The organism is Nonomuraea roseoviolacea subsp. carminata, assembly GCF_024172185.1.
Lineage (GTDB): Bacteria > Actinomycetota > Actinomycetes > Streptosporangiales > Streptosporangiaceae > Nonomuraea > Nonomuraea roseoviolacea.
On the sequence record NZ_JAMZEC010000001.1, the window covers coordinates 3,450,370 to 3,563,511 of the forward strand.

Sequence of the window (113,142 nt, forward strand, 5' to 3'; positions counted from 1 at the left end):
GGGAAGCCTGCCAAATGTCTCGCATCCCAACCTGGTGCTAGGTGCAGTTCTAGAGAGCCTCGCTCCGCTCGGACGCCTTCCGAAGACGGCGAGCCGCCCAGCGCACCCGAGAACAAAGACAGGAGAACTCCCCCGGGTGACAGCCCAGAACCGGCCGGAGCCCGTCTGCAACCGACCATGGCAAAAGAGACGCCCATCCACCGCGCCAACCAGTTGCCCCCTGACCGGCTCCCTCTCAACGACGCCGCAACGACGCGCTGCCGAAAGTGGTCAACGCCAGCCACTCAACCTTTCTTGAGGGCGAGGAGCAAGCGGCGGGCGGCGCGATCCACACTGATGACGGCCACCTTGACATGGTCGCCGACCTGAACGACCTGGCCGGGAGCCTCGACGGGCGCGGAGAGGAGCTTGTCCAAGGGCACCAGGCCCTCGATGCCTTCTACGACTCTGACGAAGGCTCCGAACGGTACGAGCTTGGTCACGGTTCCGTGGAACTCCTGTCCCTCGCGAGCCGCGTCGGCGAACTCCTGGAAAGGATCCGGCTGAAGTGCGCGAAGGGAGAGCCTGGCTTCGCCCTGGTGAGTATCGAAGCAGAGGATGGAGCAGGTGACCCTCTGCCCTACCTCGACGATCTCAGAGGCCTCATCGAAATGTCGCCAGGACAGCTCAGGGATCGTGATGAAACCCACTCCTGGATGGACGGGATGCGGCGGCCCGTCATCCAGGGCCACGAACACACCGAACCGCTGCACGTCCGCCACTTCGCCGCTGAGCACTTCGCCAGGGCGGAGTCCTTTCAGGAATGCCCAGAGTTCGGGGTTCTCGGTCGCGGCCAGGGAGAGGCCTATTCTCTCCCGCTCCTCATCGACGTCGATCACTTCGGCGGTGACGCGTCGGCCGACCTGGATGACCTCATCCGACCGGCGACTCCAGGAGACGTCCAAAGGCCCGATGTCCGCCGATGCCTGCCCGAGCCGCCCATCGAGCCGCACCTCGGCCCCGTGAGGGCGTCCCACCTGCGTGATCGTCCCCGAGACGATGTCGCCGGTCCGGACCTTCCTCAAGATGTCCGCGATGTCCTGATCGTCCGGCGGGCTGTCCACACTGCTCACCTTGCCATGCCTGGTTCCGCGTTATCGGTGCCGGCGAGGGCGCGGGTGACGGTGATGGCCTGCTCCAGGGTGAATGCCCCCGAGGCTCCGGGGCAGCGGCGGCTGTGGGGCTCATCGCAGACCATCGCTCCGTTGCTCAGTTGCTGCCAGGTGGCGGGCTCCCAGTAGGCATGGTTGTTGGGGCGCAGGAGAGTCTCCGCGATACGGGCGGGCTGCGGGCTGGTGGTCAATTCGGAGAGCGCCGCAGCGACGGTCGGGACAGCGGTGTCGGGCAGGTCGGCGTCACCGAGGGCGGGCAGGAGGATGAGGAGTCGGCTGGCAGGGTCCAGCAGCGTCTCGCGACCAGAGGTGGGTGGCCGATTGGCGATGGTGATGAGCTCGGGCCAGGACAGACCGGGGCCGATGAAATTTCCGTCGACCGTGGCGAGGTGGAGATCGTGGGGCCAGCCGGGGTGGGTCAGGACATAGTCCAGGCCCATGTCGCCGTCCAGGTTCCGGTAGACGATGTGGATATTGCTTGTACTGCGCAGCGGAACGGTGAAGACGGGCCAATGGTCGTGGTCGAACACCCGGCCGTGGAGTTCTTCGGCGTACACGATGTCCACCCCGAATGCTTCCTCGAGGTCATCGAGCCCGTCTGCTCCGATCTGGCAGGAATGGAGGGCCCAGAACACTGGATCGCTCAGGAGATGGGAGCTCTCGGTGAGGGGGTGGCTCTCGAATCCAGTGATCAGCATGGGGACAATTCTTTCAGCGGGCCTGCGGGCCGTAGATCGGTTCCGGTCACCGCCCTCCAGAGCCGGCGCCGATATCGGCGTGCGTCTTTGCGAACAGGACGTCAGGAGTCTGTGCGCTTCGGCCCCGCCTCACCGAAGGTGCCTTGCACTCGTCCGCCATGCGGCTGAAGGCGATCTTGGCGCTGTTCGCTGTCTACGCTGCAACTACCGGCTCGTCGCCCCCCCCACGTCACGCCCCGAGGAACAGAGCTGGCTTCCCAGCCGATCTCAGGAGTGGCCGGGCATACGGGAAACCCCTTCGGTACCGGATCAGCCAAGAACTACGCCGCAGGCTGGCCCAGCGTTATGGCGGACTCGTCACCATGGCGTGGGACCCCTTGAGACAACCCATGCAGTTGCTCTGACACCACCCGATCTGCACACCGCCTCCTCAGCCAGGGAAGGTTTCCGGGGCAGGGTGCCGTTTGTCGCGTTCTCGCGAAAGGCATCCAGCGCGAGAGCGGCGAAGCGGCGGGCCGCGACCGTCCGTGTGGTGGGGCGGGTCGACGACAGTCCGCGGCCGGCCAGCAGGATGAGGACCAGATCGTCGATGGCGAAGTCGTGCCGTAGCTGCCCCGCTCGCTTCGCCCGGGAGGCCAGCGCTCCGAGCCGGCGCAGAAGCTCTGCTCGGTGGTGCGCGAACACAGGTGCCTCGGGGTTGGCCGACATGAACGCATCGACGAAGCCTCTGTTCCGCACGTTGAGCACGCTCAGCCCTTCGACGACGGACGAGAAGCCGCGCCAGGGGTCCGGGTCGGCGCAACCGTCCGTGACGATCTGGCGGCATGCGCGCAGTTCGTCCGCGAACACGTTGTCGATGAGCGCCTGCTTCGTCGGAAACCGTCGGTAGAGGGTCGCCGGACCCACTCCGGCGCGGCGCGCCACCTCTCGCATCGTCACCTCAAGACCGCGCTCGGAGAACAGGGCGCGGGCCGCGTCCAGGATCTTGTCGCGGTTCTCCTGCGCGTCTGCGCGAAGGTTGTGAGTCACTTCTTCCGTCATCGTTCTCACTTCCCGTAAGTGGACGCATGCGTCCACTACCGTGCGGATCGTACCTGGCCACAGGGTGATGAGAAGGAGGCGTCGATGCGCGCGGTGGTGATCGAGCGGTTCGGAGATCCGTCCGGGCTGGCGGTGCGTGAGATCGCGGATCCTGCGCCGGCCGCCGACCAGGTCGTGGTCAGGGCTGAGGCGATAGGGGTCGGCGGGGTCGATGCCGTGATCCGTCGCGGGACCCTCGGCGCCTATGGGTTCGCCGAGGGACTCGTTCCTGGCAGCGAGGTCGCCGGCGTGGTCACCGCGGTCGGGGACGGCGTCGATCCGTCATGGCTCGGGCGGCGCGTGTGGGCGTTCACGGGGACGGGCGGGGGCTACGCCGAACTGGCCACAGCTCACATCGATGACGTCACCGTCCTTCCTGACGGGCTCTCGTCGATCGACGCCGTGACGCTCGGCAGTGCGGCCACCGTCGCGCACTTCGCGCTCGCTCACGCGCATTTCACCGCCGGCGAGTCGGTGCTCGTACGCGGTGCGGCGGGCAGCATCGGCATCGCGACCGTGGAACTCGCCGCCCGCGGTGGCGCGAGCGTCGTCGCGGTCACCACGTCCTCTCCGGAGCGCGGGGAACGGCTCCGAGACCTGGGCGCGACGCTCGTGCTCGACCGAGCAGGGCGCGGCGACCACGACCCACCCGGCGCGTTCGACGTGATCATCGACATCGTCGGCGGAACCGACATCCCGGCGTTCATCGAGCGGCTCGCCCCCAACGGCCGCATGATCGCCGTCGGTGTCGTCGCCGGCATGCCGCCGGCGGACTTCGGGATGCAGCTCATGCGGTCCTTCCAGAAGTCACGTTCGTTCGCGACTTTCAGCCTCGACACCGTCCCCGTCGTCGTGCGCGACGCCGTCCGCGCCGAGCAGTTCGACGCCGCCGTGAGCGGGCGCCTGCACGCCGTCGTGCATGAGGTATTGGGGCTCGATCAGGCCGCCGTGGCGCATCGTCGGATGGACGACGGAACCGTGTTCGGTCGCATCGTCCTCACCCCGTGATCGCGAGAACCGCCCCGCGCGACACCCGCCTGTGAAGACGGGGAGCGCCGTGATCTACCGTCGCCCCATGGTGGTGGTCCTCGTGAACGGCCTGCCCGGAGCAGGGAAGAGCACCCTGGCCAGGCCACTCGCGCACGAACTCGGCCTCCCCCTGTTCAGCGAGGACCTCATCAAGGAGACGTTGGCAGACCAGCTCGGCGTGACCCCGCCCGCGGGGCTCACCAGCCGCGAGTGGAGCCGGCGGCTCGGCTCCGCGGCGGGCGAGACCCTCTGGGGGCTCCTCGGTGACAGCCGCCAGGGTGCCGTACTTGAGAGCTTCTGGCCGGTCGGCCTGCGACCCGTGGTCGTCGACGGGCTCCGTCGTGCGGGAGCGAAGGCGGCACACGAGGTCACACCACCGGACCCGTGGACATCACAGCCCTCGCGACGGAAATCCGGGAAGTCCGCAGGCGACTACTCCCCGGATGACATCCCGTAGCGGGTGGCGATCGCGACGGCGCGGGCGCGCAGGGAGTCGCGCAACCACTGCGGAGCCAGGGCTTCCGCGTACGTGCTGAGCTGCCACAACGCCCACTCCGCGTGCCTCGGGTCCTGGAAGGTCACCTCCAGCCGCAGCCAGCCGTCCGGGTCGGCGTCCTCGGCGAGGACGGCCAGCGCGGTGCCCACGAGGTCCTCCCGCCGCGCCGGGTTCACCCTTACCAGCACGGTGACCTGGTCGCCGCCGGTCCGGAACCGGGTGCTGCGTTCCTGCCAGGCCCGGTCCAGGTCGACCCGGTCCGGTCGCTGCGCGGGTTCGGGGAGTTCCTTGGCGGCCAGGACCCGGGACAGCCGGTAGGTGCGGTCGGCGCCGGACCTGGTGGCCAGCAGGTAGCCCCGGTCGCGTACGGTGACCAGGCCGATCGGGTCGACCGTGCGCCACTTCGGGGCCTGGTCCGCAGCGGCGTAGTGGATCTGGAGCTTGTGCCCGGCGAACACCGCGCGCAGGATCTCGGCCGCTATGGCGTCGGGCACCTCCTCGGCGGCCAGCCGGCGTGAGAGCAGGTCGGTCTCCGGGTCGATGAGCAGCCGCTCGGCCGCGCCGGCGGCGGTGGCCCGGTAGCTCTCGGGCAGCGCGTCGACCACCTTGAGCATCGCCGAGGCGAGCGCCGAGCCGAGGCCGAACGCCTGCGCGCCGCGTCGCGATCCGGCGACCAGCAGGGCAAGGGCCTCGTCGGGGTTCAGTCCGGTCAGCTCGGTCCGGAAACCGGGCAGCAACGCGAAGCCGCCGTGCCGGCCGCGTTCGGCGTAGACGGGGACGCCCGCGGCGGACAGCGCCTCGATGTCCCGCAGCACGGTGCGGGTGGACACCTCCAGCTCGCGGGCCAGCGCCGCCGCGGACATCCGGCCGTGCTGGCGCAGCAGCAGCACCAGCGAGACCAGCCGGTCGGCGCGCATGCGCGAACTTTATCGAAATACGCGACAGAGGATGTCGTGATTTGTTGGGAGGCTCATCAGCGCCATCGGGAAACGAATGAATGGAGCTGATGTGGCGATGGAGCGAACGGCGGTCAACCCGTGGGCGTGGTCGGTGGAGATGGGGTACAACCAGGGTGAGGTCGTCTCCGGGCACACCCGGACCCTGTACTGCTCCGGGCAGACCGCGATGAGCGCCGACGGCAAGCCGCAGCACGCCGACGACATGGGGGCGCAGCTGGCGTTGAGCCTCGACAACCTGGAGGCCGTGCTCGGCGAGGCGGGCATGTCGCTCGCGAACCTGGTCCGGCTCAACGTCTACACCACCGACGTCGATCGGCTCTTCGAGCACTACGGCGTGCTGGCGGGGCGGTTGGGCGCCGCCGGGGTGGCGCCGTCCACCACGATGCTCGGCGTGACCCGGCTGGCGATCCCCGACCTGATGGTCGAGCTTGAGGGGACCGCCGTCGCGTGACGCGACCTCGCCGCCCCCGGCGGGGCCGCCGGGGGCGGCACGAGTGGGAGGCAGGTGGGTGAGTTCCGGTGCGCAGAATGGTGACGATCGGCGTCTACGGCTTCGACGGCGAGTCCTTCCTGCGACGACTGCGGCACGCGGACGTCCGCCTGCTGCTCGACGTACGCCAGCGCCGCGGTGTCCGCGGCCCCGAGTACGCCTGGGCGAACTCGGTCCGGCTGCAGGCGGCCCTGGCCCAGGCCGGGATCGCCTACGAGCACCACCGCGAGCTCGCCCCGACCACCGAGTTACGCCGGCTCCAGTACGCCGAGGACGACCGCCAAGGAGTCGGCAAGCGCTCGCGCCGCGAGCTCGCCGCCGAGTACGCCCGGCGCTACACCGCCGAGATCCTCGACCGCGCCGACCTCACGCCGATCGTGGCGGCGCTGCCGAGCGGCGGGACCGCGGCGCTGCTCTGCGTCGAGCGCGACCCGGAGGCGTGCCACCGCTCGTTGATCGCCCGGCGGTTGACCGAGCGGCACGACGTCGCGTTCGAGCACCTGCGTCCGCCGTGACGCGTGACTTCCGGGGTGGTCGCCGTGGGGAGCCGAGGCGCGGTCATCGGGACCCGTGCTGGGCCAGCTCGGCGACCATCGCCGCCACCGTGTCCACCTCCTCCTCGGTGTTGTAGTAGTGCGGCGACAGGCGCAGCGCCCATTCGACGTCCTTGTCGGCGAAGTCGTACTGGGCGAACTCGCGGAAGCTCAGCGCGGAGTTGACCTTCCGGGCGTCCAGGGCCGCCTTGAACGGCTCCGGGCGCCAGCCCTCGACCGCGAAGGTGACCAGCCCGGCCAGTTCCGGCCCCCGGTCCAGGACCCGTACCCCCGCGATCGCGGCCAGGTGGTCGCGCAGGCGCGCGGCCAGCGCGGGGGTGCGCCGGGAGATGCGCTCCACCCCTACGTTCAGGGCGTAGCGGGTGGCCGCGGCGCAGCCCAGCAGGGTGGAGTACGGGAACTCCCACTCCTCGAACCGGGCGGCGGTCGTGACCGGCTCGTAGCGGTCGCCGGCGACCCAGCGCGCGCCGTACATGTCGATGAACAGCGGCTCGTACCCCTGGGAGAGCACCCGGTCGGAGACGTACAGGAAGCCGGACCCGCGCGGCCCGCGCAGGAACTTGCGGCAGGTGGCCGTGAGCAGGTCGCAGCCGATGTCCTCGACGTCGAGCGGGTACTGCCCGGCCGACTGGCAGGCGTCCACGAGGTAGAGCAGGTCGAGCTCCCGGCAGTGGCGGCCGATCTCGGCGACCGGCTGGACCAGGCCGGAGTTGGTGGGCACGTGCGTGGCGGCCACAAGCCTCGGCCGCCTGGAGCGCATCAGAGCCGCCATGGCGGCCACGTCCACGCCGTTCCCGTCGGGAAGGTCGGGCGCGTGGACGATCTCCACGCCGAACCGGTTGCGCAGCGCCAGGAAGGCGATCTGGTTGGAGATGAAGTCGTTGCGGGTGGTCAGGATGACGTCGCCGGGCTCGAAGGGGATGGCCGACAGCGCCTTGCTGTAGCCGTGGGTGGCGCTGCCCGCGAACGCGACGTTCTCGGGACGGCAGCCGATGAGGTCGGCGATCGAGTCGTAGAAGTCGCGCACCTGGGCGCCGCGGGCGGCGGAGGCCTCGTAGCCGCCGATCGCCGCCTCCAGCTCCAGGTGGTCGATCATCGCCTGGAGGGCCGGCTTGGGCAGCAGGCCGCAACCGGCGTTGTTGAAGTGGATGAGCGACTCGCAGGCGGGCGCGTCGGCCCGGAGGGCCTGGAGCGTTTCCGTACTGAAGTCAATAACGTTACTCTGTTCTCTCATGCACGAGAGTAACACTATCGAGCAGCTCGCAGCCAGGCTCCGGACGGAGATCTCCGGCCTCCCGCCGGGCGCCCGGCTGCCGAGCGCCCGCGAGCTGGTGCGCCGCCACGGCGTGAGCCCGGTGACGGTGACCCGCGCCTTCGCGCTCCTGTCGGCCGAAGGCGCCGTCGTGACCCGTCCCGGGAGCGGTACGTTCGTCGCCCACCGCCGCGGCCGGCCCGGCGCCGCGGCCGCCGACACCTCGTGGCAGGCGGTGGCGCTGGGTGACCGCAGCATCGACACCGCGCTGGTGCGCCATGTGCTCGGGCCGCCCCCGCCCGGCTCCGTCACGATGTCCGGGGGGTATCCGCATCGCTCGCTCCATCCGGTACGGGCTCTGGCCGCGGCGATGGCCCGGGCCGCGCGCCGTCCCGACGCCTGGGACCGCGCGCCCGTCGAAGGGCTGGCGCCGCTGCGCGCGGTCTTCGCCCGTACCGCCGGCGTGGACCCCGACGACGTCCTGATCACCGGCGGGGGCCAGGGCGCGCTGTCGATGGCGTTCCGCGCCATGGCCGCGCCCGGCAACCAGGTGCTGGTCGAGTCGCCCACCTACCCCGGAGCCCTGTCGGCCGCCCGCGCCGCCGGCCTGCGCCCGGTGCCCGTGCCCATGGACGCCGACGGCCTGCGCCCGGACCTGCTGGCCGAGACCTTCGCCATGACCGGCGCCCGGCTGCTGTACTGCCAGCCGACCTTCCACAACCCCACCGGCGCGGTGCTGCCGCCCGATCGGCGCCGCCAGGTGGTCGACGTGGCCCGCGCCAGCGGCGCCTTCGTCCTGGAGGACGACTTCGCCCGCCTGCTCGGCCACGGCGGGCCGCCTCCCCCGCCGCTGGTCACCGACGACCAGGACGGCACGGTGGTGTACGTGACCTCGCTCACGAAGGCTGCCTCGCCCAGCCTGCGCGTCGGCGCGCTGGTGGCCCGCGGCCCCGTCATGTCCAGGCTGCGCGCGACGCGGCTGGTCGACGACTTCTTCGTCGCCCGCCCCCTCCAGGAGGCCGCGCTCGAACTGGTCAGCTCGCCCGCCTGGGACCGTCATCTGCGGACGCTGGGGGCGGCGCTGCGGGAACGCTGCGCCGCCCTCGCCGCGGCGCTCGCCGAACACGCGCCGCAATGGCAGGTGGCCCGCGTCCCCGTGGGCGGTTTGCACCTGTGGGCCCAGACCGGCCGCGCCCACGACGCCGCCGAGACGGCCAGGCGGCACGGCGTGGCCATCGACCCGGGCCAGGACTTCTTCGCCGCGGAGGCGCCGGGGGCCTTCGTCCGGCTGAGCTTCGCCGCCGCGGCCGACCCGAGCGAACTCGTCGACGGTGCGCGCCGCCTGGGAGCGGCCATCGGCTGAGGGCTCATAGCGGCTGAGGGCACGGGGCCAAAGGGCTTCGCCCGGGGGCGCTTCGCGCCAATGGGCTCAGACGTTGCTCCCAGTCGGGCCACAGGCCCGACCCCTGGAGGGCCTCGCTCCGCTCGGACGCCTTCCCAACCACGCAAGCCGCCCAGTGGGCCGAGAAGAGCACGTTCCTGCGGATGCCGGGGGCGGGCGGCCACTTCGAGGGCAGCGCGAAACGCGCGAGGCGTCACATGGAAGCGCCAGGCTCGTCCGGAACCTCGTGCGGGTAGTACCCGTAGTGCCGTTGCTGCCGGCGCCCGAAGTAACCCGCTCCCGCGAACAGCATCCCCATGACGGCCGCCCCACCGAGGCAACCAAGCAAGGAAGGCCAGGTGAAGGCGGATTCCGTCCCAGACGGGGCGGAGATCAACACGAAGAAGCCCCCGAAAGCGAGACCTGAGATCAGCCCGAGGCGCACTGGATGGGCCGCGGCGAATCGCCGAGCGCGATCCGGCTCAACACCGCCTCCCAGGAACGCGTCCACTCGCCAGAACCAGTCCGCGAGAAGGCTCGGCAGGCGCACCCACGACCCCTTTCACTCCTTCGCGAGGCTCGGCGGCGCGCTCCGCCGCTAGGCGTTCCGTCGTTCCTGGCCTGCGATCTCGTTCGACAGCCGGCGTTTCTCATGCATTGTCCGGAGAAACCAGCATGCCTGACGGAGGAGTGCGGGTCCATCCGGTCTCCGTGGCATCTCGTCAGGCGGCGTCGAGCGCCTCGGTGATCTTGCGGACCATCTCGGCCATGGTGGGGGTGGGCTCGCCCTCATGGGGCCGGGTGGCTGCCGCGAGGGCGACGAGGACGGTGCCACGGAAGTTGTCGGCCTCCGCCTGGTCCTGCCGCCTGAGCAGGCTCATGGAGGCCGTCAGGGCCGGCAGCACCTGGTCGGCGATCTCGGCGACGGACTTGCCGTTCAGCTTCACGCCCGTCGACTTCTCGGCGAGCACGTGGCCGACCAGGCCGGTCGCCGACGCCAGGGCGATGGAGCCCTCGGTGGCGACCTTGTGGGGCGAGCCGGCGGCGTCGGCGGCGGCCAGCAGCGAGACGGCGCCGTACGCGGCGGTCCGCAGCGTGAGCTTGTCGTGGTCGGTGAGGGTGACGGACATGGTCGTGGGCTCCTTGAGTCGGTTGGCGAAGTTCAGCCGCAGGGACGGATGGGTGGGCGCCATGGGTCGTCAGTCCTCGATCGCCTGGTAGAGCGTGGTCCAGAAGTCGTGGATGAGACGCATCGAGTCAGGCGTGGACGCCCCGACCTGGGTGAGCAGGATTCCGGTGAGCTGCTTGTCCGGGTCGGCGTAGGTGGCCGAGCCGCTGCCGCCGTCCCAGCCGAACTGGCCGACCGAGGCGTAGTCGCCGCGGTAGGTGCGCACCGCCATGCCGAAGCCCCAGCCGCCGTGCTGGCCCTGGCCGTGCGAGATGTGCACGCTGTCGCGGGCCAGGGCGTCGCGGGCCGCGTTCTGCTCGGGGGTCAGGCGGTTGGTGGTCATCAGCTCGACGGCCGGCCGCGACAGGATCCGCTCGCCGCGGTGCGTGCCGCCGTTGAGCAGCATCCGGAAGTAGGCGTGGTAGTCGTCGGCCGTGGAGACCAGCCCGCCACCGCCGCCCTGGAACACCGGGGGCTCGTTCCAGCGTCCCCCCTTCGACTCGTCCCACACGAGGAACTCCCCGCTCTGCGGGTCGGGCGCGTACAGGGGCGGCAGCCGGTCGATCTGGTCGTCGGGCACGTGGAAGGCGGTGTCCTTCATGCCCAGGGGGCCGAAGACGCGTTCGCGCAGGAACTCCTCGAACGACTGACCCGTCACCCTGGCCACCAGCACCCCGACCAGGTCGTTGCTGATGTGGTACTGCCAGCGCTCTCCGGGCTGGCACATCAGCGGCAGCTCGCCGAGGCGGCGCATCCACTCGTCCGGCTCGGGCATCGGCACCGGCAGGTTGGGCGTCAGGCCCCGCGCGAAGACTTCGCCCATGATCGGGGTGCCCAGCGCCGTCATGTCCATGCCCAGCCCGAAGGTGGAGGTCAGCACGTCGCGCACGGTGATCGGCCGCCGCGCCGGCACGGTGTCGTCCAGCGGGCCGTCGATGCGCTTGAGCACCCGCCGGTCGGCCAGCTCCGGCAGCCACGCGTCCACCGGGTCGTCCAGCCGCAGCCGGCACTCGTCCAGCAGCACCATCGCCGCCGCCATCGTCACCGGCTTGGACGTCGAGGCCATCCGGAAGATCGTGTCCCGGCGCATCGGCGCGCCGCCGTCGTGACGCATCGTGCCGATCGCCTCGACGTGCGCCTCCTCACCCCGGCTGACCAGGGCGACCAGTCCGGGGATCTTCCCGGAGTCGACATGCCGCGCCAGCACGTCGCGCAGCCTGCGCAGCCCCGCCGCGGAGAAGCCGCCGTTGCTCTGTCCCATCATGAAGCTCCATGTCTCAATGTTCGTCGATCTCTGAACGACTGCGACAGTACATTGCGTTTATAGATTCGTCAACGAGTAAGGGCTCAAAGTTCTTGCTGTGTGAGCAGGCTTTAATGGCCTTCTTTGCAATGGCTATGGCGCTGAATGCAACGGGACGATCGGACTGCGCATTGCAATGAGCTCGGCGTGAATGCATACTGTGCTGCGGGCCGGCAGGTCGGCAGACAGGAGACGAGCACCGATGCCCGGAGGCAGACTCACCACCGAGGACCGTCAGCACATCGCCGCCGGGCTGGCAGAGGGGCTCGGGTACGCGGAGATCGGCCGGCGTCTGGGACGGCCCGCCTCGACCATCATGCGGGAGGTCACCCGCAACGGCGGCCCCGACGGCTACGGGGCGGACCAGGCGCAGGAGGCCACCCGGCACCGTGCCCGCAGGCAGAAGCAGGCGCAGCCCCCGGCGCCGCCGGTCCCCGACGACGGACACGGGCGCGACCCCCAGGCGGTGCGGGACTTCACGGAGTCCTTCACCGCGCTGCTCGTGCAGCAGGGGCTGCCCCGGATGGAGGCCAGGGTGCTGGCCTGCCTGTACATCACCGACTCCGGCGCTCTCACCGCCGCCGACCTGGTCCAGCGGCTGCAGGTCAGCCCGGCGTCGATCTCGCACGCCGTCGCCTTCCTCGAACAGCAGGGCATGCTCCGGCGCGAACGGGTTCCCGGCGCGCGGCGCGAGCGCTATGTCGCCGACGACGAGATCTGGCTGCGGTCCATCGTCGCGGCCCTGCAGATGAACGAGGCCCTGGCGGCCGCGTCGCAGCGCGGAGCCGAGATTCTCGGGGTCGCGACTCCCGCCGGCGCCCGCTTCGGGTCCTCCGCCGACCTCCTCCTTCTCGTGAACAAGGCGTTCCGGCAGGTCATCGAGCAGTGGCAGCGGAGCCGGGCCGAACCTGCTCCATAGGCCCGTACGAGCAGCTCAGCCCCGCCCTCGTCGCGGAGCGTTGCAACTCATTCACAAGAGTTCGCCAAGTCGATTTGCCTACCTTCGCCAGTGAAGGCACCAGCGTGCGCGCGGACGGACGCTGACCGAGGCAGGAGGGGATCGCATGACCCGCAACGCAAACCCCAGGGTGGGGAGTCCGGCATGAGAGTCGTCTACAAGGTTCTGGCCTACCTCGTCGCGGTCGAGGTCGCCGTGCAGGCGGCGGTGATGGTCTTCGGCGACGCCGGCCTCGGCAAGTGGGTCGGGCAGGGCGGCGTGCTCGACAAGACGGTCCTGGAGAGCGAGGCGTCCCCGTTCCCCGAGGTCGTCGGCTTCATGGCGCACGGCATCAACGGGATGATGGTCATCCCGGTGATCGCGCTGCTGCTGCTGATCTCCTCGTTCTTCGCGCGGGTGCCCGGGGCGGTCAAGGCGGCCGGGCTGGTGCTGCTGCTCGTCGCGGTCCAGGTGACGCTCGGCCTGGTCGGCCACGACATCCCCGCGCTGGGCGCCCTGCACGGCCTCAACGCGCTGCTGCTGTTCAGCTCGGCCCTGTACGCGGCTCGCCGCGACCGGAGCGCGGCCGTGCCCGTCCCGGCGGAGCCGCGGCTCGGCGCCGCGGGCTGACGCACCCCGCATGAAGGACATGCACCGTCGTGGCGCCCGCCTCCGGCTCGCCGTCGCGGGCGCCGCGACCATCGCCGTCCTGGGTCCCCTGGCATGGCTCTGGCAGGACAGCCTGATGCCGGCGGCGTACTCGGTCATGGACATGGGGTACGCGGACTACGGCGGCGGCCCCTCGCCGGGCCCGTCGAGCCACGCGGCCGGCTCGGGACACGGCCACGGAGCCCACCTCGCTACCGCCGCGCAGGGCCACAGCGGCCACACCGGCCACACCGCGACGGCGCGCGACGTCACGTCGCTGACCGCCGACCGGAACCGCGCGGCCGACGTCGCGGTCACCCTGGTCGCACGCGCGCAGCGGTTCCGGCTGCCCACCGGCCGTTCCGTGGACGGATACACGTTGAACGGCACGTCCCCCGGCCCCGCCATCCACGCCACGGCCGGGCAACTGGTGGAGGTCCGGCTGGTCAACGAGTCGGTGCCCGGCGGCATCACGCTGCACTGGCACGGCGTCGACGTCCCCAACGCCGAGGACGGGGTGGCCGGCGTGACCCAGGACGCGGTCGCCACGGGCCGCTCGCACACCTACCGGTTCGTCGCGGGCCAGGCGGGCACGTTCTGGTACCACTCCCACCAGGTGTCGCACGAGCAGGTCCGCCGGGGGCTGCTCGGGGCGCTGGTGGTCACCCCGGCGCGGCGGCCGCCCGCCGGGACGGTCGACGTCGTGGCGCTGCTGCACCTGTACGACGGAGCCCGTACGGTCAACGGCCGGGAGGGCGACGTCCGCGTGGCGGCGCGTCCCGGCGACAAGGTCCGGGTACGCGTGATCAACACGGAGAACGGCGAGACGCCGGCCTGGGTCGGCGGCGCGCCGTTCCGGCTCGTCGCGGTGGACGGCACCGACGTGAACGAGCCCGCCCCCGTGCGCGACACCACCGTGATGGTCACCGCCGGAGGCCGCGCCGACATCGAGGTGACCATGCCCGAGGACGGATCGCCGGTGCGGGTCCACATCGGCGGCCCGGGCGGCGTCGTGCTCGGTTCGCGATCGTACGACGCGCCCGCCGCGCCCCTGCCGGCGAAGAAGCTGGACCTGCTCACCTACGGCGCGCCGCGACCCGTCGGCTTCGACGCCGAACAAGCCGACCGCCGGTTCACCTACGAGATCGGGCGCCGGCCGGGGTTCCTGGACGGGATGCCGGGGGTCTGGTGGACGGTCAACGGCCACATGTTCCCGGACGTGCCGATGTTCATGGTCGCCGAGCACGACGTGGTGCGGATGCGCGTCTCCAACCACAGCGGCGAGTCTCACCCCATGCACCTGCACGGCCATCACGCCGTGGTGCTGAGCAGGAACGGCGTGCAGGCGACCGGAAGTCCGTGGTGGATGGACTCCCTGGAGGTCGGCAACGGCGAGTCGTACGACATCGCCTTCGTCGCCGACAACCCGGGCATCTGGATGGACCACTGCCACAACCTGCCGCACGCGGCCGAAGGGCTGGTCGCCCATCTGATGTACGAGGGGGTCACCACGCCGTTCACCGTGGGCGGCGAGGCCGCGAACGAGCCGGAGTGAGCCTGCCCGCCGGGCCGCCAGGTGAAGACCAGGAGCACGCCCGGCTCCAGATGGGACGCCGGCACGGGCCAGAGCCGTCCGCGGTAATCGGGCTCCAGCGCGTACATCACGTTGATCCCGGGCCGAGGGCTCCAGGGCGAAGACCTCAGCCGGGGTCCACGCGGCCAGCGATCGGTCATGGCGGGCGACGGTAGCCCGCCGCGTCACCCGCCGGCGACATAGAAATCCATCCCGCCGTAGTCGAAGGTGATCGCGTACGGCTTGAAGAACTCGTGCGTGATGTTGGCGAGCAGGTCGAAGCCGAACTGCGCCGACTGACCCGGGCCCGGGAAGCCGGGGAAGACCTTCTCCGCCGCGTGACCTCGCACGTCGCGGCCCGACGCCCGGCCGAGGCTGATCCGCTCAGCCGTGATCGGGTAGAGCGTGGGCCCGTTCCCCGGCAGGGGGTGGTCGCGGTCCACCGCGATGCCGAGGCGTTCGGCGATCTCCGCCGTCGTGTCGAGGCCGTGGCCGATGCCGCCCATATCCAGGGTGACCATCCGCGGCCCGGAGTCCTGGACGGCGCCCAGCGTGCAGGGGTAGTGGTCGCCGGCCAGCCACAGCGGCAGCACGCTCGCTCCGGAGCGGCGCGCCCGCGCCTGGAAGCGCCGTCGCTGGGCCTCAGTCCTGCGGCGCAGGACGAGCGCCCGGTCGGCGTAGTCCATGGTGGTCAGGAAGTGGTAGAAGACGGTCGTCCCGATCACGCCGGCAGGCTGCGATCCGTCCGGCAGGGGCGGCCGGCGCATGTCGATCCACTGCACCGGGAGGTCGCGGATCTCGATCCGGCCGATCCGGAGCGAGTCCAGCACGCCCAGGTAGATCGTGACCGGCTTGTTGTCGGCGACGCCTCCCGGCACCGTGGCCAGGGCTCGCAGTCCCGCCTCCTCGGCCGCCTCCGCCGACAGGTCGAGCGTCCCGTACGTGTCGAGCAGGAACTTCCTGCCCGGCCCGCCGTTGAGCGCGGCCTCGACGGAGGGTACCGGGTCGAGGGTGTGGAAGGGCACGCGCGTGCCGGCCGCCCCCTCGATGCGCCACGGCGTGCCGGTGAGCCGGGCGAAGGCCGCGTCCCGCTGGTCGCCGGTCTGCCGCAGCAGGGGGACGGCGCGGGCGTGCCGGTCCTGCCGTACGAAGCACTCGGCGAGCCGCCGCCTGGACGCGACGTCGCCGGGGTCGAGGTCGACGGCCCTGGACAGGAACGTCTCGGCTGGGCCGAACCGGTTGGAAAGCAGGGCGATGTAGCCGAGCCGTGCGGCGGCGTGCGCGTCCTCCGGGTCGTCGTGCAACCGGCGCCGGTAACCGCGCGCGGCCTCGGCGAACTCGCCGTTCCGGAACAGCTCGTCCGGGGTCGCGGCGCCGTTCTGGAGCAGCTCGTCCGGAGTCATGGCGCGAGCGGCGGCGGACGCATCCGCCAGGGCCGCGATCGGGAGCGCCATGGCCGCGGCCAGGCCCGCTCCGCGCAGCAGGGTGCGCCGGTCGAAGGTCTGCGACTCGTCTCGGGAGGTCATACCCGGCTCCTAAGCCAGTGGTGCGGTCGGGTCCGCCCGCCGGGGCGATCGAGGGCGGGCGCAGGGCAAGGCAACTCCCGTACCTGTTCAACAGGCATAAGCCCGCAGGCGTGAACGTGATCGCGGACAAAGGCGGAGTAAGGGTGTAGGCCATCGAAAGGACACCCGCCGCATGACCGCTCCACCGAGCACCGCCGCCCGTCCTGGCCCCGGGAGGTGGCATTGCGCGTCCATCTAGCGCTGGCGGCCAGGCGCGCGGGCGTCCCGCTGCCGTCCGTGGTGCTGGAAGCGGCGCGTGAGGCGATCTCGCGCGCCTTCCCGGTGCCGGCCGCGACCGTGACCGCGAGCGGATGGCGGTCGGCCACCGGCGACACGGCGTTGCTGTCCTGGTCCAACGAGCCCGAGGGACACGGGCCCCCCACGCTGGGCTCGGGGGCCGGCCGCGTGGCCGGCCTGACCGGGCATCTGGCCGATCCGGGCGACGTGGACCGGCTGCTGGCCGCGCCCCGGCTGGGCGAGGCCGCCGTCCGTACCGGCGGGGTGTTCTCGATCTTCAGGGCCGGTGAGGGACAGGTCAGCGCGGCGACGGGGCTCACGCGCGCGTGCCCGGTCTTCTACGCCGAGACCGCGGGCGTCCACGTCGTGGGCAGCCGGGCGCTGCTCGTCCACCTCGCCGCCCGGGCGGCCGAGACGGCGTCGCACCGGCCCGAGATCGTCTGGGATCTGCCCGCGCTGGAGTCGATGGTGAGGACGGGGTACTTCCTCTCCGACGAGACGCCGTTCCGCGGGGTCGGCGCGTTGCCGTGCGCGGCGGAGATCACGATCACGGCGGGCCGGCGCGCCATCACCGTGAGCCCGCCCCCGGAGCCGCGGGCGGCGCCCACCTCCAGGCGCGCGACGCGCGCCCACGTCGACGAGCTCGCCGACGCGCTGCTCGCCGCCGTGCGTCCGCTGCGGGACACCGCGGAACCGGTACGTCTGTCGCTCACCGGGGGCCGCGACAGCCGTCTGCTCGCCGCGCTGCTGCACCGGGCGGGCATCCCGTTCGTGACGGCGACCTCGGGACACGACGACAGCGCCGACGTGGTGCTCGCCAGGCGCGTCGCGGAGGCGCTCGGCGTGCGGCACAGCGTCTCCCGGCCGCGACGCTCCGAGGGCGGCGGCGAGCTGATCGTCCCGCATCCGCGCGTGCGCACGCACAACACGCTGTTCGCCTGCGAGGGGATGATCTCGGCGTACGAGAACATCCCCGGCGGCACACGGTACGACCCGACGCCGCGGATGTCCGGTCACGGCGGGGAGATCCTGCGCGGCGGTTTCCTGCAGAACCAGGCCGATCCGGACCCGAAGGCCATCAGGCGCAGGGTGGACGCCCTCTTCGGCAGGAACGCCGACCTGCTGACGAGCGAGGGCAGGGAGCACGCCCACGCCGTGGCGTCCCCGTGGCGGGAGCGCTGCCGCGAGGACGGCCCCGGCGCGCTCGACCACCTGTACCTGGCGTACCGGGTGGGCCGCTGGCACGCCGCCTCCCGCGCGTCGCTGCTGCGCGCGCAGAACCCCGTCCCGCCGTTCCTCGACAATCTGGTCGTACGGACCGCGCTGGGCATGGACCCGCTGTGGCGGCGCTCCGAGGCGCTGATCCACGGCGTGATCGGCGCCTTCGCTCCCCAGTTGCGCGACGTGCCCGTGGAGGGCCGCCCCTGGCGCTTCACGGCCGAGGCCCGCGACCCGACGCCGGTCGAGCGGCTCCGGTCACGCCTCCGGCTGCCGGTCCGGAAGGGGGCCGCGCCCGAGCCGGGCGGTCCCGTCCCGGCCGGCAAGCCCTGGAACTGGCGGCTGGAACCCTCTCCGGAACTGCTCGGCCTGATGCGCGCGGGCATCGTGGAGGCGCACGAGGCGCTGAAGGGGGACGGGCTCGCGGCCGTCGTGGACGAGCCGCACATCGTCGGCGCCGGTGAGGAGGCGCCGGGCGGCCGGATGGACGTTCTGTGGCATATGTACACGGTCTCGGTCATGCTGACGGACGCCTTCGCCTCCCCCGCCCCACCCGACCTCTCCTCGCTGAGCATCCCCGTCCCTGAGTCGCCGTCCACAGGGAGCTGACCCGATCGGTGCTTCGTCCACAGGGAGCTGCCCCCGACCGGTGCTTCGTCCACAGGGAACTGGCCCGGCCGGTGCTTCGTCCACAGGATGGCGCGGGCTCGGTGCGCGCCGGGCGGCGCACCCGGCAGAATCAGCGGCGTGCAGTTCGGAATTCTCGGGCCCCTTGAGGTGCGCACCACCGGGGGCGAGACGGTCGCCGTCGGCGGGCCCCGCCCTCGGGCGCTGCTGGCGTTGCTGCTGCTCGACGCCGGGCGGCTCGTCAGCGTGGAGCGGCTCATCGACGGCCAGTACGGCGACGACCCGCCGGCCGGGGCGGCCAACGCCATCCAGACCCACGTCTCCAGGCTGCGCCGCAACCTGCCGGCCGGGCTGGTCGAGTTCCACGGCGCCGGCTACCGGCTGGCGGTCGACCGGGAGGACGTCGACGTCCACCGGTTCGAGCGGCTGGCCCGCGAGGGCCGGGAGTCGCTGGCCGCGGGGCAGCACGAGCGGGCCGCCCGGCTGCTGAAGGAGGCGCTGGCGCTGTGGCGCGGGCCCGCGCTGGCCGACGTGGCCGACGCGCCGTTCGCGCAGCCGCAGGCGGCCCGGCTGGAGGAGACGCGCCTCTCGGCCAGGGAGGACCTCGCGGAGGCCGAGCTGGCCCTGCACGGCGGCGCGCCGGTCGCGGAGCTGCGCGAGCTGGTGGCGGCCCATCCGCTGCGCGAGCGCCCGCGCGGCCTGCTCATGCGGGCGTTGCACGCCTCCGGGCAGCAGGCGGCGGCGCTGGCCGTCTACGACGAGACCCGCCGGCTGCTGGCCGAGGAGCTGGGCGCCGATCCCGCGCCGGAGCTGGCGGAGCTGCACCTGGCGATCCTGCGCGGCCAGGAGCACCGCGAGCAGGCCCCGAGGCGACGCCTGCCCGCCCCGCTCAACCGGCTCGTCGGGCGGGAGGAGGAGCTGGCCAGGATCGCCGCGCTCGGCGACGCCCGGCTGGTCACGATCGTCGGCCCCGGCGGCACCGGCAAGACCCGCCTGGCCGTCGAGGCCGCCCACCGGGCGGGTCCCGGGCGTGAGGCCGGGTTCGCCGACCTGTCGCCGGTGGACGACGGGTCGCAGGCGCCGCTGGCCGTGCTCGGCGCGCTCGGGCTGCGCGAAGCCGGCCTGCAGGCGCCGGCGGCCGGCCGTCCCGACCCGGTCGACCGCCTCGTCGCCGCGCTCGCCGACGAGCCGCTGCTGCTGGTCCTCGACAACTGCGAGCACGTGATCGCCGCCGCGGCCGAGCTGGCCCGGCGGCTGCTGGACGCCTGCCCCGGCCTCACGATCCTGGCCACCAGCCGCGAACCGCTCGGGCTCACCGGGGAGGTGCTCGTCCCGCTGGCCCCGCTCGCCGTGCCGCCGCCGGGCACCGACCCGGCCGACGCGCTGTCCTATCCCGCCGTACGCCTGTTCGCCGATCGGGCCGCGGCCGTCCGGCCCGGGTTCACGATCGGCCCGGAGATCGCCGAGATCTGCGCCACGCTGGACGGCCTGCCCCTGGCCATCGAGCTGGCCGCGGCCCGGCTGCGCACGTTCACCGGGCCCGAGATCGCCGCCCGGCTCAACGAGCACGGCCGCTTCAAGCTGCTCTCCCGCGGCGACCGCACGGCGGCTGCCCGGCACCGCACCCTCCACGCGGTGGTCGAGTGGAGCTGGAGCCTGCTCAGCCCCGAGGAGCGGGAGGCGGCCAGGCGGTTCTCGGTGTTCGCCGGCGGCGCGTCGCTGGAGGCGGCCGAGAGCGTCTGCGGCGACGGCGACGTGCTGGCCGACCTGGTCGACAAGTCCCTCGTCGAAGCCGACGGCGGGCGCTACCGCATGCTCGACACCATCCGCCTGTTCTGCGCCGAACGGCTCGCCGAGGCGGGAGACCAGCGGCAGGCCCGCGACGCGCACGCCGCCTGGTACCTCGACCTCGCGCGGCGCGCCGACCCGTGGCTGCGCCGGGCCGAGCAGCTCGACTGGCTGGCCGCGCTCTCCGAGGAGCACGACAATTTGCAGGCCGCGCTCCGGCACTGCGTCCAGGACGACCCGGAGACGGCGTCACGGCTGGTCGGGGCGCTGGCGGCGTACTGGTGGCTGAGCGGGCGGCGCGGCGAGAGCACCTCCTCGGTGGTGCGGCTGCTCGACCGGATCGGCGGCGAGCCGCTGGAGGGGCTGGAGGAGGAATACGTCCTGTGCGTGCTGCTGGCCGTACGCGACCTGCCTCCCGAGCGGTGGACGCGGGCAGCGGAGATCGTGAGGTCGTTCGACCGCGAGCTGCGCCATCCGTTCCTGGCCGTGCTGTGGGGCATGACGGCCGGCCCCGGCGACACGGTGACGATCCAGCGGCGCGGGCGGCTGCTCGACTCCGATCCGTGGAGCCGGGCCGTGTTCCTGCTCGGCGAGTCGCTGATCTCCCTGGTGTGCGGGCGGCCGGGCGAGGCCGAGCGCGGGCTGGAGGAGACGCTGGCGCGCTTCCGCGCCCTCGGCGAGCGCTGGGGGATGGCGCAGGCCCTCGAATGGCTCGCCATGATCACGAGCTGGCGCGGCGACTGGGCGGGGGCGAGACGGCTCTGGGGGCAGGCCCTCGACCTGCACGGGCAGTTCGGCTCGGCGGACGAGCAGGTGGACGTGCTGTGCCGCAGGGCGGCGGGGCTGGTGCGGGAGGGCGACCTGGCCGGGGCCCGCGCCGACCTCGAACAGGCCACCGAGCTGGCCCGGCGCACGGGCACCTCCGGTTCGACGCCGGCGCTCGACCTCGGCTGGGGCGACCTGGCCCGCTTCTCCGGCGACCTCGACGAGGCCCGGGCGCGCTACACGGCGATGCTGGATTCCGCCGTCTCGGGCGCGTACGTGACCGAGGGCATGCGGCCGTTCGCCCACACCGCGCTCGGGCGGCTGGCCGAGGCCGAGGGCGACCTGGCGGAGGCCGCGCGCCGGCACGCCGAGGCGCTGCGCCTGGCGCGCGGAGCGGTGTACGCGGACGTGGCCGACGTCGCCGAGGGCCTGGCCGGGCCGGCGCTGCTCGAAGGGGCTGCCGAGCGGGCGGCGTACCTGCTCGGGGTGGGCGCCGCGCTGCGCGGCACCACGATCACCGGCGACCGCGACGTGGCCAGGGTTGCGGCCGGGGTCACGGGGTTCCTGGGCGCCGAGGCGTTCGCCGCGCACTTCGCCAAGGGCGCCGCGCTGAGCCAGGAGGAGGCGCTGTCGGCCCTCTTCGCCTGACCTTCACGTCGCATGCCCGCGAGAGGTCCTGCCTGGGAGAGGTCCGGCCCGAGAGGCCCTGTCCGGGGGAGGTCAGGCCCGGGAGAGGTCCTGCCCGGGAGAGGTCCTGCCCGGGAGAGGTCCTGCTCGGGAGAGGTCCTGCCCGGCAGCCGAGGACAGCCCCCGCCGGCTGACAGGCGGAGGCGGCGTGCTGTCAGTGGGCTTCGGCTCGGGGCGCCGACTGTCAGCCGACTGAGCTCAGGGTGTCAGCACGTCCCGCGAAAGTCGTGGACATGAAGAACACCAACGTCCTCATCTCCGGCGCCAGCATCGGCGGTCCCGCCCTCGGTTACTGGCTCGCCCGCTACGGCTTCCGCGTCACGGTCGTCGAGAAGGCCCCCGCCCTGCGCCCCGGCGGACAGGCGGTCGACTTCAAGGGAGACGTCCACATGACCGTCCTGCGCCGCATGGGCATCCTGGACGACATGCGGCGGCTCCAGACCGGCGGCACCGACCAGACCTTCGTGGACGCCCGCGGCCGGGCGATCGCGGTCCTGCCCGGCGAGTTCACCGGCGGCGAACTGGAGATCCACCGCGGCGACCTGGCACGACTGGTCTACGAGAAGAGCGTCGCGGTCGGCTGCGAGTACGTCTTCGGCGACTCGATCACCTCGCTCACCGACACGCCCGACGGCGTGCACGTCACCTTCGAGCGGTCCGCGCCGCGCACGTTCGACCTGGTGATCGGCGCCGACGGCATCCACTCGAACGTGCGCCGCCTGGCCTTCGGCCCCGAGTCGGACTACGTCGAGTTCCTCGGCCACTACTACGCCCTGGCCGACGTGCCCGAGCAGTTCGGCACCGAGGGGCAGATGTACAACGAGCCGGGCCGGATGGTCGCCGCGGGCGGCCCCAAGGCGTCCGCGTTCTTCGTCTTCGCCTCGCCGCAGCTCGACTACGACCGCTACGACACCGAGCAGATGAAGCGGGTCGTGCTCGACGCGTACGCCGGGATGGGCTGGCGGACGCCCGAGATCCTGGACGCGGTGCGCCGCACGGAGGACTTCTACCTCGACTCGATCAGCCGGGTGAAGATCGACCACTACTCCAAGGGACGGGTGGCGCTGCTGGGCGACGCGGCCTACGCCAACACGCTCGGCGGGTTCGGCTCGGGGCTGGCGCTGGTGGGGGCGTACGTGCTGGCGGGCGAGCTGGCGGTGGCCGGCGGCGACCACCGGGTGGCGTTCCAGCGCTACGAGGAGGGCTTCCGCGAGTACGCCAAGGTCTCGGAGAAGGGCAACGCCGGGCCGTGGCTGGCTCCCCCGTCGGCGGCCCGCATCACGATGCGCAACTGGACGTTCAAGATGGGCTTCATGCTCAAGCTCATGATGAAGATGACCGGCGACTTCGCCGCGAACATCACGCTGAAGGACTACCCGTCGCTGGTGCGCGGCGCGCTGAGGTGAACGGCGTCGCGAGGGCGGTCGAACCATCGCCCCGCCGCCGGGAGCAGGAGCAGGACGACGGCCACCACGGCCTCGGACACGTTCGCGAAGAGCGCGGCGGGCGAGTCGAAGTCGCCGTCCGCCGCCCGGAGGGCCAGGAACATGACCACCTGGGCGGCCTCGATCGCGACCAGGAGCCACCGGGTGCTGCGGAGCCGCCCCGGCACGCGCCTCAGCGCCCACCCTTGGACGGCTGCCCAGGCGGCGGCCACGACCGGCAGGATCCACGCCGCCCCGCCCGCCATGACGACGGGTCCGAGGGAGAGCGCCAGAGCCAGCAGCCACAGGCAGCACTGCAGTGTCACGATGAAACGCACGGCCCTGATCGCGAACGGCATGGGCTCCGGCCGCACGGCTCAGCCCGCCTCGGGGCGGCGGAAGAGGGCGGTCAGGAGGAACGGGACGCCGGAGCACGAGACGTCGGGCGGCTGCTCCTCCATCGTGCGGATGGTGCGGTTCACGCGCTCTCCCTGGGGATGCCGGCGACGTTTTCGATCTTAGGTGACCGATGGGCCCGTGGAGCGCCGGGCGGCGAAGTGAGCGTCGAGGGCGGCCTGCTGGTCGGGGTCGAAGGCGCGCCTGGGGAGGAAGGCCGCGCACTGCTTGCCGATGAAGAACAGCCAGAACTCCGGCGTGTTAACGATATTTCCGAACATGGACCAGTTGAGGGCGGTCGTGTACTGGTCCGTCCGGCACTCGTACCCGTCGCCGGTCACCCGGAGCGTCGTCGGGACGCAGAGGTACGCGAGCTGCCGCCGCGCCGCCCGGTTGATCGCCCACGTCAGCGCGACGGGGAACGCGACAGCCCCGGCGAGCATGCCGGCCGCCAGGCCGATGCCGCCCATCGCGGCGCAGGCCGCTCCCGCCAGGACGAGGATCGCCGGAAGCGCCACGCGGAGCGCGCTGAGCTGCCGCTTGACGCCCTGCCCGAGGGCGCGCGCCACCTCGTCCCGCGTGGGCGTGTACTCGACTGTGAAGTCCACCGAAGGTCCGTTTCCTCGCCGGCTGATCGTCAGGGCCACCGTGGGCTACGCGGACGCGCGACGGCGGCCGGCGCGGGCGCGCAGGAGGTCTGACGTGGCGTCGTCGGCGGGCAGGAACGCCTCCAGGCGCAGCTCGGCGAGCGTGACGTCCGTCGCGGTGGCGAACGACGTCAGCGTCGTGATCAGCCGCAGCTCCCCGTCGGCCGAGGCCAGCCGCATGGGCACCGCGAAGCCGAGGTGCTCCGGCCCGACCGGGGTCTGGGGCACGTACCCGGCCAGCTCGTCGATCAGGGCGTCGAGGCGCGGGTCGGGGCTGCGGCGGGCGCGGGCGCGGAGGTTCTCGATGACGTGCCGGCCCCATTCCGGGAAGTTGCGCACGCGGTGCCCCATGCCGTCCGGGTGCAGCATGAGCCGCAGCATGTTGAGCGGGGGTTCGAGCAGTTCGGGCGCCGCGTCCTCGGTGAAGACCTCGATGGCGGGGTTCGCCGCCACCACCTGTCCGTACGGCCCGACGACCAGCGCCGGGTACGGCATGTGGCCGTCCAGGATCTGCTCCAGCGCCGCGCGGACGGGACGCAGGGCGGCCTCGTCGAAGCCGGACTCGGCGAACACCGGCGCGTAGCCCGCCGCCGTGAGCAGGTCGTTGCGCTCGCGCAGCGTGAGGCCGAGCGACTCCGCCAGCCGGATCACGATGGCGCGTCCCGGCAGGGAACGGCCGCTCTCGATGAAGCTCAGGTGGCGCTGGGTCGTGCCGGCCAGCGTGGCGAGTTCGAGCTGGCTGACGCGGCGGCTGTGGCGCCACCGCTTCAGCTCGCGCCCGATGCCGCCGATGCTCCCGATGCCGCCGGTGCCGGTCCGGTCGGCGCCGCTCCGCTCGGTCATGGTGATGCTCACCAGGCAGTTCTACCGGCTTCGTGCGACAACGGGCGATTCCTTCCAGGGAATTGCCCGATGTCATCGTTGGTTCGGATGATCCTCTCGTACCGAAGACATTGCGAGGAAGGATGTGCGATGAGGAGCTATCACCTGCAGCCGGGGCGCGGGCTCGACGGACTGACCACCGCCGAGCACGACGAGCCCACACCGGGACGCGGGCAGGTCGTGGTGCGGATGCGCGCCAACGGGCTGGGCTTTCGCGACCTGCTGGTGCTGAACAACGACTACCCGCTGCCGATCACGCCCGGCATCGTGCCCGGTTGCGAGGGTGTGGGCGACGTGGTGTCCGTCGGTGAGGACGTCACCCGCGTCAAGCCGGGCGACCGGGTGGCCGCCACCGTGTTCCCGCAGTGGCAGGACGGGCCGTTCCTGCTGGAGAACGCCGCCCAGCTCGGCACCATGGTCGACGGCATGCTGACCGAGTACGCGGTGCTCGGCGAGGACGGCGTGGTGCCCATCCCGGAGCACCTGTCGTACGAGGAGGCGGCGGCGCTGCCGCTGGCGGCCGTGACCGCGTGGAACGCGCTGACCTCAGGCGGCGTGCCCCGGCCGGGCGAGACCGTGCTGACGCTCGGCTCGGGCGGCGTGTCGCTGTTCACGCTGATGTTCGCCAAGGCGGGCGGCGCCCGGGTGATCGCGACGACGTCCGGCCCGGCCAAGGCCGCGCGGCTGCGCGAGCTCGGCGCCGACGAGGTGATCGACTACCGGGTGAACCCGTCGTGGTCGGAGGAGGTCCGCGCTCTGACGAACGGCCGGGGCGCGGACCGGGTCGTCGATCCGGCGGGGCCGCTGGAGGAGTCGCTGCGCTCGGTGGCCCTCGGGGGCGAGGTGGCGTTCGTCGGGTACCGCCTGTCGGGCGCCCAGGGGGCGGCGCCGGTGAACCCGGCGGTCCTGTTCGGGGCGGGCGCGGTGGTGCGCCCGGTCGCGACTGGCAGCCGGGCCCACTTCCTCCAGGTGAACCGGGTCATGGCCGCGCACCGGCTGCGTCCGGTGATCGACCGGGTGTTCTCGTTCGAGGACGTCCATGAGGCGTACCGCTACTGCATGGCCGGCGGCGGCTTCGGCAAGGTCGTCATCAGCCACGGCTGAGACCCCTGGGGGCTCCCAGCCGTGCGCGCGGCAGCCGTTGGCGGAGCCGAAGCCGTTCGCCCCGGCGGGGGTCGCGGTGGCCGCCGCGAGGAGGAGTGCCGGGAGAGCTTCCGAGGAAACATGTGACCCAGAAATAGGGAAAAGGGGAGTCCGGATATCGCGCCGGGTGGTTTAGAGAAGATCAACCCGATGTATCCGCTTTGGCGGCTCTAGGCTGTGCGCTGTGACATCCGGGCGTACGGTCATCGACGGCCGATTCGAGCTGGTCGGGCGGTTGGGCAGCGGCGGCATGGGCACGGTGTGGCGTGCCTACGACCTGGCCCTGCAACGTGAGGTCGCGCTCAAGGAGGTCCGCCCGTCGGACTCCCCCGACCCCGACTCCAGCCGGGCCCACATGCTGCGCGAACGGGTGCTGCGCGAGGCCCGCGCGCTGGCCCGGCTCGACCACCCGAACGTGGTGACCATCCACCACATCGTGGACACGCCGGCCCTGGCGCACCCGTGGATCGTCATGGAGCTGGTGCGCGGCCGGTCACTCGCCGACCGCCTCTCCGAGGGCCCGATGGCGCCCGCCGAGGCGGCCCGGCTGGGGCGCGGGATCCTGGCCGCGCTGTGGACCGCCCACCAGGCGGGCATCTGCCACCGCGACGTGAAGCCGGCGAACGTCCTGCTGCGCCCCGACGGCAGCCCGGTGCTCACCGACTTCGGCATCGCGGCCATGCTCGACTCCCCCGGCCTGACGGCCAGCGGCGACGTGGTGGGCTCCCCCGAGTACATCGCCCCGGAGCGGCTGCGCGGCCACGAGGGCGACCCCGCCTCCGACCTGTGGTCGCTCGGCATGCTGCTGTACGTGGCGGTGGAGGGGCGTCACCCGTTGCGCCGCGACACTCCCATCGCGACGCTCGCGGCGGTCCTGAACGGGCAGGTCCCGCCGCCGTACCGGGCGGGGCCGCTGGCGAACGTGCTGCACGCCCTGCTGACGTCCGATCCCGGGGCGCGCCCTCCGGTGGCGGAGCTGGACCGGATGCTGGCCCGGGCGGAGGAGCAGGCGGTGACCGCGCCCCCGTCCCCGCCCTTCACTCCTCAGCAGCCCTTCACGCCGCCGCCCGCCGGATCCATGCCGTCCGGATCCATGCCGTCCGGTCCCATGCCGCACGGAGGCGGTCACGCCACCGGCCCCGGTCCCATGCCGTACGGAGGCGGTCACGCGACCGGCCCGGGGCAGCGGCAGGCGTACACGGGCCTGCCCACGGAAGACGTGAAGCGGCGCTCGAACGGGCGGCGGGCCGCCACGATCGCGGGGATGGCCGCCGTCGGCGGCGTCCTCGCCGCCGCCCTCGTCGTGGTCCCCCGACTGCAGGACCTCACCACGCCCGACACCCCCGGCACGACCTCTACGCCCACCAGGACGAACCCCAGACCCGCCAAGACCAAGCCGGCCGAGGAGAACACCAAGGAGGCGGGTGACCTCCTCAGCCCCACCGGCGTCCGCACGGCCATCGCCGCGCTGGAGAAGGCGTCGGGCAGCAAGCTCTTCACGGGGTTCACCCTGTACAAGGAGTACGCGATCGCCCAGGTGGCGGTGCCCGAGAAGAAGGGCTACGACACGTACACGTACCGCGACGGCCACGTGACCCGAACGGTCGGCGGCTCGCTCAGCTCGGACACGAAGCCGTTCGCGGCGCGGTCGTTCGACTGGGACGCCCTGCCGAAGCTGCGCGTGTACGCCGACCGGCGGCTCGGCATCAAGAAGCCGACCTCGCACTATGTGATCGCGCAGGGCGCCTGGGTGTTCGCGAACAACCAGCCGGTCATCCTGTACTACGTCGGCGACGACTACGGCACCGGCTACCTGGCGGCGGACAAGAACGGCAAGGTTCTCAAGACGTACGCCCGCTGAATCCCCAGAAGGACGTGTAGGGGCGCAGCAGCGCCGTCAGCTCAGGGTCGGCGCCGCCCCGGCGGTTGCTCTCGGCGATCTGCCGGGCCGCGCCGGCCAGCAGGTCGGCCACCTGGATCCGGGCGTCCGAGGCGGAGGCCGCCAGGCGGAACCCGTCCAGCCGGCCGCCGCCGGGCAGCGGCCCCGCGAGGCTCGTCAGCTCGGCGATCCGGTCGTCGGTCAGGATGGTCTGCCGGTCGTGGACGACGCGCACGCGCGCGCCGTCCCGGCCCCAGTGGGCGACGGTCCCGACGATGGCCGCGATGAGCGGGTCGAGGACGGGCATCGCGCCGGGGGCCCGTTCGCCGAACGCCTCCACCCGCGGCCTGGCGCGAAGGAGCAGGTCCATGAGCTCGGCCACCGGGCCGCCGGGCGGCGCGGCGGGGCGCAGGGACTCCACGAGGTCGTACGCGGCGTCCGTGGTGATCTCGACCCGGCCGTTGCGAGCCCGCAGCAGGTCGTTGAGCGAGGCCAGGAACGCGGTCCAGGTCTCCGCGCCGTACACCCGCGGCCCCTCCAGGCCGAGCGCGGCGGCCAGGCGGCGCGCCCGCGCGGGGTCGCCCGTGAGCAGGTCGGCGAGCCGGACGGTGAACAGACGCGGCTTGTCGATCAGGTGGACGTGGGCGTGCCCGAGCAGCGGGCCCGAGGGGCCCAGCAGCCAGGCCACCACCCAGCGGTGCTTGGAGCGGCGCAGGATGCTGGACTTGTACATGGTGGTGGGAGAGGGAGCCCGTTCGCGCACGGCGTCGAGGCAGCGCTCCGCCGCCCGGACGTCGATCCGCACGCTCGCGTGGGCGAACATGTCCGTGTTGCCGCCGACCAGCTTCTCGCCCTCCGAGCCGGACTCGTCACAGGCGATCTCGACGACCCGTGACGGGTCGCCGGCGGTCTCCACGGCCCGCGACGGGCCGCCCGCGCTCTCGACGGCGCGCCCCATATCGTCAAGACGGGGATCTTCCACTGACCAGCCCTCTCACGGCCGGGCTCTCGGGGATGGGTGACCCTGGTGGTCCAGGTCCGGCGGAATCCCAGTCTGGCAAGGACGGCCGCGACCGCTCAAGCGGGTTTCGGGCCGGCCCTCACGGCGCGCGAACACCGCCGCCGACGCGCCCGCCCGCGCGTCCGCGAAATCGACGGATGCGGAAACACCGAGATACGCCGTACGGCAATGCGAATTCGCGCCGCATTTACTTCATGATCATAGTCCCCGCCGCTGACGACGGCAAACCCGGGGTCACCGGCATACGCGGCACACCACGCCCGCCATTTGGTGATTTTTCCTAACTGCAGGGCATGTGTATCGTCGTACCCGGCGGCGGCGCACAACCGCCCCGCCACAGACGTGCTTGAACGCAGAAAGGTTTAAGGTTGCAGCAGATGAGATATTAGCTTTTCGCGACCCAGTGACCTCGGCGAGTTATTCTCCAGAATATTCCGCGGGCCGTACCGAACCGCCGCGCCGCCCCTTCTGACGTCTCCGGCCATTGCCCCGGGAGACCGCGCGGCCGCACCGCATCGGGCGTATTCGCCCTCACGCACCACCCATGAACAGCAGTCAGGCACCGTCCGCGCAGTGAGCGTACGGTGCTTTCCCGCGTGCCCGCACACGGTTGCGAAACCCGCACACGGTAGCGAAAGGAGATCACGTGAAAACGCTTCCCCGCACCTCCGTCATTCCCGCCACACTCGACGTGCCGTTGACCGTCCCGACGTTCATGAGGCTCGCCGGGCGCCTGGCCGGGTTCCCGTTCGTGAAGGTCGTGGTGGACCTCGAAAAGGCGGAGTTCCACGTCATCGACAGCACCCGCAACCCGTTGCACGTGCATTACATCGCCGAGCACATCCTCGGTGTCCCGGCGGAGAACCTGCTGCGCGACATCGACGCCTTCAACCACGACGTCTACGTCCGCCCCGACCGGCGCTTCCTGCTGGGCCTGCTCGCGCTGCACCGGCGCAGGCAGGACGGCGAGGACGACGGCGACGGAGCGGAGCGCGTCTTCCTGTCGCTGGAGACCGTGGAGGCCGACACCATGTCCGCGGACATGCTGCTGTCCTTCTACCGCCACGTCCGCGCGCACATCGACCCGTCGATCCCGCTCTACCTCAAGCCGGCCAACCACCTGCAGGAGACCCACGTCGCGGACATCCCGGAGCAGGAGTTACCCCGGCTCCTCGCCCACGAGCTGCTGTCCCAGGCGCCGTTCGTACCGCTCAACAGCGGCGCGACGCACGGCAGGCTCCGGCTGTTCGCCTCGGCCGCCGACTACCGCGCCGCCGCCGGCTCCGTGGAGTGGCACGACATCATCGTCATGCCCCGCGTGCCCGACGACATCCCCCGGGTGTCCGGGCTGGTCAACACGGAGCACACCACCCCGCTGTCGCACACCAACGTGCTGGCCACCGGGTGGGGCATCCCCAACGCCATCCAGACCGACCTGCTCGACCGGCCCGGACTGGCCGACCTCGACGGCTGCTGGGTGCGGTACGAGGTGACGCCCGACGCTCCCGAGGTGCTCATCGAGGCGGCCGAGCGGCCCGCCGGCCTCGACTCCCGGCCGCCGTGGACCACCGAACGCGTCGCGCTGGAACGGCCCGAGACGGCCGCCGCCGAGATCGTCCCCCTGTCAGGGCTGCGGATGGGCGACCACTACCGCTACGGCACCAAGGCCGCCAACCTCGGCGAGGTGTGCCACGTGCTCGAACACGGCTCGCGCCGGTGGCTCGGCTTCTACCAGATCCCCCGGCCGCCGCGGTCCGACCTGCTCGGCTACCTGGCCGGACGGCTCGGCGTCACCGGCCCCGCCGACGAAACCACGCTGTCGGCCGCCGCCGAGCGCCTGGTCAGGCAGCACGTCCAGGTGCCGCGCGGCATCGCGCTGCCCTTCTCGCTGCAGCGGCAGTTCCTGGAGTCGTCGCCGCGGATCCAGCAGACCATCGGCCGCCTGAAGATGGCGCTGGAGGCCGGCACCCACCACGTCGAGGAGATCTGCGCGGAGCTCCAGCGGATGATCGTCGAGACGCGGCTGCCGCGCGACCTCCTGCGGCGGATCGACGACGCCATCGTCAGCCACCTGTCCGGCGTCGGGCAGTTCGTGGTGCGCAGCTCGTCCAACGCGGAGGACCTCGCGGGCTTCTCCGCGGCCGGGGTGTACGAGTCGGTGGCGCACGCCCGCACCCTGGAGTCGATCGCCGACGGCATCAAGGAGGTGTGGTCCTCGCTCGTGTCCGCGCGCAGCGTGCGGCTGCGCGAGCAGGCCGGCATCCCGCTGGAGGACTGCTACATGGGGGTGATCGTGCAGGAGTGGGTCGAGGTGCCCCTCGGCGGCGTCCTGGTCACCTGCAACCCGGCCGAGCCCCGCGACTTCAGGAACGTCTACGTCAACATCTCCATGGGCTCGGTCGCCGACGTCGTCACCGGGACCGCCGACCCCGTGCAGCACCTCTACAACACCGTCGAGGGCGGCGGCCGGACGATCTCGCTCGGGTCCGCGCGGTCCGACCTGGCCCCCGCCACGAAGGACTCCCTCGCCCGCCTGGCGCTGATCGGCCGCCTGCTGCAGTCCCACTTCTCCCCGGACTACCTCTACGGGGTCCCCGTCGACATCGAGTGGGCCCTGGACGGCGATCGCGTCAAGCTCCTGCAGATCCGGCCCTACCGGCCGACGTCATGACGGCGGGCACCCCACCGGCCGTCCGGCGGGTCGTCAGGATCTTCAACGGTTACAAGCTGTTCACCGGTCTGCTGTGGTGGCTGCCGATCTACTACGTCTACCAGCACGACAGCGGGCTGACCGACGGGCAGATCTTCGGCATCCAGAGCATCTACTACCTGGCGTTCTGCCTGCTGGAGATCCCGACCGGCGCGCTGGCCGACCGCTTCGACTACCGCAGGTTCCTGCAGGCCGGCGCGCTCGTGCTGACGGCGGCCAACCTCGTCCCCGTCGCGTGGACGTCGTACGCCGGGTTCCTCACCCACTTCCTGCTCGTCGCGCTCGGCAACTCGCTGGTGTCCGGCGCGGGCAGCGCCTACCTGTACGAGTACCTGCGGCGCTCGGATTCCGTCGCGGCCTACCAGCAGGCCGAGGGCAGCGGACGCGCCTACACGCTGACCGGCCGGATCGCCGGCCTGCCCGCCGCCGGCGCGCTCATGCAGTGGTACGCGCCCTCGCCGTACTGGCTGTCGGCCGCCTGCAGCGCGGTCGCCGTCCTGCTCGCCCTCCGGCTGCCCGCCCTGCCCTCGGGGGACGCGGGGCGCGACGGACGGCGCCCGTCGGTGCGCGAACAGCTCCTCGCGGGCAAGGCGCTGTGGCACTCACCCCTGCTGATGCTGCTCATCGCCCAGGGGGTGGCCGTCTTCACGCTGGTGCGCATCGGCCAGGCCAACCTCTTCCAGCCGATCCTCACCGTCAAGGGGCTGCCGCTGGCGGTGTTCGGCGTGGTGATGGCGGTGACCACGGTCTTCGAGCTGATGGGCGCGGCCCGCTCGACGTGGCTGCGGCGCTTCGGGGACGTGCCGGTGGTGTTCGCGCTCACCGTGCTCATGGCGGTCACGCTGGCCCTGCTCGTCCCGGCCGGGCTGGCCGGGACGGTGGTCTGCCTGTGCGTCTTCTCGCTGGCCTCGGGCCTGGTCTTCCCCGTCCAGCGGCGGCTGATCAACACCGCCATCACCGACTCGCGGCACCGCGCCACGCTGCTGTCCCTGGAGTCGCTCATCGACCGCTCCGTCTGCGCCCTCGTGGTGCTCGCGCTCGGCGGCTACCTGTCCGGTGGCGCGATGAACCTGTTCCTCATCCATGTCGCCGTCGGCACGACCGTGCTCATGGCGGCGCTGGCCGTCCTGCTGCGCCGGAGCCGGCGACGGCCGCGCGCCACCGCGGAGGCCGCCACGGCCACGAAGGAGAACGTCACGTGAACACGATCCTGTACGTCTACGCCAAGGGCGGCGCGCCGCTCGAACACGCCTTCCCGCGCATCGCGGGCTGCGGCGAGCTGCACGTGCTCGCGCTCATGCCGCTGCCGGACACCGGGGCGGAGAGCTGGCGGGCGCACTGCGCGAGCATCACCGAGGTCCACGCGGGCGGCGAGGCCGCGGTGGACGAGATCGTCCGGCACGCCAAGGCCGTCGGCGCCGACGCCGTCCTGACGCTGTCGGAGTTCGCGGTCCTGGCGGTGGCGCACGCCGCCGACCGGCTCGGCCTGGCCGGAGCCGGCGCCACCGCGGCGGCGAAGGCCCGCGACAAGCGGCTCATGAGGGAGAGCTGGGCGGAGGCCGGCGTGCCCATCCCCGGGTTCCGCCGGGTCTCGACCGAGGCGGACCTGCGCGCCGCGCTGACCGAGCTGACCCCGCCGGTCCTGCTGAAGCCGGCGTGGGGCGCCGGCTCGATCGCCCAGCTCGTCCTGCGCTCACCGGACGAGGTGCCCACCGCGTGGGCCCAGGTCGCCGCCGCCCTGGACAAGGGCAACCAGGTGGGGATGAGCGAGCTGTACGAGACCGAGGCCGACCGCCACCTGCTCGCCGAGGAGATCGTCACCGGCTCCGTCGACGGCTGGTACGACGTGCCGGGCTACGCCGACTACGTGAGCGTGGAGGGAATCGTCGCCGACGGCGTCTACCACCCGCTGTGCGTCGCGGCGCGGCTGCCGCCGATCCCGCCGTTCAACGAGGTCGCCAGCCTCATGCCGTGCGTGCTGCCCGAGCCGTTGCAGCGCGTCGTCGAGGAGGTCTCCCGGCAGGCCGTGGACGCGCTCGGGCTCGGCACGTGCGGCACGCACACGGAGCTGAAGCTGCGCGCCGGCGAGTTGCCGGTCGTGATCGAGACCGGCGCCAGGTTCGGCGGCGTCATGATCACCAAGCAGGTCGAGGAGGTGTTCGGGCTCGACCCGATCGCGATGCTCACCCGGCAGTTGCTCGGCGAACGCGTCGTCTACCCCGAGCGGATGCTGGTCGAAGGGCACGGCGCCGCCGCCTCCGTCGTCGCCGTCCCGGCCGACTCCGCGGGCAACCCGTGGCGCAGCACTCCCCCCTGGCTGCCCCGCGCCGTGGACTGGCCGGCGATCCTGTCGCCGGGCAGCGCCATCGAGCCCGTGGCGGCCTTCGACCGGCCGATCGGCCAGGCCGTCCCCGCCTACGACCCCGCCGCCGGCGTCGCGAACTGGCTGGGCGTCTTCATGCTCACCGCGGCCGACGCGGAAACGCTGTTGCGGGACTGCAACGCCGTGCTCGACGGGCTGGAGGACGGGCTCAACCAGGCGTCGGAGCGGGTCAGCGGCCGAACTTCCAGCCCGGGGGGAAGATGAGCGCGCGCAGCCCGTGCCCCTCGATCTTGGACGCCCACTCCTCCGGCGTGGTCATGACCTGGTCGTCGTCCTCGTCGAGGGCGCTCTTGACCGGGGTGTAGCCGAAGCCCGAGCCGATCAGCCGCGCCACCATCTCGCTGCCCCGGGTGGCCGGGCCGGGCAGGCCCAGCTTGGCCACGTCGTAGCCGAGGATGTAGCCGGTGTTCCCGGCGACGATCTCCCCGAACTCCTCGGCGTTCTCGCCGGGTGACCTCACCGGCTGCCCGTTGGCGGCGTCGCTCAGCGCGTCGAGCCCGAGGGCTCCGGTGGCGTACGCGGCGCCGTCGACGGCGGCGTAGTTCAGGGTGGTCAGGACGTAGCCGGGCAGGCAGATCTGCAGGACGCGGCCGACGTTGAGGCCGAAGACGGCCTTGAGCACCTGCGCCAGCCTGACCAGGCGCGCCATCTGGGCGGCGGCCATCGCCTGTGCCACGCCGTACAAGGCGGTCGTGAACGGCTGGAAGCAGACCAGCCAGAGCAGTTGCACGATCGCCTTGTCCAGCTCGGCGAGCTGCTTGCGCACCGCCTCCACGAGCCCGGCGTACGCGTCGCAGCCGGCGGCGATCACCCGGCAGTCCTTGGCGAACGCGGAGGGGAAGCCCATGACCCGCCCGATGTAGAGGCGGGCGAAGGTGTCCACGCTCTCGCCGCCGTTGTTGTTCCACACCGAGGCGGCGGCGTCGTCCGCCAGCTCCGCGACGCCGCCGGCCCTGTCGGTCCGGGCCGGCCGCTCGGGGCCGTCGAGGTCGTCGGCGAGCCGGCGGAAGGCGGCGGCGGCCTTGCGCAGCTCGGCGGGGTCGATCTCGGGTGCGGTGACGCCGGCGTAGATGCGCAGCGCCACCATGGTGCCGCCGGAGGCGATGAGCAGGGTCGTCATGAGCGTGACGGGCGACAGGGCTCTGGCCCCGGACAGGGCGGTCGGCGACAGCATCGGCCTGATCGGCGTCACCATGGGGTGTCGCCCTTCGGCCAGTCGTAGACCGGGACGTCCGAGAGGTTGAGGTCGTCGGCGATGCCCCAGTCGACCTTGGCCGTGTTGGCGCGCATCGTGAGGATCCCGTCGGCGATGTCCTCGTAGACCTTCGCGAAGTCGGTGGTCCAGTGGCGCATCTCGTCGCGCTTCGGCTTGTACCACTCGACGAACGCCTTGTCGGCCTCCTCGTGCGCCGGCCAGCCCCCCAGCGCGTCCAGCGCGGCGTACGCCTCGCGCACGGCCCGCCGCCACGCCTCGGCGGCGGCGTCGAAGGCCGGGGCGGCCTTCTTCCTGAGCTGGTCGTGATCGAAGTCGATGGAGGGCCGTGACGGCGGGTCAGGAGGCGGTTCGGCCATGGCTCACCGCTGGTCGGGCGGGGGTGGTGATCATGCGGCCATGCTCACGAGACGAGATGTCGAGCGCGATTCGCCTTAGTTACGATCAGATCTACGGTTTCCGACATCCGCCGTTCACGGGGTGTTCGCCCGCGGCGACTCGCCAGGCATTCCTTTACTTTGAGATGAACGTGCAGATTGTCTGAGCCAAGGAGCCCGGTCATGCGCGACGACGATCCCCTGCTTCCCGCCTCCGTGGCCGAGGCCCTCGACGACTACCGCGCCCTCCGCGACGAGCACGGGCCCACGTGGGGCGAGAACCGCCTGACGTACGTCGCGCAGGCCTGGGCCACCGTCTTCCTCGACCTGGGGCGGCACGACTACTGGGGCGCCTGCTTCCGGCAGCTCGCCGGGCGCCACCCGGGCGCCTCGCCCGACGAGCTCGCCGACCGCCTCGGCGAGGTGGACGTCGAGCGCGCGGTCCGGGACGCGCTGGCGGGTGACGTGCCCGACAACCTGCCCGCGCTGCGCCTCACCCCCGGCCGCGCGCACGCGCTGGAGTGCGTCACGCGGGTCGTCACCGGCGACGGCCCGCCCCCGCGTACGGCGCTGCTGCTCGACTCCAGCCGCGACGAGCCCGTCACCGTGCTCGTGGACGGCACGCCCCACGCGGTGGAGCCCGGCGGCGCGCGGGTGGTGGAGGTGGAGCGGGAGGTCTCCGTCGACGGACGGCCGGTGGACCTCGCGCCGCTGGTCAGGCGGGCGCCGGCGGCCCGGCTCCGGCTGCGCGCCGGGTTCCCCTGCCGGTGGAGCGTGACCGGCGCGAACGGCCAGGGCTGGTACCCCGACGGCGTGCCGCACAAGACGGACGCCCACCGCCGGCCGTACTTCCACGGCGACGACCTCGTGCTCACGGTGCCCGCCGAGCCCGTCACGGTGACGGTCACGCGCGGCATGGAGTACGCCGAGGCCCGTGCCGAGCTGACCCCGGCGGCCGGCGCGGAGACGCCGGTCGAGCTGACCCCGCAGCGCCTTTACGACGCGGCGGCGCGCGGCTGGTACGGCGGCGACCTGCACGTCCACCTCAACTGGATGGGCGAGGAGCCCGCCGCGCCCGCGCTGGCCGCGGCGGCGCAGCACGGCGAGGACCTCCACGTGCTCAACCTGGTCGCGGGCAACGTGGCGGGCGCGCGGGTGTACGACCTGGAGGCGCTCACGCACTGGCTGGACGCCGACCTGCCCTGGTCGGACGCCCGGCACGTGGCCAGGTTCGGCGTCGAGTACCGGGAGGACCTGCTCGGCCACCTCAGCGCGTTCGGGCCGCGCGGCCTGCCGGGCCGCTTCCACGCCGGCTTCGCCGGCACGACCGACTGGCCGCCGAACGCCGCCGCCTGCGAGGAGCTGCACGGGCTCGGCGCGGTCCTCGGCTACGGCCACCCGTTCCACACCCCCTTCTCCGACGCCGACCCGCCGGACGTCGTGCTCGACCGGGGGCGCGACTGCGCGGCCCGGGAGATCGTGGCCGACGCCGCGCTCGGCCTGGTGGACACCCTCGACGTGCTGAACCACTCGTCGATCACGGCCACGGCCGCCGTCTACCGGAGGCTGATCGGCGCGGGCAACCGGCTGGCGGTGACCGCGGGGACCGACGCCGTGCTGTCGTTCCTGCGCCGCGGCACCGCGTCGGGCCCGCCGGGATGGGCGCGGGTGTACGCGCGGGTCGAGGGCCAGCTGACCGTCGAGACGTACGCGGAGGCGGTCCGGCGCGGCCGTACGTTCGCCACTTCCGGCCCCTGGCTGGAGCTCTCGGTGAACGGCCTCGGCCCGGGCGACACCCTCGACGTGGCGCCGGGCGAGCGGGTGGAGATCACCGTCACGTCGGCCGGGCCGGAGGTGGAGGGGCTGGAGATCCGCACGGCGGACGGGGTGCTGGCGCAGGGGCCGCCGGGGCGGCTGAGCGCGACGCTGGTCGCGGGCGGGCCGACGTACGTCGTCGCCGTCGCCACCGGCGGGCCGCATCCGCGCAGCCACCACCGCAGCGGCGTCCACGCGCACACGAGCCCGGTCCACCTGGATGTGGCGGGCGCGCACGTGGCCCGGCCGGAGGACGTGCGGTGGTGCCTGGCCTGGCTCGACCGGCTGGAGACGATCCTCAAGGAGTCGGGCCGGTTCGACGGCGAGCGGCAGTACGAGGACCACCTGGCCCTGTACGACCGGGCCCGTGCGGTCTACCGCTCGCGCCTGCCCTGAGGCCCTCTTCGCACCTCGCGACCGTGGTGGAACACTGAAAAGTGACGAAGGGGGACGTCATGATCGAAGTCAAGAGCATCGACAAGCCCGATGAGCGCCGCGACTTCCCGATGGGGCACCTGGAGGTGTGCAACCTGACCGGCCTGACCTTCGGGGTGGCCACGTTCGAACCGGGCTGGCGCTGGTCGGCGTCCGTCAAGCCGATCGCCGGGACCGACTCGTGCGAGGTCCATCACAACGGGTTCGTCGCCAAGGGCAGGCTCCACATCCGCATGGACGACGGCACCGAGGCGGAGATCGGCCCGGGCGAGGTCTTCGTCGCGACGCCGGGGCACGACGCGTGGGTCGAGGGCGACGAGCCGGTCATCGTGTTCGACTTCGCGAGCGGGATCGCGGAGTACGCCAAGGCGAAGAGGGGCTAGCCGGCCGGATCCGTCCGAGACGCCGGGGGCCACCGCGGAAGGGGCCTCCGGCGTCGTCATGCCGTATCCGGGCGTCGTCGCGCCGTCGTCAGGTCTCGGGCAGCGCTGTCAGGTCTCGGGGGGCACGTCGCCCAGGCATGCCTCGAAGGCGGCGGTCAGGCGGGCGATGTCGGCCGGTGTCGGCTCCTCCGGCCCGAGGTTGCGGCGCAGCGCCCCCACCCCGAGGAAGACCGCGGTCGCCAGCCGGGCGCGGGCCGGCGCGTCGGGCCCGCCGAGGCGCTCGGCCAGCGGCTCGATCAGCGCCGTGCGCACCCGCTCGCCGACGAGCTGCCGGATCTCGGGATCGCCGGCCGAGCGTTCGAGCGAGCGCAGGATGCGGCTCTCGGGGTCGGCGTGCATGCGCAGCGCGGCGTACTCGGCCAGCCGCGCGGGCAGCCCGGCCCGGTCGCCGTCGAGGACGGGCGCGATGGTCGGCTCCTCGGCCAGCACCTCGCGGAACAGCCCGGCCTTCGACCCGAAGTAACGGCCGACGAGGGCGAGGTTGGCCTCGGCCGCGGCGGCGATCATGCGTACGGTGACGTGCTCGTAGCCGTGCTCGGCGAACAGCGCGCGGGCGGCGGCGAGCAACCGGGCTCGCGTCGCCTCCCGGTCCCTCGGCCGCGCCTCCACCTGGACATGCTCCACCCGCAAACTCTAACCCCCCGACACCCACTTGCCGCGCGGCTAGTAAACGAGCGTATACTGGAGGAACGCGCACCCAGCGCCCCATTTCCCCCGGCCCGGACAGGAGGCATGACGCCCTGATGACTCAGACGCGGCAGTACACCCACCGCGAGATTCTGAAGGTGATGTCGGGGCTCATGCTCGCCATGCTGACCTCGATGATCTCGACGTCGGTGGTCGGCACGGCCCTGCCGACGATCGTCGGCGAGCTCGGCGGCCAGAACCAGTACTCGTGGGTGGCCTCCGCCACCATGCTCACGATGACGGTGTCCACGCCGCTGTGGGGCAAGCTGTCCGACATCTTCGGCCGCAAGCTGCTCTTCCAGGTCGCCCTCGGCCTGTTCGTCGCCGCCTCGCTCGTGGCCGGCCTCTCCCAGGACATGGGCCAGCTCATCGCGGCCCGCGCCGTGCAGGGCATCGGCGTCGGCGGCCTGTCCGCCCTCGCGCAGGTGATCCTCGGCGACATCGTCTCGCCCCGCGAGCGCGGCCGCTACTCCGGCTACATGGGCGCCGTCTTCGGCATCTCCACCGTCGCCGGCCCGCTGCTCGGCGGGTTCATCGTGGACACCGACTGGCTCGGCTGGCGCTGGTGCTTCTACGTCGTGGTGCCGTTCGCGCTGGTCGCGTTCGTGGTGATCCAGCAGGTGCTGAAGCTGCCGAAGGTCAAGCGGGACACCTCGATCGACATCTGGGGCGCCACCACGATCACCGCCAGCGCCACGGCCCTCATGCTGCTGCTCACGCTCGGCGGCCAGGAGTTCGAGTGGAACTCCCCCTGGACGTACCTGCTGGGCGCCGTCAGCGTCGTCATGCTGGTGCTGGCCGTCCTGGCCGAGCGCGCGGCCCGCACGCCGATCCTGCCGCCCCGGCTGTTCGGCAACCGCACGTTCGTGCTGACGAGCCTGTCGTCGCTGTTCGTCGGCATGGCGATGTTCGGCGCGATGATCTACCTGCCGCAGTACCTGCAGATCGTCAAGGGGCTCAGCCCGGCCAACTCCGGCCTGATGACGCTGCCCATGGTCCTGTCGCTGTTCGTCTCGGGCGTGATCTCCGGCCGCATCGTCACCCGTACCGGCAGGTGGAAGGTCTTCCCGGTCGCCGGCCTGCTGATCGTGGCCGTGGGCCAGTTCCTGCTGTCGCGGCTGCACGTCGACTCCAGCCAGTGGCTCATCGGGTTCGACGTGGCCGTCCTGGGCCTCGGGCTGGGCCTGTCCATGCAGATGCTCATCCTCGCCGCGCAGAACGGCTCCGAGCCGCGCGACATGGCCTCCACCACGGCCGGCGTGTCGTTCTTCCGGTCGCTCGGCGGCGCCGTCGGCGTGGCCGCGTTCGGCGCGATCCTCGTCAACCGGCTCAAGGACGAGATGACCGGCATGCTCGCGGCCCGGCACATCAAGGTGCCCGGAGGCGGGTCGCTCTCGCTCGGCAGCCCCAGCGAGATCCAGCACCTTCCGGAGCCGATCAGGGGCATCGTGCTGGAGGCGTTCACGCGGGGGCTGGAGACGGTGTTCCTCGTGGGGGTGCCGGTCACCCTGCTCGGGTTCGTGGCCGTGGTCTTCCTGAAGGAGCTGCCGCTGCGCGGCGCCTCCCGCCAGCCCGCCGCCACGCCGGCCGACTCGGAGCCGGCCGGCACGGCCCACACCCGATGACGTCGGCGGCGAGGCCGCCGCTTCTCAGAGGTTCGGGCGGACGACTTGAATCGTGATCACCTCGACGTCTGACGTCCTCACTGACGAGGTTGAGCTCGTAGGCGTTCGGGACACGCGCGCTCCGGAAAGGCGATGCGCCGGTCAGCCGACGATGCCCCACTCGGCGGCCAACGCCCGTCAGCACTCGATGACGTTGACGGCCAGGCCGCCGCGTGAGGTCTCCTTGTACTTGTCCAGCATGTCCCGGCCGGTGACCTTCATCGTGCGGATGGCCTTGTCGAGGGCGACGAAGTGGCGGCCGTCGCCGCGCAGCGCGATCCGGGCCGCGGTGATCGCCTTGATCGAGGCCACCGCGTTGCGCTCGATGCACGGGATCTGCACCAGCCCGCCGATCGGGTCGCAGGTCAGCCCCAGGTTGTGCTCGATGCCGATCTCGGCGGCGTTCTCCACCTGCTCCGGAGTGCCGCCCAGCACCTCGGTCAGCCCCGCCGCCGCCATCGAGCAGGCCGAGCCGACCTCGCCCTGACAGCCCACCTCCGCGCCGGAGATCGAGGCGTTCTCCTTGAACAGCACCCCGATCGCCGCCGCGGTCAGCAGGAACCGGATCACGCCCTCGTCGTCGGCGCCCGGCACGAACCGGCTGTAGTAGGTCAGCACCGCCGGGATGATCCCCGCCGCGCCGTTGGTCGGGGCGGTGACCACCCGGCCGCCCGCGGCGTTCTCCTCGTTGACCGCCAGCGCGAACAGCGACACCCAGTCCATCGCCCGCAACGGGTCCTCGCCCGCCTCGGACTGCAGGCGGCGGTGCAGCTGGTTGGCCCGCCGCCGGACCTTCAGCCCGCCCGGCAGCACGCCCTCCTGGGCGATGCCGCGGCGCACGCACTCGCTCATCACCCGCCACAGGTGGAGGATCTGCTCGCGGATCTCGGCCTCGGTGCGGCCGAAGGCCTTCTCGTTCTCCAGCATCAGGGCCGAGATCGACAGGCCGGTGGCCGAGCAGTGCTTGAGCAGGTCCTCGCCGGTGGTGAACGGATAGGGCAGGACGGTGTCGTCGGGTTTGATCCGGTCGGCGCCGGTGGCGTTCTCGTCGACGACGAAGCCGCCGCCGACGGAGTAGTAGACCTTCTCGCGCAGGGTGTTGCCGTCGGCGTCGCGGGCGGTGAAGCGCATGCCGTTGGGGTGGCCGGGCAGGGAGATCTTGCGTTCGAAGACGAGGTCGTCGCCGACGACGAACGGGATCTCGCGTTTGCCGTAGAGGGTGACGGTGCCGGAGGCGCGCATGGCGGCCAGGCGGGGCTCGACGGTGTCGACGTCGACGTGTTCGGGTTTGTCGCCGGACAGGCCGAGCAGGACGGCTTTGTCGCTGCCGTGGCCTTTGCCGGTCAGGCCGAGCGAGCCGTAGAGGATGGCCTCGACGCGGGCGACCTGGTCGAGCAGGCCGTCCTGGTCGAGGCCGCGCGCGAACTTGTGCGCGGCGGCCATCGGGCCGCCGGTGTGCGAGCTCGACGGGCCGATGCCGACCTTGAACAGGTCGAAGACGCCGATGCTCATGCCACGTATTCCGCCGCCGCGTCCAGCAGCCACTCCGCCAGGTACGCCGCGAAGGACGAGCGGACCAGGACGAGGAAGCCGTCCTCCCGCGGGATCAGCACGACCTGGGCCCTGGCCAGGGTGGTCTGCGCGCACGCGCCCGGCCCGAAGACGCTCGGGTGCAGGTCCAGGGCGCAGCCGTGGGCCAGCAGGTCCCGCGCGCGCGGGCCGGCGACCAGCAGGGTGGTGCGCTGCGCCGACACGTCCACGATCGACCCGTGCCGGTCGCCGAGCCCCTTGCGCAGCAGCTCCAGCCGGTGCCCCTCGGGCGCGACGACCAGCCACTCGTCCGGGCCGAGCCACGCCACGGTCACCTCGTCGGCCCCCGACCCGGCCCGTACGGCCGTGCCCGGCTCGACGGGCAGGGGCACGCCGAGCGCGTCCCCGATGTCCCCGGCGGCCGGGGACGACGGATCGACGCGCACGTCGATCTGGGTGAGGAACGGCAGCTCCGCCAGCCGCAGCGCCTCACCCCGGGACGCGGCCTCGAACCGGCCGGCGTAGGCCGCCGCCGGACTCCTGCGCTCAGCCATCGCGGCGCGCTCCTTCCGGGTCGTACAGGACGTGGGAGGTGACGGTGACGGGCACCAGCGTGTCGCCGACGGGCGCGTACAGCCGCTCGCCGTGCCGGCCCTGCCCACCCCGCACCAGCGCGAGCGCGAACGTGCGGCCCAGCGCGGCGCTGCGGTAGCTGGACGTCACGTGGCCGAGCATGGGCACGGGCGGTTCCGGCAGCGTGCCCGTGGCCACCAGGTGGGTGCCCTCGGGCAGCAGGACCTCGGGGTCCTCCGGCAGGAGGCCGACGAGCTGCTTGCGGTCCGCCCGCATGGTGTCGGCCCGCGAGAAGGAGCGCTTGCCGACGAAGTCGGGCTTCTTCTTCGACACGACCCAGGACATGCCCAGGTCGTGCGGCGTGACGGTGCCGTCGGTGTCCTGGCCGACGATCGGGTAACCCTTCTCGGCCCGCAGCACGTGCATGGTCTCGGTGCCGTACGGGGTCACCAGGCCGGTGTCCATGATCGCCGTCCACAGGCGCAGGCCGTCCCAGGACGTCACGTTGATCTCGAAGGCCAGCTCGCCGGAGAAGCTGATCCGGCACACCCGCGCGGGGACGCCGGCCACCTCCGCCTCCCGCCACGTCATGAACGGGAAGTCGTCCACGCCCACCGCGAGGCCGGGCGCCAGGCCCGCGAGCACCTCGCGCGAGCCGGGGCCGACGAGCGCGACCGTGGCCCACTGCTCGGTGACCGACGTGAGGTGGACCCGCAGCCACGGCCACTCGGTCTGCAGCCACTCCTCCATCCAGTCGAGCACGGCCGCCGCGTTGCCGGTGGTGGTCGTGACGAGGAAGTGGTCGTCGGCGACGCGGATCACCGTGCCGTCGTCGAACACCATCCCGTCGGGCCGGCACATCACGCCGTAGCGGACGGAGCCGACCTTCAGCGAGCTCATCAGGTTGGTGTAGAGCCGGTCCAGGAACTCCCCGGCGTCGGGCCCGATCACGTCGATCTTGCCGAGGGTGGAGGCGTCCATGGCGGCCACGCCCTCGCGCGCGGCGGCGCACTCGCGCAGCACCGCGGCCTCCATGTCCTCGCCGGGACGCGGGTAGTACCAGGGCCGCTTCCACTGGCCGACGTTCTCGAACAGCGCGCCGTTGGCGACGTGCCACTCGTGCAGCGCCGTCACCCTGACCGGGTCGTGCAGCGCGCCGCGGTCCCGCCCGGCCAGCGCCGCGAAGCTGACCGGCTGGTACGGCGCGCGGAACGTGGTCGTGCCCAGCTCGGCCACCGGGACGCCGAGGGCCTCCGCCACGACCGCCGAGGTCAGCAGGCCGGAGGTCTTGCCCTGGTCGTGCGCCGTGCCGGCGGTGGTGTAGCGCTTGACGTGCTCGACGGAGCGCAGCCCGGCGCCGGTCGCCCGGTGGACGTCGGCCACCGTCACGTCGCGCTGCAGGTCCACGAAGTGCTCGGTGTAGTCGGCGGCCGGGACCAGCCAGTACGCCAGAGGAGCGTCCTCCGCCGTCTCCTCGGCCCGCGGCACGTCGACGGGACGCGCGGGACGGGACGCCGACGCGGCGCGGGCGCCCGCGCCGGTGCCGTCGGCCAGGCAGCCGGGCAGCGCGAACACGCCCCTGGCCGCCCCGGCCGCCTCGACCGCCTGGCCGGAGCCGTCGGGGACGAGCGTGCCGATCGTCTCGTCGTAGCGCAGCGTGCCGCCCGACTGGCTGTACAGGTGGACGACCGGGTTCCAGCCGCCCGACACGAGCAGCAGGTCGGCGTCGATGGAGGCGCCCGAGGAGGTCTCGACCGAGGAGACCTGCCCGTCGCCCCTGGCGGCCGTCACCACGTGCCCGGCCAGCAGCTCGACGCCGCGCTCGCGCAGGCGGGCGGCCCAGGGCCCGCCGGGGGCCGGCCGCGGGTCCACGACGGCCGCCACGTCCACGCCGGCGTCGGCGAGGTCGAGCGCGGCGGCGTGGGCGCCGTCGTTCGCGGCGAACACCACGGCCCGGCGGCCGGGCAGGACGCCGTACCTGGTGGCGTAGGTGCGGGCGGCGCCGGCCAGCATCACGCCGGGCAGGTCGTTGCCGGCGAAGGCGATCGGCCGCTCGTGCGCGCCGGTGGCCAGCACGACCCGCCGCGCCCGGATCCGCCAGATCCGCTCGCGGGCCATGTGCGCGGGAGCCGCCGCGCCCAGGTGGTTGGTGCGCCGCTCGACGGCGACCAGGTAGTTGTCGTCGTAGTAGCCGAAGACGGTGGTGCGCCGCAGCACCCTGACCTCGGGCCGCCCCTCCAGGTCGGCCGCCGTCGCGGCGGCCCAGTCGGCGCCGGGCACGCCGTCCACCTCGTCGCGGGAGCCGAGGAGGCTGCCGCCCGGCTCGGGCTGGTCGTCAGCGAGGATCACCCGCGCGCCGGTGGCGGCGGCGGCGCGGGCCGCGGCCAGCCCGGCCGGACCGGCGCCGACCACCAGGACGTCGCAGTGGGCGTGGACGGCGTCGTAGCGCGCCGGGTCGGGCCCGGCGGCCAGGCGCCCCTGCCCGGCGAGGCTGCTCGCCACCAGGCCGTCGTACAGCTCGACGGTGGTGGCGGGCAGCATCGGCTCGGGGAACGGCTCCTCGATCTGGACGACCGCGTTGGGCTCCTCGCCGCCCGCGGCGAAGATGCCGCGCGGGCGGCCCAGCCTGACGCTGGTCGCGACCCGGCGCACGCCGTTGGCCAGCAGCGCGGAGGCGAGGGTGTCACCGGGGTGGCCGGTGTACTCCTGCCCGTCGAACCGGAAGCGCAGCTCGCGGGAGCGGTCGATCCGGCCGCCGCCGTCGCGCCTCACGACGCCACCGGCCGCGGCTCGCCGACGCGGTAGACGCCGTGGATCTGGTTGGTCGCGGTGTCACGCAGGGCGTTGAACCAGCGGCGGCAGCCGGCGGAGTGGCTCCACCGCTCGGCGAAGACGCCCTTGGGGTTGTCGCGGAAGAACAGGTAGCGAGCCCACTCCTCGTCGGAGAGCGCGGCCGGGTCCTCCGGGTAGGCGACGTGGGCCTGTCCGCCGTAGTGGAACTCGGCCTCCTCGCGAGGCCCGCACCATGGGCAGGGAATCAGCAGCATGTGACGTCCTCAGTGCGCGACCGCGGCGGCGCCGTGCTCGTCGACGAGCGCCCCGGTGACGAATCGGTCAAGAGAGAAGGGAGCGGCGAGGGGGTGCGGCTCGTCGTGGGCCACCGTGTGCGCGAAGCACCAGCCCACGCCGGGGGTGGCCTTGAACCCGCCGGTTCCCCAGCCGCAGTTGAGGTACAGGCCGTCGACCGGGGTCAGCCCGACGATCGGCGAGGCGTCCGGCGTGACGTCCACGACGCCGCCCCAGGTGCGCAGCACGTGCGCCCTGGCGAAGATCGGGAACAGCTCCAGCGCCGCGGCCATCTGCCGCTCGATGATGTGGAAGGCGCCGCGCTGCCGGTAGGAGTTGGCCGCGTCGATGCCCGCGCCCATCACCAGCTCGCCCTTGTGGGCCTGGCTGACGTACACGTGGACGGCGTTCGACATGACGACCGTCGGGTGCACCGGCTCCAGCAGCTCGGAGACCAGCGCCTGGAGCGGGTGGCTCTGCAGCGGCAGGTCGATGCCGGCGGTGGCGGCCACGACCGAGGTGTGCCCGGCGGCGCACAGCGCCACCCGGCCCGCCGCGATGCTCCCGCGGGTGGTGTCGACGCCGGTGATCCGGCCGTCGCTCACCCGCAGCCCGGTGACCTCGCAGTTCTCGATGAACTCGACGCCGAGTGCCGCCGCGGCGCGGGCGTATCCCCAGGCGACGTAGTCGTGCTTGGCGATGCCGGCGCGCGGCTGGAACGTCCCGCCCATCACCGGGTAGCGCACGTCCGGGGAGATCTCGACGATCGGGCAGACCTCCTTGACCTGCCGCGGGTCCAGCCACTCGGCGTCCACGCCGTTGAGCCGGTTCGCCTCCACCCGCCGGACGCCGTCGCGCACGTCCTGCAGGCTGTGCGCCAGGTTGAGCACGCCGCGCTGGCTGAACAGCAGCGGGTAGTCGAGCTCGTCCTCCAGCCCCTCCCAGAGCTTGAGCGCGTGCTCGTAGATGCCGGCGCTCTCGTCCCACAGGTAGTTGGAGCGGATGATGGTGGTGTTGCGGGCCATGTTGCCGCCGGCCAGCCAGCCGCGCTCCAGGACCGCGACGTTGGTGATGCCGTGGTTCCTGGCCAGGTAGTAGGCGGTGGCCAGGCCGTGGCCGCCCGCGCCGACGATCACCACGTCGTAGGAGGACTTCGGCTCGCCGGCGCTCCACAGCCGGTCGGGGTGGTCCGGCAGGTCGGCGCCCGGCGGGCGGGGGCTCATCGGGCCTCCCCGTAGAGCGGGTGCTTGCCGGCCAGCGCCTCGACCCGGCCGCGCAGGTGGTCCAGGTCGGCGCCCGGGGTCAGGGCGCCCACGATGACGTCGGCGACCTCGGTGAAGTCGGCGGCGCCGAATCCGCGGGTGGCCAGGGCGGGCGTGCCGATGCGCAGGCCGGAGGTGACCATGGGCGGGCGCGGGTCGAACGGCACGGCGTTGCGGTTGACCGTGATGCCCGCCGCGTGCAGCCGGTCCTCGGCCTGCTTGCCGTCCAGCTCGGAGTCGCGCAGGTCCACCAGGACGAGGTGGACGTCGGTGCCTCCGGTGAGCACCTTGACGCCGGCGGCGACCGCGTCGGGGGCGAGCAGGCGCTCGGCGAGGATCCGCGCCCCCTCCAGGGTGCGCCGCTGCCGCTCGCGGAACTCCTCCTCCGCGGCGATCTTGAACGCGACCGCCTTGGCGGCGATGACGTGCTCCAGCGGCCCGCCCTGCTGGCCGGGGAACACCGACGAGTTGATCTTCTTGGCGAGGTCCTCGGTGGACAGGATGACGCCGCCGCGGGGGCCGCCGAGGGTCTTGTGCGTGGTCGTGGTGACCACGTGCGCGTGCGGCACGGGCGAGGGGTGCAGGCCCGCCGCGACCAGGCCGGCGAAGTGCGCCATGTCCACCATCAGGTACGCGCCCACCTCGTCGGCGATCCGGCGGAAGGCCGCGAAGTCGAGGTGCCGCGGGTACGCCGACCAGCCGGCGATGATCAGCCTGGGCCGGTGCTCGCGGGCCAGCCGCTCGACCTCGTCCATGTCGATCAGGTGGTCGCTCTCGCGCACGTGGTAGGCGACCACGTTGTAGAGCCGGCCGGAGAAGTTGATCCGCATGCCGTGGGTGAGATGCCCGCCGTGGGCCAGGTCGAGGCCGAGGATGGTGTCGCCCGGCTCCAGCAGCGCCGACATGGCGGCGGCGTTGGCCTGGGCGCCCGAGTGCGGCTGCACGTTGGCCGCCTCGGCGCCGAACAGCGCCTTCACCCGGTCGACGGCCAGCCGCTCGACCACGTCCACGTGCTCGCAGCCGCCGTAGTAGCGCCGGCCCGGGTAGCCCTCGGCGTACTTGTTGGTCAGCACCGAGCCCTGGGCGGTCATGACCGCCTGGGGCGCGAAGTTCTCCGACGCGATCATCTCCAGCGTCGATCGCTGCCGGGCCAGCTCCGCGCCGATGGCGGCGTGGATCTCCGGGTCCACCACGTCCAGCGGGGTGTCGATCATGTGAGGTCCTTTCCTAACCGCGCAGCCGGGTCATCGCCGGGTCGAACAGGGGCTCCTCGGCCACGACCGCGTCCACCCTGCGGTCGAAGTAGCCGATCTGGACGGCTTGTCCCGGGTCGGCGAGCGAGGCGGGCAGCCACGCGTAGGCGATGCCCTTGCCGATCGTGTAGCCGTAGGCGGCGCTGGTGACGTAGCCGACGGGCCGCTCACCGTCGTACACGGGCTCCTTGCCCATGACGACCTCGTCGGTGAGCAGGCAGGTGAGCCTGCGGGTGACCGACTCCTTGCGGGCGAGCAGCGCCTCACGCCCGATGAAGTCGCCCTTGTCGAGCTTGACGGCGAACCCGAGCCCGGCCTCGTACGGGTCGTGCTCGAAGGTCATGTCGGTGCCGAAGGAGCGGTAGCCCTTCTCCAGCCGCAGGCTGGTGAAGGCGCCGCGGCCGGCGGCGATGACGCCGTGGTCCCGGCCGGCCTCCCACAGGGTGTCCCAGAGCTTGAGCCCCATGTCGGAGGTGGTGTAGATCTCCCAGCCCAGCTCGCCCACGTACGACAGGCGCAGCATGGTGACCGGCACGTTGCCGATGTGGGTGCGGGCGCCGCGGAAGTAGCGCAGCGCCTTCAGGTCGGTGACGGTCAGCGGCTGGACCAGGTCACGCGCCTTGGGGCCCCAGACGCCGATGCAGCAGGTGCCGGGCGTGATGTCGCGGACGAACACGTCGGCGGGCCGGTGGCGCTCCATCCAGTCGAGGTCCAGGTTGCCGTTGGCGCCGACCTGGAACTCCTGCGCGCCGAGCCGGGCCACGGTGACGTCGCTGCGGATGCCGCCGTCATGGTCCAGGAGCAGGCAGTACGTCACGGAGCCGATGGACTTGTCCACGTCGCCGGTGGTGAGGCGCTGGAGGAAGGCGACGGCTCCCGGTCCGGAGACCTCCAGCCGCTTGAGCGCGGTCATGTCGTACATGGCGACGCCCTCGCGGGTGGCCTGCGCCTCCGCGCCGACGATCGGCGACCAGTACCGGGCCGCCCAGTCACCCGGCGTGGGGATCTCGCGCCCGGACAGCAGCGGCGCGTTGGCGGCGTACCACTGCGGGCGCTCCCAGCCCGACGCCTCCAGGAAGGCCGCGCAGAGCTCCTGCTGGCGCGGGTGGAACGGGCTGGTGCGCAGCGGCCGGGGCTCCCGCATCGGCTGGAGCGGGTGGATGATGTCGTAGACCTCGACGTAGTTCTGGCAGCCGCGGGCCCGCACGTAGTCGGGCGCGACCTGGTGCGGCTCGAACCGGTTGACGTCGCACTCGTGCAGGTCGAACGTCGTGCAGTGGCCGTCGACCAGCCATTCGGCCATCGCGCGGCCGACCCCGGCCGAGTGGGTGACCCAGACGGCCTCCGCCACCCAGAAGCCCTTGACCTCGGGCGACTCGCCCATCAGCGGCAGGTGGTCGGTGGTGAAGGAGAACAGGCCGTTGATGCCCTCCTCCACCTTGGCCGAGCGCGTGGACGGGAGGAGCTCCTGGGTGTCGCTCCACGCCTCGGCGAAGTCGTCGGGTGTGAAGGTGAGCACCGACGGCATGACCTCGGCCTCGTCCACGGACAGGATGTCGTCGGCGCTGATCGGCATGGGCCGGTGGCCGTAGTAGCCGATGCCGAGCGTGTCGAACCGCTCGCGGAAGTAGAGGTCGGCGTCCTGGTGGCGGAGGATCGGCCGGGAGCACTCGACGGTCTGGCCGGCCAGGCCGGGCACCTGCCCGGTCCAGGCGAGCTGGTGGGCGAGCGGGGTGAGGGGCAGGTTCATGCCGACCATGCGGGCGACGCGCGGGCCCCAGATCCCGGCGCAGCACACCACGATGTCGGCGGCGATCTCGCCCTGGTCGGTCACCACCGCGACGACCTTGCCGCCCTCCGTCCGGATGTCCAGCACCTCGTGGCGGGCGAGCACCCGCACGCCGCGCTCGCGGGCCCGGGTGAGCTGGGCGTCGACCGCCTTGACCGCCTTGGCCAGGCCGTCGGTCGGGATGTACAGCCCGCCGAGCACCTTGTCGGCGTCGAGCAGGGAGTGCCTGGCGGCGCTCTCCTCGGGTGTGAGCAGGTGGGTCTCGATCCCCCAGGCCGTCGCCCAGCCGTGGCGGCGGTGCAGCTCGGCGAGCCGCTTGGGGGTGGTCGCCACTTCGAGCCCGCCCACCTGGTGGAAGCTGTCCAGCTCGACGAACTTCTCCACGGTGTAACGGGCCATCTCGGTCATGGTCTTCGACCCGTTGATCTGGAACACCAGCCCAGGGGCGTGTGACGAGGAGCCGCCGGTGGCGGGCACGTCTCCCTGGTCCACGACGGTGACGTCGGTCCAGCCGCGGGCGGACAGCTCGTCGGCCAGAGCCGCGCCGACCACGCCCGCGCCGATGATGACGACGCTCGGGACCGTCATAGCCACCTCCGTTGTTGCGATATATGCAACCAAGCGCACTTTCCGCAACAAGAGTCACTCGCCGGATTCCGGGTGTCAAGGGGGTGTTCGTCGGATTCCGCACGGTTTTTCCGACGGTTTTCCAGGCGGTTCGCCGGACGGCCCGGAACGCCAACGCGCCCGGCCCGATCGCGTGTCGTCGATCGGGCCGGGCGCGTCACGGCGCGGGCAGGCGTCAGCTCGTGGGAAGCCAGGCCTTGACCTTGTCGGGGTTGTCGGCCACCCACTTGGCGGCCGCCTCTTCGGCCGACATCTTGTCCTCGGCGATGTACTTCGCCACGAGGTTCTGGTCGTCGTTCGTCCAGGTGAAGTTCTTGACCAGGGTGTAGGCGGGGCTGCCCGAGTCCGCGAACTTCTTGCTCACGATCTTGTCCAGCTCGTACGGCGGGTAGTCGCACGCCACCTTGGCCGGATCGGCGTCACAGCCCTCGGTGTAGGCCGGCAGGTTGACCTTGACCAGCTTCACCTCCGACAGGAACCACTGCGGCTCGTAGAAGTAGCCGATGACCGGCTTCTGCTGTTTCTCCGACTGGCGGAAGGCGGTGATGAGCGCGGTCTCACTGCCCGCGTACACGACCTTGTAGTCGAGCTTGAGGTTCTTCACCAGGGCCGCGTCGTTGGTGACGAACGAGGGATCGCCGTCGAGCAACTGCCCCTTGCCGTCGGACTCGGAGGTCTTGAACAGCGAGGCGTACTTGTTGAGGTTCTTGCCGTCGGTGATGTCCGGGTACTTCTTGACCATCCACGGCGCGACGTACCAGCCGATGACGCCCTTGTTGCCGGTCGGCCCCGCCGACACGGCGACCTTCTGGTCGTCGATGTACTTCTTCTTCAGGTCGTCGTGGGCCCAGTTCTCGACGATCGCGTCCACCTCGCCGGTCGCGAAGCCCTGCCAGGCCACCTCCTCCTTCAGGTCCTTCTTCACCACCTTGCAGCCGAGCTGTTTCTCGGCCACCTGCGCGATCACCGCGGCGTTGGCCTCGTAGCCGACCCACGGGTTGACCGCGAGGTTGAAGGTGCCGCAGCCTTTCGCGCCGCCGGTCGAGGCGGTGCCGGTCTCCCCGACCTTCGCTCCTCCGCACGCGGTGAGCAGGAGGCCGGCACCCGTCACGAGCGCGGCGGCCCTGACCTTTCCGCTCCTGGTAACTGCCACCTGGTCCTCCTGGGTTTCTCGGGCCGAGAACCGGCCGGTGTCGTTCACTTCTGGTGCCGCCCGCCGTGAGCCGCCGCGTCCGCCCGCTGGGTGGCGGCCCGCATGACCCGGTCGAGCACGATGCCGAGCACGACGATCGCGAGCCCGGCGGCCAGTCCCTTGCCCCGCAACTGGTGCTGCGAGAAGCCGGCCACGACGTCGTAGCCGAGCGCCCCCGCGCCGACCAGGCCGCCCACGACCACCATGGACAGCACGTAGATGAGCCCCTGGCTGGCCGCCAGCGTCACGGCGCTGCGGGCCATCGGAAGCTGGACCTTGGAGATGAGCTGCCAGGTGCTGGCCCCCGCCGAGGTGGCGGCCTCGACGGTGGTGGGCGAGACACCCCTGATGCCCTCGGCCACCAGCTTGATCGCCACGGGCGCCGCGAACACCACGGCCGCGATGATCGCGGTGAACCGCGTCGCGCCGAACAGGCCGAGGATGGGCACCAGGTAGACGAAGGCCGGCATGGTCTGGCCGGCGTCCAGCACGGGCCGCAGCACGGTGTCCGCCCGGTCGCTGCGGCCTATCCACACTCCGGCGACCACGCCGAGCAGCATGACGAGGACGGTCGCGACGATGGTCGAGGCCAGCGTCACCATGCTGTCCTGCCACAGCCCGAGCAGCACCAGCAGGAGCAGCCCGGCCGCGGTCACCAGCGCGGCCCGCACGCTGCCCACCAGCAGGGCGAGGGCCACGGCCACGATCGTCACCAGCCACCAGGGCGTGCCGGTCAGCAGCGCCTCCAGCCGGTTGAGGAACTGGTTGGTCAGCAGGTTCTTGAAGGCGTCGGTGTAGGTGACCAGGCTGTCCTGCACCCACTGGCTCGCGGCGTCGGCCGCGCGGCGCACGTACGGGCCGGCGTTCGCCTCGATCGGGAACTCCGCCGCCCAGACGTAGGTGTACGACAGGTACGCCAGCACCCCGGCGACGCCCAGGACGCCCGCCACCTCCAGGCGGCGTCCCCGCGTCGTGCGCATCCGCCCGGCCCGGCGCTGGACCTCCACCCGGCGGCTGGCCGCGGAGGTCACCCGGTCCAGCACCACAGCCATGATCACGATGGCCACCCCGGCGTTGAAGGCGGTGCCCACGTCGAGCGTCTGCAGCGCCTTCAGCACCGTCTGCCCCAGGCCGGGCGCGTCGATGAGCGCCGCGATGGTGGCCATGGACAGGGCGGCCATGATGGTCTGGTTGACGCCGACGATGATCGTCTGCTTGGCCATGGGCAGCCGCACGTGCCGCAGCGCCTGCGCCGGCGTGGCGCCGAGCGAGGTGCCGGCCTCCAGCGTGTCGGAGGAGACCTGCCGGATGCCGTGCGCGGTGATGCGGATGGCCGGCGGGATCGCGTAGATCATCGTGGCGACCGTCGCGCTGGCCGGCCCGATGAGGAAGAACAGGGTGAGCGGCGCGAGGTAGACGAACGTCGGCATGGTCTGCATGAAGTCCAGCACCGGCGTCACCAGCCGGTTGAACCGGTCGCTCAGCCCGGCCCAGATCCCGAGCGGGATGCCCACCGCCAGCGACAGCACCACCGCGGTCAGCGTGAGCGCCAGCGTGTCCATGCTCTCCTGCCACAGGCCCAGCGCGCCGAAGGACACGAAGCCGGCGGCGGTCAGCAGCGCGACCTTCCGGTTGCCGTACAGCAGGGCGACGCCGGTGGCGAGGCCGGTCACGCCGAGCCAGCCCAGCACGGGGACCGGCCGGCCCAGGGCGGGCTGGCTGATCAGGGCCTGGACGGCCGTCACGGCCTGGTCGATGAAGAGCCGGATGTAGTTGATGAAGTAGAGGAAGAGCGGGTTGGTGTTGCGGCTGTCGTCGACCGCGTCCATCGCCTCGTTCAGCGCGCCGTGCAGCGGGGTCAGCTCGGCTCCGCCCAGCGCGAACGTGTCGTGCCCGCGCAGCAGCGCCCAGCCCGCCGCCCACACCGCGAGCGTCAGGGCGATCAGATACCTGCGGGCGGGCAGCCTGGCGGCCACCCCCCTGGTCGCGGAGAGGGCCGTCATCCCTCCGCCTTCCCGGCGATCACCTCGAGGATCTCCGCGCTGGTGACCACGCCCAGCAGCTCTCCGCCGTCCGTCACGCGCACCGGCCGCTCGGCGGAGAGCACGGCGTGGACGGCGTCACGGATGATCACGTCCGGGCCGAGCTCCGGGCCGTCGAGCGGCTCGCCGGGCTGCGGCGGGCGCATGACCCAGCGCAGCGTGAGCACGTGGGAGCGGGGGACGTCGCTGACGAAGTCGCGCACGTAGTCGTCGGCGGGCGCGCCCACGACCTGGTCGGGCGTGCCGACCTGGACGACCTCGCCGTCGCGCATGATGAGGATCCGGTCGCCCAGCCTCAGCGCCTCGCTGAGGTCGTGAGTGATGAAGATCATCGTCTTGCCGACCTCCTGGTGCAGCCGGCAGACCTCGTTCTGCATCTCGCGCCGGATCAGCGGGTCCAGCGCGGAGAACGGCTCGTCGAACAGCAGCACCTCGGGGTCGGCCGCGAGCGCCCGGGCCAGGCCGACGCGCTGCTGCATGCCGCCGGAGAGCTGGTCGGGATAGGAGTTCTCGAAGCCGTTGAGCCCGACCAGGCCGATGACCTCGCGGGCCCGCGCGTAGCGGTCCTGCTTGGCGACCCCGCGGATCTCCAGCCCGAAGGCGACGTTGTCGAGCACGCACCGGTGCGGCAGCAGGCCGAAGTGCTGGAACACCATGGCCATGCGGTGCCTGCGCAGCTCGCGCAGCCGGCGTTCGTCGGCCTTGCGCACGTCCTCGCCGTCGAGCAGGATCTCGCCGGCCGTGGGCTCGATCAGCCTGGTCAGACAGCGGACCAGGGTGGACTTGCCGGAGCCCGACAGGCCCATGACGACGAACACCTCGCCCCGCCGGACCTCGAAGGAGACGTCACGGACGGCCGCGACGCAGCCCGACTGCTCCTTGAGCTCCTTGCGGGTGAGCGAGCTGCCCACGACGCTTTCCGCCTTCGGGCCGAACACCTTCCACAGTTCGCGCACGGAGAGGATCGGGGGGGCATCGGTGTCGGGTGCACTACGTTCGGCCACTGACGGTGCGGTCATGACCACCTCTCAGAGCGTTGGTCTTCGGAGCGTCAGTTCGCTGGGAACCACTTCTGGGCGCGCGGGCGGATGTTCTGCCACACATGCTTGATCTCTCGGTACTCGTCCAGCCCGGTCGGCCCCAGCTCGCGGCCGATGCCGGACTGCTTGAAGCCACCCCACTCGGCCTGCGGCACGTAGGGGTGGTAGTCGTTGATCCACACCGTGCCGGCGCGCAGCCGGCCGGCCACGCGCTGGGCCTTGCCCGCGTCCTGGGTCCAGACGGCGCCGGCCAGGCCGTACTCGGTGTCGTTGGCGAGGCGGACGGCCTCGTCCTCGGTGGTGAAGCGCTCGACGGTCAGCACGGGGCCGAACGACTCCTCCCGCACCACGCTCATGCCCTGCTTGCACTCGTCGAGCACGGTGGGCCGGTAGAAGAAGCCGGGGCCGTCGGGCCGGTAGCCGCCGCAGCGCAGGACCGCGCCCTCGGCCAGGCCCGCCGCCACGTACTCCTCCACCTTGGCGAGGTGCGCCGCGGAGATGAGCGGGCCCGTGTGGGCCTCCGGGTCGTACGGCCCGCCCAGCCGGATCAGCTCGGCCCGCCGGACGAGCTCGTCCACGAACGCGTCGTGCAGGGAGTCCTCCACGAGCAGCCGGGCTCCGGCGGAGCAGACCTGTCCCGAGTGCAGGAACACGGCCGTGAGCGCGAAGTCGACCGCCGCTTCGAAGTCGGCGTCGGCGAAGACCACGTTGGGGTTCTTCCCGCCGAGTTCGAGTGCCACCCGCTTGACCGTGGCCGAAGCCGCGGCCATGAGGCGCCGCCCGGTGGCCAGGCCGCCGGTGAACGACACCAGGTCCACGTCCGGGTGCTCGGCGAGCGGCGCGCCGGCCGCCGCCCCGGCGCCGAGCACCAGGTTGGCGACGCCCGCGGGCAGGCCCGCCTCCTCCAGCGCGCGCATCAGCAGGATCGCGGTGCTGGGGGTGAGCTCGCTGGGCTTGAGGACGAAGGTGTTGCCCGCCGCCAGGGCGGGGGCGACCTTCCAGGTCGCCTGGAGGAGCGGGTAGTTCCAGGGGGTGATCAGGCCGCACACGCCGACCGGCTCGTAGACGATCCGGCTGATCGCGTCGTCGCGGCCGGTGTCGACCACGCGTCCCGCGTCGGTGCCGGCGACGCCGGCGAAGTAGCGTAGTGAGGCGACGGAGTCGTCGACGTCGTACTCGCTCTCCACGATGCGCTTGCCGGTGTCACCCGACTCGGCGCGGGCGAACTCCGCCCGGTCGCGCTCCAGCAGGTCGGCGACCCGGTGGAGGAGCGCGCCGCGCTCACGGGCCGGGGTGCCCGGCCAGGGGCCGTGGTCGAACGCCTGCCTGGCGGCCTGGATCGCGGCCACGGCGTCGGTCGCGGTGGCTTCTGCGACCGTGGTAACGAGACTGCCGTCGGCGGGCGAGTGAATGCTGCGCTGGCCACCGTCGGCTGGCTTGGTCCACGTGCCGCCGATGTAGAGATCGGTCATCGGCACACCTTTGATCGTTGCGTACTGCGCAAGGCAATGCTTAATGGGGAACAGAATCGACGGCTGGTTGCGATTCGTCAAGACCTGGGGCAAATCCCCGCCGAATCCCTACGCTGCGCTTTCGCTCTTCCCCGCCCCCTCTTGACGGGAGCGAGCCAGGACATCACCCTGTTGCGTATACATCACCGTCTTGCGTCATACGCAACACGCAACACCAGGAGGTGCGATGTCTCCTCGGCCCGATCCTGGACGCGAGTTCATCCTCACGGTCTCCTGTGCCGACAAGCCGGGCATCGTGTACGCGGTGACGAGCTTCCTGGTACAGCACGGCGGCAACATGCTCCAGAGCAAGCAGTTCAACGACCGCAGGGGCGGCGGCTTCTTCATGCGCGTCCACTTCGCGGCCCGGCACGGCCTCGACGAGCTGCGCGCCGGCTTCGCCTACGTCGGCGAGTCGTTCCAGATGACCTGGCAGCTCAACGACGCCGCGACGCCCACCAGGTCGCTCATCATGGTCTCGAAGTTCGGCCACTGCGTGAACGACCTGCTCTTCCGCAAGCAGGTGGGCGGCCTGAACATCGAGATCCCGGCGATCGTCTCCAACCACCCCGACCTCGAACCGCTCGCCGCCTCCTACGGCGTGCCGTTCCACCACCTGCCGGTCACCCCGGACACCAAGGCCGAGGCCGAGGCCAGGGTGCTGGAGCTGGTCGAGGAGTACGAGGCCGACCTCGTCGTGCTGGCCCGCTACATGCAGATCCTGTCCGACGAGACGTGCAAGCGGCTGGAAGGCCGGGCCATCAACATCCACCACTCGTTCCTGCCGGGCTTCAAGGGCGCCAAGCCGTACCACCAGGCGCACGAGCGCGGCGTGAAGCTCATCGGCGCGACCGCGCACTACGTCACGGCGGACCTCGACGAGGGCCCGATCATCGAGCAGGACGTGGCCCGGGTGGACCACGAGCTCGACCCCGACGACCTGAGCGCGGTGGGCCGGGACGTCGAGGCGCAGGTGCTCGCCCGGGCCGTGAAGTGGCACAGCGAGCAGCGCGTCCTGCTCAACGGGGATCGCACAGTCGTCTTCCGCTGAGGCGGGAGAGAACAGACTCCCGCCGAGGCGGGAGAACAGGCAAGGAGGCGGTGGGGACCGCGGCGGGCCCCCACCGCCTCCTTCTTGTGCCTACGGCTGGGCGCGGTGCCGGTAGAACGCGGTGGTCTCGGGCGGGAGCGGGGTGTTGCCGAGGATGAGGTCGGCCGCCTTCTCCGCCAGCATCATGACCGGCGCGTAGATGTTGCCGTTGGTGACGTACGGCATGGCCGAGGCGTCCACCACGCGCAGTCCGTCGACGCCGTGGACCCGCATGGTCTCCGGGTCGAGCACGGACATCTCGTCGATCCCCATCCTGGCCGTGCAGGAGGGATGCAGCGCCGTCTCGCCGTCCCGGGCGACCCAGTCGAGGATCTCCTCGTCGGTCTCCACGGACGGCCCCGGCGACACCTCGCCGGTGCTGAACGCCCCCAGGGCGGGCTGGCCGAGGATGCTCCGGGCGACCCTGACGGCCTCCACCCACTCCCTGCGGTCCTGCTCGGTGGACAGGTAGTTGAACCGCAGGGCCGGATGCTGCCGGGGGTCGGTGCTCTTGAGCTTCACCGAGCCGCGGGCGTCGGAGTACATCGGCCCGACGTGCACCTGGTAGCCGTGCCCGCCCGCGGGCGCCGAGCCGTCGTAGCGCACGGCGATGGGCAGGAAGTGGAACATCAGGTTGGGGTAGTCGACGTCGTCGTTGCTGCGGACGAACCCGCCCGCCTCGAAGTGGTTGGTCGCCCCCGGGCCCCGGCGCGCGAACAGCCACTGCGCGCCGATCCACGGGTGCCGCCACTTCTGCAGGTTGGGCTGCATCGAGACCGGCTGGGAGCAGCCGTGCTGGATGTAGACCTCCAGGTGGTCCTGCAGGTTCTCGCCGACGCCCGGCAGGTCGTGCACCACGTCGATGCCGAGGGCGGCGAGCTCCTTGGCGTTGCCGACGCCGGACAACTGGAGCAGTTGCGGGGAGTTGATGGCGCCGCCGGCCAGGATGACCTCCTTGGCCCGCACGGTGCCGCCGTCGTACTCCACGCCGACCGCCCGCGTGCCCTCGAAGAGGATCCGCGAGACGAACGCGCGGGTCTTGACCGTGAGGTTGGGCCGTTTGAGCACGGGGTGCAGGTAGGCGCGCGCCGCGCTGAGCCGGCGGCCGTTCCTGATGTTGCGGTCGAAGCGGGCGAAGCCCTCCTGGCGGTAGCCGTTGACGTCGTCCGTGAGGGGATAGCCGGCCTGCTGGACGGCCTCGAAGAACGCCCCGAACAGCGGCGTGGTGGCCGGCCCGCGCTCCATGACCAGCGGTCCGTCGTGGCCGCGGAAGGGCGTGCCCGGATCACCCAGGCAGTTCTCCATCCGCTTGAAGTACGGCAGGCAGTGGGCGTAGTCCCAGTTCTTCATCCCCGGGTCGGCGCCCCAGCGCTCGTAGTCCATGGGGTTGCCGCGCTGGAAGATCATGCCGTTGATGCTGCTGGAGCCGCCGAGCACCTTTCCGCGGGCGTGGTAGATCCGCCGGCCGTGCATGAACGGTTCGGGCTCGGACTCGTAGCGCCAGTCGTAGAAGCGGTTGCCGATCGGGAAGGGGAGGGCGGCCGGCATGTGGATGAACACGTCCCACGGATAGTCCGGCCGGCCGGCCTCCAGGACCAGCACCTTCGTGCCGGGGTCCGCGGAGAGCCGGTTGGCCAGGGCGCAGCCGGCCGAGCCGCCTCCGACGATGACGAAGTCGTAGTGGTGTGACGTCATAGTGCCTCGTCTCATCGCACGTTTCACCAAATCGTAGCGCCATACGCACTGCGTTTCACTAGTCGCAACAAGAGATCTTTTCCTGGTGCGATCGACGGAAGTTCCTCAAAGCACTTACAGTTTCGCTATGAGCAACGAGTCGGGCAGTGGCGGTGTGCAGTCGGTCGACCGGGCGATCAGCGTCCTGGAGATCCTCTCCCGCCGGGGCGAGGCGGGTGTGAGCGAGGTCGCGGCCGAGATCGACGTGCACAAGTCGACGGCGTTCCGGCTGCTCGGCGCGCTGGAGGCACGCGGCCTGGTCGAGCAGGCCGAGGACCGCGGGAAGTATCGTCTCGGCTTCGGCATCATCCGCCTGGCCGGCGGGGTCAGCACGCAGATGGACGTCACCCAGCGCGCCCGGCCCGTGTGCCACCGCCTGGCCGAGGAGATCGGCGAGACGGTCAACATCGCCGTGCTCCGCTCAGCCTACGCGGTCAACCTCGACCAGGTCCGCGGCCCGTCGGCCGTCACCGCGTACAACTGGGTCGGCCAGATCACCCCGCTGCACGCCACCTCCAGCGGCAAGGTGCTCCTCGCCTACCTCGACGACAACGAGCGCGCCCGGCTGCTGTCGGGCGTCCACCTGGAGAGCCTCACGCCGCGGACCGTCACCGACCTCGACAAGCTCCAGGAGCAGCTCGCCGAGGTCCGCGCGACGGGCTGCGCCTACACCCTGGAGGAGCTGGAGGACGGGCTGAACGCCATGGCCGCGCCCATCCGCGCCTACCACGGCGAGGTCGTCGCCGCGGTCAGCGCGTCCGGGCCCGCCTACCGGTTCAGCGGCGAGCGCATGCGCGAGCTCGCCCCCGTCCTCGTCGGCGGGGCCGAGGAGATCAGCCGCCGGCTGGGCTACGCGGGCTAGCCCGCACCAGCCGGATCACCACGCTCTTCGAGGTCGGGGTGTTGGACGTCTCGGCCACCGAGTCGAGCGGCACCAGCACGTTCGTCTCGGGGAAGTAGGCCGCGCAGCAGCCGCGGGCCGTGGGATAGGCGATCACCCTGAACCCCGGGGCCGTGCGCTCGCCGTCGGGCCACTCGCTGACCAGGTCCACCAGGTCGCCGTCGGCCAGCTCGCGCTCGGCCAGGTCGTCGGGGTGCACGAAGACCACCCGGCGGCCCGCCTTGACCCCGCGGTAGCGGTCGTCGAGCCCGTAGATCGTGGTGTTGTACTGGTCGTGGCTGCGCACCGTCTGGAGCAGCAGCCGGCCCGGAGGCACGTCCAGCACCTCCAGCTCGTTGACGGTGAAGTTGGCCCGGCCCGTGGCCGTCGGGAAGCGGCGCTCGTCCCTCGGCGCGTTCGGCAGCGCGAACCCGCCGGGGGCCCGCGCGTTGAAGTCCTCGAAGCCGGGGACGACCCGCGCGATGCGGTCCCTGATCGCGCCGTGGTCGCGCTCGAACTCCGCCCACGGCACGTGCGGGTCGTCGCCGAACAGCTCGCGGGCCAGCCGGCAGACGACCGCCACCTCCGAGAGCAGGTGCGGCGAGGCCGGTTTGAGCCGGCCCCTGGAGGCGTGGACGAGCCCCATGGAGTCCTCGACCGTGACGTAGCCGGCCTCGTCGCGCTCGGTGCGTCCCAGCACCGGCAGGATGAGCGCCTCCTCGCCGCACACCGCGTGCGAGCGGTTGAGCTTGGTGGACACCTGCACCGTCAGCCGGGTACGGCGCAGCGCCGCCTCCGTCACGTCGCTGTCGGGGGTCGCCCGGACGAAGTTGCCGCCCATGCCGAAGAAGACCTTGACCGATCCGTCGCGCATGGCGCGGATCGCGTCCACCGTGTCCAGCCCGTGGCGGCGCGGCGGCTCGAACCCGAACTCCCCGCCCAGCGCGTCGAGGAAGGCGGCCGAGGGCTTCTCGTAGATGCCCATGGTCCGGTCGCCCTGCACGTTGGAGTGGCCGCGCACCGGGCACACGCCCGCCCCGGGACGGCCGACGTTGCCGCGCAGCAGCAGGAAGTTGACCACCTCCCTGATCGTCGCCACCGAGTTGCGGTGCTGCGTCAGCCCCATCGCCCAGCAGACGACGACCGAGCCCGCCGCGCGCACGTCGCGGGCCGTCTCCTCCAGCTCCTCCCGCGACAGCCCCGTCGCCGCCAGGACCTTCTCCCAGTCGAGGTCGCGCAGGTGCTTCTCCCACGCCTCGAACCCGTACGTGTGCTCCTCGACGAAGCGCCGGTCGGCGGTGTCGAGCAGCAGCAGCGACAGCGCCTGGAACAGCGCCATGTCGCCGTTGAGCCGGATCTGCAGGAAACGGTCGGCCAGCGCGGTGCCGCGGCCCAGCCCGGACGGACGCTGCGGGTTCTTGAAGCGCAGCAGGCCCGCCTCGGGCAGCGGGTTGACGGCGATGATCCGCGCCCCGCCGCGCTTGGCCCGCTCCAGCGCCGTCAGCATGCGGGGATGGTTCGTGCCGGGGTTCTGCCCCACCACGAAGATCAGCTCGGCGCGGTGCAGGTCGTCCAGCGACACCGTGCCCTTGCCGATGCCCAGCGTCTCGGTCAGCGCCGAGCCGCTGGACTCGTGGCACATGTTCGAGCAGTCCGGCAGGTTGTTGGTGCCCAGCCGGCGCACGAACAACTGGTACGCGAAGGCCGCCTCGTTCGAGGTGCGGCCCGAGGTGTAGAAGACGGCCTCGTCAGGGCTGCCGAGGGCGCGCAGCTCCCTGGCGACGATCTCGAACGCCCGCTCCCAGCTGATCGGCACGTAGTGGTCGGAGCCGGGCGGCTTGTGCATCGGCTCGGTCAGCCGGCCCTGCTGGCCGAGCCAGTAGTCGCTGCGGGTCGCCAGGTCGCCCACCGGGTGGGCGGCGAAGAACTCCGGCCCGACCCGGCGCGTGGTGGCCTCCTCGGCGACCGCCTTCGCGCCGTTCTCGCAGAACTCCGCGGGGCTGCGGTGCTCGCCCTCCGGCCAGGCGCAGCCGGGGCAGTCGAAGCCGTTCTTCTGGTTGACCAGCAGTAACGTCCGGACGGAGCGCGCGGCGCCCATCTGGCGGTGGGCGATCTGCATCGCGTGCCCCACCGCGGGCAGCCCGCCCGCCCAGTCCTTGGGCGAGCGGACGCGCGCTTCCTCGTCGTCTTCGCCGCTCACCGTCAGCCGATCCGGTCCTGGACCCACTCGTGGAAGGCGCCGATGTGGTGCTCGCTCGGGACGAGCACGCCGCCCTCCGCGTACGTGCGCGAGCTCATCGCCGGCTGGCAGCGCTCACAGGCGTCGAAGTCCTGCTCGTTGACCCGGTGGAAGAGCTCGACGGACTTGTCGAGGTCCTTGCCGCTGGCCACGACGTCGGGTAGGTACAGCCAGTCGCACTCGACGACCGTGCGGTCAACCGCGAGGGGGAACATGCGGTGCAGGATAACGTGGTCGGGCACCAGGTTGATGAACACCTGCGGCTTGATGGTGATCGCGTAGTAGCGGCGGTCCTGGTCCTCGCTCACGCCGGGGATGCGGTCGAGCCCGGCCGAGCCGTCGACGGTGAAGCCCTCGATCTGCTCGCCGAACTCCGCGCCGTGGCCCACGAAGTACTGCGCGGCGTAGCCGTCGGCGAACTCCGGCAGCACCTCGGTCAGCTCCGGGTGGATCGTGGCGCAGTGGTAGCACTCCATGAAGTTCTCGACGATGAGCTTCCAGTTGGCCTTGACGTCGTAGACGATGCGCCGGCCCACCTCCAGCTCCGGCATGCCGTAGTTGTCGATCAGCTCCACGGAGCCCAGCCGCTCCGCCACCGCGCCCTGCACGTCCTGCTCGAACGACGGCGGGTTCTCGGCCAGGCAGACCCACACGTAGCCGAGCCACTCCCGCACGTGCGCCTTGACCAGCCCGTACTGCACGCGGTCCAGGTCGTTCATCTTGCTCAGGTTGGGCGCCGCGATCAGCTTGCCGTCCAGGTCGTAGGTCCACGCGTGGTACGGGCACTGGAAGGCGCGCTTCACCTCGCCCGACTCCTCCGTGCAGAGGGTCGCGCCGCGGTGCCGGCACACGTTGTAGAAGGCGCGGACCGACCCGTCACGCGCCCGGCTGATGATCAGGTTCTCGGTGCCGACCTGCACCGTCTTGAACGAGCCCGGCTTGGGCAGGTCGGACGAGCGCACCACGCAGAACCACATCGCCTCGAAGATGTTCTTCTGCTCCAGCGCGAAGAGCTCCGGATCGGTGTAGTAGCGGCCCGGCAGGGTGGGGATCACGCTGGAGGTCGTCGTTGGTGAGGCGGTCACGGGAGTACTCCTCTGATACGGCCGGGTCAGTGTCCTCGGCGGATCCAGTCCTCAAGATGCGGAGCCTCGGCTCCGATGGTGGTGTCGTCGCCGTGGCCGGTGTGCACCACCGTCTCGGCGGGGAGTGTGAGCAGGGTCCCGCTGATCGACGCGATGATCGTCGGGAAGTCGCTGTACGACCTGCCCGTCGCCCCCGGGCCGCCCTGGAACAGGGTGTCGCCCGAGAACAGCGCGCCGAGCTCCGGCACGTACAGGCAGACCGCACCCGGAGCGTGCCCCGGGGTGTGCAGGACATGCACGGCCAGGTCGCCGACCCGCAGGATCTGCCCGTTCGCCAGCGCCCGGTCGGGCGTGGCCGACGGGTGCGCGAGCTTCCACAGCACCTCGTCGTCCGGGTGCAGCAGCACGGGCGCGCCGGTGCGGGCGGCCAGCTCGGGCGCGGCGTTCACGTGGTCGTCGTGGGCGTGCGTGCACACGATCGCGGTCACGCGCCGGCCGTCCACCGCGCGCTCGATCGCGTCGGCGTCGTGGGCCGCGTCGATCACGAGCACCTGGTCGTCGTCGCCGATCAGCCAGACGTTGTTGTCGACGTCCCAGGTGCCGCCGTCGAGCGAGAACGTCCCCGACGTGACTGTCTTGGCCAGCATCAGAGCACCACCACGGACCGCAGCACCTCGCCGTGGTGCATCTTGGCGAAGGCCTCCTCGACGTCCTCCAGGCCGATGGTCTCGGTGACGAAGGCGTCCAGCTCGAAGCGGCCCTGCAGGAAGAGGGAGACCAGCATGGGGAAGTCGCGGCTGGGCAGGCAGTCGCCGTACCACGACGACTTCAGCGCGCCGCCGCGGCCGAAGACGTCGAGCAGCGGCAGCTCCAGCGTCATCTCCGGCGTCGGCACCCCGACGAGCACGACCGTCCCCGCCAGGTCGCGGGCGTAGAACGCCTGCTTGTACGTCTCGGGACGCCCGACGGCGTCGATGACCACGTCCGCGCCGAACCCGCCGGTCAGCTCCCTGATCCGCTCGACGGGGTCGCTCTCCTTGGCGTTCACGGTGTGCGTCGCGCCGAAGCCGCGCGCCCACTCCAGCTTCCGGTCGTCCACGTCGACGGCGACGATCGTGGTGGCGCCGGCCAGCCGCGCCCCGGCGACCGCCGCGTTGCCGACGCCGCCGCAGCCGATGACCGCGACCGAGTCGCCGCGGCCGACCGCGCCGGTGTTCACGGCCGCGCCGAGACCGGCCATCACGCCGCACCCGAGGAGTCCCGCGGCGGCCGGGGAGGCGGCCGGGTCGACCTTGGTGCACTGTCCCGCGGCCACCAGCGTCTTCTCCGCGAACGCGCCGATGCCCAGCGCCGGGCTGAGCGGCGTGCCGTCCACGAGCGTCATCTTCTGGGTGGCGTTGTGGGTGGCGAAGCAGTACTGCGGGCGGCCCCTGAGACAGGAGCGGCACGACCCGCACACCGCCCGCCAGTTGAGGATGACGAAGTCGCCGGGCGCGACCTCGGTGACATCCGGGCCGACCGCCTCGACCACCCCGGCCGCCTCGTGGCCGAGCAGGAACGGGAAGTCGTCGTTGATGCCGCCCTCGCGGTAGTGCAGGTCGGTGTGGCAGACGCCGCACGCCTGCACCTTGACCAGCGCCTCGCCGGGCCCCGGGTCCGGCACCAGGATCGTCTCCAGGCTGACCGGCTTGCCCTTGCCCGTCGCGACCACGCCGCGTACTTCATGAGCCATGATTCACTCCTGTCTCAGCCGGCCTGAACCGGCGCGGTCTCCAAACGGCGGCGCCAGCGGGTGAACAGCCGGACCTGGTTGACGCCCAGCACCGCCACCGGCCGGTCTCCCTGCCGGTAGACGGCGAGGAAGCTGCCGCCCGCCGGGTCGCCCTCCTCCACGGTCACCGTGTCCGCGTCCCGGGCGTGCCCGATGAACTGGATCTTCACGTCGAACTGGTCTGACCAGAAGTAGGCGGGCCGCGCCGGCTCGGGGCGGGCGGTGCCGCCGGACAGCAGGGTCGCCGCCGCGACGACGGCCCGCTGGCGGGCGCCGGTCCAGTGCTCGATCCGGTGGTGGCGGCCCTGTGCCGGGTCCCACCAGGCGGCGCAGTCGCCGACGGCCACGACGCCGGGCACGGACGCGCCGCCGCCCTCGTCGCAGAGCACGCCGTCGCCCAGCTCCAGCCCGCTGTCCCCCAGCCAGGCGATGTTGGGCACGGCCCCGATCCCGGCGACCACGACGTCGGCGGGCAGGTGCGTGCCGTCCGACAGCCGCACGCCGTCGGCGCGCTCCGTGCCGGTCACCTCCGTCACCTGGACGCCGCGGACCAGCCGGACGCCGCGCTCCTCGTGCAGGCCGGCCAGGGCCTGCGCCATCGTCAGGCCGATGACGCCGGCCAGCGGCGCCGGACCCGACTCGACGAGCGTGACGTCGAGGCCCAGCTCGCGCGCCGTGGCGGCGACCTCGGCGCCGATGAAGCCGCCGCCGATCACCACCAGCCTCCTGGCGGTCGCGAGGTCGGCGCGCAGGGCGCGGGCGTCGTCCAGGGTGCGCAGCGTGTGCACGCCGGCCAGCCCCTCGGTGCCGGGCAGCGTGCGCGCGGCCGCGCCGGTGGCGATGACGACGCCGTCGGCCGCGAGGGACGTGCCGTCGCTCAGCGTGAGGCGGCGGGCGGTCGCGTCGAGGCGGGTGGCGGCCACGCCGAGCCGCCATTCGATGCCCGGCTCCTCGTCCTCGCCCTCCAGGGCCAGGTCGGCCTCGCCGATCGCGCCCTTGAGGAAGTCCTTGGACAGCGGGGGGCGGTCGTAGGGCCGGTGCTGTTCCTCGCCGATGACGACGATCCGCCCGCCGTAGCCCTGGCTGCGCAGGGCGCGGGCGGTGAGCAGCCCGGCGAGCGAGGCGCCGACCACGCAGATCGTGTTCACGCCTGCTCCTTGAGGGTGACTCCCGGCGGGAGGTTGGGCGGCGCGTCCGACGGCACCACGTAGATGGTGTCGTCCTCGACGACGACCTCGTGGGTGCGGACCGGCCGCTTGGCGGGTGGAGCGTCCACCTGCCCGGTGCGCAGGTCGAACCGCGAGGCGTGCAGCGGGCACTCGACCTCGCAGCCCTCCAGCCAGCCGTCGGCCAGCGAGGCGTCCTGGTGGGTGCAGGTGTCGTCGATCGCGAAGATCTCACCGTCGTCGGTGTGGAAGACGGCGATGGGCGGATCGACGTCGAGGCGGAGGGCCTCGCCTCGCGGCAGTGACGCGAGAGGGCACGCTGGGATCATTGGCACACCCCGGTTTCACAAAGAGCAACGTCTAGCGCTATACGCAACAGAGTGCGGGTGCGGAATGCGGATGTCAATACCGGTTTGCGGTGACCTGTGAGGTGATTGTCCGTTTGCCGGGAAAGCGCCGGCTGCGAACCTCGGCTGGGGCGCCGGACCGGCTTCGCGTAGGGTGGCCAGATGAAAGGTGCTGCCACCATGGCGCTCGTGGCGCTCGCCGCCATCTCGTGCGGCGGCGGTCAGTCGTCCCCGGCCGGGTCCTCGGCCGCGCCGTCCACGCAGAGCCCGCCGCCGTCCGCCGCCGCGTCCTCGACCAGCGGGGCGGGCGCCACCACACCGGCACCCACGCCCTCCCCCTCGCCCTCCCCGACGCGGACCGGCCCGCCGGCGTTCACCGCCAAGGTGACCCCCATCGCCCGCAAGCGCCTGCCGTACTCCTGGCGCCCCGGCTGCCCGGTCTCCTACCAGGATCTGCGCCTGGTCACGATGACGTACTGGGGCTTCGACGACCGCGCCCACACCGGCGAGCTGGTCGTGCGCAAGACCGTCACCGACGACATCGTGACCGTCTTCAAGAAGCTGTACGCCATGCGCTACCCGATCAGGCAGATGCGGCTCGTGGACGTCTACAAGGGCGACGACTACGACTCCATCGACGCCGACAACACCTCGGCCTTCAACTGCCGCGCCGCCACGGGGTCGAGCAACTGGTCCAACCACGCGTACGGGGAGGCCGTGGACCTCAACCCGCGCGAGAACCCGTACGTGACCGCCTCCGGCGGCACCGCCCACGCCAACGCCAAGAAGTACGCCCACCGGCCGATGCACGGCAAGGCCGTCATCAACCCGGGCGACCGCGTGGTGCGCGCGTTCGCCGCAGTGGGCTGGGGCTGGGGCGGCTCCTGGTCCGGCACCAAGGACTACCAGCACTTCTCCCGCAGCGGGCGCTGAAACTTTCCGCGGACGGCCTCGCCCCTCGACGCCGTTTCATGTGACAATGACGGCAGTCAGGCCGCTTCATCCTCCCCCTTCGAGCAGGGCGACGGAGAGGACGGCCATGGAGATCACGCCGAAGGCGGTCGCCATCCCCAAGGAGACCGACCACCTGGAGCAGGGCAGGTACGGCCCCATCTACCCGCGGACCCCGGCGTGTTACGGGTTCACCATCATCGCCGACGTCAAGCCCGGCCGGGCCGAGGCGATCCGTAACCACGGCCACGTGCTGGCCAAGGCGCTGGAGGACGACCCGCACCTGCTCGCCCCCCTGAAGCTGCACTACCTGCGCTGGGTGCTCTTCGACGACGACACCCGCTTCATGTACCAGGGGATCTTCGACACCGACTTCGACAAGTACACCGAGGACGCCGTCGCGCTGTTCGGCAAGGTGGGGGTGAACACGGTCTTCGAGAACCTCGTGGGATTCCCCGAGGACTGGAAGACCAACCCCGAGGCGTTCGTCAGGTACGTGCGCGAGCACCAGTGCCCGAGCTTCATCGAGTACGGCGAGTACCCGTACGTCAGCGCCGACGAGATCAAGAAGGCCCTGCGGGTCAAGAGCGCCCTGTCGGAGATGCTCGACCAGCTGCAGTGACATCGACCAGCGCCTTGCGGAGACCGACATGAGCGAGTCCATGACCGCGCGGACCTACAACCAGCACCATGTGCCGCGCCCGTACATCCCCGGCCGGCGCCGGCTGAGCATCTACGTCGCGTGGAGCTATCCCGCCGAGGCCGGCGCGGACGTGACCCGGCTGGACGACCGGTTCTCCACGATGACCGAGGTGCGGCGCGTGACGTGGCCGGCCTACGAGGACCCGAGATGGTCGGATCCGCTGCGCTTCCAACAGGGCATCGCGGGCGGGCTGGAGCTGTTCTTCTGGGGCTGGCTGCCCTTCCAGCAGTTCGTCGAGGAGACGACCGGCTATCCCGTGCCCGTGTACCAGCGCGTCGACCAGGCCGGTTTCCACACCCCGCTGGACGAGCGGGTGCTGGCCGACACCGACACCCTGTTCGTGTGGGGCCTGGACCACATGATCACCGGACAGGACGCCACGCCGGGCGAGATCGAGGCGCTGCGCGACTTCCTCACCCGCGAAGGCACCTGCCTGGCCCTCGGGCCGCACCACGACGTCGGCGCGTCGGACGACATGGCGGTGCGCGACATGGAGTACCACCACCACGGCGACGCGCTGGTGCCCCGCCGGCAGCGCTTCGGCAGGTACACCCGGTCGCTGATGGAAGGGCTCGGGATACCGGTCGAGAACCGTTACGGCCTCCGGCCCGCGGTGACGGACGGGCGCAAGAGCGCCCCGCTGTCGATCGCCAGGGACCTGGACACCAAGGGGTGGCTGGAAGGGGTCTCCAGCTTCAACTTCCACATGCACCTGCCCCACTACGCCGTGACCACCGACGACCCGAACGTCATCCACGTGCTGGGCAGGCAGCCGATCGACATGTCCAGGCCGCCGCATCCGTTCACCGAGGCGGGCAACACCGAGTTCAACATGTTCCTGTGGATGCCACCCGCCGGGGACCGGGCCGGAGACGTGATCTTCGCCGACACCACGATCTTCAGCTCGCTGTTCGGGATCGACGAGAGCCTGCGCACCTTCTGGAACAACATCGTCACGGTGAAGTAGCGCCCCGGGGGGTTCAGGTGAGCGACGACACCCAGGTCAAGCTGGAGCTCGACGACATCCAGCGCGGAGTTCTCAGCCCGCGGCCGACACCGTACGCGGCGACCTACATCCTGTTCCGCATCGACGACCGCGACCACGGACGGGAGCTGATGCGGCGCGTGAGCGCCGTGGTGACCTCGGCCGCCGACACGGTCAGCCCGCTGGGCGAGACCTGGGTCAGCGTCGCGCTCACCTACCACGGTCTCAAGGCGCTCGGTGTCCGGCAGGAGTGGCTGGACACGTTCGCCTGGGAGTTCAGGCAGGGCATGGCGGCACGGGCCGGCGCGCTGGGCGACGTCGGCGAGAGCGCCCCCGAGAACTGGGAGCCCCCGCTCGGCACGCCCGACGTCCATGTCGTGCTGGTGGCGCTCGCGCCCGACAGCGCGCGCCTGGAGGCCGCCGTCGACCGAGCCCGACCGGCCTACGAGGCCCTGACCGGTGTGACGGCGATCTGGCGGCAGAACTGCCACGCGCTGCCCACCGAGACCGAACCGTTCGGCTACCGCGACGGCATCAGCCACCCCGCCGTCGAGGGCAGCGGCACAGCCGGGTCGAACCCGCTGGAGACGCCGCTCAAGGCCGGTGAGTTCGTGCTCGGCCACCCCGACGAGCTCGGCGGCGTCCAGACCCCTCAGCCCGACGTGCTCGGACGCAACGGCACCTACGTGGTCTTCCGCAAGCTCCACCAGCGCGTCGCCCTGTTCCGGCGCTACCTGAGGGACAACTCCACCGGCCCCGAGGACGAGGAGCTGCTGGCGGCGAAGATCATGGGCCGCTGGCGCAGCGGCGCGCCCCTGGCGCTCAGCCCGCTGCACGACGACCCCGGCCTCGGCGCCGACCGCACGCGCAACAACGCCTTCCTGTTCGAGCGGGACGATCCCACCGGCTTCACGACCCCGGGCGGTTGCCACATCCGCCGCGGCAACCCGCGTGACGCGGCCGTGGCCGGGGTGCCGAGGCTGCACCGCATGATCAGGCGCGGCACCGCGTACGGCCCGCCGCTGCCCGAAGGCGTCCTGGAGGACGACGGGGCCGACCGGGGGCTGATGTTCGCCTTCGTCGGGACCCATCTCGGGCGGCAGTTCGAGTTCGTCCAGTCCGAATGGATGAACGACGGCGTCTTCTTCGGAGCGGGCGACGCGAAGGACCCCGTCCTCGGCTCCCACGACGGCTCCGGCGACTTCACCGTCCCCCGTCGTCCCGTACGGCGGCGGCTGGCCGCCCTGCCGCGGTTCGTCGTCACGCGTGGCGGCGAATACTGCTTCATGCCCGGCCTGACCGCGCTGCGCTGGCTCGGCGACCTCTCGGACTGACCGGGCCGATTCCGCTTGACCGGACTCTCAGACTGACCGGACTCTCAGACTGACCGGGCCGACGCCGGGAGCCACATGGACACGCTGCACCTGCTGTTCAACGCCGTCACGATCGTCTTCATCGCGGCCACCATGTTCGCCGCCGGCCTCGGGGCGACGCTGCCGGCCCTGCGCGCCGTCCTCACGAACGTCGTGCTGCTCGTGCTCGTGCTCCTGGCCAACCTGGTGGTCGTCCCGCTCCTCGGCTGGGGCGTCGCCGCGCTGTTCGGCCTGCCGGCGGCGGCGTCCGTCGCGTTGCTCCTGATCGCGTCCTCACCGGGCGGGCCGTTCGGCGCGAAACTCGGCATGGTGCAGAGCGGCGACGTGGTCGCGGGCGCGGCGATGCAGGTGCTGCTCGCCGCCATCGGCAGCATCACCTTCGGACCGACCGCGAACGTCCTGCTCAAGGCGGCGGCGGTGGGCGGCGGAGTCGCGCTCGACGTCCCGGCGCTGATGCTGACCGTGGCGGTGCTCCAGCTCGTGCCGTTCGCCGTCGGACTGGTCGTCCGCCACTACGCGCCGGCCACGGCGCTGTCCTGGCATCCGGTGGCCGCCAGGACGTCGAACGTGACGTTCCTGGCCGTGCTGGCGGGCATGCTCGTGGGCAACTGGCGTGATGTCGTCGCGCTGATCGGCTCACTGAGCCTGCTCGCCGGCCTCGTCTTCTCCGTCCTCGCCTTCACGCTGGGCACGGCCCTCGCCACCGGGCCACCGGCGCGCCGCACCACCATGGGCTCGGTCGCGGCGGTGCGCAACGCGGGGCCGGCGCTCGCCGCCGTGGGTCTCGCCTTCGGCGACGAGCCCGCCGTCCTCGGAGCGCTGGCCGCCGTGCTGCTGAGCGGCCTGGCCGCGGCCGTGCTCATCGCGGCGGTGCTGAGCCGTCGCCGCGCGGCCGCCCTGCGTGAGGACGCGTGAGCGCCTCCGAGCAGGAGCCCGCTACTGGCTCACTTCGGTGACGCCCGGCACGACCAGGGAGCCCGCTTTGCCGTAGCCGGTCAGCCGCCGGGTCCGGCCCGTGCCGGCGTCCACCGCGTACGTGGCGGCGCGCCCCCCGACCGCTCCGTACACCACCGTGAACTCGTGTCCGCTCACCCATGGACCCGTGTTCATGAGGTGGGCGAACCTGTCCTTCGGCAGGCCGCGCATGGTGAGCCTGCGCACGACCCGACCTGTCTTGACGTCGAGCAGGGTCATGACATCCTGGTTTCCCTGGCCCCATCGCACGGCGGCCACCGTGCGGCCGTCGGGGCTCACCTCGTTGAACATGATGTACGGGCCCTTGAAGCGCACCGGCTTGCCGCCTCCGGTGACGGGCATCAGCCACAGGTCCGTCTTGACGTACCGGACCAGCTCGACGACTCCGCCCTTGACGCTGATCACCTCGTACTTGCCGTTCACCGGCGCCGTTCTGCCGGTCCGCACGTCGATCAGGGTCCCGGGGTCCTTGCTGCCCTCGCGGGGGTCGAAGACCACGTACCGGCCGTCGTCGGAGACCACGAGCATGCTGCCGATGCCGATCCGGTCCTCCTCGACCGTGACGGGAGAGGTCGTCTCGGCGCCGGTCACCAGGTCGCGGACCACGTGGGCCTGGGCCTGACGGCTGTAGTAGGCGAGCATGCGCCCGTCCCGGCTGATCGAGACCGGAACGCTCCAGTTCTTGGTGGTCATGGCGAGCGCCTGCGGCACGCGGTACGTGGTCCCGGCGGCGGTGACCACCCGCCATTCGACCTCGTCGCAGTTCACGGTCCGCTGCGGGCGTATCTCGCACCGCGTCCGGTACGCGTGACTGAGCGGGCCGATCTTCCCGGCGGGCAGGTCCGGCACCGTGCCGGCGTCCTGGGAGGCGGCCGGCTGCTGACGCTGCCAGGGGACCGTGGTGGCGGCCGTCGCCGCCGCCAGCACCAGGGCCGTGCCCAGGGCCGCCGCGCCCGTGGTGAAGCGGCGGCGCCTGCGGTAGCCGGCGATGGCCGTGTCGGCCAGGTTGACCAGGGGCGCCTCGTCGGCGATGTCGTTCAGGGTCTGCCGCAGCCGCGTCACCGGGCCACCTCCACGATCTCCTGTTCGGACAGCAGGTGCGCCAGCTCGGGCGCCACGGCGCGCAGCCGGGCCAGCGCGTGATGGGTCTGGCTCTTGACGGTGCCGACGGAGCAGCCGAGCAGCTCAGCCGTCTGGGCCTCGCTGAGGTCCTCGCGGAAGCGCAGCACGATCACGGCCCGCTGCCTGGGCGCCAGCTTGGCCAGCGCCTGGCGCAGCACGATGCGGTCGAGCGTGGCGTCGTCGTGCGAGAGGCCGCGTTCGGGCGGGTCGCCGCTCGGCACCTCGGGGCGTGGCCGCCGTCTCCAGGAGATGTACTGGTTGACCAGCGCCTTGCGGGTGTACGCCTCGGGGTTGCCGTCCTTCGACAGCTTGTGCCACTGCCGCACCACCTTCATCAGGACGCTCTGCAGCAGGTCCTCGGCGAGGTGGGCGTCGCCCGTCAGCAGGTACGCGGTGCGCATGAGTGCCTGCTGGCGGGCGAGCACGAACTCGCGGAAGCCGTCGTGACGATCCAAGATGATCTCCTCTCGCCCGTTGCCAACGCCACCCGGCGGGCGAAAGGTTGCAGGTGCCCGTCACATGCCTCGGTGCGGGGGCGCCGGGTGCCTACCTCGCGATGTCCACGGCGAACCCCTCGAAGACCGCCTGTCCGGTCCCGTCGCCCTCGGCGAACAGGCCGAGCACGGCCCCCACCCAGCGGCCCTGCGTGGCGTGGAACGGCTCGCCGAGCGGGCGCGGGCCGTCCCCCGTGTCGGCCAGGAACGTGACCACCGCCCCCTCGCCGACGCGCGCGCCGAGGGTGACGGCCGTCCCCTCGGGCACGCTCAACCGGGCGGAGCCCGCGCGCACGACGGCGGACCCGTCCGGCGCCGGCTCGACCGTCACGGAGGCGGAGGTGTGGCCGACGACGGCCAGCCCGGCCCGGCCCGCGCCCTTGAGCGTGACCCGCGTGGTGACCGTGCAGGGTTCGCCGGGCAGCCGCTGCGTGAGGACGGCCGGGCGTTCCCGCAGGTCCGCCGGGCCGGGCACGCAGGTCAGCCGGAGCGTCCCGTCGCGCAGCTCCCACCAGGACGGGTCGGGGTCGGCCTGCCAGCTCCACTGGAGGCCGAGCGCGGGCCCGGCGAAGTCGTCGGACGTGGCCGGCGCGGCCGGCTCGCCGCCGGGCACCGGCACAGGACCGCCAGGCACCGGCACGCCGTCCGCGCCCATGACCGGCCAGCCGTCCCGCCACCGCATCGGCTGGAGGTGGACGACCCGCCCGTACGCGCCACGGTCCTGGAAGTGCATGAACCAGTGCTCACCGGACGGCGTGTCCACCCAGCCGCCCTGGTGCGGGCCGTTCACGTCGGTGCCGCCCTGCTCCAGCACGATCCGGTCCTCGTACGGGCCGAAGATCGAGCGGGACCGGAACACCGACTGCCAGCCGGTCGCCACGCCGCCCGCCGGGGCGAAGATCCAGTAGTGGCCGTCGTGCCGGTAGAGCTTGGGGCCCTCCAGCGTGCGGTAGCCGGGCAGCAGGTCGGCGTCCACGACGAGGGCGCCCTCGTCGACCACCTCGCGGGCGTCCGGCGACATGCGGTGCAGGGTCAGCCGGTTGCCGACTCCCGCCCGGCTCCTGGCCCAGGCGTGCACGAGGTACGCCTGGCCGTCGGCGTCCCACAGCGGGCACGGGTCGATGAGGCCGAGACCGGGCTTGACCAGGTGCGGCTCGGTCCACGGGCCGCGGGGGTCGGCGGCGCTCACCTGGAGGATCCCCACGTCGGGGTCGCCGTAGAAGATCCAGAAACGGCCGTCGTGGTGGCGCAGCGACGGGGCCCACACGCCGCAGCCGGGCCGCACGTCGGCGTACCCCCGGGTCACGGCGTGGCCGATGATCGTCCAGTTGACCAGGTCGCGCGAGTGGAGGATCGGCAGCCCCGGCACCTTGGTGAAGCTGGAGGCGGTCAGGTAGAAGTCGTCGCCCACGCGGATCACGTCGGGGTCGGACCAGTCCGCGTTGAGCACGGGGTTGCGGTAGAAGGCAGCCACGGTGGAACTCTCCAGATTCGATGGTGCAACCGGTTGCAGGAAACGATCCGCCACCGCGCGGGTGACGTCAACCGCTCGCGACCCACCCGACGACCGTTCCCGAAGCTCTGAACGGCCGCGCGGACGTCTCCACGCGCCCCCGGCTGACGACCGGGCCACCTAGGCTGAGACTTCCTGGGCTTGTCGGAACGCGCCCATGAGCGGGGGGAGAATCGGGACCATGGCGGCTGGCGACGGCGACGGCTGGACGGAGTGCGGCCGGGGCCACCGGCACTGGGGGCTGCACGGCGCCTCCGGGCTGCTGGCCGTCCACCACGACGCGCACGGTGTGCCGTACGTGCTCATGCAGAAGCGCTCGTGGTGGAGCCACCACGGCGGCACGTGGGGGCTGCCGGGCGGCGCGCTCGACAGTCACGAGGACGCCGTCGCCGGAGCGCTGCGCGAGGCCCGTGAGGAGGTGGCCCTCTCCGGCGACGCCCTGCGGGTCAAGGGCGTGTACGTGGACGACCACGGCGGATGGGCGTTCGAGACGGTGATCGCCGAGGCGCCGGAGCTGCTGCCCGCCGCGCCCGCCAACCGGGAGAGCGACGAGCTGCGCTGGCTGCGCCTGCCCGAGATCTCCGCGAAGCGGCTGCACCCCGGCTTCGCCGAGACCTGGGGCGAGGTCCAGGAGGAGCTGCGGCCCGAGACGCTGGTCCTCGACGTGGCCAACATCGTCGGCGCCCGCGCCGAGCACGGCTGGTGGAAGGACCGGCTCGGCGCCGCCACCCGCCTGCTGGAGGACGTGTCACGGCTCGGCCTGACCCACCCCGTGCTGGAGCGCTGGTACCCGCGGATCGTGGCCGTCGTCGAGGGCGGCGCCCGCGAGGTGCCGGACGTGCCGGGCGTCCAGGTGGTGGCGGCCACGGGCAGCGGCGACGACGCGATCGTGGAGGTCGTCCGCCGGGCGCGGCCGTGGGAACGCGTGCTCGTCGTGACCGCCGACCGGGGCCTGAAGGAGCGCGTCACCGACCTCGGCGCCGCCACCGCGGGCCCCCGATGGCTGCTGTCGCAGCTCGACCGGTAGCAGCCCGCCGGTACGGTACCCCGGCGGCACGCCAGCCGCTAAGGTGGTGTGCGCACTGGAGGGTTCGCATAGTGGACGAGTGCAGCCGCCTTGAAAGCGGCCAGGTCAGCGATGGCCTCGTGGGTTCGAATCCCACACCCTCCGCTCGGTTCCCGCGTCCCCGGGCTGCCTAGTCGCGCGCCCCGGGGGCCGCCATCGCCCCCCTCACCCCGGCGAACCCGTCGCCCACGTACGCCGCGAGCTGCAGGAAGGCGTCACGGGTGGGCTCCTGCAGCCGGTCCAGGTCGATCTCCGCGCCCTCCTCCAGATGCGGGTCGTACGGCACGCGGATCACCGCCCGGCACCGGGCCGCGAAGTGGGCCTCCAGCTTGTTGATGTCGACCGCCGACTTCGTGCGCGGCCGGACGCTGCACAGCACGACCGTGGCGTCGCGCACCAGGTCGCCGTAGTGGTGCGCCTCCAGCCAGTCGAGCGTCGCCGACGCGGCCCGCGCGCCGTCCACCGACGGCGAGCTGACCAGCACGATCTGGTCGGCCAGGCCGAGCACGCCGCCCATCGCCGAGTGCAGCAGCCCGGTGCCGCAGTCGGTGATGCAGATCGAGTAGAAGTTCTCCAGCACCTGCGAGACGGCCTGGTAGTCCGCGCCGCTGAACGCCTCCGACACCGACGGGTCGCGGTCGGAGGCCAGCACCTCCAGCCGCGAGGGCGCCTGCGAGGTGAACGCCCTGATGTCCACGTACCTCTTGACCTGCTCGCGCTCGTTGAGCAGGTCGCGGACCGTCGCCGAGGTCTCCAGCACCAGCTTGTCGGACAGGGTGCCGCGGTCGGGGTTGGCGTCGACGGCGATGACGCGGTCGCCGCGCGTCGAGGCGAGCGTCGCGCCGAGGCCGACCGTGGTCGTCGTCTTGCCGACGCCGCCCTTCAGGCTGAGGACGGCCACGCGGTGGTGCCCCGTGGCGACCGGGGTGCGGGCCCTGGACAGCAGCTCGCGGCGGCGGCGCACCTCCGGCGGCTCGCCCGGCTTGATCCAGCCGCCCGACGCCTTGTAGACCAGGCGCCGCCAGCCCTTGGAGGGGGCGTTGCGGCGGCCCCGCAGCAGGGTCTCGGGATCGAGGCTCTCGGCGGTCGGCTTGCCGGTGACCGGCGGGCGCGGGGACGCGCTGAAGACCGGGACGGGGGCGGGGCGGCGCGGCCTGGGCGCCGGCGGCTCGACGCGCTGCGCCGGCGGCTCGGCCCGCTGCACGGTCGGCTCGGGCCGCTGCGCCGGAGGCTCGGCGTGCTGTAGGGATTGCTCGGCGCGCTGCGCGGTCGGCTCTGTCCGCTGCATCGGCTGCTCGGTGCGCTGCGCGGTCGGCTCGGTGCGCTGTACGGGCTGCTCGGTGCGCTGCGCGGTCGGGTGGGGCGTCGCGGGCGGCCGGGGGTGGTCGCGCGCCGGTTCGGGGTAGTCGGGCGGCTCGGGACGGTCGAGCGCGCTGCCCTGGGCGGCCCCCCGGCCGGACGGCGCGCCGAACGCGGGCGGGTGCGCGAGGGGCCGGACGTCGACGGTGTGCCCGTCCTCGTCGTCGAGGGGGCGGGCCGCGGCGTGGCCGGGCTCGGCCTCGTCGTCACGGGGGCGGGACAGGGCGGCGGGCCGGGTCTCGCCGGCGGTCGTCGCGTCTTCGGCGGCTGGTGTGCTTTCGGCGGATCGCGCGTGCTCGGTGGATCGCGCGTGCTCGGTGGATCGCGCGTGCCCGGCGGTCCGGGCCTCGTCCGAGGGGCGTACCTCGTGGGCCGGACGTGCCTCGGCCGGCGGACGCACCTCGCCGGACTGACGCGTCTCGCCCGACGGGCGCGCCTCGTCCGACGGGCGCGCCTCGGACGGGCGCGGCGCGAACAGCGGCGTGTCGGACGGCGGCACCGGTCGGGGGTCCCACGCGGACGGGGGCCGCACGTTGGGAGAGGTCGCGTCCGGAGAGTCGGGATCGTCGGCAGGGGCGGTCTCGGCGGACGGGGTCTCCGCGGGGCCCGGCTCGGACGTGCGCGTCTCGCCGGGGCCGGCGGTCGCGGACAGGTCTGACACCTCGGCGGAGCCGGCGGTCGCGGACGGGTCCGGCACCTCGCCGGAGCCGGACGTCGCGGAAGGGCCGGACTCGGCGGACGGAGGCGTCAGCGTGGGGTGGGTCTCGGAGGGGTACGCGTCGAAGGCGCTGAAGCGCTCCGGCGGCAGCGGCCACTCCAGGGGCTCCGGCCACCCGGCGCGCTCGTCCGCCGCCCGCCCCCCTGCCGCGGGGCCGTCACCCTCGCGCGCCGGGCGCGGCTCGGGCAGCGAGGGGTACGTGTCGCCGTCGTCAGCCCGGGGCAGCGGCTTGAGCGGCTCCAGGAACGCGTCGGGCCCGGCCTGCGGCAGGTCGTCGCGGTCGTCGCGTGGCTGCGCCTCGAACGGCGCCGCCGGGGTCTCGAAGGCCGACGCCTCGCCGAACGCGCCCGAAAGCCCCTCTCGCTCCGGCCCGTATCCGGACGTCTGGTCGTACCCGGAGGTCTGCTCGTATCCGGAGGTCTGCTCGTAGCCGGAGGTCTGGTCGTACCCAGCGGTCTGCTCGTAGCCCGGCGTCCGGCCGAACGGCGACGGCGGCTCCAGCCACTGCGTGGAGCCGTCGCCCGCCTCCTCCTCCGCGCCGGATGGCGGTTCGGGGTCGTACAGCGACCCGGCCGCGGCGCGGAACAGCGGCTGCGGCGGCGCCTCCGGCGGCGTCACCGACCGCCACGGGTCCTGCGGGTACGGCGAGGCGGACCGGTCGTCACCGGAACCGGTGGAACCGCCCGGGACGGGCGCCTCCTCCGTCTCCTTGATCGCGTCGAGCCAGGCGAGCTGCTCCTCGAGCGATTCCTCGCGATCGTGTCTCGCCACCGTGTTCCCCCTCGGGTGGGTGTAAAGGGGCAGCAAATATTCTGAAGATTAACGCCATGTGTTCCCATGGTCGCAGGCAACCCACAACTTCTTTGCCCGGTTACGGTGGTGCCATGCGAGCCATCGAGATCGTCCGGCCGGGCGGCCCAGAGGTCCTGGAGTGGCGTGAGGTGCCCGACCCGCGCCCCGAGCAGGGCCAGGTCGTCATCGACGTGGCCGCGGCCGGGGTCAACAGAGCCGACGTCCTCCAGCGCAAGGGGTTCTACGACCCGCCTCCCGGCGCCCCGCCGTACCCGGGGCTGGAGGTCTCCGGCGTGGTGGCGGAGGTCGGCGCGGGCGTTCCGGGCCTCGCGCCCGGCGACGAGGTGTGCGCGCTGCTCGCCGGCGGCGGCTACGCCGAGCGGGTGGCCGTGCCGTGGGAGCAGGTGATGCCGGTGCCCGAGGGCGTCCCGCTGGCGGACGCGGCGGCGCTGCCCGAGGTGGCCTGCACGGTGTGGTCCAACGTCTTCATGCTGGCCCGGCTGCGCAAGGGCGAGACGCTGCTGGTCCACGGCGGGGCGAGCGGGATCGGCACGTTCGCGGTGCAGCTCGCCAAGGCGCTCGGCTCCCAGGTGGTGACCACGGCCGGGAGCGAGGCCAAGCTGCGGCGGCTGCGGGAGCTCGGCGCGGACGAGACCGTCAACTACCGCGAGCAGGACTTCTCGGAGCTGGTGCGGGCCGACGTGGTCCTCGACATCATCGGGGGCTCCTACCTGGCCGGCAACCTCAAGGCGCTCAACCCCGGCGGCCGGCTGGTGATCATCGCCCTCCAGGGCGGCGCCAGGGCCGAGATCGACCTCGGCGTCCTGCTGACCAAGCGCCTGTCGGTCCACGGCACCACGCTGCGCGCCCGGCCCGTCGAGGAGAAGGGCGTCATCGTCCGCAGCGTCGCCGACAACGTCTGGCCGCTGGTCGGCGCGGGGGCGGTGCGTCCCGTGGTGCACGCGCGGGTGCCGATGAGCGACGCGGCCGAGGCGCACCGCATGCTGGATTCCGGCGAACACATCGGCAAGATCCTGCTAGTACGGTGAAACCTATGAGTGCTGAGGACAACAACACCTCTCGCATCGTGGTGGTCGGTCCCGACTTCCAGGGGCAGAGTGACAGTGGTGAAGAGGAGCGCTCGGTCACCAACCTGGTCGAGCAGCCCGCCAAGGTCATGCGTATCGGCAGCATGATCCGCCAGCTCCTGGAGGAGGTCCGCGCGGCCCCTCTGGACGAGGCCAGCCGCAAGCGGCTGAAGGAGATCCACCAGTCCTCGATCAAGGAGCTGGAGGACGGCCTGGCGCCCGAGCTGGTCGACGAGCTGGAACGGCTGTCGCTGCCGTTCACCGACGACAACGGCACGCCGCCGAGCGACGCGGAGCTGCGCATCGCCCACGCGCAGCTCGTGGGCTGGCTTGAAGGGTTGTTCCACGGGATCCAGACCACGCTGTTCGCGCAGCAGATGGCGGCCCGGGCGCAGTTGGAGCAGATGCGCAGGGCGCTGCCCGGCGTGCCGCACGGCGACGCCCCGCCCGGCGGCTCCGGCCCCTACCTGTAGTCCGGGGAGGGCGGCGCGTAGAGCCGCTCCAGCACGCGGGCCACACCGTCGTCGTCGTTGGCCGCCGTCACGTGATCGACCGCGGCCAGCACGTCGGGATGCGCGTTGGCCACGGCGTACGACGTGCCTGCCCAGCTCAGCATGGGCAGGTCGTTCGGCATGTCGCCGAACGCCACGACCTCCGACGGCTTGATCTCGTGCCGCTCCGCGAGCACGGCCAGCGCCGTGGCCTTCGTCACACCGTGAGCGCTCATCTCGATGAGGCTGCGGCCGCTGGAGTGCGTGGCGGTCACGAGGTGCCCCACGAGCTCGTGGACGGTCGCGTGGAGCGTGTCGGGGTCCATGCGGGGGTGGAGGGCGAGCAGCTTGGCGCAGGGCTGCGACGTCAGCGTGCCGGCGCCGACCCGCAGGCCGCCGACGGCCTTGCTGTCCCATCCGCCGAGCGGGAATTGGGACTCATGCGCAAATCCCCCCTCATACTCGACCGAAAATGCGAGTTCGGGCACGTTCGCTCTTAGCTGAGCGACGACTTGTTCCAGTACATCCACCGCGATCAGGTGCGATTCGACTATGCGTTCCGTATGCAGGTCGTAGATCAGCGCCCCGTTCGCACAGATTGCCAGCCCACGGTGACGCAGCGCACCCGCCACTCCGCTCATCCACCGCGGCGGCCGGCCGGTGACGAACACCAGCATGGCGCCCGCCTCCTCGACTCTGGCGAAGGCCGCGGCCGTGCGGGGAGAGATGGTTCCGTCGGCGCGCAGGGCGGTGCCGTCGAGGTCGGTGGCCACGAGACGCGGCGCGGGGAGACTCTGCATAACACGTTCCAGTTTGCCGGGTGATGCCGCCGGCCAGAAATCTTCCCAGGGACGGGAACACCGACGCGCCAGAATGGTGTTAGATGTGGAGGCGTTGTATTAGCTGATCCCGTAGTGAAAACCAGCATGACTTTGTCTGAGCCACCCCGGGTTGCTGCTGTACGACACACCGGGACCCGCGAGGTGCGGGTCCCATAGATTCACATCCTGAGGGAGAGCTTTTATGGCTCAGGGAACCGTCAAGTGGTTCAACGCTGAGAAGGGCTTCGGCTTCATCGCCCCGGACGGCGGTGCGCCGGACGTGTTCGTGCACTTCTCCGAGATCGTCGGCAACGGCTACCGCAGCCTTGAAGACGGCCAGCGGGTCGAGTTCGAGATCACGCAGGGCCAGAAGGGGCCGCAGGCCTCCCAGGTCCGTGCCATCTGACCTGTAGCAGCGAGATAGGCCGGGGTTCGCTTCCAGCGGGCCCCGGCCTTTCGCGTTCCCGGGTCCGCCTGCTTTCCTGATCACGAATGTGACTCAACTCACGTACCGCCGAACCCGCACCCCCGGACGATCATCAACCTCGGTATGAGGTACGCGTGGCTGTGCCATCCGGTGACCGTGGCCGGCGTGGTGGTCCTGCTTCTCAACGACCACCTGCTCAAGCAGACCTGGCCCGGGTTCGTCACGGGCAAGCTGAGCGACGTCGCGGGGCTCGTGGTCGCGCCGCCACTGGCCGCCCTGCTCTTCCGGAGACGGGCCGATCTGGCGGCGACCCTGCTCACCGGCGCGCTCTTCACGCTCGCCAAGACGACGCAGACGGGCGCGGAGGCAGCCTCCCATCTCTTCACCCTCGTGGCGGGTCCTTCGCACGTCCTGGACGATCCCACGGACCTCCTGGCCCTGCCCGCGCTCGCCCTTACGGCCAGGCGGTGGCCGCCGCGGTCGTGCTCACCCTGGGGGTGGTGGCCGGGGTCACCGTCCTCGTCAGGCGTGAGGCTCTGCGGGAGGACGTCTTGAGGAGCGCCGCCATCGATGCCGCGCGCCGTCCTGGCGGACACCGCCCGCCGGGAGACACGCCGCTCTGAGACGCACCACCCTCCTGGGCGACGAGGCGAACCGCCCTCCGCCCTGAGACAGACCAGCCTGTCGCCCTGCCACGGACCGCCCTCCGTTCGGGGAGGCGGAGCCTGGGGCGGGGCTGGGGGACCTGGAGCGGACCTGTGGGCGGATCGGAGGACCTGGGGCCGACCTGTGGGCGGGCCGGGGGATCTCAGGCGGACCTGTGGGCGGGCCTCTCTCAAGGAACCGCGATCCAGACCGAGCCCTCTCAAGAGGGGACGGGTCGAGGCGCCGGGGCACGAGTGTCACGTGCCCCGGGCCGCGCGTGTCCGGCTACTTCGGCGGCTCCAGCACCTCAAGCCCCACGTACGGGCGCAGCGCCTTGGGCAGGACGACCGAGCCGTCGGCCTGCTGGTGGTTCTCCAGGATGGCGACGATCCAGCGGGTGGTGGCCAGCGTGCCGTTGAGCGTCGCCAGGTGCTGCGGCTTGCCGTCCTTGTCGCGGAAGCGCACCGCCAGCCGCCGGGCCTGGAACTCCGTGCAGTTGGAGGTCGAGCTCAGCTCCCGGTAGCGGCCCTGGCTGGGGATCCACGCCTCGCAGTCGAACTTGCGCGCCGCCGACATGCCGAGGTCGCCCGCCGCCGTGTCGATGACCCGGTAGGGCAGCTCCAGGGCGTCGAGCATCTCCTTCTCCCAGGCCAGCAGCCGCCGGTGCTCCTCGCGGGAGTCCTCGGGCCGTACGTAGGAGAACATCTCCACCTTGTCGAACTGGTGGACCCGGATGATGCCCCTGGTGTCCTTGCCGTACGAGCCCGCCTCGCGGCGGAAGCAGGACGACCAGCCCGCGTAGCGCAGCGGCAGCTCGTCGGCGTTGAGGATCTCCTGGGCGTGGTAGCCCGCCAGCGCCACCTCGGAGGTGCCGACCAGGTAGAGGTCGTCCTCGGGGAGGCGGTAGATCTCCTTGTCGTGGGCCACGTGGAAGCCCGTGCCCTGCATGGTCTCCGGCTTGACCAGCACCGGAGTGATCATGGGCGTGAAGCCGTTGGCGATGGCGTGCTGCATCGCCATGTTGAGCAGGCCGAGCTGGAGCCGGGCGCCGACGCCCTTGAGGAAGAAGAACCGCGAGCCGGACACCTTGGCGCCCCGCTCCATGTCGATGGCGTCGAGCAGCTCGCCGAGCTCCAGGTGGTCGCGCGGCTCGAAGTCGAACTGCCGCGGCTCGCCGAAGGTCTCCAGGACGACGTAGTCGTCCTCGCCGCCGTGCGGGGCGTCCTCCTCGACGATGTTGGGCACGGTCTGCATGAGCTCGTCGAGCTCGGCCCCGAGCGCCTCGGCCTCCGCCTCGGCGGCCTTGACCTCGGCCGCGAGCTCCTTGGCCCGGGCCAGCAGCGCGGCCTTCTCCTCGCCCTGCGCCTTGGAGACCGACTTGCCGAAACTCTTCTGCTCGGCGCGCAGCGACTCGAACTTGGTCAGCGCGGAGCGTCGGCGCTCGTCGAGGTCGAGCAGCGTGTCGACGACGGCGTCGTCCTCACCGCGGGCACGCTGCGACGCCCGGAGCCGGTCGGGGTCCTCACGAAGGGTACGCAGGTCAATCACAAGGAAAAGGCTACCGGCGCGAAGCGTCTCCTCGCCCCTCGATTAACCGCACCGTGTCCCGCGCCGTGTCGGCACCCGGCCCGACCCGCGCGCGTCCACGACCGGAACGGGTGTCGAACCTGCCCGCGCGAGTCCACGACCGGGGCGGACACTGGACCTGACCCGCGCGGACCGGGGCCGGGGCGTGGACGAGGGCGGCGCCCACGTGATCAGGGGGCGGCGCCGGACCTGACCGGCGCGGATCCCGGCCGGCCACCAGCGGCGTCAGACCTGGCCGGCGCGGATCCTGGCCAGCCAGTCGCCCGCCTCGGCGAACTCCTCGTCCGTCGTGCCGCGCTTGACCCGGGGTTCGACCCCGTCGGCCCGCGGATAACTGCCGAGGAAGCGCACCTCGCCGCAGATGCGGTGCAGGCCCGCGATGGCCTCGCCGACCCGGGCGTCGGCGACGTGGCCCTCGAAGTCGAAGTGGAAGAAGTAGCGGCCGATGCCGTCGCCGGTGGGCCGCGACTCGATGCGCGTCAGGTTGACGCCGCGCACCGAGAACTCGGTCAGCATCTCCAGCAGCGCGCCGGGGTGGTCGTCGGCCAGGAAGACGACGAGCGTGGTGCGGTCGGCGCCGGTCGGCTCGGGCAGCGGACGGCCGGGACGGGCCACCTTGACGAACCGCGTCACCGTGTCGGTGCGGTCGCCGACGTCGCCGGCCAGCTCCACCAGGCCGTAGTGCTCGCCCGCGATGCGCGCCGCGATCGCCGCGTCGTACGGGGAGCCGGGCAGCGACACCTCCTGGGCGGCGGCGGCCGTCGAAGGCGCCGCCACCACGACCGCGTCCGGCAGCTCGCGCGAGATGAACGCGCGGCACTGCGTGATCGCGGCGGGATGGGTGTAGACGCGCTTGATGTGCGGGATCTCCGTGCCGGGCCTGGCCAGCAGCGAGAAGCGCACCGGCAGCAGCAGCTCGGCGTCGATCAGCAGGGGCTCGCCCCAGGCGAACTCGTCGAGCGTCGTGGTGATCGCGCCCTCGACGGAGTTCTCCAGCGGCACCACGGCGCCGTCGGCCTCGCCGCCGCGGGCCGCGGCCAGCGCGGCGCTCACGGTCGCGCAGGGCAGGCGCTCGGCGACGGGGTCGAGGAGCCGCAGGGCTTCCTCGGTGAAGGTACCTTCGGGTCCGAGATAGGCGAGTCTGGGCATGACTACAGAGTATCCGCAGCTTGTCGGGCCGCGCGCGGCTTTGCCGTGACCGATCCGAGCCCCAGCCGGGCGGCCCGCACCGCTTCCTCCTCTTCCGGCGACAGCGGCTGCTCCCCCTTGCCGCCCACCACGTTCCGCACGTACGTGCGGGTCTCGGAGCAGCCGTTGATCGAGGTCAGTACGATGCCGTCGCCCAGACCGTTGATCATCGCGATGGAGAACGACAGGCGGCCGGCCATCTCCTCCAGGGCGTCGTACCGGCACACGGCCACGTCGCGGATGGCCCTCAGGTCGCCGGCGGTGGCGGACGCCTGCCGGACGAGCATGCGCCGGCAGTCGTCGATCTCCTCGCGCGCCCGCCGGAGCGTCAGGTAGCCCATGACCACGCCGCCCGTCGCGGCGGCGGCGCACATCCCCACGGCAATCAGCACGCTACAGAGGGTAATGGGCGGGCAAGGCGCCTGGCGAGGGCTGGACGGCCCGCCGTTTCGGCAGCCAGGACGCCAGCAGCCAGACCAGCGCCAGCGCGCCGAGCCCGAACGCGTTCTGCACGATCTTGCCCAGTACGGGACTGAGCACCGGGATCTCGGCCGCCTTCAGCGCCACACCCCACCACGGGATGGGCAGCACGTAGTACAGCCACACACCGGCGGCCACCCGCAGCCGTACCGGATCGCGGCCGTCGCCCACCAGCGCGCCCAGCACGACGACCACCCAGGCCAGGTGGTGGATCCACGCGACGGGCGACAGCAGCACCGCCATCAGCCCGACGAGCGCGACGGCGGCGACGTGATCGCCCGCGCGGTACGCGTCGCGGGCGGCGCGGAAGCCGTACCAGCCGACCACGGCCACGAGCGCCACCCACAGCACCGCCGTGAGCGTGTCGTTCATGTAGAGGCGGATCAGCATGCCGCGGATGGACTGGTTGGTGGTGCCCGCGTTCGAGCCGAGCCGGTTGGGATCGAACAGCGCCGAGAACCAGAAGCCGGCCGCGTCCCTCGGGATCACCGCGAACGGCAGCAGCGTGAGCAGCGCCGTCACGAACGACGCCATGAACAGCGTCCGCCACTGCCGGGTGATCAGCAGGTAGACGAGGAAGACGCCGGGAGTGAGCTTGACGGCGGTGGCCAGCCCGATCAGGAACCCGCGCGGCCACCACGGCCGCCGCGCCACGCAGTCGGCCAGGCACAGGGCCACCAGCATGATGTCCACCTGTCCGAACCGGACCTGGTCGCGGATCGGCATCAGGTACGTGCACGCCACCATCAGGAACGCGAACAGCCAGGGGGCGTGCCGGGTGCCGCCGGTCAGGACGCGCCGGAGCACTTCCGGAAAACCTGTGGAGCCGCGGGCGGTCACGTCACCACCGCCGGTTTGCTCGATGGGGACGCCCCGGGTGCTCCCGTAAGGCCGCGTGAGCACGTCCCGGAAGGCGAATCCCACGGTCACGGCCAGGGTGACGAAGATCCCGGCCGTCCACACCCACTGGGCCGTCCCCCACGACATCTCCGCCAGTGCCACGGCCAGCATCGCCGCTACCGGCGGATAGGTGAACGGGAGGAGCTGGGGTGCCGGGGTGAAGTACTTGTACACGTCGCCGCCGTCCAGGAGCACCTGGCCGCCGGTACGGTAAACATCGAGGTCGACGAGGCGCTGGTCGTCGGGGTTCGTCAGCCAGTGCAGCACGAGGGGGGCCACGGCCCACGCCACGACGACCGCCGCCACGGCCCACGCCCACCACTGCCGCCGGCGCACCGACGTCTCGCCACCTGTCACGGTGTGGCACGTTACCGTGGCTGTTGCCATCGAGGGTCAGACACCGGGGGTCCCGTACATGCCGCATGCCACGTTCAGCGCGCGCTCACGTGCTCAGCGGCCCCTGTGGCTGTCCGCCGCCTCAAGAGTCACGGCGGTCGTCCTCGGCTCGACGGCTTTCCTGAGCCCGCTGATCGCCCGGCCCGCCTCCGCGACCACGACGACCGCGCCCTCCGTCTCCACGAGCGCCGAGGGCATCGGCGCCACCTCCACGTACGCCACAACCAGCGAGGCCGAGCGGCGCGAGCCGACCGACCAGATGGCTGAACGGCGCAAGTCGACCGGCCGGGTGGCCCTCATCGGCGTGCCCGGCCTCGAATGGAGTGACCTGGACCCCTCCCGCACCCCCAACCTGTGGAAGCTCACCGGAGAGGCCGGGTCCGCGTCGCTGTCCACACGTGCCGTCCCGCCCCCCGACCGCGGCATCACCTGCCCCATGGCGGGCTGGTTGACCGTCTCGGCGGGTCAGCGCTCCGGTACGCCCGGCCGGGGCTGCCCCGCCGCGCCCAAGCCCCAGCGCAACGGCGAGGGGGCCGGCGTCCCCGGATGGGCGGCGCTGGCCGCGTACCAGTCGGAGACCGGGTACGACGCGCAGCTCGGCACGCTCGGTCAATTGGTGACCGACGGAGGGGGCCGGGTGGCGGCCATCGGCCCGGGCGCGGCCCTGGCCGCCGCCGACAAGGCCGGAAATATCACCGCATACGCCGAGTCAGCCGATGCCCTGCCGGACCTCTCCTCCTATCAACTGATCGTCCAGGACGTCTCCCCCCTGGCCGACGCCTGGCTCCGCCAGCCCCTCGACGAGTACGGCGTGCCGACCCCCATGCCCACCGCCACCAGACGGGAGGCGGCCGCGCAGGCCGACCGCCAGATCGGGACCCTCCTGTCCCGGCTCCCGGCGGGCACGACGACTCTGGTGGCGGGCATCTCGGACGTCACCCCGAACGCCCACCTCCACGTGGCCCTCGCCACCGGCCCCACCGCCACCACCGACCCCACCACGGCCCTTCCCCCGGCCCAGAGCCAGAGCCCGTCAAGCACGACCGCCCAGACCCACAGCCCCGCCGGCACAGTCGATGAGAAGCACAGTGCCACCGGCGCGGCCGACCAGATCCACGGTCCCGCCGGCGCGGCCGACCAGGCCCATAGCCCCGCCAGCGCGGCCGGCCAGACCCATAGCCCCGCCGGTAGCCCCGCCGGCGTGGCCGTCAGGAGCCCCGGCTCGGCAGGCATCTACCGGCACGGTCACCTCACCGCCACCTCCACGCGCCAGGACGCCCTGGTCACCATCACCGATCTGACGGCCACGGCGATCGGGGCGCTCGGGCTGGAGCCTCCGCGTCAGGTCGTCGGCCGGGCTTGGGAGAACGGTGGCCCGGCCCCGGCCACGACGGCCGAGACGGTGGCGGAGCTGGCGGACGCGGACCTGGCCAGCCAGGTACTGCGCGAAGTGCGCGGCCCGTTCTTCGCGGTCTTCGTCTCGGTGCAGCTCCTCTTCTACGCTTTCGCGGCCCTCGCCCTCCGCCGCCGCCGCAAGTCCCCCGGCAACCGAGCCCACTCCCCTGCGGACTCAGCTCCAGCCCCGACCCCCACCTCGAACTCGAACCCGAGCTCGGCTTCGACCCCGGCCACGAGTCTGCGCCTGAACCCGACGCCGCATCCGACCCCGACGGGACGGTCGGACTTCGCCGGTGACGTCGCCGGTGAGTCCCGGCTGCTGAGCGTCGTGCAGGTGGTGGCGGTGGTGAGTGGGGCCATCGCCGTGTCCACGTTCCTGGCGCAGCTCGTGCCCTGGTGGAGCCTGCCGATGCCGATGGCGGGCGTGATCGGCACCATCCTGGGCATCGCCGTGCTGATCAGCGGGGTCGCGCTCGGCGGGCCGTGGCGGACGCACGTGCTCGGGCCGCTGACCGTGGTCGCGGCCGTCACCTCGGTGGCCCTGCTCGCGGACGTGATGACCGGCTCCACGCTGCAGGTGAACGCCGTCACCGGGTACGAGCCCGTCACCGGCGGCCGCTTCTACGGCTTCAGCAACATCGCCTTCGCCGTCTACGCGACCGGCACCATCCTCGGCCTCGCCGGGATCGCGCACTGGCTCCTGGGCAGGGGCGCGCCGCGGATCATGGCGCTGCTGGTCTGCGCCGCCTACGGGGGCCTGGCGGTGTTCGCGGACGGGTGGCCGGCGTGGGGAGCCGACTTCGGGGGCGTGCCCGCCTTCGTGATCGGATTGGCCGTCTTCCTGATCATGCTCGCCGGTCGCCGGGTGTCGATCGTGAAGCTGTTCCTGGTGGCGTTCGCGGGCGCCGTGCTGATCGGCGCCATCGCGTTCTTCGACTGGCTACGGCCGGCGACGCAGCGCACCCACCTGGGCAACTTCGTCCAGCAGATCATCGACGGCCAGGCGTTGACCGTGGTCGGCCGCAAGTTCGGCGCCATGATCGGGGTGACCGTCGGGAACTGGTCGCTGACGTTGCTGTCGGTGGTGGCGCTGGCCTTCCTCTTCCTGGTGCTGGACCGTCCGTCTCGCTGGGGCGCCTCGGCGCTCGGCCAGGCGTACGCGCTCGCGCCGCCCCTGCGGGCGGGGCTGTTCGGGGCGCTGACGTGCGCGTTCATCGGCTTCCTCATCAACGACTCGGGGATCGCCATTCCGGCCATGGCGCTCACGATGGCCGTCCCGCTGGCACTGGCCGCGTCCGTACGGGCCCTGCAGCTCTCCAGGCCCACCACACCAGAGCGGCCGTCAGAGCAAGCAGCACCCACGGAACGACCTGGGGCCTGACCATGGCCCTGAGCCAGCCGAGGTCGTCAGGAAGGGCGATGACCCGGGCCGGGAGGTAGGCCAGGGACAGGACCAGCAGGTGCGCGACCAGGAAGCCGTCGAGCGCCGTGGCCACCACCAGGGCCAGCAGCGCGAACGCCATCCCGTCGTACCAGGGCAGGATGTACGGGGTCGCGAACACGTACGCGCCGACCAGCACGGCGGCCACCACCTCGGCCGGGGGGCCCGCGACCTGCCCGGCGGGTCCGGCGGCCGGTGACCCGACGGGGTCCAGCCGCCGCGACAGGCGGAACAGGGACCAGGCGACGAGGACCAGGACCAGCAACGAGCCGATCTGGATCTCGCCCCGGTAGGCGCTCCCCGGGCCCACCAGGGTCTGCAGCCAGCCCTGGACGAGCTTCCAGTAGGAGGCGTGGGAGATCGCCTTGCTGGTGCGGGTCACGGGGCTGATGGCGTCCGTGCCCACGACGGCGTATCCGGCGATCACCACGGCCAGCGCCGCGCCGGCCATCAGCGCGAGCCGCCCCGGCCGGCGTCGCAGCTCCCATGCGGGACCCAGCGCCACGAGCCCGGCGTTGACCTTGATCGCCACGCCCAGGCCGAGCAGCGCCCCGGATCCGAGCGGGCGGGCACGGGCGAGGAGCGCCGCGATCATGCAGGCCACGGCCAGCGTGTCCACGTGCATGCCGGCGACCAGTTGGTACAGCAGCAGCGGGTTGGCCGTCCACAGCAACGCCGCGCGGAGCCGTCTGCCGGGATCATGCCTGGTGGAGCGGTCGATCAGGAGACCCGTCGCGACGAACGCGGCGGAGTTCAGCACGGCCAGCACGAACATGGTCAGCCGGAGCGAGTCTCCGCCGACCCAGCTCGCCAGCGCCTGCGCGCCCGTCGCGACGGGGCCGTAGACGCTGGGCTCCTCGCGCCACGGCTCCTCCACCGCTCGGGCGATGGGGTCGCCGGGAAGGTCGACCGCGCCGTGGGTGTACGGGTTGACGCCCAGGACGACCATGCGGCCGTACGCGGCGTAGTTGAGGTGATCGCCGGAGCCGGAGGGCGGCAGGAACGCGAGCAGACCGGCGGCCACGCAACCGATGAGGACGAGGAGGCGGGCGGAGGCGGACACATGGCTGGAGTCGCCTGTGGACGGGTGAGGAGCGCTTGTGGCGGGGCGAGCAGGACTCGTGGCGGAATCACGTGCGCTTGTGGCGGGGTGCGCAGGACCCGTGGCGGGATCAGGTGCGCTTGTGGCGGGGTGTGGGGGGCTCGGCACGTGGGCGGGGGCGGCTGCGGGGCGGGGAGAGACGCGGCGGGTGGCGGTCAGGCCGATGAAGAGACCCAGGCCGCCGAGGACGACGGCGGCCGCGGCCATGGCGATCACCAGGTGGGGGTCGGGCCGGACGTCCAGTGAGAACGGCGGCAGCCAGGCCGGGCCGCCGAGGTCAGGGACCATGGCGGACGGACCGAGGAGGCCGATGGCGATCGTCAGCAGGAGGGATGCGATGATCGCGATCATGGCCGGCCCCGGAAGCCGGAGGTTCGGCTTTCCGCTCTCGTTCTCCGAAGTCACCCGCAAATTCCAGCACACCGGTCCGAGCACCCGGTCCGCCTATCCCCAGGCTGTGGATAACTTCGCGTTTCTGGTGGATGAAGCGGGGTGTGGAAGGCTCTCAAAGCTGTCTGAGGGCGTCCGGATCGGTTTCGGGCCCGACCGATGCTTCATTTCGGACGGGTTCAGGTCCCCCTGTGTGGGTGAGCCGTGTGCCTGTGCGCGTCCGGCTGTGGACCAATGAGGATGTCGGCCCATGACAGCGGCGCGGCGAGGGGACCGGCCGGTCGCTTGTTCACGGACTTTCCGGGCGGGGGTACGGCGGAGAGACCGGCCGAAGACGCCCTCCGGTCCCAGCGGAACAGCCCGACCGAAGGGGGAGTTTCGTGCGGGATTCGGCGGGGCGTGGAGGGGGTGCGGGGGATCGACCGGGTTTGCGCGCAGCGGGTCAGCGGTTGGGGCGGAGCTTGTTGAGGTTTTGGGTGATTAGGGGCTCGCGAGTCGCGAGGGCGAGTGCCACGTCGCGCAGTTGGCGGGCGCGGTGGAGCTGGGCGCGCCAGTCGGTGCCCGTCGCGCGATGGCTCATCTCCACCTCGACCTCCACCACGCGGAACCCCTTGCGCAGCAGGTCGATGGTCAGCGCCGTCTCCACGCCGAACCCGTGCGCCAGCGGCCTGGCCGCCTCGAAGGCGTCGCGGGTCAGGCAGCGCTGGCCGTTGAGCGGCTGCGCGGCCGTGAAGCCGGTGGCGCGCCGGATGCCGTCACGCGAGAGCCGGACCACCATGCCGTGGCCGCCGAGCTTGACGCGCGTGGCGAACACCGCGATGGACATGTCCGCCTTGCCCTCACGGACGGGGGTGATCAGGGCGGCCGCCGCGCGGGCGGTGTCCCCGAGGTCGGCGTCCAGGAACAGTAAGTGGCGCGAGGTGTCGTCGTCGAGCAGGCGCACGGCCTCCGCGCCCGTCTCCATCGCGGCGGCCTTGCCACGGTTGCGGCTGTGGCGCACCACCCGGGCTCCCGCCGCACGCGCCGCCTTGCCGGTCTGGTCGGACGATCCGTCGTCGACGACCACCACCAGGTCCACGCCTGGCAGCGCCAGGGCGGCGGTCACGGTGGCGCCGATGCGTCCGGCTTCGTCCTTGGCGGGAATGATGACCGCTGTGTCGCCGCTCACCACGCCTCCCCGTCAGTCGTCGGGATCGGAATCGGGAACGGGTTCAGCCTAGGAGAAGCGAGGCGGGGCCGCTTTCGGCACCTCATACGCCCGAAGGCGCCCGCCCGCATGGAGGTCTTCGGGTTCGTGCAGGTCCTCTTCGGGTTCGTGCAGGTCCACGCGCCGGCGAAAGTCGCCGGACTCACATAGGTCCCGGCGCCCAGCGGGGTCTTCCCGGACACGGGAGTCTCCCGGAACACGCATGCACGGGGCTTCGTCCGCCCGACAGTCCCCGCACTAACGCGGGTCCCCCTACTCACGCGAGTCTCCGTGTCCGCGAAGGCACCCAGGCCCGCGAACGTCTCCGTGCCCGCGAAGGACTTCGCCCCGTGCGCCACCGCACTCTGCGCGGTTCCGCGTCCCGCGCCGGGCACGGGCGCCAGGCTTGCACCTGGAATGCGGGTGGGACGCGCCCAGCCGCGTGCGACCGTCAGGCCGACGTCCGGGGTGTCCGTGAGGCTCGCCTGGCCGCCACCGAAGGCGCCTATGCGGCGGGCCGGCGCCGGGCGGGCGCCCAGGGCATGGGTTCGCATAGCGCCGGGTGCGGGCCTCGGGCCCGCACCCGGCATGGTCGTACGGCGCCCGCCTCGCGAGGGCGGCTGGTCCGTGGTGGGCCGGGGGGTCGGGTACGCGGGTTGCAAGGGCGGCCTCACGACCCTTCGGTGATCAGGAACTCCTGCGGCACCGCGTCGTACACGGTGAAGACCGAGTCGAGGCCCGTGACCTGCAGGATCTTCCGTACGGCGGGACGAGGAGCGGCCACGTCGAGGGCGCCGCCCCGCTCCTTCATGCGTTTGAGCGCAGAGAGCAGGACGTTCATCCCCGTGGAGTCGCAGAAATCCACGCCGGACATGTCGATGACCACGCGGCTGGGCCCGTCCTGCAGCAGGCGAGTGAACTCGGACTGCAGGTGGGGTGCCGTGTAGAGGTCGATTTCGCCGGTGATGGCGACGAGCGCCTGACCGGCATGTGATCGAGTCGAGACCTTGAGCTCCACAGGGGCAGGCTAGCGGCGCGGAGCCTTCCGGTCACGTTGTCACGCCGAGAGGGGAACCGCAGGTTTTTGTCCTCCGTTTGGGCTCCACAGGAACGCAGAGTACGCGAAGCTTGACGGTGTGACACCGGCACGGCCGGAAGGGGTCGGCCCGGCACCCGCGTCCGGTCACCGCTCCGATGCCGCACCGAGACGGATCGCCGCACCGAGAAGGAGGGGCTGGGCGCGACCACGGGCCCGAGTATCTGATGAATACCGAAGAACCCGAAGATCCTCAGCGTCAACGGCTCCGCGAGCACCTGGAGACCATCCTCGTCCGCACCGAGAAGGCCGCTCCCTGGCACGACGAGGCCGGCCGCCTGCGCGGCCTGGTCAATCACGAGGGATTCGTCCCTGTACGCACTCGGCTGGCGATCGAGGACCTGGAGTTCCTGGCGGGCGCCCGCCAGGAGGTGCTGACGTTCGCCGAGCTGACCCTGCGGCTGCTCGACCTGCATCAGCCCCGCGACGCCGGCGGCATCACCAGCGACTCCGCCCATCCGATCCTGCGCTGCCGGAGCTGCATGTGGCGCTGGCCGTGCCCGACATTTCGGGCAATGTCGGAGTCGTTCGGCGGGGCCCTGGACGTCCTCTCCGAGCCCGCATGAAGCCCCTCATCCGGACGTCCCCGAAGATCCCGTCCCGCGTCCTGGTTCCACCGGCGCCTGTGCCGCCCGGCCGTGTTCCGAGGAAACGGTCCCCAGCTCAACGCCCTCAACGCACCAGCGGCAGCCGGATCTCGAACCGGCAGCCCGGCCCGTCGTTGACCACGCCGATCATCCCGTCGTGCGCCTCGACGATGCCCTGAGCGATGGCCAGTCCGAGCCCGGCCCCACCCCCCTCCCGGGTGGGGGTACGGGCCGCCTCGCCCCGGAAGGCGACGTCGAACACCCGAGACAGGTCCTCCTCCGGTATCCCGCCGCAGCAGTCCGACACCGACAGGCAGGCCATCCCCGCCTCCACTCCCGCGCGCAGCACCACGGCCCGGTCCGAGGGAGTGTGCCGGATCGCGTTGACCACGAGGTTGCCCAGCGCCCGCCCCAGCGCGGTGGCGTCGGCCTCCACGGGCACCGGTTCGGCGGCCTCGGCGGTCAGCATCACGCCCTTGGCCCTGGCCAGCGGCTCGGCGCCGGCGACCGTGTCGGCCACCAGGTCGGCCAGCCCGATCCGGGCGCGTGACAGCCGCAGCGCCCCCGCGTGGATGCGCGACAGCTCGAACAGGTCGTCCACCAGCGCCGACAGGCGCTCCACCTCCAGCTTGATCTGCCGGTGGTAGCGCTCGACCGTCGCCCGGTCGGTGACGACCCCGTCCTCCAGCGCCTCGGCCATGGCGCGCATCCCGGCGAGCGGCGTGCGCAGGTCGTGGCTGACCCACGCGACGAGCTCGCGCCGCGCGCCTTCGAGGGCGCGCTCGCGGGCGTACGCCTCCTCCAGGGTGTCGGCGATCGTCTGGAGCTCGGCCGGCAGCCCGGACGGGGCCGTGAACGGCGGCTCGCGTACGGCGGCGACCAGCCTCCTGCTCTCGCCCACGACCCTTCTGGCCAGCACGTACGCCACCCCGAGCCCCACCAGGCCGCCCACCGCGACGACGCTGAGCACGATGTCCCTGACCTCGCCCTCGATGATCATCTTGAGGGTGATGGCCACGACGCCGGCCAGGGTGGCCGCGATGGACACGACCATGACCACGGCCAGCATCACCCCGATGGACCTGCGGCGCAGCCCCCACATGGCCCACACCCCGACGAGCGCGACGAGCAGCCCCAGCCCGGCGGTGACGGCGATGATCATCCCGAGGTCGTCCATCGTCGCCCCGGTCCGCAGGGCCGCCGCGAAGCCGGCCCTCGGGGCTCCCGCACCCAGCGCGAACGGGCCCGCCGTGAAGCTCATCCCCGGCATCCGGCCGCCCCGACGCTCACCCGCCGGCCTCCAGCGGCTCGAACCGGTAGCCGACCCCCCACACCGTCACGATCCGGCGCGGCTCCGTCGGGTCGGGCTCGATCTTCTCGCGCAGCCGCCGCACGTGGACCGTCACCGTCGAGGAGTCGCCGAACGACCATCCCCACACCTGGTCGAGCAGCGCCGACCGGCTGAACGCCTGGCGCGGGTTGCGCATCAGGTACGCCAGCAGGTCGAACTCGCGCGCCGTCAGCATCACCTCGGCGCCGCCCAGCCGCACCTCGTGCGCGCCCACGTCCACCACCAGGTCGGCGTCGCGCAGCACCCCCGTGCCGCCGGGCGCGGACGCGCCGCGCGCCCGCCGCAGCACCGACTGCACCCGCAGCGCCAGCTCGCGCGGGCTGAACGGCTTGGTCACGTAGTCGTCGGCGCCCGTCTCCAGGCCGACGACCCGGTCGATCTCCTCGCCCAGGGCGGTCAGCATGATCACCGGGACCGGCCAGTGCTCCCGGAGCTTGCGGCACACCTGGAGCCCGTCGACCTTGGGCAGCATGAGGTCGAGGACCATCAGGTCGGGCGGCCGGGCGAGGGCGCGCCGCAGGGCCTCGGCGCCGTCGCTCACGCACTCCACCTCGTGGCCGTCGCGCTCCAGGTACCGCGCCACCACCTCGGCCACGGTGGGGTCGTCGTCGACCACCAGGATGCGCGCGTTCACCTTCTCACCGTACGGCTCGCGGTCCCGGCAGGACACTCACGTCATCGGTTCGTAAGCCTCGCGGATCTTGGTCGCAGGACGTACGGTGTGCTCATGAGTCGAGTCGTCATGCTCGTGCTGGGCGCCCTTCTGGCGCTCTTCGTGCTGTTCAACTTCGTCCTGCCCATGGTGGTGGGGCTGCTGAAGGTGGCACTGATCATCGGTGTGATCGGTCTGCTCGTCTTCGTGGCCGTCTCGCTGGTCGGCAAGACGTCCTCGCGGTGATCCCGCCGGGAAGCTGACGTGACCCTGTTCCTGCTGGACCCGTGGCTGGCCGGCGTCACCATGGTGGCGGTCCTGCTCCTCGTGAGCTGGGCCGCCAGGCTGCTGCCCGTCGCGGGCGGCCGGGCGCCGAGCTTCCCCCTGGTGTACGCCCGCCGCACGGCCTTCCAGCGCCAGCGCGACCCCGGGGCCGCCGGCCGGCCCCGGCCCAGAGCGCCCTCCTCCCGCTCCGCTTCCACCTAGCGGGGCTCGCCGTCTCCGCCGAGCCCGCCGAGGGCTCGGCTTCTTCCGTCGAGCCCGCCCGAGGGCTCGCCATCCGGGCAGAGCCCTCGTTCCCCTGCACGTCGAGGAAGGGCTCATGTTCGATTCTCTTGTCACGTTTCTCATCGGCATGTCCGGAGGCCACGCGGCTCTGGCGATCGTGCTGTTCACGGTGGCCGTCCGGCTGCTGCTGATCCCGCTGAGCGTCCGCCAGGCGCGGGCCGCGCGCGTCACCGAGCGGCTGGCGCCCAAGGTGCGCGCCCTGCGCGAGCGGTTCGGGCGCGATCCGGAACGGCTCGCCCGGGAGATGACCGCCCTCTACGCGAAGGAGGGCAGCTCGCCGATGGCCGCGCTCCTGCCCGGGCTGGCGCAGGCGCCGTTCATGTGGCTGGTCTATCGGGTGGCCACGCACCCGACCGCTCTGGCCGGGCACGATCTTTTCGGCGCCCCGCTGGGCCAGCACGTTGCCGGAATTGTCGCCCATTACGGACTGATCAGTTGGCCAGTTTCGGTCTTTGCCTTGGTGATCGTCCTGGTCATGCTGGTGGCGTGGCTCCAGGCACGCCGGATCGCGGCCACGCTGCCCGCGGAGCAGCCGCCGCTGATGCGGAGGATCATGCCGCTGATGCCGTTCGGCTCGGTGCTCGCCGCCCTCGTGCTGCCGTTGGCGGCCGGTCTCTACCTGCTGGTGTCCACCGCGTGGACGTACGGTGAACGGACGGTGCTGAACCGCCGGTTCGCCTGAGACATTCGTCACAGAGCCGTGAGGAGAAGCCGCGAGGCCGGTTCAGCCGGCCTCGCGCAGGGCTGCGACCTGCCCGTTCATGCCGTTGCCCGTGCCGTTGGGCGCGGGCAGGATGGCCCAGACCGTGGTGGTGTCGCCGTCGTGGCGCACGCCCCAGCTCTCGGCGACGTACTCGACGATGCCGAGCCCCCGGCCGCCGAGCGAGGACAGCGTGGGACGGCCGGCCCGCGGCTCGGTGGCCGCGCCCCCGTCGCTCACCGCGACCTCGATGTGGTCGTCGTTGCGTAGCCACGTCACCTTGACCATGCCTGACGGCAGCGGATGCGCGTGCCGCAGCGCGTTGCTGAGCAGCTCGCTCACCACGAGCACCGCGTCGTCGATCGCGGCGGCGAAGACCCCGCAATCGTGCAGGTCAGTGCTCAGACGCTGGCGGGCAACAGCGACGCTGGACGGCGCGTACGGCAGCAGCACCACGCTTGACACACCCACCTCCCCGTCTTCATGTGCCCCCCGCGGGAACACCCCCGGTACGACCGAAATGCCCCGTTACTCAATCCCAGAAACCGGATCTCGATCACAGCTTGTCCACATCGGACGATAGGTCAGCTCAACCGTGACCACCTCGTTACCACACCGGTGTGTCGGATCCGATAGGGGGAGCCGCGGCGAGCACCATCCGCATCCGGGTGCCTCCGCCCGGTCGCGGATGGGCGCTCACGTCGCCGCCCTGGGCCCGCGCGAGGCTGCGCACGATGTAGAGCCCGAGCCCCACTCCGCCGAACCTCCTCCGGTCGCCGCTCTCCACCTGGACGAACCTCTCGAAGATCCGTTCCCGGTCGGGCGCGGCGATGCCGACGCCCTCGTCGTCCACGACCACGACCACCCTGTCGTCCTCCGGCCACGCCTCGACCCTGATCAGCCCGCCCTTCGGTGAGTACTTGAAGGCGTTCTCCAACAGCTGGCCGAGCACGATGTCGGTGGCCAGCGCGTCGCCCTTCACGTACGGCAGGCCGTCGGGGATCTCCACCTCGACCCGGTGCGTATCGGACAACTCGGGCAATCCTAACGTCGCTGCATTTATCCGTTCAGCCAGGTCGAAGGTCTCCACCCGAACCTTGAGCTCGTCGGCGCCCGCCCGCGACCCGAGCAGCAGATGGTCCATGAGCTGACCCAGCGACCGGGCCCGCTCGGCGATCGTGTGGACGGCCGAGCGGCGCTCCGGGTCGCTCAGCTTGTCCCAGCGCGCGTCGAGCGTGCTGGCGAAGCCGCGCACGATCGTGATCGGGGTGCGCAGCTCGTGGCTGGTCGTCGCCAGGAACAGGTCCTTGGCCTCCTCCAGCTCCTTGGCCCGGGTCACGTCGCGGAAGTCGACCACCGTCTCGCCGGTCGCGTCCACGCGCGCGCTCACCACGTCGAGCCAGCGGCCCGTGCCGAGCTGGAACGTCAGCTTCTCCCCCGGCCTGGGCAGCGGGAACGGCGGCGGCCCGCCCATCACCGCGTCGGAGGCCAGCCCGGTCAGCTCGGCCGCCGCGGGATTCCACCGGATGACCCGGCCGGCTCCGTCGAGCACCGCGATGCCGTCGGCGCTGGCGTCGAAGACCGCCTGCTCGTGCGCCCGCTGCCGCACCGCCTCCTGGTAGGCCATGGCGTTGCCCACGGCGATGCCGGCGTGCCCGGCCAGCAGCTCCAGCAGCTCCAGCTCCAGGTGGCCGGGCTTGCGCCGGGCGTACAGCGCGTAGAGCGCGCCGTACGGCCGCCCGCCCACGGCGGCGAGGCCCAGCGCGATCGTGTGCAGGCCGGTCAGCTCGGCCCACACCAGCTCGTCCAGCCCCTGCGACTCCAGCAGGACCGTCTTGCCGGTGCGCAGCAGCTTGTCCACCAGGCTGGTGCGCAGGTCGGCCGTGGCGCCCTTGAGCGTCTCGGGCAGCCGGTGCGCGCTGACCAGGCGCAGTCGCTCGCCCTCGATGAGCACGAACCCGCCCGCGTCGGCGCCCGTCAGCTCGGTCAGGCTGCCCGCGATCCGGTCGAGGACGGCCGGCAGTTCCAGCGCGGCGTTGATGTCGCCGACCACGTCGGTCAGCCGGCGCACCAGGCGGACCCGGCGCGCCATGCGCTCGCTCGCCGCCTCCTCGGCCGCCGCGCGGTGGTGGACGCACACGTAGCCCACCACCGAGCTGCCCATGACCAGCGGCCCGATGTCGACCGTCACGTCCAGCACGCGGCCGTCGCGGCGCAACCGCTTGGTGCGCAGCGTCACCTGGTCACCGGTGCGCGCGCGTTCGAGCACCGCGTTGTGCTCGGCCGTCAGCTCCCCCGGCACGATCGGCGCCCTGCGGCCCAGCATCTCCTCGGCGCTCCAGCCGAAGAGCCGCTCGGCGGCCGGGGTCCACACCAGCACGGTCTGGTCCCGGTCGAGCGCGATCAGCGCGTTGGGCGAGCCGGCGAGCACCGCGCGAGCGATCTCGTCGTCACTGCCGGCCCATTCGTCACCCACACCTCCATAGTGCCCGCGCTGCGGGGCCGCCGTCGGCCGATCCGTCCGATACGCTGCCGATCACGACCTACCAGGTGAGAAGAGGGTGAGCGGATGTCGAGCGGCGACCTCGATGCCCTGCTAAGGGTGACCTCCGCCACCTACCGCGGGGAGACGCCCCCGGACATCGCGTTCGGAACCTACGACGGCGCCGTGGGGCGGCTGGTGCTCGCGGTCTCCGGCAAGGGGGTCGTGGCGTGCAGCTTCGAGGACGAGCACACGGTGTACGAGCGGGTGATGCGGCACGTGGGCACGTTCATCGGGCCCGACCCCGGGCGGCTGGACCCGGTGCGCCGCGAGCTCGACGCGTACTTCTCGGGGCGGCTGCGGGCCTTCACCACGCCGGTGGACCTCGCGCTGGCCACCCCGTTCGCGCGTACGGTGCTGCAGAAGACGATGGCGGTGCCGTACGGCACGACGACGACGCTCGGCGAGATCGGCGAGCGCATCGGGCGGCCCCGCGCGCTGCGGGCGGTCGGCAACGCGCTGATGGCCAACCCGGTGTGCGTGGTCGTGCCCTGCCACCGGATCGTGCCCGGCGACGGCGAGCTCGGCGACTACGCCGGGGGCGTGGCCGCCAAGCGGCACCTGCTCACCGTCGAGTCCCGCTCCTGAGCGCCGGCGACCGGTCGCCCCGGCGCGTGACCAGGCCGACGGCGAGCGTGACGAGGGCGGCCACGAGCGCCGCCCCCAGCGCGCCGTTCATCCACGGCTGACGGGTGAAGCCGATCGCCTCGCGCGCCGCCGCCCAGAAGCCGTCCCAGGCGGCGATGGTCGGCGTCGAGGTGGTCAGCCAGTACGCGGCGAAGCCGAGCGCCCAGGGCACCAGCATGGACCAGCGGGCCGGGGCGTCCTCGTCGGTGTTCCACCGGGCGGCGCCGCCGAGCAGGAAGTAGTCCACGGCGAGCACCGCGAACATCGGCACGAACACCGCGCCGATGACGCCGAGGAACGCGCCGTAGGAGTTCACGTCGACCAGCAGCGCGATCCCGACGGTGACCACGCCGATGGCGACGCTGAACACGCGGCGGTCGACGCGCGGCATGAGGTTCTGCAGCGAGACGGTGGTCGAGTAGACGTTCGCGAACGACTGGTCCGTCTCGCGCAGCACGAGCACGGCGAAGAACAGCGCCCCCAGGGGGGCCGCGACGAACGCGCCGAACACCGCGGTGGAGTCGGCCCCCGCAGCGGCCGCCCCGGTGATGGCCACCGCGTACACGCCGAGCCCCAGGCAGGCCACCTGGGCCAGCGTGTAGCCGCCGACGATGCCGGTGAACGCGGCGGCGCTCGACCTGGAGTGCCGGGCGAAGTCGGCCGCCATCGGCACCCACGAGACCGACAGCGCGATCACGTAGTCGACGGCCGGGGCGAACGCCTGCCACGAGCCGCCGGCCGCCGGCCGGGCGTGGCCGAGGAAGTCCACGGCGAACCAGATCAGCGCGAAGATCACGGCGAGCGTGACGTACCGGCGCAGCAGCCGCACCGAGCCGAGCGGCCAGATGCTCAGCGAGGTGGTGAGGACGCCCGCCGCGATCACCCAGACCGCGTACGGCACGGCCGGGCCGAACACGGCGGTCGCGCCCATGGAGATCACCCAGAGCTCGAAGGCGCCCCAGCCCACCATCTGGATGATGTTGAGCACGGTCGGCACGTACGACAGCCGCGCCCCGAACAGGCCACGGAGCAGCACCATCGCCGGCCGCCCGGTCTGCGTGCCGGGGATCGCGGCCAGGCCGACCATCGCCGTGCCGATCAGGCTGCCCACCACCGCGGCGGTGAGGGCGGCGGGGACGCTCAGCGGGGCGCCGCCGAGCGGGTCGAGCAGGAGGAGCGCGCCGGAGAAGCCCAGCAGGCTGACGCCGAGGTTGGCCCAGAGCGCCCCCTGGTCGAGCACGCCGAGCGTCTTCGGCGGCGGCTCGTCGAGGGTCAGCGGGACTTCGTTGACGGCATGCGTCATCACACACTCCCTACGCCGGCATTACCCGGACAGGTTCATGCGGTCGGCAGCAGCGATAGCTGCCCTCTCAGCCCGGTGACCCCGAGCTCCCGCGTTGGCTCATGAAGTTGGCGCCCTCATATTGCCTCATGAGAGGACATATGGCCACACTCAGGGGCGGGGGATGGCGACGGCGGTGTACGGCGTGGTGGCGGTCGGAGTGGTGTCGAAGCGGGCGTTGGGCAGGTAGAGCCGGTCCCTGAAGGCGGCCATGGTCGCCGGCACGTCGAAGCGGCGGTCGGTCACGCGCCGCACGACGCGGCCGTCGGTCCCCGTCTCGTTCAGCCGCAGGACGGTCACGGTGTTGAGGCGGTTCTGCACGGCGTACAGCGTCCGGCCGCGCAGCAGCAGGCCGTCGCCCTCCTTCAGCGACTCGCCGTGCAGGTCGACCCGGCGGGTCCGGCCGGAGCGGCTGACGCGGAACAGCCCGCCGGTGTTCGACTGCACGACGAGCAGGCCCCGGCCGTCCGGCGTGGGCGTGATGCCGTTGGCGTTGAAGCCCTTGTGGTACACCAGGTCGCCGGTGAGCCTGATCCTCCGCGCGGCGGCGGGCAGCTTCCCGCCGCGCAGCGGCAGCTTGTACAGCACGGGGTTGGTGGAGTCGGTGATCCACGCGGCGCCGTGGGTGATGGTGAGGTCGTTGACGAACGCCGGGCCGCCGGTCAGCCGGTAGGTGGCCAGCGCCTCGCCGGTACGCACGTCGAGGACACGCAGGTCGCCGCCCGTGCCGCCCGCCACGAACAGCCGTCCATGGTCGAGGGTCAGGCCGAGGGCCGGCGTGCCCGGTCCCCGGCTGAAGATCTCGCCGCGCCCGGTGCGCAGGTCGGCGCGGTAGATCGAGCCGTCGGCCATGGAGCCGACGTAGGCGTACGGGCCGCGCCCGATGGCGATCCCCTCGGGCTGGAAGCCGTCGGGCAGCGAGATCGACCGCGGGAACCTCCCGGGCTGCCGGTCCGCTGCCGCTCCGGCCGGCCCGCCCAGGGTGACGACCAGGGCGAGCGCGGCGGGAGCCACGACGAGGAGCTTCATCACGCCCTCCGCTCGGCCGGGGTGAACGCCGCGGCGTGGTCGCGGACGAAGTCGGCGATGTCGCGGGGGCGGCGGCCGAGGAGCTCGGCGACCGTGCCGGTGGTGAAGTCGCCCCAGCCGGAGGCATACGCCTGCGCGTACTCCTCCAGCATGTCGACGATCCAGGGCGGGACGCCGTAACCGAACAGCGTCTTGCGCTTGGCGTCGTCGCTGACCGGCAGGTACGCGACGGACCTGCCGAGGGCGCGCTCCAGCTCGCCCGCGACCTCGTCGAACCCGAGCGAGCGCGGGCCGGTGAGGGTGTACGTCCTGCCGTGGTGGCGATCCGGGTCGTCGAGCAGCACGCGGGCGGCGCACTCGGCGATGTCGCGAGCGTCGATCATGCCGACCCGGCCCGCGGCCATGTTCATCGCGAACGTGCCGGTGGCGGAGATGTCGCCCGCCTCGTTCAGCAGGTTCTGCATGAACCAGTGGGGGCGCAGGATCGTCCAGCGCATGCCGCACTGCTCGGTCTCCCGGTCGGAGAGCGCGTGCAGGCGGCCGCTGCGGTTGGGCGCGTCGTGCGCCGCGCCGACGACGGACAGGCGCACGACGCGCTCCACGCCGGCCTGGCGCGCGGCCCACAGGGCGTTCATGTGGTGCTCCGGGGCGCGCGGGCCGTTCGGGGTGAGCAGCCACACGTCCTGCACGCCCTCGAAGGCGGGCGCGAGCGACCGTGGGTCCTCGAGGTCGCCGACGACGACCTCGGCGCCGCCCGCGCGCGGGCTCCTGGCGGGGTCGTGGACGAGGGCGCGGAGGTTCACCTCGGCGCCGTCCAGCGCGTCGATCAGCGCGGTGGACACGGTCCCGGTGGCTCCGGTGATCAGCACGGTGCGTGGCACGTCAATCTCCCTTGACGGTGGTGAGGTGGGTACGGATCGAGGTCGGCGAGCTCTTGGCCGCCGCGCGCTTGACGGTGACGCGCTCCAGGACCCACAGCACGACGGTCCCGGCCGAGAGGGCGGCGCCCAGGACGCACACGCCGGTCCAGCCGGCGTACGTCCAGGCCAGGGAACCCAGCGCGGACCCCACCGCGCCGCCCACGAAGAAGACGGTCATGAAGGCGGAGTTGATCCGGTTGCGGGCCTCGGGCCGCAGCGCATAGACGACGTTCTGACTGCTGTTGAGCACCGCCTGGTGCGCCAGGTCCAGCACGACCACGCCGACGAGCAGGAAGACCAGCGAGCTCGCCCCGGCCGCCATCGCCGCCCAGGACGCCAGCAGCAGGACCGTCCCGGCGCCGCTCACGACCTGGACCAGCCCGCGGTCGGCCAGCCGCCCCGCCACCGTGGCGGTCAGCGCGCCCACGGCGCCGACCAGCCCGAACAGGCCGATGGCCGACTCCGACCACGCGTACGGCGCCCCCGCCAGCAGGAAGGTCAGCGACGTCCACAGCACGCTGAACGTGGCCAGGCTCAACGCGGCGATGGCCGCCCGCCACCGCAGCAACGGCTCCAGCCGGAACATCGTCACGGTCGAGCGCAGCAGGGCGAAATACGACTGGCGCGGGCCGTCTCCGCCCAGCCGGGGCAGGAAGACACGCAGCAGCACGGCCATCAGCGCCATCAGCGCCGCGCCCACCCAGTAGATGGTCCGCCACCCGCCCAGCTCCGACAGCGCGCCGGAGGCGGTGCGCGCCAGCAGCAGGCCGAGCATCAGCCCGGTCATCACCGTGCCGACCACCTTGCCGCGCTCGGCCGGGTCCGCCAGCGTCGCCGCGAACGGCACCACGACCTGCGCGCCCACCGAGGTCAGCGCGGTCAGGGCCGTGCTGACCATGAGCACCGCGCCGTTGGGGGCCAGGGCCGACACCAGCAGGAACACCGCGGTCGCCGCGTAGAGCGTCACGGCGAGCCGCCGCCGCTCCATCAGGTCGCCGAGCGGCACCAGCAGGAGCAGCCCCAGCGCGTACCCGGACTGCGCGGCCGTCACCAGCAGCGCCGCCGCCGACGGCCCGACCGCCAGCTCACGGCCGATCAGGTCGAGCAGCGGCTGCGCGAAGTAGTTGCCCGCGACCGCAAGCCCGGTCGCGGCCGACATGAGGAAGAGCAGCCCGCGCGACAGGCCGCCGGCTGTGTGAGATGTCGTCGCCGTCATGCCCCCAAGCCTCGGGCCCGGAGTATCGATGAGTCCAACGCATGTTTGTCATCGGACCGATCGTGGTTCACGATTGATCCATGGAGCTGCAGCAGATGCGCTACGTCGTCGCGGTCGCGGAGACGAGCAACTTCACCCGCGCCGCCGAGCAGTGCATGGTCGTCCAGTCCGCGCTGAGCCACCAGATCGCCCGCCTCGAACGCGAGCTGGGCGCCAAGCTGTTCGAGCGCACGAGCCGCCGCGTCCGGCTGACTCCGGCCGGCGAGGCGTTCCTGCCCGCGGCCCGTCAGGCGCTCGACGCCGCCGAACGCGCCCGCGCCGAGGTGGCGGCGGCGGCGGGCGAGATCCGCGGCCGGCTGGCCGTAGGCGCCATCCCCACCGTCGCGGCGGTCGATCTGCCGGCCGCGCTGAAGCGGTTCCACCTGCGGCATCGGCAGGTGCGGATCAGCCTCCGCTCGGGCGCGAGCGAGCGGCTGATCGAACAGGTGCAGCAGGGCACCCTGGACGCCGCCTTCCTGGGGTTGCCTCTCGGGGTACGCCCCAAAGGCGTCCGCGGGCGCGAGCTGGCGCGCGGCGACCTCGTGGCGGTGGTGGCGCCCGGTCATCCGCTGGCCGAGGAGAAGCGCGTGGACCTGCGCCGGCTCGCCGACGAGCCGTTCGTCGACTTCCCCCCGGGCACCGCCGCGCGGGCCCAGACCGACGAGGCGTTCGCGGCGTCCGGGGTGCGGCGCGAGGTCGCCTTCGAGGTGACGACCGTGGACTTCATCGCCCGCCTGATCCGGCAGGGCCTGGGCATCGGGATGATGCCCGCCGCCTTCGTCTCCGAGCTGCCGGGCCTGCCCGTCCTTCAGATCAGCGACGCTCCCGCCCGCATGGAGCACCTGATCTGGAGCCGGTTCGCGCCGTCCCCCGTCGCCGCGGCGTTCCTGGCCACCCTCGGCGTCTCGGCGGCGGAGTGCTCAGGGTCGCCGGGCCGGTGACGTCAGGCGCCCGGGGCGCGGACGTACGGGGTCGTGGTGCCCAGCGGCTCGAACCCGAGGCGCAGCAGGATGGGCCGGCTGTCGGCGGAGGCGTCCACGTGGAGGTAGCGGTAGCCCCGCTCGACGGCCACCCGCGCCCGGTGGGCCACCAGCGCCCGGTACACGCCGCGCCCGCGCCAGCCGGCCACGGTGCCGCCGCCGAACAGCCCGGCGAACTCGGTGTCCGGGTCGAGGGTGAGCCGCGCCCCGCTGATCGGCCGGTCTCCGGCCATCGCGACGACCGCGACGATCGACTCGGGGCGCTCGGTCAGCCGGCGCAGCACCCGCTCGCGCAGCCCGGGCAGCGACATGCCGAACGCCTGCTCGTGCGCCCGCACGAGCAGGTCGATTCCGGCCGGGTCCTCCGCCACGCGCAACTCGACGCCCTCGGGCAGCCGCGGCTCGGCGGCCACGGCGGCGGCCTCGGCCGCCATCAGCGTCTCCTCCGGCTCGGCCGTGAAGCCGGCAGCCAGCAGCCGGTCCGCCAGGTCGGCGGGCCGGTCGTGGGAGTACAGCTTCCACTCGAAGTCGCGCTTCAGCGCGGCGAAGTAGGCCCGCTGCGCCGCGATCTCGGCGTCGGCCGTGTCCTCGTCGAGGTCCGACCACAGGATGCCGTTCCAGCCGCCTTTGGCCGCCTTGCGCACCACGCGGCCCACCCGCTCGCCCTGACGGATCCGTACCTGGCGCTCATAGGCCGCCAGCACCTCGTCACGATTCACCGGCCCAGCCCACCAGCCGGGACGCGGGCCCGGCAACCGGTTTACCGGCCGGCTCAGGCCACGAACGGCGGCTGACCGGTCTCGCTGACCATCGGACGGCGCGCGCCCTCCCACGACTGCATGCCGCCGCCGACGTTGACCGCCTCGCGCCCGAGGTGGTTGAGCCAGGCGGCGACCTGGTAGGACCGGCCGCCGACCCGGCAGACGACGTAGACCTGGCGGTCGGCGGGGACCTCGTCCACCCGCCCCTGGATCTCTGTCATCGGGATGTGCACGGCCTCGGGAGCGTGGCCCGCCACCCACTCCTCACGCTCACGCACGTCCAGCAGGAAAGCGTCGGCGGGGACGTCGCGTGCCTCTACCTCGGGAACCGTCATGCGTCCATCATCTCGCGTCCGCGGTCGTAGGCCGCACGGGCCTCGGCGATCTCGCGCTGGTGGTCCTCGGTCCAGGTCACCAGCGCCTTGATCGTCTCGTGCAGGGTGCGGCCGAGCGGGGTGAGCGCGTAGTCCACGCGCGGCGGCACGACGGGGTGGACGGTGCGGCTCACCAGGCCGTCGCGCTCCAGGTGGCGCAGGGTCACGCTGAGCATGCGCTGGCTGACGCCGTCGATCTCGCGGCGCAGCTCGCTGAAGCGCAGGCTCCGGGAGTCGAGCAGGGCGATGACGAGCAGCGACCACTTGTCGGCGACGCGGTCCAGGATCTGGCGGACCTCGCAGCCCTCACGCGTGTCCCACTGCCGGATGTCGTAGTCGTCGGTCGTCTCGCAGGCGGCATGGTCGTCCATGGCATCCCATGCTGGCGCAGGCGGCGGACGGTTACAAGAGGTAACCGACACTACTTGAGGAGGCGCGACAGCCGCCGGTCGGCGAGCGGCTTGCCGCCCGTCTGGCAGGTCGGGCAGTACTGGAGCGAGGAGTCGGCGAACGACACCTCGCGGATGGTGTCGCCGCAGACGTCGCACGGCTGGCCGGCCCGGTTGTGGACGCGCAGGCCCGACTTCTTCTCGGCCTTGAGATCCTTGGCGGCCAGCCCGCGGGCCCGTTCCACGGCCTCGCGCAGCGTCTCGACGATGGCCTCGTGCAGGTCGGCGATCTGCGCGTCGGTCAGCGTCGAAGCGATCTTGAACGGGGACATCCTGGCCGCGTGGAGCACCTCGTCGGAGTAGGCGTTGCCGATGCCCGCGATGACCTTCTGGTCGCGCAGCAGCCCCTTGATCTGGGTGCGGTTGCCGCCGACGATCCGCTTGAGCGCGTCGGCCGTGAACGTCTCGGCCAGCGGGTCGGGCCCGAGCGAGGCCACGCCGGGCACCTCGGCCGGGTCCCGCACCACGTACAGGGCGAGGCGCTTCTGCGTGCCGGCCTCGGTCAGCTCGAACCCCGGCGCCAGGCCCTCCTCGTCGGGCGCCAGCCGCAGCCGCGCCGCGAGCGGCCCCTTGCCCGGACGCACCGGCCTGGCCCCCGACAGGTCGTCGCGCCAGCGCAGCCACCCGGCCCGGGCCAGGTGGATGACCAGGTGCAGCCCGTCGCAGTCGAGGTCGAGGAACTTGCCGTGCCGGGACACGCCGGTCACGGTCAGCCCGCCGAGCGCGCTCACCGGCGGGTCGAACGTCTTGAGCGCCTGGATGGCCACCACGTCGACGGCCAGCACGGTGCGGCCGACCGCCCGCTCGCGCAGGAAGCCGGCCAGCGACTCGACCTCGGGAAGTTCCGGCATGCCATCAGAGTACGTTCACGGCACGCTCCGGAAGGCAGGGCGCGTTCACGGCACGTCCCAGAAGGCCAGCTCGTGGGCCATGCCTTCCCGGAAGAGCCGCTCCGCCCGCGCCGGGTCCGGAGCCGCCTCGTCGATCATCTCCGCGATGCGCCCGGCCAGCGCCGCGAAGCCGGGGTCGGCGTAGGTGTCGACCCAGGCGCGGTAGCGCGGCTCGGCGGGCGGGTCCTGCGCGAGGATCCGGCCCAGCGTCGAGTACCCCCACATGCACGGGTAGAGCGCCGCCAGGCCCTCCGCGTACGTGGCGGCCGACTCCAGCAGGAACGACGTGTACGCGGCGCACGCCGGGCCCTTCACGGCCTTCTCCAGGTCGGCGCCGAACTCCGCCGACATCGACCGGTGCAGGCTCAGCTCGTCGTGGAAGGTCGCGTGCGCGAGGTCCACCAGGTCGCCCAGGTGCCCGTCGGGCGCCTGCCAGGCCAGCCGGGCGAAGACCCGCACGTAGTCCAGCAGGAACAGGTAGTCCTGCTCCAGCCAGGACCGGAACACCGGTTCGGGCAGGTCGCCGCGCCCGATCCCGGCGACGGTGGGGTGGGCGAGCTGGGCGTCGAGCAGCGGGCGGCCGACGGCGTGCAACTTCTCGGAGATGGCCATGAACGGCCACGTTAACCGGCGGGGCGCGCGTTAGTGTCGAGGGCATGACTGTGACGATCGCCGAGGAGCTCCTCCTGCTGGCCTACAGCGAGGACGAGGGCAAGCAGCTCGTCAGCTCCACCCAGCTCGACCCCGCGCTCTGTGGCGCGATCCTGGCCGAACTGGCCGTCAACGACCGGATCGAGCTGTCGGACAAGACCGTGACGGTCAAGGACCGCGCCCCTCTCGGCGACGACGAGCTGGACGGCGTCCTCGACCGCATCGCGGCGGAGGGCAGGGAGCGCAAGCCCGTCTGGTGGGTGCAGAAGCTCATGTCCGGCAAGCCGCGCCGGCGGCTGCTGACCCGGCTCGTCGAGCGGGGCGTGCTGGCCGAGCAGCGCGGCAAGGTCCTGGGGATCTTCACGACGACCCGCTGGCCGGAGGCGGACGGCTCGGTCGAGGCGAACGTGCGCGAGCGGGTGGCGAGCGCGCTCGCCGGCGCCGACCCCGACCCGCGCACCGCGGTGCTGATCGCGCTGCTGCACGCCGCCAAGATCGACCGCAAGGTGTTCCCGGGGGCGAGCAAGGAGCGCGTCAAGCAGATCGCCGAGGGCGCGTGGGCGGCCGACGCCGTCGCCAAGACCATCGCGGCCATCAACGCGGCCATGATGGCCGCGGTCACCTCCGCCGCCGTCGCCGCGAGCACCGCCGCCACAAGCTGACGCGAGCACCGCCGCCCCAAGCTGAGCCGCCCCAAGCCGATACGCCACGGGCCCGGCCACCCGCGGGGAGGCCGGGCCCGGCAGGCGGGATCAGTTGGCGTCGAGGATCTCCTGCGGCACCGGCTTGTCGGTCTTCAGGGCGTCGAACAGCGCCAGCGCGCGGGTGCGGTCCCACTTGACCGCCGAGCCGCCGCCCGCGATCTCGTTGCCGCCGAACGGCACCACCGTCGTCACCGGGCTGTCGCCCATCGCGAGCCCCAGCGACAGCATGGCGAGCGCCCCGGTGCCGGAGTCGACCGTGACGGCGTCGGTGGCGCTCATGGCCAGCGGGATCGAGGTGAACGGGTTGAGCAGCACGCCGGGCCCGGCGGCCTTCTTGACCACCGCGCCGAGGAACTGCCGCTGCCGCTTGGTCCGCTCGAAGTCGGGCAGCGCGCCGCCCTTGCGGGTGCGCACGTAGCCGAGGGCCTGGCTGCCGTTGAGCACCTGGCGGCCCTTCTTCAGCTTGAGCCCGGCCTTGGGGTCGTCCACGGCGGCCCGTACGTCGATCTCGACGCCGCCGATGGCGTCCACGATGCCGACGAAACCGGCGAAGCCGATCTCCATGTAGTGGTCCACGTGCACGCCGGTGACGGTCTCGACGGTGCGCACCAGCAGCTTCGGCCCGCCGATCGCGTACGCGGCGTTGAGCTTGTTGCGGCCCTTGCCGGGGATGGTGACGGCCGAGTCGCGGGGCAGGCTGACCAGCGTCGGCCGGTCGCTGCCCTCGGGGATGTGCAGCAGCATCATCGAGTCGGTGCGCTGCCCGGCCGCGCGGCCGGTGGCGAGCTTGCGGCGCTGCGCCGCCGACAGGCCCTTGCGGCTGTCGGAGCCGACGAGCAGCCAGTTGGTGCCCGGGGTGTCGGCCACGCGGCCCGGGTAGTCGTCCAGGACGCCCTCGATGTCGACCAGCCGCGAGTTGATCCAGAAGAACAGCCCCACGGTGGCGACCAGCAGCACGGCCACCACGGCCGCCACGATCTTGAGGATGGTGCGGCCCGAGGGCCGCTTCCGCGGCGAGCGCGGGCGCGGGGGGCCGGGCGGCTCGCCGGGGCCCGGGGGCTCGTCGCGCCGGCCCAGCGGCTTGACGGGCGACTTGCCCGAGCGCTCGCGCCCGTACACGCGCCCCGCCCCGGGGCGGGGCGGGGCGCCGGAGGGCTGGGCGGCCTCGGAGTGGGACGGCAGCAGGTGCGTGGACGCCTGCTCGGGGCCGGCTCCGGGCCGCGCTCCTGGCGGCGGCCCCGAAGGCGCCCGGGACGCCTCATGGCCGGGCGTCGGGGGGCGCTGGTGCGCCGGGGCGCCGCCCGAGAGCGGGCCCCCGTCGTTGCGTGGAGGCAGCGGGCGCCCGTCGCCCGGCGAGCGCATGGCCCGCGTGCGGTCGTCCTCAGACACGTCCCCCTACTTCCCTTCGGCTGCGTTAAACGCTACGTCGTACCTGCACCAGTGAAGACTGCCCGTCCGGCTTTTCCCACGGAAAAGTACGCAGAACTAGCGGAGAGTCACGCGGGAAACATAGTGGAGAGGTGGATCGTTACGGTTATGGACGACCTCTATCGAAGGGATGATCGTGTCCGCTCCGGACCCCTGGAGTAGCGGCCCGTGCGTGCGCACGGGTGCCTCTGAGAGCTCACCATGGTGAGCGCCTATCTGGGCCTGCTGGCCCTCCTCCTTCTCACCGCGGCGACCGGCTACTTCGTCGCCCAGGAGTTCGCCTTCGTGGCGGCCGACCGGACCGTCCTGCGCGAGCAGGCCGCGGCCGGCGACAAGGCCGCGGACAAGGCCCTGCAGGTGACCTCCCGTCTTTCGTTCATGCTCTCCGGGGCCCAGCTCGGCATCACGGTGACGGCGCTGCTGGTCGGCTTCCTGGCCGAGCCGGCGATCGCCACGCTCGTACGGCCCTGGCTGAGCGGCACGGGCCTGCCCGGCGCGGCCGTCACCGGGCTGTCGGTGGCCGCCGGCGTGTTCGTCGCGACCGTCGTGCAGATGGTCCTCGGCGAGCTCGCGCCCAAGAACCTCGGCATCGCCCGGCCGGAGCCCGTCGCCAAGTTCCTGGCCGGCTCGACGCTGGCCTACCTGGCCGTGGTGGGCCCGGTGGTCCGCCTGTTCGACTCGGCGGCCACCGGCGTGCTGCGGCGCGTCGGCATCGAGCCGGTCGAGGAGGTGGAGCACGGCGCCACGCCCGAGGAGCTGTCGCGGATCATCGCCGAGTCCACGCGGGCGGGCGAGCTGCCGCCGCGGCTGTCCGAGCTGCTGGAGCGGGCCCTGGAGTTCGGCGACCGCATCGCCGAGGAGATCATGGTGCCGCGCCCGCGCGTGGTCGCGCTGCGCGACTCCCAGCCCATCTCCGAGCTCGTGGACGTCATGCGCGAACGCGGCCACTCCCGTTACCCGGTGCTGGGCGCCGACGGCGACGTGGCCGGCGTGACGGGCGTGCGCGAGCTGCTGGCCTCCGGCCTGGACGCCGCCGCGGGCGGCACGGTCGGCGACGTCATGCGCCCGGCCCGCCTGGTGCCCGACTCGCTGCCCCTACCGGCCGTGGTCGAGGAGATGCGGGCCGCCAAGGACGACATCGTCTGCGTCATCGACGAGTACGGCGGCCTGGCCGGCGTCATCACCATCGAGGACCTGGCCGAGGAGCTGGTCGGCGAGCTCGTCGACGAGAACGACCCCGAGCCGGCCGGCGCCGTGGAGCGGCCCGACGGCGGCTGGGACGTCCCCGGCCGCCTGCGCCTCGACGAGGTGGAGCGGGCCACCGGCGTGGCCCTGCCGGAGAGCGACGACTACGACACGCTCGCCGGTCTCATCCTGGCCCGGCTGGGCCGCATGCCCGAGGCGGGCGACCAGGTGGTCGTGCCGCTGGAGACCGAGCCCGACCTGTTCGCCGACGACGACGGCGGCGAGCGGCTGGCGGAGCTGACCGTGCTCTCGCTCGACCGCCGCGTGCCGGACCTGGTGCGCCTGTCGCCGGTGCTGCAGACGGAGGCCGTCCGATGACGATGATCCTGCTCAGCCTGGTGCTGCTGGCGCTGAACGCGGTCTTCGTGGCCGCGGAGTTCGCCTTCGTCTCGGCCCGGCGCCACCGCCTGGAGGAGGCGGCCGGCGGCGGCAACCGGCTGGTCCGCTTCGCGGCCAGGTCGGCGGTGGGCGGCGGGCGC

General features: G+C 72.3%; 100 protein-coding genes, 1 tRNA gene and 1 riboswitch (1 of these 102 only partly in view). Of the genes, 42 read left to right on the forward strand and 59 right to left on the reverse strand.

The window, feature by feature from the left end; all coding sequences use genetic code 11:
- Window positions 1–284: 284 nt before the first annotated feature.
- The 3 genes from HD595_RS16120 to HD595_RS16130 all read right to left on the reverse strand — a co-directional run bounded on the left by HD595_RS16120 (window position 285) and on the right by HD595_RS16130 (window position 2,890).
- A complete protein-coding gene (locus tag HD595_RS16120; protein WP_253769858.1) occupies window positions 285–1,103 on the reverse strand; it encodes a S1 RNA-binding domain-containing protein in 819 nt (272 codons plus the stop codon).
- Between the two features lie 5 nt (window positions 1,104–1,108).
- A complete protein-coding gene (locus HD595_RS16125) occupies window positions 1,109–1,849 on the reverse strand; it encodes a hypothetical protein (protein WP_253769860.1) in 741 nt (246 codons plus the stop codon).
- A gap of 357 nt (window positions 1,850–2,206) precedes the next feature.
- Window positions 2,207–2,890, reverse strand: coding sequence for a TetR/AcrR family transcriptional regulator (locus HD595_RS16130; RefSeq protein ID WP_253769862.1), 684 nt, complete (start codon window positions 2,888–2,890; stop codon window positions 2,207–2,209).
- A gap of 84 nt (window positions 2,891–2,974) precedes the next feature.
- On the opposite strand from HD595_RS16130, the gene HD595_RS16135 reads away from it, so the two are divergent.
- Together HD595_RS16135 and HD595_RS16140 are read left to right on the forward strand one after the other, a co-directional pair.
- Entirely contained in the window at window positions 2,975–3,937 is a 963-nt protein-coding gene (locus HD595_RS16135) for a zinc-binding dehydrogenase (protein WP_253769863.1), read from the forward strand.
- A gap of 67 nt (window positions 3,938–4,004) precedes the next feature.
- Window positions 4,005–4,415 carry a P-loop nucleotide/nucleoside kinase family protein gene (locus tag HD595_RS16140; RefSeq protein WP_253769865.1) on the forward strand — a complete coding sequence of 137 codons (411 nt, stop codon included), beginning with the start codon at window positions 4,005–4,007 and terminating at the stop codon, window positions 4,413–4,415.
- On the opposite strand, the gene HD595_RS16145 is transcribed toward HD595_RS16140, so the two are convergent.
- On the reverse strand, window positions 4,391–5,371 hold the full coding sequence (locus HD595_RS16145; protein ID WP_253769867.1) for a helix-turn-helix transcriptional regulator: 981 nt from the start codon (window positions 5,369–5,371) through the stop codon (window positions 4,391–4,393). The genes HD595_RS16140 and HD595_RS16145 overlap by 25 nt on opposite strands.
- Before the next feature lie 97 nt (window positions 5,372–5,468).
- Between HD595_RS16145 and HD595_RS16150 the strand changes: the two genes are divergently transcribed.
- A complete protein-coding gene (locus HD595_RS16150; protein ID WP_253781194.1) occupies window positions 5,469–5,864 on the forward strand; it encodes a RidA family protein in 396 nt (131 codons plus the stop codon).
- 77 nt (window positions 5,865–5,941) lie between these two features.
- Window positions 5,942–6,418, forward strand: a complete 477-nt coding sequence (locus HD595_RS16155; protein ID WP_253781196.1) for a DUF488 domain-containing protein — start codon at window positions 5,942–5,944, stop codon at window positions 6,416–6,418.
- Window positions 6,419–6,461: 43 nt separating this feature from the next.
- On the opposite strand, the gene HD595_RS16160 is transcribed toward HD595_RS16155, so the two are convergent.
- Window positions 6,462–7,691, reverse strand: a complete 1,230-nt coding sequence (locus HD595_RS16160; RefSeq protein WP_253769869.1) for an aminotransferase class V-fold PLP-dependent enzyme — start codon at window positions 7,689–7,691, stop codon at window positions 6,462–6,464.
- On the opposite strand from HD595_RS16160, the gene HD595_RS16165 reads away from it, so the two are divergent.
- Window positions 7,690–9,072 carry an aminotransferase-like domain-containing protein gene (locus HD595_RS16165; protein WP_253769872.1) on the forward strand — a complete coding sequence of 461 codons (1,383 nt, stop codon included), beginning with the start codon at window positions 7,690–7,692 and terminating at the stop codon, window positions 9,070–9,072. The two genes, HD595_RS16160 and HD595_RS16165, sit on opposite strands and share 2 nt — an antisense overlap.
- 740 nt (window positions 9,073–9,812) lie before the next feature.
- Here the strand turns inward: HD595_RS16165 and HD595_RS16170 are convergent.
- Complete coding sequence (locus HD595_RS16170) at window positions 9,813–10,283, reverse strand: hypothetical protein (protein ID WP_253769874.1); 471 nt, start codon at window positions 10,281–10,283, stop codon at window positions 9,813–9,815.
- A gap of 6 nt (window positions 10,284–10,289) precedes the next feature.
- Window positions 10,290–11,519, reverse strand: a complete 1,230-nt coding sequence (locus tag HD595_RS16175) for a serine hydrolase domain-containing protein (protein ID WP_308211365.1) — start codon at window positions 11,517–11,519, stop codon at window positions 10,290–10,292.
- A 244-nt stretch (window positions 11,520–11,763) separates the two neighbouring features.
- Here HD595_RS16175 and HD595_RS16180 point away from each other — a divergent pair, with 244 nt between their 5' ends.
- The 3 genes from HD595_RS16180 (at window position 11,764) to HD595_RS16190 (ending at window position 14,701) form a co-directional block, all read left to right on the forward strand.
- Entirely contained in the window at window positions 11,764–12,480 is a 717-nt protein-coding gene (locus HD595_RS16180) for a GbsR/MarR family transcriptional regulator (protein ID WP_253769878.1), read from the forward strand.
- Between the two features lie 183 nt (window positions 12,481–12,663).
- The gene (locus tag HD595_RS16185) at window positions 12,664–13,128 is read left to right on the forward strand and encodes a hypothetical protein (RefSeq protein WP_253769880.1); all 465 of its coding nucleotides are present in this window, start codon (window positions 12,664–12,666) and stop codon (window positions 13,126–13,128) included.
- A 10-nt stretch (window positions 13,129–13,138) separates the two neighbouring features.
- Window positions 13,139–14,701: a multicopper oxidase family protein gene (locus tag HD595_RS16190; RefSeq protein WP_253769882.1), complete on the forward strand. Its 1,563-nt coding sequence runs from the start codon at window positions 13,139–13,141 to the stop codon at window positions 14,699–14,701.
- A gap of 203 nt (window positions 14,702–14,904) precedes the next feature.
- Here HD595_RS16190 and HD595_RS16195 read toward each other — a convergent pair whose 3' ends face one another.
- Window positions 14,905–16,245, reverse strand: coding sequence for an aspartyl protease family protein (locus HD595_RS16195; RefSeq protein WP_253769885.1), 1,341 nt, complete (start codon window positions 16,243–16,245; stop codon window positions 14,905–14,907).
- Window positions 16,246–16,467: 222 nt separating this feature from the next.
- Between HD595_RS16195 and HD595_RS16200 the strand changes: the two genes are divergently transcribed.
- The 3 genes from HD595_RS16200 (at window position 16,468) to HD595_RS16210 (ending at window position 23,012) form a co-directional block, all read left to right on the forward strand.
- A complete protein-coding gene (locus tag HD595_RS16200) occupies window positions 16,468–18,348 on the forward strand; it encodes an asparagine synthase-related protein (RefSeq protein WP_253769887.1) in 1,881 nt (626 codons plus the stop codon).
- A 138-nt stretch (window positions 18,349–18,486) separates the two neighbouring features.
- Complete coding sequence (locus HD595_RS16205; protein WP_253769889.1) at window positions 18,487–21,567, forward strand: AfsR/SARP family transcriptional regulator; 3,081 nt, start codon at window positions 18,487–18,489, stop codon at window positions 21,565–21,567.
- Window positions 21,568–21,839: 272 nt separating this feature from the next.
- Window positions 21,840–23,012 (forward strand): FAD-dependent monooxygenase, encoded by a 1,173-nt coding sequence (locus HD595_RS16210; protein ID WP_253769891.1) that lies wholly within the window; start codon window positions 21,840–21,842, stop codon window positions 23,010–23,012.
- On the opposite strand, the gene HD595_RS16215 is transcribed toward HD595_RS16210, so the two are convergent.
- The 3 genes from HD595_RS16215 to HD595_RS16225 form a co-directional block, all read right to left on the reverse strand.
- Entirely contained in the window at window positions 22,979–23,368 is a 390-nt protein-coding gene (locus HD595_RS16215; protein WP_253769893.1) for a hypothetical protein, read from the reverse strand. The two genes, HD595_RS16210 and HD595_RS16215, sit on opposite strands and share 34 nt — an antisense overlap.
- 180 nt (window positions 23,369–23,548) lie before the next feature.
- Window positions 23,549–24,034, reverse strand: coding sequence for a YcxB family protein (locus tag HD595_RS16220; RefSeq protein ID WP_253769895.1), 486 nt, complete (start codon window positions 24,032–24,034; stop codon window positions 23,549–23,551).
- Window positions 24,035–24,079: 45 nt separating this feature from the next.
- Window positions 24,080–24,928: a helix-turn-helix transcriptional regulator gene (locus HD595_RS16225; RefSeq protein ID WP_253769897.1), complete on the reverse strand. Its 849-nt coding sequence runs from the start codon at window positions 24,926–24,928 to the stop codon at window positions 24,080–24,082.
- Between the two features lie 117 nt (window positions 24,929–25,045).
- Here HD595_RS16225 and HD595_RS16230 point away from each other — a divergent pair, with 117 nt between their 5' ends.
- Window positions 25,046–26,059 carry a zinc-dependent alcohol dehydrogenase family protein gene (locus tag HD595_RS16230; protein WP_253769899.1) on the forward strand — a complete coding sequence of 338 codons (1,014 nt, stop codon included), beginning with the start codon at window positions 25,046–25,048 and terminating at the stop codon, window positions 26,057–26,059.
- Between the two features lie 223 nt (window positions 26,060–26,282).
- A complete protein-coding gene (locus tag HD595_RS16235; protein ID WP_253769901.1) occupies window positions 26,283–27,959 on the forward strand; it encodes a serine/threonine-protein kinase in 1,677 nt (558 codons plus the stop codon).
- Here HD595_RS16235 and HD595_RS16240 read toward each other — a convergent pair.
- Window positions 27,940–28,935: a hypothetical protein gene (locus HD595_RS16240; RefSeq protein WP_253769903.1), complete on the reverse strand. Its 996-nt coding sequence runs from the start codon at window positions 28,933–28,935 to the stop codon at window positions 27,940–27,942. The two genes, HD595_RS16235 and HD595_RS16240, sit on opposite strands and share 20 nt — an antisense overlap.
- Window positions 28,936–29,644: 709 nt before the next feature.
- Here HD595_RS16240 and HD595_RS46750 point away from each other — a divergent pair.
- Genes HD595_RS46750 through HD595_RS16255 form a run of 3 tightly spaced genes read left to right on the forward strand, consistent with a single transcriptional unit; the run spans window position 29,645 to window position 34,295 of the window.
- On the forward strand, window positions 29,645–31,669 hold the full coding sequence (locus HD595_RS46750; protein WP_253769905.1) for a PEP/pyruvate-binding domain-containing protein: 2,025 nt from the start codon (window positions 29,645–29,647) through the stop codon (window positions 31,667–31,669).
- A complete protein-coding gene (locus tag HD595_RS16250; RefSeq protein ID WP_253769906.1) occupies window positions 31,666–32,910 on the forward strand; it encodes an MFS transporter in 1,245 nt (414 codons plus the stop codon). Before HD595_RS46750 ends, HD595_RS16250 begins: the two co-directional genes overlap by 4 nt.
- Entirely contained in the window at window positions 32,907–34,295 is a 1,389-nt protein-coding gene (locus tag HD595_RS16255; protein WP_253769908.1) for an ATP-grasp domain-containing protein, read from the forward strand. The genes HD595_RS16250 and HD595_RS16255 overlap by 4 nt, the downstream gene beginning before the upstream one ends.
- On the opposite strand, the gene HD595_RS16260 is transcribed toward HD595_RS16255, so the two are convergent.
- Together HD595_RS16260 and HD595_RS16265 are read right to left on the reverse strand one after the other, a co-directional pair.
- On the reverse strand, window positions 34,261–35,286 hold the full coding sequence (locus HD595_RS16260; protein ID WP_253769910.1) for a hypothetical protein: 1,026 nt from the start codon (window positions 35,284–35,286) through the stop codon (window positions 34,261–34,263). The genes HD595_RS16255 and HD595_RS16260 overlap by 35 nt on opposite strands.
- Window positions 35,280–35,663 (reverse strand): hypothetical protein, encoded by a 384-nt coding sequence (locus HD595_RS16265; protein ID WP_253769912.1) that lies wholly within the window; start codon window positions 35,661–35,663, stop codon window positions 35,280–35,282. Before HD595_RS16265 ends, HD595_RS16260 begins: the two co-directional genes overlap by 7 nt.
- Before the next feature lie 201 nt (window positions 35,664–35,864).
- On the opposite strand from HD595_RS16265, the gene HD595_RS16270 reads away from it, so the two are divergent.
- Together HD595_RS16270 and HD595_RS16275 are read left to right on the forward strand one after the other, a co-directional pair.
- On the forward strand, window positions 35,865–37,892 hold the full coding sequence (locus tag HD595_RS16270) for a CehA/McbA family metallohydrolase (RefSeq protein ID WP_253769914.1): 2,028 nt from the start codon (window positions 35,865–35,867) through the stop codon (window positions 37,890–37,892).
- 59 nt (window positions 37,893–37,951) lie between these two features.
- Window positions 37,952–38,314 (forward strand): cupin domain-containing protein, encoded by a 363-nt coding sequence (locus HD595_RS16275; protein ID WP_253769916.1) that lies wholly within the window; start codon window positions 37,952–37,954, stop codon window positions 38,312–38,314.
- A gap of 108 nt (window positions 38,315–38,422) precedes the next feature.
- On the opposite strand, the gene HD595_RS16280 is transcribed toward HD595_RS16275, so the two are convergent.
- On the reverse strand, window positions 38,423–38,998 hold the full coding sequence (locus tag HD595_RS16280; protein WP_253769918.1) for a TetR family transcriptional regulator: 576 nt from the start codon (window positions 38,996–38,998) through the stop codon (window positions 38,423–38,425).
- Window positions 38,999–39,117: 119 nt separating this feature from the next.
- Between HD595_RS16280 and HD595_RS16285 the strand changes: the two genes are divergently transcribed.
- The gene (locus tag HD595_RS16285) at window positions 39,118–40,686 is read left to right on the forward strand and encodes an MDR family MFS transporter (protein ID WP_253769920.1); all 1,569 of its coding nucleotides are present in this window, start codon (window positions 39,118–39,120) and stop codon (window positions 40,684–40,686) included.
- 177 nt (window positions 40,687–40,863) lie between these two features.
- Here HD595_RS16285 and HD595_RS16290 read toward each other — a convergent pair whose 3' ends face one another.
- The 11 genes from HD595_RS16290 to HD595_RS16340 all read right to left on the reverse strand — a co-directional run bounded on the left by HD595_RS16290 (window position 40,864) and on the right by HD595_RS16340 (window position 56,571).
- A complete protein-coding gene (locus HD595_RS16290; RefSeq protein WP_253769922.1) occupies window positions 40,864–42,237 on the reverse strand; it encodes an L-serine ammonia-lyase in 1,374 nt (457 codons plus the stop codon).
- Window positions 42,234–42,809, reverse strand: a complete 576-nt coding sequence (locus tag HD595_RS16295; RefSeq protein ID WP_253769925.1) for a sarcosine oxidase subunit gamma — start codon at window positions 42,807–42,809, stop codon at window positions 42,234–42,236. Before HD595_RS16295 ends, HD595_RS16290 begins: the two co-directional genes overlap by 4 nt.
- A complete protein-coding gene (locus HD595_RS16300; RefSeq protein ID WP_253769927.1) occupies window positions 42,802–45,600 on the reverse strand; it encodes a 2Fe-2S iron-sulfur cluster-binding protein in 2,799 nt (932 codons plus the stop codon). The genes HD595_RS16295 and HD595_RS16300 overlap by 8 nt, the downstream gene beginning before the upstream one ends.
- The gene (locus HD595_RS16305; protein ID WP_175594586.1) at window positions 45,597–45,875 is read right to left on the reverse strand and encodes a sarcosine oxidase subunit delta; all 279 of its coding nucleotides are present in this window, start codon (window positions 45,873–45,875) and stop codon (window positions 45,597–45,599) included. Before HD595_RS16305 ends, HD595_RS16300 begins: the two co-directional genes overlap by 4 nt.
- A gap of 9 nt (window positions 45,876–45,884) precedes the next feature.
- The gene (locus tag HD595_RS16310; protein WP_253769929.1) at window positions 45,885–47,117 is read right to left on the reverse strand and encodes a sarcosine oxidase subunit beta family protein; all 1,233 of its coding nucleotides are present in this window, start codon (window positions 47,115–47,117) and stop codon (window positions 45,885–45,887) included.
- A complete protein-coding gene (gene glyA / locus HD595_RS16315; protein ID WP_253769931.1) occupies window positions 47,114–48,370 on the reverse strand; it encodes a serine hydroxymethyltransferase in 1,257 nt (418 codons plus the stop codon). Before glyA ends, HD595_RS16310 begins: the two co-directional genes overlap by 4 nt.
- 13 nt (window positions 48,371–48,383) lie before the next feature.
- Entirely contained in the window at window positions 48,384–50,786 is a 2,403-nt protein-coding gene (locus HD595_RS16320) for a GcvT family protein (protein ID WP_253769933.1), read from the reverse strand.
- A gap of 214 nt (window positions 50,787–51,000) precedes the next feature.
- A complete protein-coding gene (locus HD595_RS16325) occupies window positions 51,001–51,978 on the reverse strand; it encodes an ABC transporter substrate-binding protein (protein WP_253769936.1) in 978 nt (325 codons plus the stop codon).
- A gap of 44 nt (window positions 51,979–52,022) precedes the next feature.
- The gene (locus HD595_RS16330) at window positions 52,023–54,020 is read right to left on the reverse strand and encodes an ABC transporter permease (RefSeq protein ID WP_253769938.1); all 1,998 of its coding nucleotides are present in this window, start codon (window positions 54,018–54,020) and stop codon (window positions 52,023–52,025) included.
- Window positions 54,017–55,078: a quaternary amine ABC transporter ATP-binding protein gene (locus HD595_RS16335; RefSeq protein ID WP_253769940.1), complete on the reverse strand. Its 1,062-nt coding sequence runs from the start codon at window positions 55,076–55,078 to the stop codon at window positions 54,017–54,019. The genes HD595_RS16330 and HD595_RS16335 overlap by 4 nt, the downstream gene beginning before the upstream one ends.
- A 32-nt stretch (window positions 55,079–55,110) precedes the next feature.
- On the reverse strand, window positions 55,111–56,571 hold the full coding sequence (locus tag HD595_RS16340) for an aldehyde dehydrogenase family protein (RefSeq protein WP_253769942.1): 1,461 nt from the start codon (window positions 56,569–56,571) through the stop codon (window positions 55,111–55,113).
- A gap of 226 nt (window positions 56,572–56,797) precedes the next feature.
- On the opposite strand from HD595_RS16340, the gene purU reads away from it, so the two are divergent.
- Complete coding sequence (gene purU / locus HD595_RS16345) at window positions 56,798–57,661, forward strand: formyltetrahydrofolate deformylase (protein ID WP_253769943.1); 864 nt, start codon at window positions 56,798–56,800, stop codon at window positions 57,659–57,661.
- Window positions 57,662–57,751: 90 nt separating this feature from the next.
- On the opposite strand, the gene betA is transcribed toward purU, so the two are convergent.
- Window positions 57,752–59,395: a choline dehydrogenase gene (gene betA / locus HD595_RS16350; protein WP_253769945.1), complete on the reverse strand. Its 1,644-nt coding sequence runs from the start codon at window positions 59,393–59,395 to the stop codon at window positions 57,752–57,754.
- A 127-nt stretch (window positions 59,396–59,522) separates the two neighbouring features.
- Here betA and HD595_RS16355 point away from each other — a divergent pair, with 127 nt between their 5' ends.
- Window positions 59,523–60,296 (forward strand): IclR family transcriptional regulator, encoded by a 774-nt coding sequence (locus HD595_RS16355; protein ID WP_253769947.1) that lies wholly within the window; start codon window positions 59,523–59,525, stop codon window positions 60,294–60,296.
- On the opposite strand, the gene HD595_RS16360 is transcribed toward HD595_RS16355, so the two are convergent.
- Genes HD595_RS16360 through HD595_RS16385 form a run of 6 tightly spaced genes read right to left on the reverse strand, consistent with a single transcriptional unit; the run spans window position 60,268 to window position 66,904 of the window.
- Window positions 60,268–62,514, reverse strand: coding sequence for an FdhF/YdeP family oxidoreductase (locus tag HD595_RS16360; RefSeq protein ID WP_253769949.1), 2,247 nt, complete (start codon window positions 62,512–62,514; stop codon window positions 60,268–60,270). The two genes, HD595_RS16355 and HD595_RS16360, sit on opposite strands and share 29 nt — an antisense overlap.
- 2 nt (window positions 62,515–62,516) lie before the next feature.
- Entirely contained in the window at window positions 62,517–63,638 is a 1,122-nt protein-coding gene (locus HD595_RS16365; RefSeq protein WP_253769951.1) for an aromatic ring-hydroxylating oxygenase subunit alpha, read from the reverse strand.
- A gap of 26 nt (window positions 63,639–63,664) precedes the next feature.
- Window positions 63,665–64,285, reverse strand: a complete 621-nt coding sequence (locus HD595_RS16370) for an MBL fold metallo-hydrolase (protein WP_253769953.1) — start codon at window positions 64,283–64,285, stop codon at window positions 63,665–63,667.
- A complete protein-coding gene (locus HD595_RS16375) occupies window positions 64,285–65,370 on the reverse strand; it encodes an S-(hydroxymethyl)mycothiol dehydrogenase (RefSeq protein WP_253769955.1) in 1,086 nt (361 codons plus the stop codon). The genes HD595_RS16370 and HD595_RS16375 overlap by 1 nt, the downstream gene beginning before the upstream one ends.
- A 14-nt stretch (window positions 65,371–65,384) precedes the next feature.
- On the reverse strand, window positions 65,385–66,557 hold the full coding sequence (locus tag HD595_RS16380) for an NAD(P)/FAD-dependent oxidoreductase (RefSeq protein ID WP_253769957.1): 1,173 nt from the start codon (window positions 66,555–66,557) through the stop codon (window positions 65,385–65,387).
- The gene (locus HD595_RS16385) at window positions 66,554–66,904 is read right to left on the reverse strand and encodes a bifunctional 3-phenylpropionate/cinnamic acid dioxygenase ferredoxin subunit (protein WP_253769960.1); all 351 of its coding nucleotides are present in this window, start codon (window positions 66,902–66,904) and stop codon (window positions 66,554–66,556) included. The genes HD595_RS16380 and HD595_RS16385 overlap by 4 nt, the downstream gene beginning before the upstream one ends.
- A gap of 180 nt (window positions 66,905–67,084) precedes the next feature.
- Between HD595_RS16385 and HD595_RS16390 the strand changes: the two genes are divergently transcribed.
- The 5 genes from HD595_RS16390 (at window position 67,085) to HD595_RS16410 (ending at window position 71,849) form a co-directional block, all read left to right on the forward strand.
- Window positions 67,085–67,855, forward strand: a complete 771-nt coding sequence (locus HD595_RS16390; protein ID WP_253769962.1) for a M15 family metallopeptidase — start codon at window positions 67,085–67,087, stop codon at window positions 67,853–67,855.
- Between the two features lie 106 nt (window positions 67,856–67,961).
- Window positions 67,962–68,495: a hypothetical protein gene (locus tag HD595_RS16395; RefSeq protein WP_253769964.1), complete on the forward strand. Its 534-nt coding sequence runs from the start codon at window positions 67,962–67,964 to the stop codon at window positions 68,493–68,495.
- A 28-nt stretch (window positions 68,496–68,523) separates the two neighbouring features.
- Window positions 68,524–69,543, forward strand: a complete 1,020-nt coding sequence (locus tag HD595_RS16400) for a hypothetical protein (RefSeq protein WP_253769966.1) — start codon at window positions 68,524–68,526, stop codon at window positions 69,541–69,543.
- Between the two features lie 17 nt (window positions 69,544–69,560).
- Window positions 69,561–70,895: a Dyp-type peroxidase gene (locus tag HD595_RS16405; RefSeq protein WP_253769968.1), complete on the forward strand. Its 1,335-nt coding sequence runs from the start codon at window positions 69,561–69,563 to the stop codon at window positions 70,893–70,895.
- A gap of 75 nt (window positions 70,896–70,970) precedes the next feature.
- Window positions 70,971–71,849, forward strand: coding sequence for a bile acid:sodium symporter (locus tag HD595_RS16410; RefSeq protein ID WP_253769970.1), 879 nt, complete (start codon window positions 70,971–70,973; stop codon window positions 71,847–71,849).
- A 21-nt stretch (window positions 71,850–71,870) separates the two neighbouring features.
- Here HD595_RS16410 and HD595_RS16415 read toward each other — a convergent pair whose 3' ends face one another.
- The 3 genes from HD595_RS16415 to HD595_RS16425 form a co-directional block, all read right to left on the reverse strand.
- On the reverse strand, window positions 71,871–72,971 hold the full coding sequence (locus HD595_RS16415) for a TolB-like translocation protein (RefSeq protein WP_253769971.1): 1,101 nt from the start codon (window positions 72,969–72,971) through the stop codon (window positions 71,871–71,873).
- Complete coding sequence (locus HD595_RS16420) at window positions 72,968–73,486, reverse strand: SigE family RNA polymerase sigma factor (RefSeq protein WP_253769973.1); 519 nt, start codon at window positions 73,484–73,486, stop codon at window positions 72,968–72,970. The genes HD595_RS16415 and HD595_RS16420 overlap by 4 nt, the downstream gene beginning before the upstream one ends.
- A 91-nt stretch (window positions 73,487–73,577) precedes the next feature.
- The gene (locus tag HD595_RS16425) at window positions 73,578–74,999 is read right to left on the reverse strand and encodes a glycoside hydrolase family 43 protein (protein WP_253769975.1); all 1,422 of its coding nucleotides are present in this window, start codon (window positions 74,997–74,999) and stop codon (window positions 73,578–73,580) included.
- Between the two features lie 220 nt (window positions 75,000–75,219).
- Between HD595_RS16425 and HD595_RS16430 the strand changes: the two genes are divergently transcribed.
- Complete coding sequence (locus HD595_RS16430) at window positions 75,220–76,065, forward strand: NUDIX hydrolase (RefSeq protein ID WP_253769977.1); 846 nt, start codon at window positions 75,220–75,222, stop codon at window positions 76,063–76,065.
- A 57-nt stretch (window positions 76,066–76,122) separates the two neighbouring features.
- Window positions 76,123–76,209, forward strand: a tRNA-Ser gene (locus tag HD595_RS16435).
- Between the two features lie 25 nt (window positions 76,210–76,234).
- On the opposite strand, the gene HD595_RS16440 is transcribed toward HD595_RS16435, so the two are convergent.
- A complete protein-coding gene (locus tag HD595_RS16440) occupies window positions 76,235–78,952 on the reverse strand; it encodes a MinD/ParA family ATP-binding protein (RefSeq protein WP_253769979.1) in 2,718 nt (905 codons plus the stop codon).
- Window positions 78,953–79,065: 113 nt separating this feature from the next.
- On the opposite strand from HD595_RS16440, the gene HD595_RS16445 reads away from it, so the two are divergent.
- Together HD595_RS16445 and HD595_RS16450 are read left to right on the forward strand one after the other, a co-directional pair.
- Entirely contained in the window at window positions 79,066–80,022 is a 957-nt protein-coding gene (locus tag HD595_RS16445) for an NAD(P)H-quinone oxidoreductase (protein WP_253769981.1), read from the forward strand.
- A 5-nt stretch (window positions 80,023–80,027) separates the two neighbouring features.
- The gene (locus HD595_RS16450; RefSeq protein WP_253769983.1) at window positions 80,028–80,534 is read left to right on the forward strand and encodes a bacterial proteasome activator family protein; all 507 of its coding nucleotides are present in this window, start codon (window positions 80,028–80,030) and stop codon (window positions 80,532–80,534) included.
- On the opposite strand, the gene HD595_RS16455 is transcribed toward HD595_RS16450, so the two are convergent.
- A complete protein-coding gene (locus HD595_RS16455) occupies window positions 80,525–81,325 on the reverse strand; it encodes an HAD family hydrolase (RefSeq protein ID WP_308211160.1) in 801 nt (266 codons plus the stop codon). The two genes, HD595_RS16450 and HD595_RS16455, sit on opposite strands and share 10 nt — an antisense overlap.
- Before the next feature lie 250 nt (window positions 81,326–81,575).
- Between HD595_RS16455 and HD595_RS16460 the strand changes: the two genes are divergently transcribed.
- Together HD595_RS16460 and HD595_RS16465 are read left to right on the forward strand one after the other, a co-directional pair.
- Window positions 81,576–81,779: a cold-shock protein gene (locus HD595_RS16460; RefSeq protein ID WP_043619750.1), complete on the forward strand. Its 204-nt coding sequence runs from the start codon at window positions 81,576–81,578 to the stop codon at window positions 81,777–81,779.
- Between the two features lie 144 nt (window positions 81,780–81,923).
- Window positions 81,924–82,355: a hypothetical protein gene (locus HD595_RS16465; protein WP_253769987.1), complete on the forward strand. Its 432-nt coding sequence runs from the start codon at window positions 81,924–81,926 to the stop codon at window positions 82,353–82,355.
- A gap of 375 nt (window positions 82,356–82,730) precedes the next feature.
- On the opposite strand, the gene serS is transcribed toward HD595_RS16465, so the two are convergent.
- From serS to HD595_RS16485, 4 genes are all read right to left on the reverse strand, one after another.
- Window positions 82,731–83,993: a serine--tRNA ligase gene (gene serS / locus HD595_RS16470; RefSeq protein ID WP_253769989.1), complete on the reverse strand. Its 1,263-nt coding sequence runs from the start codon at window positions 83,991–83,993 to the stop codon at window positions 82,731–82,733.
- 264 nt (window positions 83,994–84,257) lie between these two features.
- Window positions 84,258–85,181, reverse strand: coding sequence for a prephenate dehydratase (gene pheA / locus HD595_RS16475; protein ID WP_253769991.1), 924 nt, complete (start codon window positions 85,179–85,181; stop codon window positions 84,258–84,260).
- A 2-nt stretch (window positions 85,182–85,183) separates the two neighbouring features.
- A complete protein-coding gene (locus HD595_RS16480; protein ID WP_253769993.1) occupies window positions 85,184–85,612 on the reverse strand; it encodes a DUF4446 family protein in 429 nt (142 codons plus the stop codon).
- Between the two features lies 1 nt (window position 85,613).
- The gene (locus HD595_RS16485; protein ID WP_253769995.1) at window positions 85,614–86,957 is read right to left on the reverse strand and encodes a glycosyltransferase 87 family protein; all 1,344 of its coding nucleotides are present in this window, start codon (window positions 86,955–86,957) and stop codon (window positions 85,614–85,616) included.
- A 58-nt stretch (window positions 86,958–87,015) separates the two neighbouring features.
- Here HD595_RS16485 and HD595_RS16490 point away from each other — a divergent pair, with 58 nt between their 5' ends.
- Window positions 87,016–89,775 (forward strand): hypothetical protein, encoded by a 2,760-nt coding sequence (locus HD595_RS16490; RefSeq protein WP_253769997.1) that lies wholly within the window; start codon window positions 87,016–87,018, stop codon window positions 89,773–89,775.
- On the opposite strand, the gene mptB is transcribed toward HD595_RS16490, so the two are convergent.
- The 3 genes from mptB to HD595_RS16505 form a co-directional block, all read right to left on the reverse strand.
- Entirely contained in the window at window positions 89,657–91,288 is a 1,632-nt protein-coding gene (gene mptB / locus HD595_RS16495; RefSeq protein WP_253769999.1) for a polyprenol phosphomannose-dependent alpha 1,6 mannosyltransferase MptB, read from the reverse strand. The two genes, HD595_RS16490 and mptB, sit on opposite strands and share 119 nt — an antisense overlap.
- 481 nt (window positions 91,289–91,769) lie before the next feature.
- The gene (locus HD595_RS16500) at window positions 91,770–92,495 is read right to left on the reverse strand and encodes a glycosyltransferase family 2 protein (protein WP_253770001.1); all 726 of its coding nucleotides are present in this window, start codon (window positions 92,493–92,495) and stop codon (window positions 91,770–91,772) included.
- Window positions 92,496–93,183: 688 nt separating this feature from the next.
- Window positions 93,184–93,531, reverse strand: a complete 348-nt coding sequence (locus HD595_RS16505) for an STAS domain-containing protein (protein WP_253770003.1) — start codon at window positions 93,529–93,531, stop codon at window positions 93,184–93,186.
- A gap of 245 nt (window positions 93,532–93,776) precedes the next feature.
- Between HD595_RS16505 and HD595_RS16510 the strand changes: the two genes are divergently transcribed.
- On the forward strand, window positions 93,777–94,175 hold the full coding sequence (locus tag HD595_RS16510; RefSeq protein WP_253770004.1) for a hypothetical protein: 399 nt from the start codon (window positions 93,777–93,779) through the stop codon (window positions 94,173–94,175).
- Window positions 94,176–94,281: 106 nt separating this feature from the next.
- Here the strand turns inward: HD595_RS16510 and HD595_RS16515 are convergent, their stop codons facing one another.
- Window positions 94,282–95,457, reverse strand: coding sequence for a sensor histidine kinase (locus HD595_RS16515; RefSeq protein WP_253770006.1), 1,176 nt, complete (start codon window positions 95,455–95,457; stop codon window positions 94,282–94,284).
- 25 nt (window positions 95,458–95,482) lie between these two features.
- Window positions 95,483–96,181 carry a response regulator transcription factor gene (locus tag HD595_RS16520; RefSeq protein WP_253770008.1) on the reverse strand — a complete coding sequence of 233 codons (699 nt, stop codon included), beginning with the start codon at window positions 96,179–96,181 and terminating at the stop codon, window positions 95,483–95,485.
- A 93-nt stretch (window positions 96,182–96,274) separates the two neighbouring features.
- Here HD595_RS16520 and HD595_RS16525 point away from each other — a divergent pair, with 93 nt between their 5' ends.
- The 3 genes from HD595_RS16525 (at window position 96,275) to HD595_RS16535 (ending at window position 97,448) form a co-directional block, all read left to right on the forward strand.
- Window positions 96,275–96,445: a hypothetical protein gene (locus HD595_RS16525; protein ID WP_175603853.1), complete on the forward strand. Its 171-nt coding sequence runs from the start codon at window positions 96,275–96,277 to the stop codon at window positions 96,443–96,445.
- Between the two features lie 18 nt (window positions 96,446–96,463).
- Window positions 96,464–96,685: a DUF6412 domain-containing protein gene (locus tag HD595_RS16530; protein ID WP_253770010.1), complete on the forward strand. Its 222-nt coding sequence runs from the start codon at window positions 96,464–96,466 to the stop codon at window positions 96,683–96,685.
- Between the two features lie 115 nt (window positions 96,686–96,800).
- A complete protein-coding gene (locus tag HD595_RS16535; RefSeq protein ID WP_253770012.1) occupies window positions 96,801–97,448 on the forward strand; it encodes a YidC/Oxa1 family membrane protein insertase in 648 nt (215 codons plus the stop codon).
- Between the two features lie 42 nt (window positions 97,449–97,490).
- Here HD595_RS16535 and HD595_RS16540 read toward each other — a convergent pair whose 3' ends face one another.
- Complete coding sequence (locus tag HD595_RS16540; RefSeq protein ID WP_253770014.1) at window positions 97,491–97,931, reverse strand: ATP-binding protein; 441 nt, start codon at window positions 97,929–97,931, stop codon at window positions 97,491–97,493.
- A gap of 142 nt (window positions 97,932–98,073) precedes the next feature.
- Window positions 98,074–99,942, reverse strand: coding sequence for a PAS domain S-box protein (locus HD595_RS16545; protein WP_253770016.1), 1,869 nt, complete (start codon window positions 99,940–99,942; stop codon window positions 98,074–98,076).
- 93 nt (window positions 99,943–100,035) lie between these two features.
- Here HD595_RS16545 and HD595_RS16550 point away from each other — a divergent pair, with 93 nt between their 5' ends.
- Window positions 100,036–100,596, forward strand: coding sequence for a methylated-DNA--[protein]-cysteine S-methyltransferase (locus tag HD595_RS16550; RefSeq protein ID WP_253770017.1), 561 nt, complete (start codon window positions 100,036–100,038; stop codon window positions 100,594–100,596).
- Here the strand turns inward: HD595_RS16550 and HD595_RS16555 are convergent.
- From HD595_RS16555 to HD595_RS16570, 4 genes are all read right to left on the reverse strand, one after another.
- Window positions 100,574–101,938 carry a purine-cytosine permease family protein gene (locus HD595_RS16555; RefSeq protein ID WP_253770019.1) on the reverse strand — a complete coding sequence of 455 codons (1,365 nt, stop codon included), beginning with the start codon at window positions 101,936–101,938 and terminating at the stop codon, window positions 100,574–100,576. The two genes, HD595_RS16550 and HD595_RS16555, sit on opposite strands and share 23 nt — an antisense overlap.
- Window positions 101,929–102,041, reverse strand: a riboswitch (TPP riboswitch). Its footprint overlaps the gene before it by 10 nt.
- A gap of 47 nt (window positions 102,042–102,088) precedes the next feature.
- Window positions 102,089–103,006: an SMP-30/gluconolactonase/LRE family protein gene (locus tag HD595_RS16560; RefSeq protein ID WP_253770022.1), complete on the reverse strand. Its 918-nt coding sequence runs from the start codon at window positions 103,004–103,006 to the stop codon at window positions 102,089–102,091.
- A complete protein-coding gene (locus tag HD595_RS16565; protein ID WP_253770024.1) occupies window positions 103,006–103,887 on the reverse strand; it encodes an SDR family oxidoreductase in 882 nt (293 codons plus the stop codon). The genes HD595_RS16560 and HD595_RS16565 overlap by 1 nt, the downstream gene beginning before the upstream one ends.
- A gap of 1 nt (window position 103,888) precedes the next feature.
- On the reverse strand, window positions 103,889–105,142 hold the full coding sequence (locus HD595_RS16570) for an MFS transporter (RefSeq protein WP_253770026.1): 1,254 nt from the start codon (window positions 105,140–105,142) through the stop codon (window positions 103,889–103,891).
- An 80-nt stretch (window positions 105,143–105,222) separates the two neighbouring features.
- Here HD595_RS16570 and HD595_RS16575 point away from each other — a divergent pair, with 80 nt between their 5' ends.
- Complete coding sequence (locus HD595_RS16575; RefSeq protein ID WP_253770028.1) at window positions 105,223–106,122, forward strand: LysR family transcriptional regulator; 900 nt, start codon at window positions 105,223–105,225, stop codon at window positions 106,120–106,122.
- Between the two features lie 2 nt (window positions 106,123–106,124).
- Here HD595_RS16575 and HD595_RS46755 read toward each other — a convergent pair whose 3' ends face one another.
- From HD595_RS46755 to HD595_RS16600, 5 genes are read right to left on the reverse strand one after another with little or no spacing between them, the layout of a single operon-like run.
- Window positions 106,125–106,880, reverse strand: coding sequence for a GNAT family N-acetyltransferase (locus HD595_RS46755; protein ID WP_253770030.1), 756 nt, complete (start codon window positions 106,878–106,880; stop codon window positions 106,125–106,127).
- Between the two features lie 53 nt (window positions 106,881–106,933).
- Window positions 106,934–107,257 (reverse strand): rhodanese-like domain-containing protein, encoded by a 324-nt coding sequence (locus HD595_RS16585; protein WP_253770032.1) that lies wholly within the window; start codon window positions 107,255–107,257, stop codon window positions 106,934–106,936.
- Window positions 107,254–107,667, reverse strand: coding sequence for a winged helix-turn-helix transcriptional regulator (locus HD595_RS16590; RefSeq protein ID WP_253770034.1), 414 nt, complete (start codon window positions 107,665–107,667; stop codon window positions 107,254–107,256). The genes HD595_RS16585 and HD595_RS16590 overlap by 4 nt, the downstream gene beginning before the upstream one ends.
- A 50-nt stretch (window positions 107,668–107,717) precedes the next feature.
- Complete coding sequence (locus HD595_RS16595) at window positions 107,718–108,596, reverse strand: Fpg/Nei family DNA glycosylase (RefSeq protein ID WP_253770036.1); 879 nt, start codon at window positions 108,594–108,596, stop codon at window positions 107,718–107,720.
- Window positions 108,597–108,641: 45 nt separating this feature from the next.
- Window positions 108,642–109,247, reverse strand: a complete 606-nt coding sequence (locus HD595_RS16600) for a TenA family protein (protein ID WP_253770038.1) — start codon at window positions 109,245–109,247, stop codon at window positions 108,642–108,644.
- A 44-nt stretch (window positions 109,248–109,291) separates the two neighbouring features.
- On the opposite strand from HD595_RS16600, the gene HD595_RS16605 reads away from it, so the two are divergent.
- Complete coding sequence (locus tag HD595_RS16605) at window positions 109,292–109,948, forward strand: GOLPH3/VPS74 family protein (RefSeq protein ID WP_253770039.1); 657 nt, start codon at window positions 109,292–109,294, stop codon at window positions 109,946–109,948.
- Between the two features lie 90 nt (window positions 109,949–110,038).
- On the opposite strand, the gene HD595_RS16610 is transcribed toward HD595_RS16605, so the two are convergent.
- The gene (locus HD595_RS16610; RefSeq protein ID WP_253770041.1) at window positions 110,039–111,379 is read right to left on the reverse strand and encodes an LCP family protein; all 1,341 of its coding nucleotides are present in this window, start codon (window positions 111,377–111,379) and stop codon (window positions 110,039–110,041) included.
- 243 nt (window positions 111,380–111,622) lie between these two features.
- Between HD595_RS16610 and HD595_RS16615 the strand changes: the two genes are divergently transcribed.
- A complete protein-coding gene (locus HD595_RS16615) occupies window positions 111,623–112,981 on the forward strand; it encodes a hemolysin family protein (RefSeq protein WP_253781197.1) in 1,359 nt (452 codons plus the stop codon).
- Window positions 112,978–113,142 carry the start of a hemolysin family protein gene (locus HD595_RS16620; protein WP_253770043.1) on the forward strand. It continues 867 nt past the right edge of the window, so 165 of the gene's 1,032 nt are visible here — the first part of the coding sequence; the start codon lies at window positions 112,978–112,980; its stop codon lies beyond the right edge, outside the window. The genes HD595_RS16615 and HD595_RS16620 overlap by 4 nt, the downstream gene beginning before the upstream one ends.

Excerpts from the sequence above, each read along its gene's own strand:
- pheA (WP_253769991.1), bottom strand. The coding sequence starts at position 85,181 with ATGCCCAGACTCGCCTATCTCGGACCCGAAGGTACCTTCACCGAGGAA.
- HD595_RS16450 (WP_253769983.1), top strand. The coding sequence starts at position 80,028 with ATGAGTGCTGAGGACAACAACACCTCTCGCATCGTGGTGGTCGGTCCC.
- HD595_RS16170 (WP_253769874.1), bottom strand. The coding sequence starts at position 10,283 with ATGGCGCCCACCCATCCGTCCCTGCGGCTGAACTTCGCCAACCGACTC.
- HD595_RS16370 (WP_253769953.1), bottom strand. The coding sequence starts at position 64,285 with ATGCTGGCCAAGACAGTCACGTCGGGGACGTTCTCGCTCGACGGCGGC.
- HD595_RS16515 (WP_253770006.1), bottom strand. The coding sequence starts at position 95,457 with ATGAGCTTCACGGCGGGCCCGTTCGCGCTGGGTGCGGGAGCCCCGAGG.
- HD595_RS16395 (WP_253769964.1), top strand. The coding sequence starts at position 67,962 with ATGGAGATCACGCCGAAGGCGGTCGCCATCCCCAAGGAGACCGACCAC.
- HD595_RS16490 (WP_253769997.1), top strand. The coding sequence starts at position 87,016 with ATGCCGCATGCCACGTTCAGCGCGCGCTCACGTGCTCAGCGGCCCCTG.
- HD595_RS16410 (WP_253769970.1), top strand. The coding sequence starts at position 70,971 with ATGGACACGCTGCACCTGCTGTTCAACGCCGTCACGATCGTCTTCATC.
- HD595_RS16605 (WP_253770039.1), top strand. The coding sequence starts at position 109,292 with ATGACTGTGACGATCGCCGAGGAGCTCCTCCTGCTGGCCTACAGCGAG.
- HD595_RS16560 (WP_253770022.1), bottom strand. The coding sequence starts at position 103,006 with ATGAAGCTCCTCGTCGTGGCTCCCGCCGCGCTCGCCCTGGTCGTCACC.
- HD595_RS16445 (WP_253769981.1), top strand. The coding sequence starts at position 79,066 with ATGCGAGCCATCGAGATCGTCCGGCCGGGCGGCCCAGAGGTCCTGGAG.
- HD595_RS16260 (WP_253769910.1), bottom strand. The coding sequence starts at position 35,286 with ATGGTGACGCCGATCAGGCCGATGCTGTCGCCGACCGCCCTGTCCGGG.
- HD595_RS16265 (WP_253769912.1), bottom strand. The coding sequence starts at position 35,663 with ATGGCCGAACCGCCTCCTGACCCGCCGTCACGGCCCTCCATCGACTTC.
- HD595_RS16125 (WP_253769860.1), bottom strand. The coding sequence starts at position 1,849 with ATGCTGATCACTGGATTCGAGAGCCACCCCCTCACCGAGAGCTCCCAT.
- HD595_RS16555 (WP_253770019.1), bottom strand. The coding sequence starts at position 101,938 with ATGACGCATGCCGTCAACGAAGTCCCGCTGACCCTCGACGAGCCGCCG.
- glyA (WP_253769931.1), bottom strand. The coding sequence starts at position 48,370 with ATGATCGACACCCCGCTGGACGTGGTGGACCCGGAGATCCACGCCGCC.
- HD595_RS16430 (WP_253769977.1), top strand. The coding sequence starts at position 75,220 with ATGGCGGCTGGCGACGGCGACGGCTGGACGGAGTGCGGCCGGGGCCAC.
- HD595_RS16550 (WP_253770017.1), top strand. The coding sequence starts at position 100,036 with ATGTCGAGCGGCGACCTCGATGCCCTGCTAAGGGTGACCTCCGCCACC.
- HD595_RS16210 (WP_253769891.1), top strand. The coding sequence starts at position 21,840 with ATGAAGAACACCAACGTCCTCATCTCCGGCGCCAGCATCGGCGGTCCC.
- HD595_RS16600 (WP_253770038.1), bottom strand. The coding sequence starts at position 109,247 with ATGGCCATCTCCGAGAAGTTGCACGCCGTCGGCCGCCCGCTGCTCGAC.
- HD595_RS16355 (WP_253769947.1), top strand. The coding sequence starts at position 59,523 with ATGAGCAACGAGTCGGGCAGTGGCGGTGTGCAGTCGGTCGACCGGGCG.
- HD595_RS16240 (WP_253769903.1), bottom strand. The coding sequence starts at position 28,935 with ATGGGGCGCGCCGTCGAGAGCGCGGGCGGCCCGTCGCGGGCCGTGGAG.
- HD595_RS16310 (WP_253769929.1), bottom strand. The coding sequence starts at position 47,117 with ATGAGCCCCCGCCCGCCGGGCGCCGACCTGCCGGACCACCCCGACCGG.
- HD595_RS16595 (WP_253770036.1), bottom strand. The coding sequence starts at position 108,596 with ATGCCGGAACTTCCCGAGGTCGAGTCGCTGGCCGGCTTCCTGCGCGAG.
- HD595_RS16155 (WP_253781196.1), top strand. The coding sequence starts at position 5,942 with ATGGTGACGATCGGCGTCTACGGCTTCGACGGCGAGTCCTTCCTGCGA.
- HD595_RS16165 (WP_253769872.1), top strand. The coding sequence starts at position 7,690 with ATGCACGAGAGTAACACTATCGAGCAGCTCGCAGCCAGGCTCCGGACG.
- HD595_RS16180 (WP_253769878.1), top strand. The coding sequence starts at position 11,764 with ATGCCCGGAGGCAGACTCACCACCGAGGACCGTCAGCACATCGCCGCC.
- HD595_RS16460 (WP_043619750.1), top strand. The coding sequence starts at position 81,576 with ATGGCTCAGGGAACCGTCAAGTGGTTCAACGCTGAGAAGGGCTTCGGC.
- HD595_RS16340 (WP_253769942.1), bottom strand. The coding sequence starts at position 56,571 with ATGACCGATCTCTACATCGGCGGCACGTGGACCAAGCCAGCCGACGGT.
- HD595_RS16575 (WP_253770028.1), top strand. The coding sequence starts at position 105,223 with ATGGAGCTGCAGCAGATGCGCTACGTCGTCGCGGTCGCGGAGACGAGC.
- HD595_RS16250 (WP_253769906.1), top strand. The coding sequence starts at position 31,666 with ATGACGGCGGGCACCCCACCGGCCGTCCGGCGGGTCGTCAGGATCTTC.
- HD595_RS16570 (WP_253770026.1), bottom strand. The coding sequence starts at position 105,142 with ATGACGGCGACGACATCTCACACAGCCGGCGGCCTGTCGCGCGGGCTG.
- HD595_RS16335 (WP_253769940.1), bottom strand. The coding sequence starts at position 55,078 with ATGACCGCACCGTCAGTGGCCGAACGTAGTGCACCCGACACCGATGCC.
- HD595_RS16135 (WP_253769863.1), top strand. The coding sequence starts at position 2,975 with ATGCGCGCGGTGGTGATCGAGCGGTTCGGAGATCCGTCCGGGCTGGCG.
- HD595_RS16390 (WP_253769962.1), top strand. The coding sequence starts at position 67,085 with ATGAAAGGTGCTGCCACCATGGCGCTCGTGGCGCTCGCCGCCATCTCG.
- HD595_RS16305 (WP_175594586.1), bottom strand. The coding sequence starts at position 45,875 with ATGCTGCTGATTCCCTGCCCATGGTGCGGGCCTCGCGAGGAGGCCGAG.
- HD595_RS16270 (WP_253769914.1), top strand. The coding sequence starts at position 35,865 with ATGCGCGACGACGATCCCCTGCTTCCCGCCTCCGTGGCCGAGGCCCTC.
- HD595_RS16130 (WP_253769862.1), bottom strand. The coding sequence starts at position 2,890 with ATGACGGAAGAAGTGACTCACAACCTTCGCGCAGACGCGCAGGAGAAC.
- HD595_RS16400 (WP_253769966.1), top strand. The coding sequence starts at position 68,524 with ATGAGCGAGTCCATGACCGCGCGGACCTACAACCAGCACCATGTGCCG.
- HD595_RS16195 (WP_253769885.1), bottom strand. The coding sequence starts at position 16,245 with ATGACCTCCCGAGACGAGTCGCAGACCTTCGACCGGCGCACCCTGCTG.
- HD595_RS16535 (WP_253770012.1), top strand. The coding sequence starts at position 96,801 with ATGTTCGATTCTCTTGTCACGTTTCTCATCGGCATGTCCGGAGGCCAC.
- HD595_RS16465 (WP_253769987.1), top strand. The coding sequence starts at position 81,924 with ATGAGGTACGCGTGGCTGTGCCATCCGGTGACCGTGGCCGGCGTGGTG.
- HD595_RS16185 (WP_253769880.1), top strand. The coding sequence starts at position 12,664 with ATGAGAGTCGTCTACAAGGTTCTGGCCTACCTCGTCGCGGTCGAGGTC.
- HD595_RS16190 (WP_253769882.1), top strand. The coding sequence starts at position 13,139 with ATGAAGGACATGCACCGTCGTGGCGCCCGCCTCCGGCTCGCCGTCGCG.
- HD595_RS16275 (WP_253769916.1), top strand. The coding sequence starts at position 37,952 with ATGATCGAAGTCAAGAGCATCGACAAGCCCGATGAGCGCCGCGACTTC.
- HD595_RS16330 (WP_253769938.1), bottom strand. The coding sequence starts at position 54,020 with ATGACGGCCCTCTCCGCGACCAGGGGGGTGGCCGCCAGGCTGCCCGCC.
- HD595_RS16320 (WP_253769933.1), bottom strand. The coding sequence starts at position 50,786 with ATGACGGTCCCGAGCGTCGTCATCATCGGCGCGGGCGTGGTCGGCGCG.
- mptB (WP_253769999.1), bottom strand. The coding sequence starts at position 91,288 with ATGATCGCGATCATCGCATCCCTCCTGCTGACGATCGCCATCGGCCTC.
- HD595_RS16510 (WP_253770004.1), top strand. The coding sequence starts at position 93,777 with ATGAATACCGAAGAACCCGAAGATCCTCAGCGTCAACGGCTCCGCGAG.
- HD595_RS16295 (WP_253769925.1), bottom strand. The coding sequence starts at position 42,809 with ATGGCTGAGCGCAGGAGTCCGGCGGCGGCCTACGCCGGCCGGTTCGAG.
- HD595_RS16145 (WP_253769867.1), bottom strand. The coding sequence starts at position 5,371 with ATGCGCGCCGACCGGCTGGTCTCGCTGGTGCTGCTGCTGCGCCAGCAC.
- HD595_RS16585 (WP_253770032.1), bottom strand. The coding sequence starts at position 107,257 with ATGACGGTTCCCGAGGTAGAGGCACGCGACGTCCCCGCCGACGCTTTC.
- HD595_RS16590 (WP_253770034.1), bottom strand. The coding sequence starts at position 107,667 with ATGGACGACCATGCCGCCTGCGAGACGACCGACGACTACGACATCCGG.
- purU (WP_253769943.1), top strand. The coding sequence starts at position 56,798 with ATGTCTCCTCGGCCCGATCCTGGACGCGAGTTCATCCTCACGGTCTCC.
- HD595_RS16385 (WP_253769960.1), bottom strand. The coding sequence starts at position 66,904 with ATGATCCCAGCGTGCCCTCTCGCGTCACTGCCGCGAGGCGAGGCCCTC.
- HD595_RS16160 (WP_253769869.1), bottom strand. The coding sequence starts at position 7,691 with ATGAGAGAACAGAGTAACGTTATTGACTTCAGTACGGAAACGCTCCAG.
- HD595_RS16285 (WP_253769920.1), top strand. The coding sequence starts at position 39,118 with ATGACTCAGACGCGGCAGTACACCCACCGCGAGATTCTGAAGGTGATG.
- HD595_RS16525 (WP_175603853.1), top strand. The coding sequence starts at position 96,275 with ATGAGTCGAGTCGTCATGCTCGTGCTGGGCGCCCTTCTGGCGCTCTTC.
- HD595_RS16150 (WP_253781194.1), top strand. The coding sequence starts at position 5,469 with ATGGAGCGAACGGCGGTCAACCCGTGGGCGTGGTCGGTGGAGATGGGG.
- HD595_RS16375 (WP_253769955.1), bottom strand. The coding sequence starts at position 65,370 with ATGGCTCATGAAGTACGCGGCGTGGTCGCGACGGGCAAGGGCAAGCCG.
- HD595_RS16290 (WP_253769922.1), bottom strand. The coding sequence starts at position 42,237 with ATGAGCATCGGCGTCTTCGACCTGTTCAAGGTCGGCATCGGCCCGTCG.
- betA (WP_253769945.1), bottom strand. The coding sequence starts at position 59,395 with ATGACGTCACACCACTACGACTTCGTCATCGTCGGAGGCGGCTCGGCC.
- HD595_RS16175 (WP_308211365.1), bottom strand. The coding sequence starts at position 11,519 with ATGGGACAGAGCAACGGCGGCTTCTCCGCGGCGGGGCTGCGCAGGCTG.
- HD595_RS16230 (WP_253769899.1), top strand. The coding sequence starts at position 25,046 with ATGAGGAGCTATCACCTGCAGCCGGGGCGCGGGCTCGACGGACTGACC.
- HD595_RS16140 (WP_253769865.1), top strand. The coding sequence starts at position 4,005 with ATGGTGGTGGTCCTCGTGAACGGCCTGCCCGGAGCAGGGAAGAGCACC.